Annotated in this window: 103 protein-coding genes, 8 tRNA genes and 2 pseudogenes (2 of these 113 cut by a window edge); 45 read left to right on the top strand and 68 right to left on the bottom strand. The window is 42.6% G+C overall.

What is annotated here, in order from left to right; all coding sequences use genetic code 11:
- The 3 genes from carA to greA all read left to right on the top strand — a co-directional run.
- Positions 1 to 116: the final stretch of a glutamine-hydrolyzing carbamoyl-phosphate synthase small subunit gene (gene carA, locus BLP85_RS03335; RefSeq protein ID WP_092818711.1), read on the top strand. The gene continues 1,024 nt to the left of window position 1, outside the view; only the last 116 of its 1,140 coding nucleotides appear in the window; the start codon falls outside the window, past its left edge; its stop codon occupies positions 114 to 116.
- A 13-nt stretch (positions 117 to 129) separates the two neighbouring features.
- Positions 130 to 3,360 carry a carbamoyl-phosphate synthase large subunit gene (gene carB, locus BLP85_RS03340; protein ID WP_092818712.1) on the top strand — a complete coding sequence of 1,077 codons (3,231 nt, stop codon included), beginning with the start codon at positions 130 to 132 and terminating at the stop codon, positions 3,358 to 3,360.
- 95 nt (positions 3,361 to 3,455) lie between these two features.
- Positions 3,456 to 3,932, top strand: a complete 477-nt coding sequence (gene greA, locus BLP85_RS03345) for a transcription elongation factor GreA (protein WP_086196278.1) — start codon at positions 3,456 to 3,458, stop codon at positions 3,930 to 3,932.
- An 87-nt stretch (positions 3,933 to 4,019) separates the two neighbouring features.
- On the opposite strand, the gene BLP85_RS03350 is transcribed toward greA, so the two are convergent.
- A complete protein-coding gene (locus BLP85_RS03350) occupies positions 4,020 to 4,607 on the bottom strand; it encodes a TetR/AcrR family transcriptional regulator (RefSeq protein ID WP_092818713.1) in 588 nt (195 codons plus the stop codon).
- 139 nt (positions 4,608 to 4,746) lie between these two features.
- Here BLP85_RS03350 and BLP85_RS03355 point away from each other — a divergent pair, with 139 nt between their 5' ends.
- Together BLP85_RS03355 and BLP85_RS03360 are read left to right on the top strand one after the other, a co-directional pair.
- Positions 4,747 to 5,157, top strand: a complete 411-nt coding sequence (locus tag BLP85_RS03355) for a RidA family protein (RefSeq protein ID WP_092818714.1) — start codon at positions 4,747 to 4,749, stop codon at positions 5,155 to 5,157.
- 84 nt (positions 5,158 to 5,241) lie between these two features.
- Positions 5,242 to 5,880: a CatB-related O-acetyltransferase gene (locus BLP85_RS03360; RefSeq protein WP_092818715.1), complete on the top strand. Its 639-nt coding sequence runs from the start codon at positions 5,242 to 5,244 to the stop codon at positions 5,878 to 5,880.
- Here BLP85_RS03360 and BLP85_RS03365 read toward each other — a convergent pair.
- Positions 5,859 to 7,277 carry a KAP family P-loop NTPase fold protein gene (locus tag BLP85_RS03365; RefSeq protein WP_092818716.1) on the bottom strand — a complete coding sequence of 473 codons (1,419 nt, stop codon included), beginning with the start codon at positions 7,275 to 7,277 and terminating at the stop codon, positions 5,859 to 5,861. The two genes, BLP85_RS03360 and BLP85_RS03365, sit on opposite strands and share 22 nt — an antisense overlap.
- A 323-nt stretch (positions 7,278 to 7,600) precedes the next feature.
- Between BLP85_RS03365 and BLP85_RS03370 the strand changes: the two genes are divergently transcribed.
- Entirely contained in the window at positions 7,601 to 8,041 is a 441-nt protein-coding gene (locus BLP85_RS03370) for a universal stress protein (RefSeq protein WP_092818717.1), read from the top strand.
- Positions 8,042 to 8,114: 73 nt separating this feature from the next.
- On the opposite strand, the gene BLP85_RS03375 is transcribed toward BLP85_RS03370, so the two are convergent.
- Positions 8,115 to 8,450 (bottom strand): MGMT family protein, encoded by a 336-nt coding sequence (locus BLP85_RS03375; RefSeq protein WP_092818718.1) that lies wholly within the window; start codon positions 8,448 to 8,450, stop codon positions 8,115 to 8,117.
- 81 nt (positions 8,451 to 8,531) lie between these two features.
- The gene (locus tag BLP85_RS03380; protein WP_092818719.1) at positions 8,532 to 10,031 is read right to left on the bottom strand and encodes a cation:proton antiporter; all 1,500 of its coding nucleotides are present in this window, start codon (positions 10,029 to 10,031) and stop codon (positions 8,532 to 8,534) included.
- Between the two features lie 236 nt (positions 10,032 to 10,267).
- Between BLP85_RS03380 and BLP85_RS03385 the strand changes: the two genes are divergently transcribed.
- Positions 10,268 to 10,825, top strand: a complete 558-nt coding sequence (locus BLP85_RS03385) for a hypothetical protein (RefSeq protein WP_092818720.1) — start codon at positions 10,268 to 10,270, stop codon at positions 10,823 to 10,825.
- A 47-nt stretch (positions 10,826 to 10,872) separates the two neighbouring features.
- Here the strand turns inward: BLP85_RS03385 and ypfJ are convergent, their stop codons facing one another.
- Both ypfJ and BLP85_RS03395 read right to left on the bottom strand, forming a co-directional pair.
- Complete coding sequence (ypfJ, locus tag BLP85_RS03390) at positions 10,873 to 11,778, bottom strand: KPN_02809 family neutral zinc metallopeptidase (protein ID WP_092818721.1); 906 nt, start codon at positions 11,776 to 11,778, stop codon at positions 10,873 to 10,875.
- 49 nt (positions 11,779 to 11,827) lie between these two features.
- Positions 11,828 to 12,754, bottom strand: a complete 927-nt coding sequence (locus tag BLP85_RS03395; RefSeq protein WP_092818722.1) for a DUF808 domain-containing protein — start codon at positions 12,752 to 12,754, stop codon at positions 11,828 to 11,830.
- Between the two features lie 198 nt (positions 12,755 to 12,952).
- Between BLP85_RS03395 and trpS the strand changes: the two genes are divergently transcribed.
- Positions 12,953 to 13,966, top strand: a complete 1,014-nt coding sequence (trpS, locus tag BLP85_RS03400; RefSeq protein ID WP_092818723.1) for a tryptophan--tRNA ligase — start codon at positions 12,953 to 12,955, stop codon at positions 13,964 to 13,966.
- 331 nt (positions 13,967 to 14,297) lie between these two features.
- Here trpS and lysS read toward each other — a convergent pair whose 3' ends face one another.
- Both lysS and BLP85_RS03410 read right to left on the bottom strand, forming a co-directional pair.
- Positions 14,298 to 15,827 (bottom strand): lysine--tRNA ligase, encoded by a 1,530-nt coding sequence (gene lysS / locus BLP85_RS03405; RefSeq protein ID WP_092818724.1) that lies wholly within the window; start codon positions 15,825 to 15,827, stop codon positions 14,298 to 14,300.
- A 124-nt stretch (positions 15,828 to 15,951) separates the two neighbouring features.
- A complete protein-coding gene (locus BLP85_RS03410) occupies positions 15,952 to 16,389 on the bottom strand; it encodes an SRPBCC family protein (protein ID WP_092818725.1) in 438 nt (145 codons plus the stop codon).
- A 295-nt stretch (positions 16,390 to 16,684) separates the two neighbouring features.
- On the opposite strand from BLP85_RS03410, the gene BLP85_RS03415 reads away from it, so the two are divergent.
- Entirely contained in the window at positions 16,685 to 17,191 is a 507-nt protein-coding gene (locus tag BLP85_RS03415) for a YqiA/YcfP family alpha/beta fold hydrolase (protein WP_092818726.1), read from the top strand.
- Between the two features lie 43 nt (positions 17,192 to 17,234).
- Here BLP85_RS03415 and BLP85_RS03420 read toward each other — a convergent pair whose 3' ends face one another.
- Positions 17,235 to 17,777 carry an adenine phosphoribosyltransferase gene (locus tag BLP85_RS03420; RefSeq protein WP_092818727.1) on the bottom strand — a complete coding sequence of 181 codons (543 nt, stop codon included), beginning with the start codon at positions 17,775 to 17,777 and terminating at the stop codon, positions 17,235 to 17,237.
- Positions 17,778 to 18,296: 519 nt separating this feature from the next.
- Here BLP85_RS03420 and rubA point away from each other — a divergent pair.
- From rubA to BLP85_RS03445, 5 genes are all read left to right on the top strand, one after another.
- Positions 18,297 to 18,461: a rubredoxin RubA gene (gene rubA, locus BLP85_RS03425; RefSeq protein ID WP_086195931.1), complete on the top strand. Its 165-nt coding sequence runs from the start codon at positions 18,297 to 18,299 to the stop codon at positions 18,459 to 18,461.
- A 69-nt stretch (positions 18,462 to 18,530) separates the two neighbouring features.
- Positions 18,531 to 19,709 carry an NAD(P)/FAD-dependent oxidoreductase gene (locus tag BLP85_RS03430; RefSeq protein ID WP_092818728.1) on the top strand — a complete coding sequence of 393 codons (1,179 nt, stop codon included), beginning with the start codon at positions 18,531 to 18,533 and terminating at the stop codon, positions 19,707 to 19,709.
- Positions 19,710 to 19,765: 56 nt separating this feature from the next.
- On the top strand, positions 19,766 to 20,710 hold the full coding sequence (gene estB / locus BLP85_RS03435) for an esterase EstB (RefSeq protein ID WP_092818729.1): 945 nt from the start codon (positions 19,766 to 19,768) through the stop codon (positions 20,708 to 20,710).
- Between the two features lie 6 nt (positions 20,711 to 20,716).
- Positions 20,717 to 21,622 carry a LysR family transcriptional regulator OxyR gene (oxyR, locus tag BLP85_RS03440; RefSeq protein WP_092818730.1) on the top strand — a complete coding sequence of 302 codons (906 nt, stop codon included), beginning with the start codon at positions 20,717 to 20,719 and terminating at the stop codon, positions 21,620 to 21,622.
- 695 nt (positions 21,623 to 22,317) lie between these two features.
- Positions 22,318 to 22,947 (top strand): response regulator, encoded by a 630-nt coding sequence (locus BLP85_RS03445; RefSeq protein ID WP_143002178.1) that lies wholly within the window; start codon positions 22,318 to 22,320, stop codon positions 22,945 to 22,947.
- A gap of 103 nt (positions 22,948 to 23,050) precedes the next feature.
- Here BLP85_RS03445 and ppk1 read toward each other — a convergent pair whose 3' ends face one another.
- The gene (gene ppk1 / locus BLP85_RS03450; protein WP_092818732.1) at positions 23,051 to 25,132 is read right to left on the bottom strand and encodes a polyphosphate kinase 1; all 2,082 of its coding nucleotides are present in this window, start codon (positions 25,130 to 25,132) and stop codon (positions 23,051 to 23,053) included.
- Between the two features lie 115 nt (positions 25,133 to 25,247).
- Positions 25,248 to 25,922, bottom strand: a complete 675-nt coding sequence (gene mtgA / locus BLP85_RS03455) for a monofunctional biosynthetic peptidoglycan transglycosylase (protein WP_092818733.1) — start codon at positions 25,920 to 25,922, stop codon at positions 25,248 to 25,250.
- Positions 25,923 to 26,001: 79 nt separating this feature from the next.
- Here mtgA and BLP85_RS03460 point away from each other — a divergent pair, with 79 nt between their 5' ends.
- The gene (locus tag BLP85_RS03460) at positions 26,002 to 26,814 is read left to right on the top strand and encodes a rhomboid family intramembrane serine protease (RefSeq protein ID WP_092818734.1); all 813 of its coding nucleotides are present in this window, start codon (positions 26,002 to 26,004) and stop codon (positions 26,812 to 26,814) included.
- A gap of 22 nt (positions 26,815 to 26,836) precedes the next feature.
- On the opposite strand, the gene BLP85_RS03465 is transcribed toward BLP85_RS03460, so the two are convergent.
- Together BLP85_RS03465 and BLP85_RS03470 are read right to left on the bottom strand one after the other, a co-directional pair.
- The gene (locus BLP85_RS03465) at positions 26,837 to 29,317 is read right to left on the bottom strand and encodes an ABC transporter permease (RefSeq protein WP_092818735.1); all 2,481 of its coding nucleotides are present in this window, start codon (positions 29,315 to 29,317) and stop codon (positions 26,837 to 26,839) included.
- Between the two features lies 1 nt (position 29,318).
- The gene (locus tag BLP85_RS03470) at positions 29,319 to 30,047 is read right to left on the bottom strand and encodes an ABC transporter ATP-binding protein (RefSeq protein WP_092818736.1); all 729 of its coding nucleotides are present in this window, start codon (positions 30,045 to 30,047) and stop codon (positions 29,319 to 29,321) included.
- A 56-nt stretch (positions 30,048 to 30,103) separates the two neighbouring features.
- Between BLP85_RS03470 and BLP85_RS03475 the strand changes: the two genes are divergently transcribed.
- A complete protein-coding gene (locus BLP85_RS03475; RefSeq protein ID WP_409449176.1) occupies positions 30,104 to 30,688 on the top strand; it encodes an arylesterase in 585 nt (194 codons plus the stop codon).
- Between the two features lie 36 nt (positions 30,689 to 30,724).
- On the opposite strand, the gene BLP85_RS03480 is transcribed toward BLP85_RS03475, so the two are convergent.
- On the bottom strand, positions 30,725 to 31,339 hold the full coding sequence (locus BLP85_RS03480; protein WP_092818738.1) for a carbonic anhydrase: 615 nt from the start codon (positions 31,337 to 31,339) through the stop codon (positions 30,725 to 30,727).
- Positions 31,340 to 31,722: 383 nt separating this feature from the next.
- Here BLP85_RS03480 and BLP85_RS03490 point away from each other — a divergent pair, with 383 nt between their 5' ends.
- Positions 31,723 to 32,676: an alpha/beta fold hydrolase gene (locus tag BLP85_RS03490; RefSeq protein WP_228143240.1), complete on the top strand. Its 954-nt coding sequence runs from the start codon at positions 31,723 to 31,725 to the stop codon at positions 32,674 to 32,676.
- A gap of 17 nt (positions 32,677 to 32,693) precedes the next feature.
- Positions 32,694 to 33,704, top strand: a complete 1,011-nt coding sequence (locus BLP85_RS03495) for a hypothetical protein (RefSeq protein ID WP_092818741.1) — start codon at positions 32,694 to 32,696, stop codon at positions 33,702 to 33,704.
- Positions 33,705 to 33,794: 90 nt separating this feature from the next.
- On the opposite strand, the gene nfuA is transcribed toward BLP85_RS03495, so the two are convergent.
- On the bottom strand, positions 33,795 to 34,433 hold the full coding sequence (gene nfuA / locus BLP85_RS03500) for a Fe-S biogenesis protein NfuA (protein WP_092818742.1): 639 nt from the start codon (positions 34,431 to 34,433) through the stop codon (positions 33,795 to 33,797).
- 158 nt (positions 34,434 to 34,591) lie between these two features.
- On the opposite strand from nfuA, the gene BLP85_RS03505 reads away from it, so the two are divergent.
- Both BLP85_RS03505 and BLP85_RS03510 read left to right on the top strand, forming a co-directional pair.
- Positions 34,592 to 35,209: a rhomboid family intramembrane serine protease gene (locus BLP85_RS03505; protein WP_092818743.1), complete on the top strand. Its 618-nt coding sequence runs from the start codon at positions 34,592 to 34,594 to the stop codon at positions 35,207 to 35,209.
- A gap of 236 nt (positions 35,210 to 35,445) precedes the next feature.
- Positions 35,446 to 36,996, top strand: coding sequence for a hypothetical protein (locus BLP85_RS03510; RefSeq protein ID WP_092818744.1), 1,551 nt, complete (start codon positions 35,446 to 35,448; stop codon positions 36,994 to 36,996).
- A gap of 180 nt (positions 36,997 to 37,176) precedes the next feature.
- Here BLP85_RS03510 and BLP85_RS03515 read toward each other — a convergent pair whose 3' ends face one another.
- Positions 37,177 to 38,796, bottom strand: coding sequence for an inorganic phosphate transporter (locus BLP85_RS03515; RefSeq protein WP_092818745.1), 1,620 nt, complete (start codon positions 38,794 to 38,796; stop codon positions 37,177 to 37,179).
- A gap of 227 nt (positions 38,797 to 39,023) precedes the next feature.
- Between BLP85_RS03515 and BLP85_RS14905 the strand changes: the two genes are divergently transcribed.
- The 3 genes from BLP85_RS14905 to BLP85_RS03525 all read left to right on the top strand — a co-directional run bounded on the left by BLP85_RS14905 (position 39,024) and on the right by BLP85_RS03525 (position 44,005).
- The gene (locus tag BLP85_RS14905) at positions 39,024 to 39,179 is read left to right on the top strand and encodes a hypothetical protein (protein WP_171259624.1); all 156 of its coding nucleotides are present in this window, start codon (positions 39,024 to 39,026) and stop codon (positions 39,177 to 39,179) included.
- Positions 39,180 to 39,263: 84 nt separating this feature from the next.
- Positions 39,264 to 42,953: a methionine synthase gene (metH, locus tag BLP85_RS03520; protein ID WP_092818746.1), complete on the top strand. Its 3,690-nt coding sequence runs from the start codon at positions 39,264 to 39,266 to the stop codon at positions 42,951 to 42,953.
- A 221-nt stretch (positions 42,954 to 43,174) separates the two neighbouring features.
- Positions 43,175 to 44,005, top strand: coding sequence for a TIGR02391 family protein (locus tag BLP85_RS03525; RefSeq protein WP_092818747.1), 831 nt, complete (start codon positions 43,175 to 43,177; stop codon positions 44,003 to 44,005).
- Between the two features lie 95 nt (positions 44,006 to 44,100).
- Here BLP85_RS03525 and BLP85_RS03530 read toward each other — a convergent pair whose 3' ends face one another.
- The 3 genes from BLP85_RS03530 to def form a co-directional block, all read right to left on the bottom strand.
- Positions 44,101 to 44,475, bottom strand: a complete 375-nt coding sequence (locus tag BLP85_RS03530; RefSeq protein ID WP_092818748.1) for an endonuclease domain-containing protein — start codon at positions 44,473 to 44,475, stop codon at positions 44,101 to 44,103.
- 312 nt (positions 44,476 to 44,787) lie between these two features.
- Complete coding sequence (locus BLP85_RS03535; RefSeq protein WP_171259625.1) at positions 44,788 to 45,825, bottom strand: GGDEF domain-containing protein; 1,038 nt, start codon at positions 45,823 to 45,825, stop codon at positions 44,788 to 44,790.
- A 256-nt stretch (positions 45,826 to 46,081) separates the two neighbouring features.
- Complete coding sequence (gene def, locus BLP85_RS03540) at positions 46,082 to 46,561, bottom strand: peptide deformylase (RefSeq protein ID WP_092818750.1); 480 nt, start codon at positions 46,559 to 46,561, stop codon at positions 46,082 to 46,084.
- A gap of 218 nt (positions 46,562 to 46,779) precedes the next feature.
- Between def and BLP85_RS03545 the strand changes: the two genes are divergently transcribed.
- Positions 46,780 to 46,983 carry an amino acid transport protein gene (locus BLP85_RS03545; RefSeq protein ID WP_092818751.1) on the top strand — a complete coding sequence of 68 codons (204 nt, stop codon included), beginning with the start codon at positions 46,780 to 46,782 and terminating at the stop codon, positions 46,981 to 46,983.
- 221 nt (positions 46,984 to 47,204) lie between these two features.
- Here the strand turns inward: BLP85_RS03545 and BLP85_RS03550 are convergent, their stop codons facing one another.
- From BLP85_RS03550 to pnuC, 3 genes are all read right to left on the bottom strand, one after another.
- Positions 47,205 to 47,702, bottom strand: a complete 498-nt coding sequence (locus tag BLP85_RS03550) for a DUF2505 family protein (RefSeq protein WP_092818752.1) — start codon at positions 47,700 to 47,702, stop codon at positions 47,205 to 47,207.
- Positions 47,703 to 47,839: 137 nt separating this feature from the next.
- Entirely contained in the window at positions 47,840 to 48,115 is a 276-nt protein-coding gene (locus BLP85_RS03555; protein ID WP_092818753.1) for a hypothetical protein, read from the bottom strand.
- A gap of 17 nt (positions 48,116 to 48,132) precedes the next feature.
- Complete coding sequence (gene pnuC / locus BLP85_RS03560; RefSeq protein WP_092818965.1) at positions 48,133 to 48,717, bottom strand: nicotinamide riboside transporter PnuC; 585 nt, start codon at positions 48,715 to 48,717, stop codon at positions 48,133 to 48,135.
- A 220-nt stretch (positions 48,718 to 48,937) separates the two neighbouring features.
- Here pnuC and BLP85_RS03565 point away from each other — a divergent pair, with 220 nt between their 5' ends.
- Positions 48,938 to 49,723, top strand: coding sequence for a crotonase/enoyl-CoA hydratase family protein (locus BLP85_RS03565; protein ID WP_092818754.1), 786 nt, complete (start codon positions 48,938 to 48,940; stop codon positions 49,721 to 49,723).
- A 217-nt stretch (positions 49,724 to 49,940) separates the two neighbouring features.
- Here the strand turns inward: BLP85_RS03565 and BLP85_RS03570 are convergent, their stop codons facing one another.
- Positions 49,941 to 50,423 (bottom strand): hypothetical protein, encoded by a 483-nt coding sequence (locus BLP85_RS03570; RefSeq protein ID WP_092818755.1) that lies wholly within the window; start codon positions 50,421 to 50,423, stop codon positions 49,941 to 49,943.
- Between the two features lie 117 nt (positions 50,424 to 50,540).
- Here BLP85_RS03570 and BLP85_RS14910 point away from each other — a divergent pair, with 117 nt between their 5' ends.
- Together BLP85_RS14910 and BLP85_RS03575 are read left to right on the top strand one after the other, a co-directional pair.
- Positions 50,541 to 50,681 carry a hypothetical protein gene (locus BLP85_RS14910; RefSeq protein ID WP_171259626.1) on the top strand — a complete coding sequence of 47 codons (141 nt, stop codon included), beginning with the start codon at positions 50,541 to 50,543 and terminating at the stop codon, positions 50,679 to 50,681.
- Between the two features lie 75 nt (positions 50,682 to 50,756).
- Positions 50,757 to 51,707, top strand: coding sequence for a DMT family transporter (locus BLP85_RS03575; protein WP_092818756.1), 951 nt, complete (start codon positions 50,757 to 50,759; stop codon positions 51,705 to 51,707).
- Between the two features lie 81 nt (positions 51,708 to 51,788).
- Here BLP85_RS03575 and pgaD read toward each other — a convergent pair whose 3' ends face one another.
- From pgaD to BLP85_RS03615, 8 genes and pseudogenes are all read right to left on the bottom strand, one after another.
- The gene (gene pgaD / locus BLP85_RS03580; RefSeq protein WP_092818757.1) at positions 51,789 to 52,202 is read right to left on the bottom strand and encodes a poly-beta-1,6-N-acetyl-D-glucosamine biosynthesis protein PgaD; all 414 of its coding nucleotides are present in this window, start codon (positions 52,200 to 52,202) and stop codon (positions 51,789 to 51,791) included.
- Complete coding sequence (pgaC, locus tag BLP85_RS03585; protein ID WP_092818758.1) at positions 52,192 to 53,484, bottom strand: poly-beta-1,6-N-acetyl-D-glucosamine synthase; 1,293 nt, start codon at positions 53,482 to 53,484, stop codon at positions 52,192 to 52,194. The genes pgaD and pgaC overlap by 11 nt, the downstream gene beginning before the upstream one ends.
- A gap of 11 nt (positions 53,485 to 53,495) precedes the next feature.
- Positions 53,496 to 55,430: a poly-beta-1,6-N-acetyl-D-glucosamine N-deacetylase PgaB gene (gene pgaB / locus BLP85_RS03590; protein WP_409449177.1), complete on the bottom strand. Its 1,935-nt coding sequence runs from the start codon at positions 55,428 to 55,430 to the stop codon at positions 53,496 to 53,498.
- A 334-nt stretch (positions 55,431 to 55,764) separates the two neighbouring features.
- Positions 55,765 to 57,639 carry a sensor domain-containing diguanylate cyclase gene (locus BLP85_RS03595; RefSeq protein ID WP_092818760.1) on the bottom strand — a complete coding sequence of 625 codons (1,875 nt, stop codon included), beginning with the start codon at positions 57,637 to 57,639 and terminating at the stop codon, positions 55,765 to 55,767.
- Between the two features lie 127 nt (positions 57,640 to 57,766).
- The gene (locus BLP85_RS03600) at positions 57,767 to 58,105 is read right to left on the bottom strand and encodes an FKBP-type peptidyl-prolyl cis-trans isomerase (RefSeq protein ID WP_092818761.1); all 339 of its coding nucleotides are present in this window, start codon (positions 58,103 to 58,105) and stop codon (positions 57,767 to 57,769) included.
- A 98-nt stretch (positions 58,106 to 58,203) separates the two neighbouring features.
- Positions 58,204 to 58,826: pseudogene (locus BLP85_RS03605) on the bottom strand (MgtC/SapB family protein).
- A gap of 89 nt (positions 58,827 to 58,915) precedes the next feature.
- Positions 58,916 to 59,446: a YaeQ family protein gene (locus BLP85_RS03610; RefSeq protein ID WP_092818966.1), complete on the bottom strand. Its 531-nt coding sequence runs from the start codon at positions 59,444 to 59,446 to the stop codon at positions 58,916 to 58,918.
- A gap of 62 nt (positions 59,447 to 59,508) precedes the next feature.
- The gene (locus BLP85_RS03615; protein WP_092818762.1) at positions 59,509 to 60,519 is read right to left on the bottom strand and encodes a CobW family GTP-binding protein; all 1,011 of its coding nucleotides are present in this window, start codon (positions 60,517 to 60,519) and stop codon (positions 59,509 to 59,511) included.
- A gap of 466 nt (positions 60,520 to 60,985) precedes the next feature.
- Here BLP85_RS03615 and BLP85_RS03620 point away from each other — a divergent pair, with 466 nt between their 5' ends.
- From BLP85_RS03620 to BLP85_RS14915, 3 genes are all read left to right on the top strand, one after another.
- A complete protein-coding gene (locus tag BLP85_RS03620) occupies positions 60,986 to 62,593 on the top strand; it encodes a bifunctional 3-(3-hydroxy-phenyl)propionate/3-hydroxycinnamic acid hydroxylase (protein WP_092818763.1) in 1,608 nt (535 codons plus the stop codon).
- Between the two features lie 115 nt (positions 62,594 to 62,708).
- Positions 62,709 to 63,188, top strand: a complete 480-nt coding sequence (locus BLP85_RS03625; RefSeq protein WP_092818764.1) for a DUF1643 domain-containing protein — start codon at positions 62,709 to 62,711, stop codon at positions 63,186 to 63,188.
- A 112-nt stretch (positions 63,189 to 63,300) separates the two neighbouring features.
- The gene (locus BLP85_RS14915) at positions 63,301 to 63,447 is read left to right on the top strand and encodes a hypothetical protein (protein ID WP_171259627.1); all 147 of its coding nucleotides are present in this window, start codon (positions 63,301 to 63,303) and stop codon (positions 63,445 to 63,447) included.
- 117 nt (positions 63,448 to 63,564) lie between these two features.
- Here BLP85_RS14915 and BLP85_RS03630 read toward each other — a convergent pair whose 3' ends face one another.
- From BLP85_RS03630 to BLP85_RS03670, 9 genes are all read right to left on the bottom strand, one after another.
- Positions 63,565 to 64,512, bottom strand: a complete 948-nt coding sequence (locus BLP85_RS03630) for an IS30 family transposase (protein ID WP_092818765.1) — start codon at positions 64,510 to 64,512, stop codon at positions 63,565 to 63,567.
- Positions 64,513 to 64,677: 165 nt separating this feature from the next.
- Positions 64,678 to 65,292 carry a glutathione S-transferase family protein gene (locus BLP85_RS03635; RefSeq protein WP_092818967.1) on the bottom strand — a complete coding sequence of 205 codons (615 nt, stop codon included), beginning with the start codon at positions 65,290 to 65,292 and terminating at the stop codon, positions 64,678 to 64,680.
- Positions 65,293 to 65,437: 145 nt separating this feature from the next.
- Positions 65,438 to 66,331: a LysR substrate-binding domain-containing protein gene (locus tag BLP85_RS03640; RefSeq protein ID WP_092818766.1), complete on the bottom strand. Its 894-nt coding sequence runs from the start codon at positions 66,329 to 66,331 to the stop codon at positions 65,438 to 65,440.
- Between the two features lie 13 nt (positions 66,332 to 66,344).
- Entirely contained in the window at positions 66,345 to 67,538 is a 1,194-nt protein-coding gene (locus BLP85_RS03645) for an MFS transporter (RefSeq protein ID WP_092818767.1), read from the bottom strand.
- 27 nt (positions 67,539 to 67,565) lie between these two features.
- On the bottom strand, positions 67,566 to 68,129 hold the full coding sequence (locus tag BLP85_RS03650) for a TetR/AcrR family transcriptional regulator (RefSeq protein ID WP_092818768.1): 564 nt from the start codon (positions 68,127 to 68,129) through the stop codon (positions 67,566 to 67,568).
- A 129-nt stretch (positions 68,130 to 68,258) separates the two neighbouring features.
- Positions 68,259 to 68,780, bottom strand: coding sequence for an acyl-CoA thioesterase (locus BLP85_RS03655; protein WP_092818769.1), 522 nt, complete (start codon positions 68,778 to 68,780; stop codon positions 68,259 to 68,261).
- Between the two features lie 367 nt (positions 68,781 to 69,147).
- Positions 69,148 to 69,345, bottom strand: a complete 198-nt coding sequence (locus BLP85_RS03660; protein WP_092818770.1) for a hypothetical protein — start codon at positions 69,343 to 69,345, stop codon at positions 69,148 to 69,150.
- Between the two features lie 318 nt (positions 69,346 to 69,663).
- Positions 69,664 to 70,656: a patatin-like phospholipase family protein gene (locus tag BLP85_RS03665; protein WP_092818771.1), complete on the bottom strand. Its 993-nt coding sequence runs from the start codon at positions 70,654 to 70,656 to the stop codon at positions 69,664 to 69,666.
- A 319-nt stretch (positions 70,657 to 70,975) separates the two neighbouring features.
- Complete coding sequence (locus tag BLP85_RS03670; protein WP_092818772.1) at positions 70,976 to 72,256, bottom strand: DcaP family trimeric outer membrane transporter; 1,281 nt, start codon at positions 72,254 to 72,256, stop codon at positions 70,976 to 70,978.
- Positions 72,257 to 72,651: 395 nt separating this feature from the next.
- Between BLP85_RS03670 and BLP85_RS03675 the strand changes: the two are divergent.
- Positions 72,652 to 72,786 (top strand): annotated as a pseudogene (locus BLP85_RS03675) (nitroreductase); the annotation flags it as partial.
- A 123-nt stretch (positions 72,787 to 72,909) separates the two neighbouring features.
- Here BLP85_RS03675 and BLP85_RS03680 read toward each other — a convergent pair.
- Complete coding sequence (locus tag BLP85_RS03680) at positions 72,910 to 74,127, bottom strand: multidrug effflux MFS transporter (protein ID WP_092818773.1); 1,218 nt, start codon at positions 74,125 to 74,127, stop codon at positions 72,910 to 72,912.
- Between the two features lie 135 nt (positions 74,128 to 74,262).
- Between BLP85_RS03680 and yccS the strand changes: the two genes are divergently transcribed.
- From yccS to BLP85_RS03700, 4 genes are all read left to right on the top strand, one after another.
- Positions 74,263 to 76,437, top strand: a complete 2,175-nt coding sequence (gene yccS, locus BLP85_RS03685) for a YccS family putative transporter (protein ID WP_092818774.1) — start codon at positions 74,263 to 74,265, stop codon at positions 76,435 to 76,437.
- An 85-nt stretch (positions 76,438 to 76,522) separates the two neighbouring features.
- The gene (locus tag BLP85_RS03690) at positions 76,523 to 77,083 is read left to right on the top strand and encodes a YcxB family protein (RefSeq protein WP_092818775.1); all 561 of its coding nucleotides are present in this window, start codon (positions 76,523 to 76,525) and stop codon (positions 77,081 to 77,083) included.
- 169 nt (positions 77,084 to 77,252) lie between these two features.
- Entirely contained in the window at positions 77,253 to 79,889 is a 2,637-nt protein-coding gene (locus BLP85_RS03695; RefSeq protein ID WP_092818776.1) for a PepSY domain-containing protein, read from the top strand.
- Positions 79,890 to 80,009: 120 nt separating this feature from the next.
- Complete coding sequence (locus tag BLP85_RS03700; RefSeq protein WP_092818777.1) at positions 80,010 to 80,792, top strand: YdcF family protein; 783 nt, start codon at positions 80,010 to 80,012, stop codon at positions 80,790 to 80,792.
- 2 nt (positions 80,793 to 80,794) lie between these two features.
- Here BLP85_RS03700 and BLP85_RS03705 read toward each other — a convergent pair whose 3' ends face one another.
- The 11 genes from BLP85_RS03705 to BLP85_RS03755 form a co-directional block, all read right to left on the bottom strand.
- Positions 80,795 to 81,256: a DUF2750 domain-containing protein gene (locus BLP85_RS03705; protein WP_092818778.1), complete on the bottom strand. Its 462-nt coding sequence runs from the start codon at positions 81,254 to 81,256 to the stop codon at positions 80,795 to 80,797.
- Between the two features lie 74 nt (positions 81,257 to 81,330).
- Positions 81,331 to 81,406 (bottom strand) — tRNA-Val (locus BLP85_RS03710).
- 87 nt (positions 81,407 to 81,493) lie between these two features.
- Positions 81,494 to 81,570 (bottom strand) — tRNA-Asp (locus BLP85_RS03715).
- 58 nt (positions 81,571 to 81,628) lie between these two features.
- A tRNA-Val gene (locus BLP85_RS03720) sits at positions 81,629 to 81,704 on the bottom strand.
- 31 nt (positions 81,705 to 81,735) lie between these two features.
- Positions 81,736 to 81,812, bottom strand: a tRNA-Asp gene (locus BLP85_RS03725).
- A 13-nt stretch (positions 81,813 to 81,825) separates the two neighbouring features.
- A tRNA-Val gene (locus BLP85_RS03730) sits at positions 81,826 to 81,901 on the bottom strand.
- 21 nt (positions 81,902 to 81,922) lie between these two features.
- Positions 81,923 to 81,999 (bottom strand) — tRNA-Asp (locus BLP85_RS03735).
- A gap of 47 nt (positions 82,000 to 82,046) precedes the next feature.
- Positions 82,047 to 82,123 (bottom strand) — tRNA-Asp (locus BLP85_RS03740).
- A gap of 28 nt (positions 82,124 to 82,151) precedes the next feature.
- Positions 82,152 to 82,227 (bottom strand) — tRNA-Val (locus tag BLP85_RS03745).
- Between the two features lie 306 nt (positions 82,228 to 82,533).
- Positions 82,534 to 83,064, bottom strand: coding sequence for a cell wall-recycling L,D-carboxypeptidase ElsL (elsL, locus tag BLP85_RS03750; RefSeq protein ID WP_092818779.1), 531 nt, complete (start codon positions 83,062 to 83,064; stop codon positions 82,534 to 82,536).
- A gap of 7 nt (positions 83,065 to 83,071) precedes the next feature.
- Positions 83,072 to 83,455 carry a YbaN family protein gene (locus tag BLP85_RS03755; RefSeq protein WP_092818780.1) on the bottom strand — a complete coding sequence of 128 codons (384 nt, stop codon included), beginning with the start codon at positions 83,453 to 83,455 and terminating at the stop codon, positions 83,072 to 83,074.
- A 96-nt stretch (positions 83,456 to 83,551) separates the two neighbouring features.
- On the opposite strand from BLP85_RS03755, the gene BLP85_RS03760 reads away from it, so the two are divergent.
- The 3 genes from BLP85_RS03760 to dapE all read left to right on the top strand — a co-directional run bounded on the left by BLP85_RS03760 (position 83,552) and on the right by dapE (position 85,967).
- Positions 83,552 to 84,448, top strand: coding sequence for a DUF1853 family protein (locus BLP85_RS03760; RefSeq protein ID WP_092818781.1), 897 nt, complete (start codon positions 83,552 to 83,554; stop codon positions 84,446 to 84,448).
- A gap of 99 nt (positions 84,449 to 84,547) precedes the next feature.
- Positions 84,548 to 84,697 carry an entericidin A/B family lipoprotein gene (locus BLP85_RS03765; protein WP_092818782.1) on the top strand — a complete coding sequence of 50 codons (150 nt, stop codon included), beginning with the start codon at positions 84,548 to 84,550 and terminating at the stop codon, positions 84,695 to 84,697.
- Positions 84,698 to 84,830: 133 nt separating this feature from the next.
- Positions 84,831 to 85,967: a succinyl-diaminopimelate desuccinylase gene (gene dapE, locus BLP85_RS03770; RefSeq protein WP_092818783.1), complete on the top strand. Its 1,137-nt coding sequence runs from the start codon at positions 84,831 to 84,833 to the stop codon at positions 85,965 to 85,967.
- A 75-nt stretch (positions 85,968 to 86,042) separates the two neighbouring features.
- Here dapE and BLP85_RS03775 read toward each other — a convergent pair whose 3' ends face one another.
- The 6 genes from BLP85_RS03775 to pilG all read right to left on the bottom strand — a co-directional run bounded on the left by BLP85_RS03775 (position 86,043) and on the right by pilG (position 94,614).
- Complete coding sequence (locus BLP85_RS03775; protein WP_092818784.1) at positions 86,043 to 86,501, bottom strand: hypothetical protein; 459 nt, start codon at positions 86,499 to 86,501, stop codon at positions 86,043 to 86,045.
- A gap of 4 nt (positions 86,502 to 86,505) precedes the next feature.
- The gene (locus tag BLP85_RS03780) at positions 86,506 to 91,005 is read right to left on the bottom strand and encodes a hybrid sensor histidine kinase/response regulator (protein WP_092818785.1); all 4,500 of its coding nucleotides are present in this window, start codon (positions 91,003 to 91,005) and stop codon (positions 86,506 to 86,508) included.
- A 173-nt stretch (positions 91,006 to 91,178) separates the two neighbouring features.
- Positions 91,179 to 93,251, bottom strand: coding sequence for a methyl-accepting chemotaxis protein (locus BLP85_RS03785; RefSeq protein ID WP_092818786.1), 2,073 nt, complete (start codon positions 93,249 to 93,251; stop codon positions 91,179 to 91,181).
- Between the two features lie 45 nt (positions 93,252 to 93,296).
- The gene (locus BLP85_RS03790) at positions 93,297 to 93,833 is read right to left on the bottom strand and encodes a chemotaxis protein CheW (protein ID WP_092818787.1); all 537 of its coding nucleotides are present in this window, start codon (positions 93,831 to 93,833) and stop codon (positions 93,297 to 93,299) included.
- Positions 93,834 to 93,838: 5 nt separating this feature from the next.
- Entirely contained in the window at positions 93,839 to 94,207 is a 369-nt protein-coding gene (locus tag BLP85_RS03795) for a response regulator (protein WP_092818788.1), read from the bottom strand.
- Between the two features lie 23 nt (positions 94,208 to 94,230).
- Entirely contained in the window at positions 94,231 to 94,614 is a 384-nt protein-coding gene (gene pilG, locus BLP85_RS03800) for a twitching motility response regulator PilG (RefSeq protein ID WP_086195987.1), read from the bottom strand.
- A 280-nt stretch (positions 94,615 to 94,894) separates the two neighbouring features.
- Between pilG and BLP85_RS03805 the strand changes: the two genes are divergently transcribed.
- From BLP85_RS03805 to BLP85_RS03820, 4 genes are all read left to right on the top strand, one after another.
- Positions 94,895 to 95,539 carry a hypothetical protein gene (locus tag BLP85_RS03805; RefSeq protein WP_092818789.1) on the top strand — a complete coding sequence of 215 codons (645 nt, stop codon included), beginning with the start codon at positions 94,895 to 94,897 and terminating at the stop codon, positions 95,537 to 95,539.
- Between the two features lie 62 nt (positions 95,540 to 95,601).
- Positions 95,602 to 96,726, top strand: a complete 1,125-nt coding sequence (locus tag BLP85_RS03810; protein ID WP_092818790.1) for an efflux RND transporter periplasmic adaptor subunit — start codon at positions 95,602 to 95,604, stop codon at positions 96,724 to 96,726.
- 27 nt (positions 96,727 to 96,753) lie between these two features.
- The gene (locus tag BLP85_RS03815) at positions 96,754 to 99,858 is read left to right on the top strand and encodes an efflux RND transporter permease subunit (protein ID WP_092818791.1); all 3,105 of its coding nucleotides are present in this window, start codon (positions 96,754 to 96,756) and stop codon (positions 99,856 to 99,858) included.
- Between the two features lie 96 nt (positions 99,859 to 99,954).
- Positions 99,955 to 101,673, top strand: a complete 1,719-nt coding sequence (locus BLP85_RS03820) for a proline--tRNA ligase (RefSeq protein ID WP_092818792.1) — start codon at positions 99,955 to 99,957, stop codon at positions 101,671 to 101,673.
- A gap of 54 nt (positions 101,674 to 101,727) precedes the next feature.
- Here BLP85_RS03820 and BLP85_RS03825 read toward each other — a convergent pair whose 3' ends face one another.
- The 6 genes from BLP85_RS03825 to BLP85_RS03850 all read right to left on the bottom strand — a co-directional run bounded on the left by BLP85_RS03825 (position 101,728) and on the right by BLP85_RS03850 (position 109,818).
- On the bottom strand, positions 101,728 to 103,020 hold the full coding sequence (locus tag BLP85_RS03825) for a hypothetical protein (protein WP_092818793.1): 1,293 nt from the start codon (positions 103,018 to 103,020) through the stop codon (positions 101,728 to 101,730).
- A gap of 39 nt (positions 103,021 to 103,059) precedes the next feature.
- Complete coding sequence (locus tag BLP85_RS03830; RefSeq protein ID WP_092818794.1) at positions 103,060 to 105,384, bottom strand: DUF6160 family protein; 2,325 nt, start codon at positions 105,382 to 105,384, stop codon at positions 103,060 to 103,062.
- Positions 105,385 to 105,412: 28 nt separating this feature from the next.
- The gene (locus BLP85_RS03835; RefSeq protein WP_228143241.1) at positions 105,413 to 106,132 is read right to left on the bottom strand and encodes a hypothetical protein; all 720 of its coding nucleotides are present in this window, start codon (positions 106,130 to 106,132) and stop codon (positions 105,413 to 105,415) included.
- An 11-nt stretch (positions 106,133 to 106,143) separates the two neighbouring features.
- Positions 106,144 to 108,252, bottom strand: coding sequence for a hypothetical protein (locus BLP85_RS03840; RefSeq protein WP_092818795.1), 2,109 nt, complete (start codon positions 108,250 to 108,252; stop codon positions 106,144 to 106,146).
- Positions 108,253 to 108,497: 245 nt separating this feature from the next.
- On the bottom strand, positions 108,498 to 109,067 hold the full coding sequence (dcd, locus tag BLP85_RS03845; protein WP_092818796.1) for a dCTP deaminase: 570 nt from the start codon (positions 109,065 to 109,067) through the stop codon (positions 108,498 to 108,500).
- 157 nt (positions 109,068 to 109,224) lie between these two features.
- The gene (locus tag BLP85_RS03850) at positions 109,225 to 109,818 is read right to left on the bottom strand and encodes a LysE family translocator (RefSeq protein ID WP_092818797.1); all 594 of its coding nucleotides are present in this window, start codon (positions 109,816 to 109,818) and stop codon (positions 109,225 to 109,227) included.
- Positions 109,819 to 110,094: 276 nt separating this feature from the next.
- Here BLP85_RS03850 and BLP85_RS03855 point away from each other — a divergent pair, with 276 nt between their 5' ends.
- Complete coding sequence (locus BLP85_RS03855; protein ID WP_092818798.1) at positions 110,095 to 110,637, top strand: DUF2062 domain-containing protein; 543 nt, start codon at positions 110,095 to 110,097, stop codon at positions 110,635 to 110,637.
- A gap of 172 nt (positions 110,638 to 110,809) precedes the next feature.
- Here BLP85_RS03855 and apbC read toward each other — a convergent pair whose 3' ends face one another.
- A complete protein-coding gene (gene apbC, locus BLP85_RS03860; RefSeq protein ID WP_092818799.1) occupies positions 110,810 to 112,087 on the bottom strand; it encodes an iron-sulfur cluster carrier protein ApbC in 1,278 nt (425 codons plus the stop codon).
- 371 nt (positions 112,088 to 112,458) lie between these two features.
- On the opposite strand from apbC, the gene BLP85_RS03865 reads away from it, so the two are divergent.
- Complete coding sequence (locus BLP85_RS03865) at positions 112,459 to 112,746, top strand: hypothetical protein (RefSeq protein ID WP_092818800.1); 288 nt, start codon at positions 112,459 to 112,461, stop codon at positions 112,744 to 112,746.
- A gap of 254 nt (positions 112,747 to 113,000) precedes the next feature.
- Here BLP85_RS03865 and BLP85_RS03870 read toward each other — a convergent pair whose 3' ends face one another.
- The 3 genes from BLP85_RS03870 to BLP85_RS03880 form a co-directional block, all read right to left on the bottom strand.
- A complete protein-coding gene (locus tag BLP85_RS03870) occupies positions 113,001 to 113,306 on the bottom strand; it encodes a hypothetical protein (RefSeq protein WP_171259608.1) in 306 nt (101 codons plus the stop codon).
- A gap of 28 nt (positions 113,307 to 113,334) precedes the next feature.
- The gene (locus tag BLP85_RS03875) at positions 113,335 to 113,679 is read right to left on the bottom strand and encodes an FAD-dependent monooxygenase (protein ID WP_228143242.1); all 345 of its coding nucleotides are present in this window, start codon (positions 113,677 to 113,679) and stop codon (positions 113,335 to 113,337) included.
- A 168-nt stretch (positions 113,680 to 113,847) separates the two neighbouring features.
- Complete coding sequence (locus tag BLP85_RS03880; RefSeq protein ID WP_092818801.1) at positions 113,848 to 114,633, bottom strand: IclR family transcriptional regulator; 786 nt, start codon at positions 114,631 to 114,633, stop codon at positions 113,848 to 113,850.
- 346 nt (positions 114,634 to 114,979) lie between these two features.
- Here BLP85_RS03880 and fahA point away from each other — a divergent pair, with 346 nt between their 5' ends.
- Positions 114,980 to 115,343, top strand: partial view of a fumarylacetoacetase gene (gene fahA, locus BLP85_RS03885; protein WP_092818802.1) — the beginning only. The gene runs 917 nt beyond the window's last position; 364 of the gene's 1,281 nt are visible here — the first part of the coding sequence; it begins with the start codon at positions 114,980 to 114,982; the stop codon falls past the right edge of the window.

The raw sequence follows: 115,343 nt of genomic DNA on the forward strand, positions 1-115,343 counted from the left end.
GCACAGACAAACCTGCGTTCAGCTTCCAGGGTCATCCTGAAGCAAGCCCTGGTCCACATGACTGCGCACCATTGTTCGATCATTTCATCGAACTTATCGAAGCATCTAAGAAGTAATTAAGGAAGCATCATGGCTAAACGTACAGACATTAAAAGCATCTTAATTATTGGTGCTGGCCCGATTGTCATCGGTCAGGCATGTGAGTTTGACTACTCAGGTGCTCAAGCATGTAAAGCCCTTCGTGAAGAAGGCTACCGTGTTATTCTGGTGAACTCTAACCCAGCGACCATTATGACTGACCCTGCGATGGCAGACGCAACTTACATCGAGCCAATCACCTGGCAAACTGTTGCAGCGATCATTGAAAAAGAACGCCCAGATGCTGTTCTTCCTACAATGGGCGGTCAAACAGCATTGAACTGTGCCCTTGCTCTTGATGAGCATGGAATTTTAGAAAAATTCAATGTTGAATTGATCGGTGCGACCAAAGAAGCCATCGAAAAAGCCGAAGACCGTAAACTGTTTGACCAAGCAATGCGTAAAATTGGTCTGGAATGTCCAAAAGCTGACGTTGCTGAGTCAATGGAACACGCGCTTGAAATTCAAGCCCGCTTTGGCTTCCCGGTCATTATCCGTCCGTCATTCACTATGGGTGGTTCAGGCGGCGGTATCGCGTACAACCGCGAGGAATTCATTGAAATCTGTGAACGCGGTTTCGACCTTTCTCCAACCAAACAATTATTGATCGATGAATCTTTAATTGGCTGGAAAGAATACGAAATGGAAGTTGTTCGTGACAAAAACGACAACTGTATCATTGTATGTACCATTGAAAACTTTGACCCAATGGGCGTGCATACAGGTGACTCCATCACTGTTGCTCCTGCGCAAACATTGACGGATAAAGAATTCCAGTTACTTCGTAACGCTTCTTTAGCTGTTTTACGTGAAATTGGTGTAGAAACTGGCGGTTCAAACGTTCAGTTCGGTATTAACCCGAAAGACGGCCGCATGGTTGTGATCGAGATGAACCCGCGTGTATCACGTTCATCTGCATTGGCATCAAAAGCAACTGGTTTCCCGATTGCGAAAATCGCTGCGAAACTGGCTGTGGGTTATACCCTTGATGAGTTGAAAAACGACATCACTGGCGGTACAACTCCAGCATCATTCGAACCTGCAATTGACTACGTTGTAACGAAGATTCCTCGTTTTAACTTTGAGAAGTTCCCTCAAGCTGACGCTACACTTACAACTCAGATGAAATCTGTAGGTGAAGTAATGGCGATTGGCCGTAACTTCCAGGAGTCTGTATCTAAAGCACTTCGTGGTCTTGAAGTGGGTGCAACTGGCTTTGATGAAAAAATCGAAGTCGGCACTGAAGGCGCGCGTGAGAAGATTCTTCAAGAACTTCGCGTTCCAGGTCCAGAGCGTATCTGGTATGTGGCTGACGCATTCCGTCACGGTTTCTCTTTAGAAGATGTATTCCAGGCGACCAAAATCGACCGTTGGTTCTTGATTCAAATCGAAGACATCATCAAAACTGAAAACCAAATCAAAACTTTAGGTTTTGGTGACTTGAATGCGGACAATATCCGTTCATTCAAACGCAAAGGTTTATCTGACCTTCGCATTGCGAACCTGATGGGCATTTCGCAAAAGCAATTCCGTAAACACCGTTGGAACCTGGGCGTAACCCCAGTGTACAAACGTGTAGATACATGCGCTGCAGAATTCGAATCTGATACAGCTTACATGTATTCAACTTACGATGAAGAGTGTGAAGCGAATCCGTCTACTAAAGACAAGATTATGGTGATCGGTGGCGGTCCTAACCGTATTGGTCAAGGTATCGAATTCGATTACTGCTGTGTACACGCGGCCCTTGCAATGCGTGAAGACGGTTACGAAACCATCATGGTGAACTGTAACCCTGAAACTGTTTCGACGGATTATGACACTTCAGATCGTTTGTACTTCGAACCGATTACGCTTGAAGATGTACTTGAAATCGTACGTATCGAGAAGCCTAAAGGCATTATCGTTCAGTACGGTGGTCAAACTCCGCTGAAACTGGCTCGTGCTTTAGAAGAAGCGGGTGCGCCAATTATCGGTACATCGCCTGACGCAATTGACCGTGCAGAAGACCGTGAACGTTTCCAACAAATGATTCAACGTCTGCAACTTCGTCAACCAAACAACAGCATCGTAAAATCTGCTGAAGAAGGTATGGCTGAAGCAGCGAAAGTTGGCTACCCGCTTGTGGTACGTCCTTCTTACGTTCTTGGCGGTCGTGCGATGGAAATCGTATACAACGACGAAGAATTGAAACGCTACTTACGTGATGCGGTTCAGGCATCGAACGAAGCGCCTGTACTTCTTGACCGCTTCCTGGATGATGCAATCGAAGTTGACGTAGACTGCGTATCTGACGGTAAAGACGTTGTGATTGGCGGTATCATGCAGCACATTGAACAAGCCGGCATTCACTCTGGTGACTCAGCATGTTCGATTCCTCCGTATTCGTTATCTGATGAAATTCAAGATGAAATGCGTCGTCAAACCATCGCAATGGCAAAAGAACTTGGCGTTGTAGGTTTAATGAACGTACAGTTTGCGGTTAAAGGTACAGACGTTTACATCCTGGAAGTGAACCCGCGTGCATCACGTACAGTTCCATTCGTTTCCAAGTGTATCGGTGAATCTTTAGCGAAAGTTGCTGCACGTTGTATGGCAGGCCAATCTCTAGAATCGCAAGGTTTCACTTCAGAGATTATTCCTGAACACTTCTCCGTAAAAGAAGCAGTGTTCCCATTCAACAAATTCCCTGGTGTTGATCCAATCCTTGGGCCTGAGATGAAATCTACAGGTGAAGTGATGGGTGTTGGTAAAACATTCGGTGAAGCATTCTACAAAGCTGTACTTGGCGCGAATGAACGCTTACCTGGCCTTCCAACCGAAGGTGAAGTGAAGCATGCATTCATCTCTGTTCGTGACTCTGACAAGCCTCGCGCTGCAGGTATTGCGAAGCAGTTAGCTGGTTTCGGCTTCAAGATTCTTGCAACTGGCGGCACGTATGACGTGATTAAAGCAGCAGGTATTGAATGTGAACGTGTGAATAAAGTAACTGAAGGCCGTCCAAATATTGTTGACCGCTTGAAAAATGGCGAGATTCACCTCATTATCAATACAACTGAAGGCAAACAAGCTCAGCAGGATTCATTCTCGATCCGCCGCTCTGCGCTTCAAGGTAAGGTGTATCACACAACAACTTTGAATGGTGCAGATGCTGTATGCCAAGCTTTAGCAATTAAATTGCCGATGGATGTTTACCGCTTGCAAGACCTTACCAAAGGTTAATTAAGTTACCGAGAAGTCCCGTCACCTCTCGGTGGCGGGCTTTTTTTATTTATAAACCACCTGTATTTTTTTTAATTTAACTTAGAGGGACAACAATGCAACGTTATCCTATGACTCCTGAAGGCAAGATTGCCTTGGAGAAAGAATTACATCAACTAAAAAGTATTGACCGTCCGCGTATTACTGCCGCAATTGCGGAAGCACGCGAACATGGGGACTTGAAAGAAAATGCAGAGTACCACGCAGCGCGTGAACAGCAAGGTTTTTGTGAAGGCCGTATTCAGGACATTGAAGGTAAACTCGGTGCTTGCCAGGTAATTGATGTAAAAACACTTGAGCAAAACGGTCGTGTGGTTTTTGGGGTAACCGTAACGATTGAAAATATCGACACTGAAGAACAAAAGACTTATAAAATTGTTGGCGATGATGAAGCCGACTTTAAGATCAACAAGATTTCAGTGAACTCTCCGATCGCACGTGGCCTGTTGGGTAAAAACGAAGGCGACGAAGTGAAAATCGTAACACCGCAAGGCGAAGTTGAATACGAAATTGTGAAAGTTGAATACATCTAATAAGTTTTAAATAGATATTTCAGGCTTTAAGACCCCTCGATTGAGGGGTTTTTTATACCCAGACAATTGATTATCAACACCCCTGCTCTATCCTTCTTTTAAGAATCCGGATGCAAAGAGTTGGAAGGCATGTAATGCTTCTGGCAATACCTGCTCAGGATGCTCGCTAGAAGCCACCCAAAGTGCTGCATTCATGGCTGCCCCATTTAAAAATACGGCTGCCGCTTCAGAATCCACTGCTTTAATTCGGTCTGCTGCCAATAACTGTTCTACGCATTCACGGGTAGACTGCAAGCATTTGTTTTGACTTGGCCAATGTGCAGGATCACCCAGTACTGCAGGCCCGTCGCGTAATACAATCCGCTGAAACTCAGGATTCAAGGCATTTTCAATATAGGTTTGCCCTTCAAGCATCAACCCTTCCCAAAGATCTTCAGGTTGCTCCAAATGCTGCTGGGCAGATGAAGCCATTTCTGAATCAATTTGATCGACCACAGCAGCAAACAAGCCGCGTTTATCTCCAAAATGATGGTACAGCGCACCACGGGTCAGCCCTGCTTCTGCCGTGAGTTTATCCATTGAGGTGTCTGCATAGCCATATTCAGCAAAGGCACGGCGCGCGACTTCTATGAGTTTTTTGCGGGTTTCCGCCATTTTTTGTTCACGAACAGACATTGTTTTGATTACCTCATCATCACAAAAATTTTAATTGACATACGGACCGTATGTCAATTATGTTTACATACGAGGCGTATGTGAAAAGCAAAGCTGCTTTTAACTCTACTTTTAAACCAGATATTGAATGAGAATAAACATGACTAGAACTGCAATATTTCCCCAAGACCGCCATGCCCTGTATGAACAGCATGGCTACTCTGCAGCCATTAAATCGGAAAATTTACTCTTTGTATCAGGTCAGGTTGGTAGCCGTGAGGATGGCAGTCCTGAACCTGACTTTGAGAAACAGGTGAAATTGGCATTTCAGAATCTTAACCATACACTCGCTGCGGCTGGTTGTACTTTCGATGATATTGTCGATGTCACCACCTTTCATACCAACCCTGAACAGCAATTTGAAGTCATCATGAAAGTTAAAAATCAGGTGTTTACGCAAAAGCCTTATCCAAACTGGACAGCAATTGGTGTAAATTGGCTTGCAGGTTTTGATTTTGAAATTAAAGTCATTGCACGTATTCCAGGCCTTCCTGCAAACACTTCAGCCTAGCGATTTATTTTTTGATAGGGATGAAGGACGCACGACATCAACTCAATTGGTTATAATGCCTTATTCCTTTAAGTTGTACTTTTTATGTCTGAAAAGTTAATTAATTCCCCTGTGAATCACTGGTGTGAATTCGAATTCATCTCGAAAACGGTGAAGAATCCAAACATTCATATCAAGGGCAATTACAGCTATTACTCAGCTTATTGGGATCAGGGTTTTGAACGTTGTGTGGTGCGTTACCTGCATGACAAGCCTGCCACGCCAGACAAGCCAATTGATCAGCTTTATATCGGCAACTTTGTCTGTTTTGGCGCTGAATGCGTAATTATGATGGGTGGCAACCAATTACACCGTACCGACTGGATTTCAGCGTTTCCGTTCGATACCCGTAGTTTTGTGCCTGCCGGCGATACCATTATTGGCGATGGCTGCTGGATTGGCTCACGTGCCATGATTATGCAAGGCGTTAAGCTGGGTGAAGGTTCAGTTGTGGCAACAGGTGCAGTGGTCACAAAAGACGTGCCGCCTTATGCAGTAGTTGGTGGCGTACCTGCGAAAATTATTAAATACCGCTTTCCACAGGAAGATATCGAAAAACTGCTTTCACTTAAACTCTATGATTTAGATGAAAAGCAGTTTTTAAAGATGCGTGAGCAGTTGCAGACTGAGGATATTGACTTATTAAGAGCATTTTTGAAAAATCAAATTCCTCCGAATATATAGTTCTTCCAACCACTATGAAAATCTTTATTATCAGTTGGTCTAAGGTTTCGGACTGATACAACGCTAAACCTTTTCTGTGAGTTAACCAACTGCTCATAATATTCAACTAATTGAATAAAAATTAAGATTCCAAGTTCGTCTTGAAAGAAATTTGCTTTTCTCATTAATACTGTAAGAGGACTATCAGCTCTATAATTTTCTCCATGGTATTTTTCAAAATCACCTTTGTGCAATTCAACATAATTATTCATTTGCTCTAATAAAATTTTAAGTAACTCCAAAGAAGTATTACTTTTTAAGAGAAATGCAGGATTTAATAAAAACATTATTAATAGCTGATTTTTATTACTATCAAAACTAGTCGAATAGAGTAATGCAAACTGACTTGCTAACTTCAAAATTGCTCTCTTTGATAATTTTTTTTCTTTCACATAGAAGTCTATAAGTTCTATGCAACCATTAAGATCTTGATCGTTTAAATCTATTCCTAAATTTTTAAATGTACTATGTATATTTATTTTAAAATGATCCATTAAGCCAGGAGCTAATGAATTTAATCCCACTGTAAAATCAATAAACTTATCTAAATACTCTTCACCAATCTTTTCATCATACCCATAGTTATGACATACGACTTTTGAAAATTGAGCCTTATCCATAACTAAAACAAATACAATCTTAGGAATATCAAAGAAATGTTTAATTCTTTCAATTAAACGAATCGCAAAGTCAGGACGACAACGGTCAAGTTCATCGATTATAAAAACTAAAGGTTTTTCTAATTGAGCAGCAAGTTCGGCTAGTTCTTTTTTAAAATCTTGAATTGTTTGCTTTTCTATATGATGATTTTCAATTTTCTTTTCTATTTGTTCTTTTACTTTAACTGATATTTCATCACTGACTGTATCGAAAACTTCTTTCCCCTCTTTATATACTTCTTGCCAAGCTTCTCCTACCCCACCAAGCCCGATCCAATGCAGTCCCGCTTTGGCAGCTATCACTGGCAGAATTGCAGCTAATGAAATTAAAACTGAGGCAGTCTTTGAATTAAAGTCATTAACCTCTTCAATACCAATTTCATCAGAATTCTTAAAAGCTTGGCTAATCTCTGCTGCAATTGTTAAAAAAGGATCATCCAAAAAATCATTCGCAAAAGCATCCAAATAAATCACATTATGATTTGTATCATCTAAATGTTTAGCCCAATGCCGAACAAACCACGTTTTCCCTTCACCCCACCGTGCATCTAAAGCCAATACAGCTCCGCATTGCAACCGATCTACATAGTTTGTGAGTTGAATACCAAGACGTTTTCTATCCCAAAGATCACCTTCCCAAGCTTCAAAGTCGTTTTCAAAATTATCACGTTGCCAATTTAACTGATCTGTTTCATTCATTTTTTAATTCATTATTAATAAGTTACTACACTTATAATAGGACAATTTTAAAGAACTGTTCATATCTATTTTTACATATAGTTGCAAATAAAAAATATGCTTACAATTTCCTCAGACTTTAGTTTTAAGCCCGCTAGTTTTCAAACAAAATCATGATAGATTAAATTATAAAATTGTTTTTGGGATTAAATTATCCCTATGAAATTACTAGGTTTTATTTTAATAGAAATACAGCTAGTATCAAATTTCAAACGCTTTTATTGAACAAAAAATCATAGTCTTGATGTGATACGTTTTAGTAAGGATTATAAGGAGAAATACACATGTCTTATCAAAATATTTTAGTACCAGTTGACGGTTCAGAAACAGCTTATGCTGCAGTAGCTAAAGCAGCTGAATTTGCAAAAGCATTTGGCAGCAAAATCACCGTAGTTCAAGTTTTGGCACTTGACCCCTACATTGCAGCAGAATACATTTCTGCCAATCAAACCAACGACTTGATTGAACGTGCACGTAATGCAGTTGTTGAGTCTCTTGCTGCAACAAAGGCAAAATTCAACGAACAAGGTCTTGAAGTGGAAACTAAACTTCTTGAAGGACAAGTCATTCATCGTGAAATTGTGAGAGCTGCTGAAGACAGCCATGCCGATTTAATCATTATTGGTTCACATGGCCGTACAGGTCTGAAAAAACTGTTCCTGGGTAGCGTGGCTCAGAGTGTACTCGGAGAATCACATATTCCTGTACTGATTGTCCGCGAATAATATCCCCTTATATTTCCCATCTTTATCTAAACTAAAGGTGGGAAAATTTGATTCCCATAATGCCCATCTTTTATCAACTGTTGTTCCACTGATATTGTTTTAGATTAATTTTATCTCCAATCACCATTACCCCCTCTGCCAGTAATTTTACGCGCTGGATATTTTCACCCTGATCATCCAGTTTGCCTAGACTAATTTTTCCTTGAGAATTGATGACTCTATGCCAGGGAATTTCCGCCTTTGCATCCAGATGCTTTAGTACATAACCCACTAAACGTGCATGTTTGGGCAAGCCCGCCAGCTTGGCAATTTGCCCGTATGAAGCCACTTTTCCATATGGAATTAAGGCAACCACTTGCAGAATTTGGCGCGCTAACTCATCCGTAGAACGACTTGAATATTCTGGCATATCAGGTCCTTAAATCATCTCATTGAAACTTTCGAGCCATAAAAAAGCCCGTTATGAGCTTCTTTTATCCGTGTTTTAGGCTTAGAAATTATCCGGACTTTCCAAACGCTTCACGACCTGTACTTTCTCTGGATTATGCATGACTGCAACACCATCTTCGGCTTTTTCATCAATTAAGGCATCCGGGTTATATACGGTAATGGTTTCATTGCCGTTGGCATCTTCACCGACAATATACTGGAAACCTTTACGGTTCATTTTATGGCACATGCGTTGATACCACCCTTTAAACCCTGCGGTTTCTTCATTCGGGTTGTAGTAAAAGGCATTCATGACCGCAGGTAAACCCAGTCCGCAAACTACGCCGGAAAGTAAAACGGCAATAAAGGTATAGCCTACCAGGATACTGCTGTACTCACTGAGTTCAGGAATATTTGCGACTGCCAGAATCAAGGCAAGCGAGATTCCGCCACGTACCCCGCCCCAAGATAAAATGGCCAGACTTCCGTTATAGCTTTTGTTTCGAAAACTAGGGAAAAAGGCAAATGACAGATAATTTGCGGCAAAACGTGAAGCATGCAGAATAAAGAACGCCACAATACCGCCCAGAATCAGGCTGATGCTTAAATCCAGAATAAACAGTTCCAGGCCAATCAAGGTAAACAAGAAGGAATTGATAATTCCTTCAACGGTATGCCAGAAATGGTTGACCTCACGAATTTCACGTTCCTGTAAAATTTCCTTCCACTTGTTCCCCACCACCAATCCGCCAATCACACAGGCAATGGGTGCAGAGGCATGGGCAAATAAAGCCACCAAATATGAACCACAGGCCAGCAATGCCGTGGTTAAAATCAAAGATTCCATTTCGTGTTTGCCACGAAGCAATCTTAAAATGCCCAGACCAAAGCCCCAGCCAATAATCACGGCAACCACAATCTCGTAAAGCAAGGTTTGCAAAGTACCTATAATGGTAAAATGTTCACCCTGCAATACATACAACAATGTCATGAATAAGGCGATACACATGGCATCATTAAACAGCGACTCACCTTCCAGCTTGACCATCAGGTGATGCGGCGCACGTACTGAACTGAGAACGCCTTTAATCCCGATTGGGTCCGTTGCCCCCAAGGCAGCGCCTAACAGTAAAAGTACCAGTAAATCGACATGCTTACCGGTCAGGAATTGATAGCCATATAAAGTGACACCAAAAAAGACCGCACAAAGCACCAGTGCAATACTGGCCAAGATACTGATCGGCTTCCAGTGGCTTTTTAAATCGGACACTTTAAATTTCAAAGCGGAAGATGTCAGAATAAAACAGATCACGCCATTAATTAAAAAGTCATAGAAATCAATATGACGGACCGCTTCTTCAATATTATGAATATTAATGGTAATAAACTGGTTACCATTGAGCAGGCTGGCTCCCCACTGCAAAATAAAAACGAAAATTGCCGAAACAATCGGTACACCTATCGCCTGCGGGAAACCTAAAATACGCTTATTAAAAATAGTCGTTGCAATTGAAAGCGCAAAAATAACTGTAAAGACTTGAAGAAAAAAGAAATTTCCCATTAAAGTTCCAATTTGAGCTATTCATTGGAATAAAGCGAATGCGTCCGACCATTTCCAAGTAAATATTTAATTCAATAACATTTATTCACCGAATGAGTTTAACCATTTTTTCAGCGCTCTACAAAATAGTTAAGTTTTTTTACATATTTTTAGCAATGATTTAACATAGTCCAAGATCGGTCTATTTCGCATCCCCCGTTTCTTTTATTTTTCTCCCTATTCAGTTGAATTCAAGCATGCATCAAACAGTTAAAACCATATTTCGGCTTTTTTTTGCAGGGATCATTTTTCTGATTACCGTGGCTTTATTTTTAAGTGTTTTTTCAAAAAGCCAGGAAATTCTGCAAGCCGATCAAGCTTTTCAGCAAGCAAAACAGATTTCACTCACCTCCACACCTGACAAACAACTGGTTCTGGTTTCCAATAACCAACGCCCGGATCAGGCTATTTATATTGTGATTGCCCAGAATGGTTATATTGCCAAGTTAAACTGCCAGCATTATCTGCAAGATATTTGTACCGATGCATATAACCAGTCCCATACCCGACAAATCCGGCAATTAGACCTATTAAAAATTGGTCAACAACATTATATCCAGCAAGTCAGTTATCAAGATAGCCTGACCCGGAAGCAGCAGCAGTGGTCTTATTCCAAACCGCAAATTCAGCAATTTTATCAGGCTGACATTTCAGATTTAAAATACCACCTGTTTAGCATGACCCTGTTTGCATTGGCAGCCCTGTATGTATCGATTCGAATTATCCGAAACTTTAAAAAATTTATGCATGGTTAACAAAAAAAGAGGATTTAATATCCTCTTTTTTAATACTTCATTTCCATTTAAATGGCTTGATTGAAAGTATCACAATCGTTGATATTCCCTGATTTCAAACCGGTTTCAAACCATTTCATGCGCTGCTGGCTGCTGCCATGGGTAAAGCTATCGGGTACTACCTGTCCGGTCGCACGTTTCTGTAAATAGTCATCACCAATTTTATGCGCTGCATCCATGGCTTCTTCAATATCGCCCTGCTCCAGGAACTGGGTTCGTTGCTGGTTGTGATGCGCCCAAATCCCGGCAAAACAGTCTGCCTGTAATTCCTGACGCACGGAAAGCTGATTGCCTTGCACTTCGCTCGACTGGACACGGGCTTTTTGCACTTGGGCTGAAATACCCAGTAGCGTCTGTAAATGATGGCCTACTTCATGTGCCACCACATAGGCCTGGGCAAAATCACCTGCCTGATCCTGGCGGGACAATTCTGTGCTGTTTTGCTCACCGGATATGCCCATCTGCTGACGCATATCCTTAAAGAAAGCTGTATCGATATACACTTTCTGGTCTGAAGGGCAATAGAAAGGTCCCATGGCAGATTGTGCGGTACCGCAGCCCGAATCCACGATGCCATTAAACATCACCAGTTTGGGTGCGACATACTGCGCATTAAGCTGCTGCTGAAACACTTGCGACCAGGTATCTTCGGTATCCGCCAATACGGTACCGACAAAATCCATGGCTTCCTGCTGTTCCGGGGTTGGATTCTCCAGACCTCTGGTTTCAGCCGGCTGTGACTGTGATGTCACCTGCTTAGTGGCCTGATAAGCCTGTTGAGGATCGACTCCAAAAAACTTCCAGGCCACAAAAGCCACCACTAGGCCTAAAATACTGATGCCACCTGCTTTAGCTCCGGCTCCACCACGACGGTCTTCCACATTGGTACTGATACGACGTCCTTTCCAGCGCATAGTGAGATTCCTTATAGTTTGCTTTCAGCTTATCTAGCCAGCCTTGGGATTATGCCTGCTTTGATTTCGGCCTCATCTTTTGAATGATTGCAATCACAATGAACACCAATAAGCCGGCGACAAAACCAATCGCCAGATTAATTAAAGTCGGAGTCACTGCACCAATAATATTGCCCATTGCAGGAAGGTGTTGTACATAATCGACAGAATCTTCGGTGAAATGATGAAACCATGGAATGGTATGGGCAATAATCCCGCCACCCACCAGGAACATGGCAATGGTTCCGACAATGGTCAAAGTTTTCATTAGTTTAGGAGCAAAAGCCAGCAAACCGCGTCCGACACTTTGCTTGAAACTCGATGCCTGGTCGGTGAGGTACAATCCCAGATCATCAATTTTGACAATCATGGCAACAAAGCCATACACCCCAACCGTCATGAAAATTGCAATCGCGGAAAGCACCATGACTTTGGTACCGAAAGCAGCCGTCGCAACTGTGCCCAGTGAAATGACCACAATTTCAGCAGACAAAATAAAATCGGTACGGATCGCACCTTTGATTTTTTCTTTCTCAAACTTAGCCAAATCGCTTTCAATGGCATTGAATTCAGCTTCAGCCGCTTCCTGAGTCGTGGCTTTTTTATGCTGCAAACTGTGCAGTACTTTTTCTACCCCTTCATAACATAGAAACAGACCGCCAATCATTAATAAGGGATTGATCAGCCACGGCGCGACCACACTAATCAGCAAGGCCAGAGGCACGAGAATCAGTTTATTCACAAAAGAACCTTTGGCCACGCCCCACACCACAGGCAGTTCCCGTTCCGCACGTACGCCACTCACCTGTTGGGCATTGAGTGCCAGATCATCACCCAACACCCCTGCGGTTTTTTTTGCCGCCATTTTGCTCATGACCGCAACGTCGTCTAAAACAGTCGCAATATCATCTAATAATATTAATAAGCTGCTCGCCATTCTTGTTATCCCTAAAGTCTCTATCTTGCATTTTAAAGATAAATATTTAAAAAAACTGTATCAACATCATTAAATTGTTCTTATTTTTTCAATGATCTGTTTTTATAGTGCCTGACATTCAAAAACATTATGCCGTACAATAGCGCAATACATCAGCATATAAGTATGTAGTGTTCACTACTTTGGAATAGAGAGATAATGAGTAATCAAGACAATCGTCCTGTTATTTTGACTGGCGACCGCCCAACCGGACAACTTCATTTAGGTCATTTTGTGGGTTCTTTACGTTCACGCGTAGGTTTACAGGATTCTCACCATCAACATCTCCTTCTTGCTGATGCTCAAGCGTTAACCGACAATGCCGATAACTTTGAAAAAGTACGTCGCAACATTATTGAAGTGGCAACCGATTACCTGGCGGTGGGCATTGACCCAACCAAAACGACGATTTGTGTTCAGTCTTGCTTGCCGGCATTGAATGAACTGACCATGCTGTATCTCAACTTTGTCACTGTGTCCCGTCTGGAACGCAACCCGACCATTAAGTCTGAAATTCAGATGCGTGGCTTCGAGCGTGATATTCCGGCAGGTTTCCTGTGCTATCCGGTTGCACAAGCCGCTGACATTACCGCGTTCAAAGCAACAGTCGTTCCGGTAGGTGAAGACCAGATTCCAATGATCGAACAGACCAACGAAGTCGTGCGCCGTTTAAACCGCCAGATCGGTCACGAGATTTTACCTGAATGCAAGGCCCTGCTTTCAAATGTCGGTCGTTTACCTGGCTTTGATGGTAAAGCTAAAATGTCGAAGTCTTTAGGCAATACCATTGTGCTGGATGCTTCTGACAAGGACATCAAAAAAGCCGTGAATGCCATGTATACCGACCCAAATCACTTGCGTATTGAAGATCCGGGCCAGGTGGAAGGCAACGTGGTATTTACCTATTTAGATGCTTTCGATACCAATAAAGAAGAACTGGAAGAGTTAAAAGCACATTATCGTCGTGGCGGTTTAGGCGATGGCACCGTGAAAAAACGCCTGGAAAGCATTTTAAAAGAGCTGATCGGCCCTATTCGTGAACGTCGTATGGAATTACAGAAAGACCCAGACTACATCATGGATATCTTGAAAACGGGTACGGATAAGTGCCGTGACATTACCCAGCAAACCCTGGACGAAATCAAATCAGGTTTGGGTATGTTCCATTTCTAAAGCCTGATTCATGAAAAGCCTTTCGTTGTTGAAGGGCTTTTTTATAGATGATAAATGTGCAACATGTCACACTTACTCATGGTTATTAACCTGAATTAACACAACTTTACTCAAAACATCATGAAATGACTCTGCGTTCATTTTATTATGATTCCAATGCTTAGAGCTGTCATAGTTCTAACATTCTCCTTAACCGAACTGTGCAAACAGATTCGTTGTTCTACGCAATGATCACCCCAATCATTGCGTATTTTTTTGCCTGATTTCAGGTAAGCATGAGTTTCTATCCATAAAAAAACCCGCATGAAGCGGGTTTTTTCACATTCACAACTTATGCATGTTTATGACGCATATGCGGGAACAAAATCACGTCACGGATACTTGGTGCATTGGCAAAGATCATGACTAAACGGTCAATACCAATCCCCTCACCTGCTGTAGGAGGAAGCCCGTATTCAAGCGCTTCAATAAAGTCTGCATCATAGTGCATGGCTTCATCATCACCGGCATCTTTTTCAGCCACCTGCGCCTGGAAACGCTCTGCCTGGTCAATCGGGTCATTCAATTCCGAGAAACCATTGGCCAGCTCACGGCCACCAATGAAGAATTCAAAACGGTCCGTAATATGCGGATTTTCATCATTACGACGCGCCAATGGAGAAGTTTCCGCTGGATATTCGGTAATGAATGTCGGTTGACGCAGTTTGGTTTCAACGGTTTCTTCAAAGACGATGGTTTGAAGTTTACCCAGGCCAAAACCAGGTTTCACCTGTTCTTTCAGTTCTTCCTGAATAAATTTAGCCAGGAATTCACGGTCAGAGACATTTTCAGGCGTGAATTGCGGGTTATGCTCAAGAATGGCATCGAACATGGAAATTTTCTTGAATGGACCTTTGAAGCTATACACTTCATCACCATAAGGAACGTCAGTTGTACCCAGGATGTCTAGCGCCAGTTTCTCAAGCATATTTTCAGTTAAAGCCATCAAGTCTTTATAGTCTGCATACGCCTGATAGAATTCGATCATGGTGAATTCCGGGTTATGGCGGGTCGAAACCCCTTCGTTACGGAAGTTACGGTTAATCTCGAATACACGCTCAAAACCGCCAACCACCAAACGTTTCAGGTATAGTTCAGGTGCAATACGCAAGAACAATGGCATGTCCAATGCATTATGATGGGTTTCAAATGGACGCGCAGACGCACCGCCTGGAATTACATGCATCATTGGCGTTTCCACTTCCATGAAACGCTCATTGCTTAAATAGGCACGAATTCCTGAAACCACTTTGGCACGAATTTCAAACGTTTTACGGGTTTCTTCGTTAACGATCAGGTCAAGATAACGTTTACGGTACTTCACTTCAGTATCGGTCAAGCCATGGAACTTGTCTGGAAGCGGGCGCAGTGACTTAGTTAAAAGTTCAAATTTTTCAATATGGACATACAAATCACCTTTACCGGAACGGCCGATGTAGCCTTCAACGGCAATGATGTCACCCAGGTCTAAGCTCTTGATAGTTTCCAGTACTTCAGGTGCCAGTTCTTTACGTGCAACATACAGCTGGATACGGCCAGTCATGTCCTGAATCACGATGAATGAACCGCGGTTCAACATTACGCGGCCTGCAACTTTTACATAAACCTTTTCGCCAGCTTCAATTTCTTCTTTAGATTTTTCAGCGAATTGCAATTGTAAATCTTGTGCATAGTGCTCACGCTTAAACGCGTTTGGCCATGGGCTAATACCAGTTTCTTTTGCTTGGTCTTGAATCTGCTTTAACTTGGCATGACGCTGTGCAATTAAATCGTTTTCGGAAATGTGTTGTTCAGAAGTCGATTGAGCGTTATGTTGCGTCATCTCTGCCTCAAATATGTGTAAAAACGGAAGTTGCATAGCATAGCAGATTTAGTACAAATTTCGAATGACTTATTACCCTACAAATGCACGGATTTGCTAAAACAGCTTGCTTTATTTTATCTGGCTAAGCTTCGGCAAGCTGTTTGACAATCTCAAAGCCTTTTTTAAACCCGTTTTCCATCATTTCCCGATATTCCTGAGAAGTATCCACTTCCACGCTGAGTCTGGTTTTTCCATCTACCTGCTCCAGAACATATTTCTCTAAAGCACCCTTCCATTTTTTAACTTCTTCACTATGCAAATCTTCAACACCCTTACGAAGCATACCTAAATGTTTAAAGATCACCACTTTCAACTCTTCCAGCTGCTCAATGGTAGCGACCATGCCATTATTGTCAGCATCCAGGAACAAGGTTTTACCGTTGACTTTCCAATCCGAACGAATGATGGAACCGGGAGAAAAATAATACGTCCATTGACTATAACTCTCCGGCTCCCATAACACCTGCCATACTTTTTGGGGTGTGGCTGCAATTAAAATTTCATAGCTTAATTTTTCCATAGCGTCGTCAACTCAGAAATATGCTCTCCACAAAAGTAGCGAAACTATTTTTTACATCCTAGCCAGATTTTGTTATTGAATACCGATTTGAACAATTAATAACACCAAGTATTTGTTTTTAATTAACAATTTATTTTGTAATTGAGTTTATTTGATTGATCTGAAATACATCTTAGACCAAAAGCTAACTTCTTTATACAGCCAACTGACTTACAATGAACACAAGAAAATAGTTGAAAAGTAATCTATTTAACTGTTTCTATCTTTGTGAATAAAGAAAGTATGAACTAAAAAAATGACGACATGCCCTTTAAAAATCCTGTTTTTACATGGACTCGATTCTTCGCGTGAATCGACCAGATTCCATGCGATTGACGCCGATCATAAATATTGTATCGATGTAGATTATCGCAACCTGAATTTCCAAACCGTTGCTAATTTTTACCGGGAAACTATTGCCAAAATTCAACCGGAAATCCTGATTGGCCATAGCTTGGGTGCCTATTGGGCCCTGAAAATGTCAGCGCTCTGTAAAATTCCGGCGATTATTGCCAATCCCAGCCTGAGTCCAGACTTTCGTACAGATTATCCGCCTATTAGTGAAGATGATCTGGAACATGATATTGCACAAATTGCCTATCTGGAATTAGGCGATGAAGAACTGGATATGTATGCGGTTCAACAGCAACTTGAACCCTATATGCAGGTTCAGACCGTCGAAGGTGGGCATCATCGTTTAGCCAGTCCGGAAAATATCAATGGCCTGCTCCAGCATATGCAGACACATTTTTTGAAAAAATAAAAAAGCCTTGGAATAACCAAGGCTTTTTTTTCAAAGGGCTTAATCAAGCAACAGCTTGTTCCGGCTGTGATTTGTTATCTAGCACAGACCAAATGTCCAAGCCCAGGTCATTATGCAAATCTGGCAAGTCCAGAAAAACACTTACCCCTAAAACCTCATGCTTGCATTTATTCACCAACTGTTTGACTGCTTTTAGCGTACCGCCAGTGGCTAGCACATCATCCACAATAATGATTTTTTGCGGTTGAACGTCAGCTGACATTTCCAGACGGTCCATACCGTATTCCAGGCTATAACCGACGCCAACAACCGGCGGCGGTAATTTTCCTGCTTTACGAACCAGCAATAAACCTTTACCCAAACGTTGTGCCAACAGGCTTGCCAACACAAAACCGCGTGCTTCAACTGCAACAAAACTGTCGACTTCTGCCAATTTTTCAGCAGGAATACTGGCAATTAAAGCTTCAGTTAATAACTCAATATTTCCCATAAATAATGGAGTCAGGTCAAAAAAGCAGATACCTGGTTTTGGGAAATCCTGGACAGTACGAATGTTAGACCACAAAGTTGTAGACAGATTGCTCATGGGAGAAAAGTATTTAAAAAAGAATGAGTGAATTTTAACGCTTTATTAGGCCCATGACCAGTAATCGCTTACTTTTAAGGCACAATAAAAATAGTCACAAAATTATAACTTACTGATTTATTGGGTTAATTTTTTAAATAAATAATAGGTATAGATTTATCTAATCTTAGAATAACAAACACAGTCATTTTTTTCTGCACGACCTTAGTCTAAAGAGGAATGACCTGCTTTCAAAAGGCGATAGCCAAAACCTTGTTTTTAGCAAAATTTTAAACTTCATGATGAACTTATATGGATTAACTTCTGCCTCTTTCCCTGTTTTAAAGACAAGTTTTGTCCTCATAAGCAATTCTGGTTTCAATTTCTGCCTTTAAACTCCGATATTCGCTTTACATTGACGATAGAACTGCGTAAAAATTTGCTTGAATATGTACATCGAAAATCATATCGATAAAGTCACACGGTATATGGAATTTTACTGATCGCACATTTTTGAAAGTCAGTATTTTGGAGAGTCAAATGAAGAAGTATCAATGCATCGTTTGTGGATGGATTTATGACGAAGCTGAAGGTTGGCCACAAGATGGTATTGTCGCGGGTACCAAATGGGAAGATATCCCGGATGACTGGACCTGCCCGGACTGTGGTGTATCAAAAGTTGATTTTGAAATGGTAGAAGTCTGATTATTGATAGCAAAGACCATAGTGAATGGTCTTTTTTTACGTCTTATAGAAACCCGTCTGGAGAATAATATGCATCCTATCGTCATCATTGGTTCTGGTATGGCCGGCTATACCGCAGCACGTGAATTTCGCAAGCTTAATCCCGAACATGAGCTGGTCATGATCTGTGCAGATGATGCGGTAAACTATGCCAAACCGACGCTTTCCAATGCTTTAGCTGGAAAAAAGGCACCTGAACAAATTGCCTTGGGTGATGCAGCTAAAATGGCAACCCAACTGAATATGCGTATTGAAGCACATACCTGGGTAAAAGAAATTCAAGCGGCCCAGCATCAGCTTGTTTTAGAAAAAAACGGACAACAAACAATTCAGCCTTATGCCAAGTTGGTGCTTGCGGTGGGTGCTCATCCTGTTCGCGTAGCCATTGCAGGCGATGGCAGTGATGATATTCATGTCGTCAATAATTTAGAAGACTACAAGGCATTCCGTAAGAACCTGGATCAGCATCACGATAAACGTGTGGTGATTTTAGGTGCCGGTCTGATTGGCTGTGAATTTGCCAATGATTTGCAAAACACAGACCATCAAGTGACTGTGATTGATTTGGCTCCTCAACCTTTGGGACGCTTGTTACCTACCCATGTTGCAACGTCTTTCCAGGAAAAACTTGAAGATACCGGCATTCACTTCGTTTTGGGTACTACGGTTGAAAAAGTCATCAAAGTGGAAAAAGGTGATTATCTAATCACGTTAGCCAATGGCCAGTCTGTGGTTGCCGACGTTGTGCTTTCTGCGATTGGTTTACACCCAAATCTGGAGTTGGCCAAAACCGCTGACATTCATTGTAGTCGCGGTATTTTGACCAATAGTCATCTGGAAACCAACCAGGCAGATATTTATGCCATTGGAGACTGTGCCGAGGTTAATGGTTTATTGTTGCCTTATGTCATGCCAATCATGCAACAGGCACGCGCGTTAGCGAAAACCCTGAACGGTGAAAAAACCCATGTGCATTACCCGGCAATGCCAGTTGCAGTCAAAACCCCTGCTGCACCGCTGACAGTACTTCCAGCACCTGTGGATGTTGATGTAAACTGGGAGACAGAAGAACTTGAAGATGGCATGATTGCCAAAGCTTTGGATAGCGAAAATACATTACGTGGTTTTGTCTTGTTGGGACCAAGTGCTGCCAAACAGCGTTTGAGCCTTACTAAACTGGTACCAGACTTGCTTCCTGCTGCGGTTTAAGGTTTTAACACCTAGGACATTTTTTCAGCAAAATGTCCTTTTTTAGGAAAACAATAATGAATAGCGCACTTAATTTTACGGGTTCTCCCTATACATCTTTTATGCATGAAACCAAAGTCAATTTAGGCAATGGCGTTGAACTTCATGTGGAAATGGGGGGAGATCCTGAACATCCAGCCATCATGCTGATTATGGGTTTAGGTGCGCAAATGTTGTTTTGGCCTGATTTTTTCTGCAAGTCGCTGATTGACCAAGGTTATCGCGTGATTCGTTTTGACAACCGCGATATTGGTCTGTCTTCCAAAATCCGTCACTCGGGTCCCCGTCTCAACACCCTGAAATTGATGGGACGTTTTGCCTTGGGCTTACAAAATCAAGGTGCGCCATATGACTTATATGATATGGCAGAAGATGCGGCACTACTGATTGAGCGTTTGGGACTGGAAAAAGTCTCGGTGATTGGTGCTTCCATGGGGGGCATGATTGCGCAGATTCTGGCAGCCAAGCATCCACAAAAAGTCAGTAATTTAGGTCTGATGTTTACCAGTAACAATCAGCCGCTGTTACCGCCGCCTTTTCCTAAACAGCTGCTTAGCCTGATTGGCAGACCGGAATCAACGGATGAAGAAGGCATTGTCAACCATAGCGTAAAGGTGTTTAACATTATTGGTTCTCCAGGATATATCAATCAACTGGAAATTATTCAGACTGCACGCAAATTATATCAACGAAGTTATTACCCAGCGGGTGTACTTCAACAGTTTTTAGCAATATTATGTACAGGTTCTTTGCTACAATTGGGTAAGCAAATTCAGCAACCTACCCTTGTGGTACATGGCTCTCGTGATCGTTTATTGCCACCGAGTCATGGCAAAGCAGTTGCAAAGGCAATTACTGATGCGAAGTTTGAATTAATTGATGGAATGGGGCATGATATCCCACCGCATTTTATTCCATATCTAAGCGGATTATTTGCTGATCACTTTAAATCAAAACATTAGGACACTATGGCTGCATTACCCTCTTTAAGACAGCTGTCATACCTCGTTACACTGTCTGAAACGCTGCATTTTACTGAAGCTGCGCGCCGTTCATTTGTGACCCAGTCAACTTTGTCAGGCGGGATCATGGAGTTAGAGCGCTTGCTAGGTGGAGTACTTGTTGAACGCGATCGCCAAAATGTGCGTTTAACTCCGCTTGGCGAACAGGTTGTTGCCCGAGCCCGTGTTCTATTGGCAGATGCACAAGACTTGATGCGTTTAAGTCGTGAAATGAGCGAACCCTTAACAGGTGATTTACATTTAGGGATTATTCCTACAATTGCGCCTTTTATTTTGTCTCAGCTTCTGGATGAAGTGCATAAGCAGCTTCCTAAAATTCAGCTGCACTTGCACGAAGCGCAAAGTGAAAAGATTGTCGAAAAACTCGAACACGGCAATCTGGACATGATCGTGTTGGCCTTACCATTTGACACGCGTGGCTTAAAAGTTGCCGAAATTGCAAAAGAAAACCTGTATCTGGTTTACCATAAAGCGGATCAGAATGCCCAGAATGCCCGCAGTTTGGATGATCTGGATTTATCTCGCTTAGTGTTACTTGAAGAAGGTCATTGCTTACGCAACCATGTATTAAGTGCCTGCCCAATTGGTGAACGTAAAAATGATCATCGCTTAAAAGCAAGTTCATTGCCGACACTGGTCGAAATGGTTTCTTCAGACTTGGGCTTTACCCTGCTTCCTGAGATTGCCATTCATACTCATATGATTAAAGCCAATTCCGATTTAGTGGTTAAATCTATCGAGGAAGCGCCAAGTCGTACGCTTGCCTTGTTGACCCGTAAAAGCACACCATTGCAAAGCGAGTTTGATGTACTGCTGCAAATTTTGCAAAAGATCACCCAGGATCTTCATTAAAAGATTCAACTTATTAAAAGGAGCAGCTGCTCCTTTTTTTATGCTTAATGGAACTATTCAGGCTCATTTTTCTAATGAAATGCCTGATTTTTTCATAAAAAAAGGTTTACCACCCGGATAAACCTTGTTTGAAGCAAATGGAAAAACTCTCATATGTGGATGAACGAAAAACCCTTCTTCAAAAATTGCTCACTTCTGAATTGCAAAACCACTCGAAGCAAGCTTATTTTATTCAACTATTCCAGTACTTTATATCCCTGATAATAGGTATTTTTTGTTTCATTCTAAAAATAAAGGTAAAAAAATAGCTTATCCACCCAGATAAGCCATGTAAGGTAAAATATTTCTATTACTATGATTGTAATAAAAATATTGTAGCCCTTGGAGTTGAAATAGTCTTGCCGGATCACCCAAACAAAAAGTGTTATTATGCTATAGCGTTAAAATCGGTTTTTATATCCCTATAATTAGGTATTTTTCATTATTTATAAGCATGAATAAGCTTTAAATAAAAGCAAAGAAAATAAACTACAAGAAAAATCATAATAAAATAATTTTTGTTTAAATATGCTTTATTGTACAGATACTTAAATTTACTATAATTTTATAAATTCACTAGTTTCAGGGATAGCAGTTTCCTCGTTTTTATCACAAAGTAACAAGATAAAATATAAAACCAATGTGAGTACCACCTTGTGGGTGAACTAATATTACCTGTTCCTATCATGATGATAGAGGATCAACCTCTTTGTAATCAGCCATTAGAAATGATTCTCATGAGATTGGGTTATCCGAAAGAATTAATGATGAGCACCCAAAATCTAGCCGAAGCTGAAACGTGGTTGCAGCAGCATTTGCCCAACCTGATTTTTATTGATGTGGCAGTGCACACTACAGCAAAGCTTGGATTTATAAAAAATTTAAAACACATCCATCCCGATAGCTATGTGATTGCAATCTTAGCCCAACAGCAGACCACATTACTCTTCAATGCCATTCAGTCTGGTGCACAAGGATATGTTTTTCATCATCATACGGAAGCAGAAATGCTCAATCATATTAAAAGTACCCTACGTGGAGGAGCTCCCATCCATCACGATTTAGCCCAATATATTTTGTCTCATCCAACTAAAGGTATTGAAAATAAATCCGGGCTCGAAGAAAACCCTACGCTCAGCCTAACAGCGATTGAATCTGAAATTTTAAATCTGGTCGCAGCCGGTTTAAATTCACAGCAAGTGGCAGATCAAACCCATATTCCACTGTATAAAATTGAAGGCAATATTAAAAATATCTACAGAAAAATTGCCAGTTTAGACTCTTAACTTTTCAATTTAGGATGATTGATCCGGAATAATTGATGAGTAAATCAATCACCTCAAGGAGTCCGAGGACTTATTGAGGTGATATGAAGGACACTGTTCCGGATTATTTGATCAGCTCTAATAATATCCGCTGTGCATTATGTGCTTCTTGCCCTTCAGCAACCTGTGCACGTAACCAGGTACCATCACTTTGCAGTAACCACGCTTGCTGGTTATCCTTTAAATAATTCAGCAAACCTTGCTGGTAAATGCGTTTTTTCAATGCCGCATCTTCAATCGGGAAGCAGGCTTCGACACGATTGAACAGGTTTCGGTCCATCCAGTCTGCACTTGAACAGTAAATCCGGCTCTCTCCTCCGTTCAAGAAGTAATAGACACGGGTATGCTCTAGGAAACGTCCTACAATGGAACGGACCCGAATATTTTCAGATAGGCCCGGCAAACCGGGACGCAGGCAGCAGATCGAGCGGATAATCAGATCAATTTGTACGCCGGCTTGAGAGGCTTCATATAATTTATTGATCAGTTGCATTTCCGTTAAGGCATTCACCTTGACAATAATTTGCGCAGGTTTACCGGCTTTGGCATTGGCAATTTCATCATCAATGAAATTAATCAGCTGGGCATGCAGGGTGAAAGGTGCATGCAATAACTTTTTCAGTTTTGCCATTTTCCCCATACCGGTTAATTCCTGGAAAATGCGGTGCACATCTTCACAAAGCTCTTTGTCCGTGGTCAGCAAACCATAGTCGGTATAAATACGAGCATTGCCGGCATGGTAGTTGCCGGTACCCAAATGTACATAACGCACCAGCTTGTTGTTTTCACGGCGTACCACCAGAATCATTTTGGCATGCGTCTTATAACCGACAATGCCATACACCACCACTGCTCCGGCTTCTTGCAGCACATTCGCGACAGCAATGTTGGATTCTTCATCAAAACGGGCACGCAGTTCAATTACCGCCGTCACTTCCTTGCCGTTGCGCGCCGCTTCAGCCAAGACCTGAACAATTTCAGAGTCCGGACCACTTCGGTATAACGTTTGCTTGATGGCTAAAACTTGCGGATCACGTGCAGCTTCACGCAGTAAATTAATGACCGGGGCAAAAGACTCAAACGGATGATGGAGTAAAATATCCTGCTTCTGCATGGCAGAAAAAATATTTTCAGATTTTTTCAGCACTTTCGGAATCACCGGCGTATGCGAATCATAACGTAAATGCGGGCGCTTAAAATTGGACAACAATCGCGCCAAGTTAACCGGGCCATCGACCTTGTACAGTTGCTCTTCTTCCAGATCGAACTCATCCAGCAAATAGTCATAGATATGTTTCGGGCAATTATGGGTCACTTCCAGACGTACCGCACGACCAAAACGACGCGAATTCAGTTCCCCTTTCAGGGCTTTGGCCAAGTCTTCCACATCTTCGTTTAAGGCCAGATCGGCATTTCGGGTCACGCGGAACTGGTAACAGCCGGTTGCCGTCATGCCCGGGAACAGGTCTGAAACATGTTCATGAATAATGGCAGACAACATCACATGATGCTCTTTCCCCCCGGTGAGTTCATCCGGCAAACGCACGACACGGGGCAATGAACGCGGTGCAGGCACTACAGCCAGATCAATCTGACGGCCAAAAGCATCTTTACCTTCCAGGGTCACAATAAAGTTGAGGCTTTTGTTGACCAGACGCGGGAACGGATGTGCCGGATCAAGGCTGATCGGTGTCAGTACCGGCGCCACCTGCTCCTGAAAATACTTTTTCACCCAGGCTGACTGTGCAGGTGTCAGTTCGCCACGGCGCAAGAAACAGATATCTTCTTCACGCAATTTAGGCAAAATTTGTTCATTTAAAATGCGGTACTGACGCTCAATTGCCTCATGCGTGGTTTTGGAAATGATCTCCAGCACCTGTTTAGGGGTTAAACCGTCCGGGCTATGGCTTTCATTGCCTAAATCCAGTTGCTCCATCATCCCCGCAACACGAATTTCAAAAAATTCATCCAGATTACGGGAAAAAATAAGCAGAAAATTCATTCGCTCAAGCAAAGGATGCAAAGGATCGACCGCTTGCTCCAACACGCGCAAATGGAAGTCGAGAATAGAAAGCTCACGATTAATGTAGCGATCATTATATGCGTATTCTATTTGCGTCGGAGTCGTATTAGCAGCCGTATTCATACCTAACCTGTAATTGTTCGAAAGTAGCCTGTATCTTCACAAGTATGCTTCAAATTTATGACAATTTCATAAAAAAAAGCCCAAATCACTGGGCTTTTTGAAAATAAATCTTAAATTAGGGAATATGGCTATAACGCATATATTTTTGAATCATCCGCTTGCGATATTGCAGCTTTCTATCTTGTTGATGATCTTGATAATATTTAGGGTTGGGCAAAATGGCTGCTAGAAATGCGGCCTGTTCACGACTCAGGCTTCGCGCACTTTTACCAAAGTAATGCTGGGTGGCTGCTTCTATGCCATAAATATTGTCGCCAAATTCTACCGAGTTGAGATAGACTTCCAGAATGCGCTGTTTTGACCACATCCGTTCCATCATCCAGGTGGCAACCGCTTCCTGCCCTTTACGCAGGAAAGAGCGTTTATTGTATAAAAACAGGTTCTTGGCCAGTTGCTGGGAAATGGTAGAACCGCCGGCTACCACCTTACCCTTGTCTTTGTTGCGTTCCAGGGCGAATTGCATGCCCTCCCAGTCAAAACCTTTATGCTGCAAAAACTTTCCGTCTTCCGCGGCAACCACGGCATGTTTCATATAATTGCTGATCCGATCATAATCACGCCAATCATGTTTAATCGGTTTCGAAGGTTCAGACCAGTAATCCAGACGCATCATCATGGTGGTGTCCACCGGATGGGTGCGCCACCATAGCAAACTTGAAAAAATCCACAGTTGAACCAGAAGCACCAGACTGACAAGTATTAACAAACTACGAACAATAAAAGCTTTCATGTCAGTGAGTTACTCCAAAAATCTGTTTTTTTCGTGCTAAGCTGGATGCTGAATATAGCAAAGATTATAAAAGAATAGCATGGCCGAACTTTCTCCCCCTTCCATTCAAAGCAAACCTGAAGTTCATCTGTGGTGGCTGACGGCAGTTTTTATTGCCATCAATGTCGGTTTATTTCTCTGGCAAGTCCTGAGCGGAGTCAATATTACGGCTCCCAGTCTGGTCGATGCGATTCATTGGGGTGCTGATTATGCACCTTTAACCTTTTTAGAGGAACCCACTCGCCTGTTTACCAGCATGTTTTTTCATTTTGGCCTGATTCATTTAATGCTGAACATGTGGGCGCTGTATATTTTTGGCAGTGTGGCCGAACAGCTTTTAGGCCGGTTTTATTATCTGGGACTTTATATTCTTGCCGGTCTGATGGGCAGTTTACTGAGCGGTTTCCTCGATATTCAGAATAGCTTTGAACTCTTGCAAAGCAATGACCCGACACTTCTTCCTACCGTCAGTGCCGGTGCATCCGGTGCCGTGATGGGTATAGGCAGTGCATTGACGGTTTTAGCGCTACTCCCCTCATTACCGAAACAGCGCTTTATTCTAGATAAAAAAAGCCTACTGATGATTATGGGGATTAACCTGCTGATTGGCTTTACCATTGCCGGAATTAACAATGCCGCACATATTGGCGGCATGTTGATGGGTGCGGTGCTAACAATAATCTGGTATGCGGGACAACGAATACATAAACCCAGGTTGGCTTTTGTTGCAGGCATGACGGTAGGCATCATCAGCTGTTATCTGTTGTATGCCTACTGCATGCAACAAGTGCAGATTCTGGAACCGGTCTGGCGGCAAATATTGGCCGCCATGCGGGCACAACTGCATTTTTAGATTTTCCAGTTTAGAGAGCAATCTATTGATTCATCTCTCGCAAACTTTGCAGTGGCGGAATATCACAGAGATAACTTAAACGATAACGACCAATCAGCGCACACAGTAGCGTCATGAGTATGGGTAAAATCATCCAGATTTGCCAGTGGGCCTGAATCAGCAGATTCATTTTATAACTGGCAATGGCACTGATCACTTCGGCAAACAGGCAAGATACAATTCCTGCCATGAATCCCATAAAGCCAATTTCCAGGGTCATCATCTGCTTGAGCTTTTGCTTGGAACTGCCGAATGAACGCAGCAAAGCCACTTCACGTTTGCGTTCATCCATCAACAGGTTTAAACAGGCAATTAACACCAGAACCCCCGAAACACTGACCAACAGCGCCAGAATGGTGATAATTTGCACCAGCACCTTCACCAGGCGTTTGACCTCATCCAGAATCAGGCTGACATCAATAAAAACGGTGTTGGAAAATTGCTGAATTACCGACACCATCTGGTTTTTATCCTGTTCCGGCACGTAAAAACTGCCTAAATAGCTGCCGGCATTTTCATCCATGGTGTTGGGCGCAAAAATAAAGAAAAAATTCGGACTGAAACTTTCCCATTCCACACTGCGCAAGTTCACCACCTTGGCCTGAATCTGGCCTTCAGGCAGGCTAAAGGTGAGCCGATCGCCGATTTTAATGCCCAGTTCTGCTGCGGTTTTGGCTTCAACCGACACCTCACCGGGATGTTTCAAGGCGGCCGTGCCCTGCAGGATAATATTGTCCACCGGATATTCTGTGGTCTGGGTTAAATTCAGTTCACGGCGTAAAGAATTGTTGCTTTTGACCAGATCTGCCGCAAAAGGCTGATCGTTCTTTGCGACTAGGCGACCACGAATATTGGGATATAAGGGCGTACTTGGCCAGCCGTGTTGTTTCATCTGAGCTTTGAAAGCAGGCATATCAAACGGCGGCAGACCATACACAAACTGGTTGGGAGTGCCTTCCGGCAATTGCTGTTGCCAACGCTCCAGCAAATCGGTCCGCAACACGGTCAACACCGTCATCAGACTCAGGCCCAGTGCCAGAGCGGTAATTTGAAAAGCGGTTTGATACGGCACCCGCACATAGGCTGAAATTGCCCCTTTCAGGTTTTTGATGAACTTTAAACAGCCCCAGATCATTAAATAGAGGATGGTACACAGCAGTACAATCGCCCCCATCACCCAGGCAGTCAGCACAAGATTTTCAGTCAGCACAATACTGAACAGTGCCAAGCTGGCTGTGCCCATCACCAACATCCAGAGCATTGACTGTACCGATTTTTCCTGTTGGCGAATGACCCGAATCGGCGGAGTATTGAGTAATTGCCACAGACTGGGAACAATGAATCCCAATAGCACCACAGCACTGGTCAGCATGGCAACCGGTAATGGACCCAGCAGCATTTCCCCGGCAGAAAACTCCATCTGCAAATTTGGAATCAGTTGCAGCATCAGTTGCAGCAAACCATAGCCCAGTGCGATTCCAGCCAGACTGCCAATCGCTATAGCAATCATTAAGACCACAGCCAGCAAACTGAGATAGGCATTGAGAATCTGCCCTCGTGTCGCACCAATGCAACGCATCAATGCAATATTGTCCTGATTTTGTTGTACATAACGCTGGCTGGTCAGGGCAATTGCAATCCCGCACAGCAAAATGGTCAAGATATTGCTCAGTTGCAGGAAAGTATCCAGATTGGCAATCGGCTTCATTAAACGGGTATTGCCTTCGCTGGCATTTCTTAACCTGAGGCTATTTTGATCATCAGCAGTTTGTACCTCATCGGCTGTTTTAGATGAATTACCTTGCTGAGACTTCTTGAAATTTTGCTCAAACTGCCTGGTCTGCTGAGGGTCTCCTGCCATCAACAACCGGTACTCGGCACGGCTGCCCACCTGAATGGCATTGGTTTTGGCTACGTCGCTGCGGGAAATCATCACCGTTGGCGAAAAGCCGGAAAAGCCCAGTTCCTGATTGGAATCATGCTCAATTTTTGCCGTAATCTTAAACTGCGCATCGGCAATATTGACTGTATCTCCCACTTTAACCTGCAATAAATCCATGGCACGTGGACTCATCCAGACCTCGCCAGGCTGGATGGTTTGTGCCTGTGGCAGGACCCGCAGCTCCCCGCGCAAGGGAAATGCCTGATCGATGGCTTTCACATTCACCATGACAAACTGATCCCGGGTATGAGCCATTGAACTGAATGCAGTGACTTGGGATTGTTGCAGTTTTAATTGTCTGGCCTGATTCTGCCACTTTTGTTCCAGCGGCTGATTGTCGGTCAGCACCAGGTCTGCTGCCAGCATTTCTGCGGCCTGGAGCGCCACAGCATTTTGAATCTGTTCATTGCTAAATTTCAGCGCAGTGGTGGCACTAATCGCCAGGGTCAAGGCAATGATCAGCAGATAAACACCGCTGCTTTTAAAGCTTTGCGTCAGCAGTGGCCGAAATAATCGATTCATTTCAGTCCTCTCCCAAGCCATGTTCGATCAAATGGCCATCGCGCAACTCAAAATGCCGCTGGCATTGCTGGGCCAATGTTGAATCATGGGTCACCAGCACCAGCGTGGTGCCAAATTCACGATTCAGCTGAAACAGCAGCTGTTCAATTTCCTTGGCGGTTTGTGCATCCAGATTACCGGTCGGTTCATCGGCAAAAATAATTTGCGGGTCGCTAATTAAGGCACGGGCAATCGCCACCCGTTGCTGCTCCCCCCCCGACAAGACTTTGGGTGTCTGCTGGGCCTGACGTTCCAGACCGACTTTCTTCAGCAAAGCCAAAGCCTTTTTTTCAGCTGCAGCAAAGTTAAAATTCTGCTTTAAGCGTAGCGGCAACATCACATTTTCCACCGCCGTTAAGTGCGGTAACAGCTGAAAGGACTGAAATACAAAACCAATATTTTTTAAGCGCACCAGCGCTCGCTGTTCTTCATTCAATTCGGTAATCGATTGCCCACAGACCTGCAATTTTCCTGAACTGGCCTGATCCAGCGTCGCCAGAATACCCAGCAGGGTCGATTTACCTGAACCGGATCGTCCGGTAATTGCTACCTGTTCACCACGGTGAATATCAAAGCTGAGATTTTCAAAAATGCTGAGTTCTTTTTGGGCAAATTTGATCTTTTGGCTAAGCTGCTGTGCAGAGATAATCACTTGTGGCATGATGGAATGGTCGCTATTAACGTGGGTCATAAAATCCCTATATGCAAAATCGCAATCTGAAAACTCTTGTATTGCCTTGCTTGGCCATGCTCAGTCTGGGTCTTACTCCAGTCATGGCATCTGCTAAAACCATTATGATTGTGGGTGACAGTATTAGTGCGGGTTATGGCATACAGGCACAGCAAGGCTGGGTAGCGTTATTACAGAAACGTCTAGACCAACAGTATCCGAAACAGCATAAAGTGGTCAATGCCAGTGTCAGTGGTGAAACCACCAGTGGCGCCGTGGCACGCCTACCCAAATTGCTGCAAACCTATAAGCCGCATATTGTGGTGATTGAACTGGGCGGGAATGATGGTTTACGCGGTCAGCCACCGCTCTTGATTCAAAAAAACCTGGCGACTTTAGTGCAGCATAGTCAAAAAGCGAAAGCCAAAGTCATTATATTTGGAATGAAAATTCCGCCCAATTACGGCACTGCTTATAGCAAAGCTTTTGAAAAGAATTACAAGATTGTCAGTCAGCAGCATAATGTGAAATTGCTGCCATTTTTTTTAGAAGGTGTGGCTGGCAAGAAAAGCCTGATGCAAGCCGATCTGGTTCATCCCAATGCCTCTGCTCAAAGCATCTTGCTGAACAATGCTTATCCCTATATAAAAGGCGCTTTATAAAGCGCCTTTTATAAATCCTGACTTTTGACTTTTAACTTAAAAATCAAAGAAAGTGACTTCACCCGTTTCAAGCGAGTACTCTGCGCCCACTACTTTTAACTTGCCTTGGGCAATCAAATTTTCCAATACCGCAGAACCGTGACGCAACTGGTTTACGGATGCAAAAACGTTGGAACGTACGGCATGTTTGGACAGTTTATCCAAGTCATCTTTGAGTTCGGTTTGCATTAAAATTTCAACTGAAGGACGTACCCGGTTAACAATCGACATCAAGTTGGCTGATGGCGGAGCTGCTGGATTGGTCAATGCCTCAATGGTGGAATGAATGGCGCCACAATGGGTATGCCCCAAAACAATCACTACAGGACAGCCAAAACTGTCCGCCGCAAATTCAACACTACCGACTTGTGATGGCGCAACAATATTGCCGGCTACACGAATCACAAATAAGTCACCTAGCCCCTGGTCAAAAACCATTTCAGCCGGTACACGTGAGTCTGAACAGCCTAATACAATTGCAAACGGTTCCTGGCTTTCTGCCATTTCTGCACGTTGCTGGTGAGACAAAAGTTTAGAATGCGTCGTTTCACCATTTACAAAACGCTGGTTCCCTTTTTTTAAACGATCTAAAGCTTCTTCTGCTGTTAGCATGCTGGTCTTCCAATGTTTTAAGTTGGAACATTTTAATGCCATGAAAACCGAAAGTCACTTGCAAAAAATCATAGCTGTGCAGTTTCTGACTGCGTTACAAAATATTTTTATTGGGTCCAAAAAAAGACACAGTTCACATTTTAAATCTTTCCAGTTACCGGGTTCAAAAAACAATTCAGTGACATTTCTTTAATAATATTTACAATAAACTACAGACATTTAAAAAAATTAGATGCTGTCTGAAATTAGATAATTTTTATTCTTGACCTATAAATATTATCGGCATGAGTCTTCAAGGATGATCATCAATGACACAGCCTGGTTCAAATTTTTCTCGATTTGTACGCAACCTCTGTCTTGTTACAGCCTGCTGTTTTACAGGCATGGCTGTGGCTCAAAGCACCAAACCGAATACAGAAAAAATAAATTTGCAAAACTATCTGGTTCAGGAACGCAATGAAGCCGGGTTGAAAGCCAGAACCATTCAAGTCGGTGAGATTAGCTGGGCTTACAATGAAGGAGGATCACGGCAAAAACCGACCATTCTGCTGATTCATGGTTTAGCCGGGAATCGGGACAACTGGAACCGGGTGGCCCATTTTTTAACGCCTTACTATCATGTCATCATTCCCGACTTGCCCAATAATGGTGAAACCAGAACACCTGAAAACTTTGATGCTTCCGTACCCAATGTGACAGAAAGCCTGCGCCGTTTTGTTGAAGCCATTGATGTAGAAGACAAACTGAATGTGGCCGGCCATTCCCTGGGCGGATCGATTGCCACTGTCTATGCATCGCAATATCCGTTTGATACGCAAAGCCTGTTTCTGCTCAATAGCGCAGGTATTTATACCCAGGCCAAGACCCGCTATTCCAAAGATCCGGTGACCCTGAAACAGCTGATCGTGTCTAAACCTGGCGATCTGGAACAGGTGATGCATCGGGTCATGCAAAATCCACCCAGCTTACCCAACGCCGTGAAATCTGCCCAGGAAAACTACCTGATTACCCAAGCAGCAAAAAATGGCAAGCTGATCGATCAGCTGGTGGCACTGAACCGTATTTATACGCCAGAATCCTTTGCCCGTCTTACCCGAACGGTAGAAGCCCCTACCCTGATTCTTTGGGGCAAACAGGACAAAATTATTAATGTTGAAGTGGCAAATGAGTTAAAATCTTTATTGAAACGCGCTGAGGCTCCTGTCATTCTTAATAATGTAGGACACATGCCCATTTTGGAAGCAGAGCAGGAAGTGGCGGCATATTATTTACCCTTTCTTGCCAAGACCCAAAAAATGAAAAACCCGCTGGCAGATAAGCTTATTCCACTCAATTAATTTTTCCCCGAGACAGTATGCAAAAACATCCGATGATTGAGCAGTTAATTGAAGCTCATCTTGACTTTTTAGACCAAGAGTTTTCACATACTGCAACGATTCAAACTGAATTCCTGAATTTTTATCAGTGGTTTAGAAAACAGCCGCTGCAACAGATCTGGTCCTTTGAGCAAATCAATGCACTGTTGCAAAAGCAGGTTTTAGCCACCCCCGCGAGCAGCTTTTTAATTGAGCAGATTACGGAGCATCTGCGTTTTGCCCTGGTTCATCCGCTCAACGAGAGCACTAAAATAGCCGATGTCATTCCAGTTTTAACCATCGACAAAATTGCCCAATATGTCGCGAGCAAAAGTGCTCACCGCCAGCGCTTGATTAAAACGGTGGTCAATAATCCTGCCTTTTCCGCCATGATTAGCCAGCTCATTCAGCACTCCATTCAGGACTATGTGGATAATTCGGTCATGGCCAAACGGGTTCCTGGCGTGTCCCGTTTTATGAAAATGGGCAAATCGGTGTTGGAAACCGTGACCGATTCAAATCTGGATGAAACCGTTGCACATTATTTGCAGAAGAATATTTTAAAACTGAGCCAAATGAGTGAGCATGTTTTAAATCAGCATTTTGATGACGAAAAGCTCTATCATTTTCAGGCCAACCTCTGGCATAAAATCAAGGATATGCCTTTAACGGTACTGAAAAATTATATTGAAGTTCAGGATCTCGGTAACACGGTGAATTTAGGCCATGAAATCTGGGATCACATCCGCCAAACAGATTACCTGAAACAGCAGGTTCATGATGGGGTCTATGCCTGGTACATTCGCAACCAGGAACGCCCATTTGACTTATTGTTACGTGACCTGAATATTGATGAAGCCTTGATCCAACACGAATTGCAGCAGTTGCTGGCGCCTGTCGTGCAAAAACTGGTTTCATCTGCATATTTACGTGAACGTGCCAGAGCCTATTTAGAGAAATTCTATTATGCTGAAACGGCACAGAAAATTTTAAACCTTGAGGCCTCATAAGACCGATATATAAAAAGCCACATCATGCGGCTTTCTTGCTTCTTATAAAAAAACCTCCGTAATGGAGGTTTTTTCTTAAATCATTTGCGCTTATTTAAAATAAGCACCTTCGGTGTTGCTATGATCCGTTTGGTCAACTACACGCATCAATTCAGGAACATGCTGTTTCAAGGTAGTTTCTACACCCTGCTTCAAGGTCAGGTCGATAGACGAACAGCCTTGGCAACCGCCACCAAATTTCAGTACCGCAGTTAAACCGTGTTCTTCATCTTCCACCACTTCAACCAGTGCACAGTTACCACCATGGCCTGCAAGTCCCGGGTTAATTTCAGACTGAAGTACATAGGTAATGCGCTCTTCTACCGAGGCATCCGGACCTACACGCGGCACTTTAGAATTTGGCGCACGGAATGTCAGCTGACCACCAAAACGGTCTTTATTGTAGTCAATCACGGCATCCAGCAAATACGGAATGGATGGAGTATCAATAAATGCCGGAAAATCCGGGTAATCCTGTTTATAGTCAGTTGGAACAACTTCGTCAGGTGCACTATATGCCATACAACATTCAGCACGTGGCGTACCAGGATTTTCCACAAAAACACGCACCCCAATACCTGGCGTATTTTGCTTTTCTAACAAATCCTTTAAATACTCTTGAGCAGTCGGAGTAATCAATAAGTTTGGAATCTCTTCTGCAACTGCAGTGCTGGTGTTCTCAGTCGACATAACAATTTTTCCTCAAGCTGAAGTGTCCATTTTAACTGAAGATGTGGGGTAATTTCATAAATTCAACTAAAATTGTCGGATTTATTGTGAAAGTTCCACTTAAGCTGCCATTTAATGGCATTATGAACAATAGATTTTGAAATGTAGAACTTGCTTTTATGTTGGATTTACCTTTTAACCATACTGTTACCCTGATTCTTATTACCGTTATTATCTCGCTGGTTGCCTTTTCCAACCAGAAAGTCATGAGCCGACTCATTTTCTGGCCGCCGGCAATGCAGCGTGGACAATATGATCGCTTTATTACCCATGGTTTTGTGCATGCAGACGGGACTCATCTGCTGTTCAACATGATTACCCTGTTCTTTTTTGGCAGCGTGATTGAAAGTTTTTATCGGCAATATATGTACGATTTGGGCTTTGTGCTGTTTTATCTGGGTGGCCTGATTTTTGCCATTTTACCAAGCTATCTAAAGCATCGTAATGATCATCGCTGGGCCAGTTTAGGGGCTTCTGGTGCAGTGTCTGCCGTGCTGTTTGCCTATATTCTGTTTGAACCGTGGAAATTGATCTTTGTGTTCTTTATTCCTGTGCCTGCGATTATTTTTGCCGTGCTGTATGTGGCTTATAGCGTCTGGTCAGGCAAACGCGGCAATTCCAACATCAACCATAGTGCGCATTTATGGGGAGCGGCGTATGGGGTAATAATGACGATTATTATTGAACCCCGCCTTATTGGCCACTTTTTGAATAAACTGATGCAAGTGCCTTTTTAAGGTATTTTTCAGAATAGGAACACCCAGTATTTAGGCTTTAAAAACACTTCACTGGGTTTTTTCAATAAAGAACATTCGAATATTTAAAAAATTAAGGAGCTTAATGCTCCTTTTTTGCTGCGTATATTCAATAAAGATTTACATAATTTTGTCATTAAATGCTACCCCACAAATCATTTTGGCATAGATAATGTAGACATCTGTATATAAATGCGCAAAAAAAAGAGATCTTTTGCATGTCCACTTCATTAAATGGTCTTCAATTCCCTATCAATCCCCACAGCAAAAAAGCCAGTACCACCCAAACAGGCAAAGAAATTATTGCTGAAGCCCTGTCTATAGTCGACAATAAGTCATCCATGGATGCACTTGCCGAAAAAAATTGGCGCAAGCACTATCCGATCTATTTCAAGGCCTTGGTAGAACACGGTATTCGCACCATCAACAATTCCATTACCATTGCCAAACAAGGCTTGCATAAAGCCCATCATAGCTTTGATTTTTATCGAGATGGTCAACGCTATTTATTGAAAGACATCATGAAAGATGTCGATACCGCCACCTTGTATACCATTCAGCTCAAAGGCGAAAGTGATATTGCACCAGAATGGTATGTTCCCTATAAAGGACAAAAGCTAAAAGGTCAGGCTTTACTGGATCAAATCCAGATCTGGCAAGATGCAGGCATTATCGAATGCAGCCATGCGGATGCCTTGCGTAGCGCACAGGCCCATCCGGAATGGTTTGATCTTTCAGACCGTACCATGGTGCTATTTGGTGCAGGGTCTGAAGCCGGTCCGCTCACCTGGCTGGCACGCTGGAAAGCCAATATTATTGCCGTAGACTTACCCAATACCCGGGTGTGGGACAGAATCCTCAACACCATTCAGCAAGGCAACGCCACCCTGTATGCCCCTTGCACGGAAAAACTGGCAGAAGATACCTCAAGCACGGTACTGAAAGAAAAATTAGGCGCCGATTTACTCACCCAAACACCTGAAATTGCCCACTGGTTAAGCCAAAGTGAACATCAGCTTGATTTGGCGGCTATTGCCTATCTCGATGGTGAAAAACATGTTCGTGTTGCCATGGCCATGGATAGCATCATGGAATATGTCAGTGAGCAAAAATCGGACACCAGTTTAATGTTCATGTGCACGCCAACCGATGTCTATGCCATTCCGAAGGAAGTGGTCGAAGCGTCTTATGACAAGTTCCAGTGCCGTTCCAAAGTCCGTCAGCTTCTGAGTAAAGGCATTTCAACCGTTACCGCCCAGCGTTTTTTCCAGCAGAATCTACACACGCTCATTTCTTCCGACAATGGTCAGGAATATGGCATTGCGGACTGTCTGGTGGTCGAGCAAGGTCCAAACTATGCTTTGGCCAAACGGATCCAGCAGTGGCGTGCCACACTGGCGCGACATTATGGACAACGGGTCAGCATTAATATTGCGCCGTCTACCACAACCCATTCAGTGACCAAAAATCCGTTATTAAAAGCCGCCTTCAGTGGTGCCAGCCTGTTCGACGTGGAATCGTTTAGTCCAGAAACCACCAATGCCTTAATGGCTGCGTTATGGATTTATGACCTGCGTCATCCTGAATCGGTTGCAAACCCGGAAACCCATCTGGATCATCCGCTAGAACTGATGATGAAAGGTGCCAACCATGGCGGATTGTGGCGTGTGCCTTATTTGGCCCGCACCGCTTTGCCTTTTGCCGCACTGTATGGCTTTGCCAACCAAAAATTGCCGATTAAGAAGGTGCTACGCAAGATAAAGAAATAATCACAAGGCTTCCCCCTCTTCTTTAGGAAGATGAGAAATATAGCTTTAAACCAAAGTGCAAGTGAAGGTCAAACAAAGACAAATGAAGGATATATGCAGTTTGATTTTCTTTTCATAACAAAGCACTGAAAGACATAAAAAAACGCTGCGAAAGCAGCGTTTTTTGTTTCTAACAGACGTCTAAACGAACTGTAAGAATAGCCAGTACAAACCACCAGATAAACAGATGGTCGCTGGTAAAGTGAAGATCCATGCCGATAAAATGGTACGCACCATTTGCAAATTCAAGCCTGACTTATTGGCTACCATGGTACCTGCAACGGCACTGTTCAAAACGTGTGTTGTCGATACAGGCATACCCAAACCATCTGCTGCAGCAATCGTTGTCATTGCAACAAGTTCGGCTGACATGCCCTGACCATAAGTCATATGGTTTTTACCAATACGCTCACCTACAGTCACCACAATACGCTTCCAGCCCACCATCGTACCCAGACCTAATGCCAGGGCAACAGCCACTTTTACCCAGGTAGGAATATACTGAAGGAATGAATCCAGGTTTTTACGATATTCTTTAACCAACTTGCTTTGATCTTTTGACATCTCAGGAAGCTGCTCAGCTTTATCTAAACGCTTAAACGCAGTCGTGCTGAGATACATATCATTGCGGATCGCAGAAACTTCAGCCTCTGGAATATTGTGAATATCACCATATTTGGCAACACGGTCACCCAGATGATCGGTCAGGCTCGCTAAAGCTGGAACCACTTCAGGGGTCACTTCTTTAGTTTGAATATACTTGGTAATCACAGCACGTGCCTGAGCATCCGCAATATTTTCATGCTGCGGATAAATAGCAGTAGCGGTTTGCTGAGACAATTGCTCAAAAGACTGAATATGTGCATTGTCTAAATTCTTGTTTAAAGAATAAGCCAATGGTACACAACCAATCAAAATCAGCATAATCAAGCCCATGCCCTTTTGACCGTCATTTGAACCATGCGCGAAACTCACACCGGTACACGTGAAAATCAAAATCGCACGAATTAAAGGTGGCGGCGGCTTATTCCCTTCAGGCGGATGAAAGAGCTCCAACTGTTTACGAAAGATCTTTTTCACCAGTAAAAACAGGACAGCAGCAAAAGCAAAACCGATCAGTGGAGAAAATAGCAGTGCCTTACCCACTTTCATCACCTGCTCCATATCTACGCCGCTTGCGCCAGCGCCTGAGTGCAGGATGTAGTTCATAATACCCACACCTAAAATCGAACCGATTAAGGTATGTGAGCTTGATGCCGGAATACCCAAAAACCAGGTACCCAAATTCCAGAGAATCGCAGCGATCAGCATGGCAAAAACCATGGCAAAGCCTGCGCCTGAACCGACATTCATAATCAGTTCTACAGGTAATAAAGCAATAATGCCGTAAGCAACAGCACCACTTGCCACCATCACCCCAAGGAAATTACAGAAACCTGCCCACATTACGGCAACAGGGGCAGATAAGGCATTGGTATAAATAACAGTTGCGACTGCATTGGCCGTGTCATGAAAACCATTAACAAATTCAAAGCCTAAAGCAATTAATAAAGCAGTCGCTAAAAGAATAACGGAATATAAACTTAATGCTGGCACATGCGCCAAATCGGTTGAAAGCTGAAAACCGATATACACCAAAGTTGAAATAATAACCGTGAGAAACACCGGCATAAAAAATTTCGGTGTAGCAACATGCACATTCGTCGATTTCGCTGGTGCTGATGGCACCTGATCTTGGACGGGAGGAATACTAGAATTCATGCAGACGGTTCAAAGGGATAATAAAATCCCCTTATTGTTCAATTTAATTGTGACAATTATATGACAAAGAGCTGTCATATAAAGCAGTTTTTCATACTTTATTTGGCACCTTCCTCGCTAAAAACCCGAGAATAGCAGTCAACTTAAACAATTAAAATCATATACTTATAATAAAACCTCAGTCATTTCCCAGGCTACTTTAGCCATTTCCCATAATGTTACAAAGCATGAAATATAAGACCGCCGGACATGCGAATACGGCAAGCTCAGTCAGCTTGAAGCATATTCATTACAACTTGATGAAGGATTTATTACAGAACAATCAACAGGCTAGTTTAAATTTAACTCGACTATTTATTCGGCAAGCCCATCATGGCGCTTAGTAAATAAACTGAATATCAGAAAAAATGAACTGATTTCTGCTAACATATATGCCGATTTTATATTCCATCGGATTGGGGTTATTTATGTCCACGCTTGCCACCCTAAAAGAGCTGCTCGCTCAACGGATTCTGATTATCGACGGTGCGATGGGCACCATGATTCAGCGTCACAAACTCGAAGAAGCTGACTACCGTGGTGAGCGTTTTGCTGACTGGGCATCTGACCTGAAAGGCAATAACGATCTGTTGGTACTGACACAGCCGCACATTATTCAGGGTATTCACGAAGCCTATCTGGATGCGGGTGCGGACATTATTGAAACCAACAGTTTCAACGGCACCCGTGTTTCCATGTCGGACTACCATATGGAAGATCTGGTTCCCGAGATTAACCGTGAAGCGGCACGGATTGCCAAAGAAGCCTGCCAAAAATATTCAACTCCAGACAAGCCACGTTTTGTAGCCGGTGTACTTGGCCCGACTTCACGTACCTGCTCAATCTCGCCGAACGTCAATGACCCGGCTTTCCGTAACATCACCTTTGATGAACTCAAAGAAAACTATATTGAAGCTGCGCATGCGCTGATTGAAGGCGGTGCAGACATTCTGCTGATTGAAACCGTATTTGATACCTTAAACTGTAAAGCGGCTATTTTTGCCGTAAAAGAAGTGTTCAACCAGATTGGTTATGAATTGCCATTGATGATTTCAGGGACCATTACCGATGCTTCAGGCCGTACTTTGACCGGCCAAACCGCAGAAGCGTTCTGGAACTCGGTGCGTCACGGTGATTTGTTATCAATTGGCTTTAACTGTGCCTTGGGTGCAGATGCCATGCGTCCACACGTAAAAACCGTGTCTGACGTTGCTGATGTATTCGTGTCTGCCCATCCTAACGCCGGCTTGCCAAATGCCTTCGGTGGTTATGATGAGACTCCGGAAGAAACGGCTGCCTTCCTGAAAGAATTTGCAGAAAGCGGTTTAATCAACATTACTGGCGGTTGCTGTGGTACCACACCGGATCATATCCGTGCCATTTACAATGCCGTTAAAGACATCAAACCGCGTCAATTGCCTGAAACCAAACCGGCATGCCGCTTAAGCGGTTTAGAACCATTTAATATTACAGCCGATTCGCTGTTCGTGAACGTGGGTGAACGGACCAACGTCACCGGTTCTAAAAAATTCCTGCGTTTGATTCGTGAAGAAAACTTTGCCGAAGCACTAGAAGTCGCACAGCAACAGGTTGAAGCCGGTGCGCAAATCATCGACATCAACATGGATGAAGGCATGCTCGATTCAGAAGGCGCAATGGTGCACTTCCTGAATCTGGTCGCCTCTGAACCGGAAATTTCACGTGTGCCGATCATGATTGACTCATCTAAATGGGAAATCATTGAAGCGGGTTTGAAATGCGTACAAGGCAAACCGGTTGTCAACTCGATTTCCCTGAAAGAAGGCTATGACGAGTTCGTCCATAAAGCACGTCTATGCCGTCAGTATGGCGCTGCCGTGATTGTGATGGCCTTTGACGAAAATGGTCAGGCAGATACCGCTGAGCGTAAGAAAGAAATCTGTAAGCGTTCATACGATGTTTTGGTGAATGAAGTCGGCTTCCCGGCTGAAGATATTATTTTTGACCCGAACGTGTTCGCGGTAGCCACCGGTATTGAAGAACACAACAACTATGCGGTGGATTTCATTGAAGCGACCGGCTGGATCAAGCAGAACCTGCCGCATGCCATGATTTCCGGCGGTGTGTCTAACGTATCGTTCTCATTCCGCGGCAACGAACCTGTACGTGAAGCCATTCACTCGGTATTCCTTTACCATGCCATCAAGCAAGGCATGACCATGGGTATTGTGAATGCTGGCCAAATGGCGATTTATGATGACATCCCAGCAGAACTGAAAGCTGCGGTTGAAGATGTGATCCTGAACCAGAACCAGGGTGAAAGCGGTCAGGAAGCGACTGAAAAGCTGCTTGAAGTGGCTGAACAATATCGCGGTCAGGCAGGCGCTCAAAAAGCCGTTGAAAACCTTGAATGGCGTAACGAGTCAGTTGAAAAACGCCTTGAATATGCATTAGTGAAAGGCATCACCACATATATTGATGAAGATACTGAAGAAGCACGCTTAAAAGCCAAACGTCCGCTGGACGTGATTGAAGGTCCTTTAATGGACGGCATGAACGTGGTCGGTGACCTGTTCGGTTCAGGCAAAATGTTCCTGCCGCAAGTGGTGAAATCTGCACGTGTGATGAAACAGGCCGTGGCCTGGCTGAACCCGTATATCGAAGCAGAAAAATCGGGCGGTGAGTCTAAAGGTAAAGTGTTGATGGCGACCGTAAAAGGCGACGTACACGATATCGGCAAGAACATTGTTGGCGTGGTATTGGGCTGTAACGGCTATGACATTATCGACCTGGGTGTGATGGTGCCTGCGGAAAAAATTCTACAAACGGCAATTGACGAGAAAGTTGATATCATCGGTTTGTCAGGTCTGATTACCCCATCTTTGGATGAAATGGTATTTGTTGCCAAGGAAATGCAGCGTAAAGGCTTTAAGGTGCCGCTGATGATTGGCGGTGCAACCACGTCTAAAGCGCATACTGCGGTAAAAATTGATCCGCAATATTCAAATGATGCTGTCATCTACGTGGCCGATGCATCTCGTGCGGTCGGTGTAGCAACCACCCTGCTGTCTAAAGAGATGAAACCTGCCTTTGTGGCAGAAACCCGTGCTGAATATGAAAAAGTGCGTGAACGTATTGCCAACAAACAGCCGAAAGCTGCCAAACTGTCTTATGCAGAATCGGTTGAAAATGGCTTGAAAATTGACTTTGCAGCCAACAAGCCTGTGAAGCCAAACTTCATTGGTACGCAAACGCTGACCAATTATCCCTTGGAAACTTTGGTTGAGTATTTTGACTGGACACCATTCTTTATTTCATGGAGTCTGGCAGGCAAATTCCCAGCCATTCTGAAAGATGAAATCGTGGGTGAAGCAGCGACTGATTTGTATAACCAGGCGCAGGCAATGCTGAAAGACATCATCGAAAATAAACGTTTCGATGCACGCGCGGTATTTGGCATTTACCCTGCCAACCGTTCAGGTGCCGATACAGTTCAAGTATTTGATGAAACTGGCACGACAGTTACGCATACTTTTGAGCATATCCGTCAGCAGTCGGATAAAGTAACAGGCAAGCCAAACTTGTCATTGGCTGATTTTGTAGCCCCTAAAGGCGTGACTGAAGATTACTTAGGCGGTTTCACCGTTTCGATCTTTGGTGCAGAAGAACTGGCAAATGAGTACAAAGCCAAAGGTGATGACTACTCAGCAATTCTGGTTCAGTCGTTGGGTGACCGTTTTGCCGAAGCTTTTGCAGAGCACTTGCATGAACGTATCCGTAAAGAGTTCTGGGGCAACCAGGCATCTGAACAGTTGTCGAATGAAGAGTTGATTAAAGAGAAATATGTCGGTATCCGTCCTGCGCCAGGCTACCCGGCATGTCCTGAGCACTCTGAAAAAGCGCCATTGTTTGACTGGTTAGGTTCGACTGACAAGATTGGTACGCAATTGACTTCTAGTTTTGCAATGTGGCCACCTTCATCGGTCAGCGGTTTCTACTATGCCAACCCTGAGTCGCAGTATTTTAACGTGGGTAAAATCGCAGGCGACCAGCTTGAGGATTATGCGAAACGTAAAGGCTGGACACTGGATGAAGCGAAACGCTGGTTAGCGCCTAATCTGGATGATTCAGTTCAGTAATTAGTTTGAAGTCAATAAAAATCCCCTCTAGTGAGGGGATTTTTTTGTTTTAGTATTTTGGAATCCCCCTAAATCCCCCTTTGCAAAGGGGGACTTTCGCGTATCAATTGAATTACGTGACAGCTCCTCCCTTTTTTAAAGGGAGGTTGGGAGGGATTAAATTGCTATAAATAAAGTAAATATTTAAAATACTTAAACCCATGAAAATTTAAGATTGAGCAATGGCAATAATAAAAAATTTTGATCTAGCAAGCCTGGAAACTATATGCAAAATCTTAGGCGAAACTAACATAGGGCTTTCAGGTACTGAAATAACTAAATATTTATCTGAATGTGGGATTACTGATCCTCAAATAAATTCTACGAAGTGGAAACGGCTATATGACGCTTTGAGCTTTAAACAGAATGAGGACCGTTGTGCTAATAATGTTTGTGCTTTCATTCTGCATGTTATGCGCCCTTCTAGACACGTTCAAAAACAAGAATGGTTTGAAAATATAAGATCTCAGCTAAATTATGTGTTGTCATTTGAAGGATTAGAAATAACGGAAAGCGGCGAACTCAAACCAGCTAATAAAGTAAAAAATTTTTCTGAAGCTGAAGAACGTGCACAAAACTTAAGAAGATCTTTACTAGATCGAAAAATTCACCCAGATGTCTTATTCTTTTGTAAGGCTGAATTATTAGTAGATAATTACTTTCATACTGTTTTTGAAGCAACAAAGAGTATTGCAGAAAAAATTAGAATTAAAACTAATTTAACAACAGATGGTGCTGAATTAGTTGATCAAGCTTTTTCTTATAAAGATAAGATTCCTTACTTAGCCTTAAGTAGTTTGAGTACAGAAAGTCAAAGAAGCGAACAGAAAGGATTTATGAACTTACTAAAAGGTGTATTTGGAACTTTCAGGAACACTACCGCTCATGCACCCAAAATTACATGGAATATTGAAGAACAAGATGCTTTAGATATTTTATCAACAGTATCTTTAATTCATCGAAAACTAGATAAAGCTGTTGAAGCAAGAAAAATATATGAAGGAAGTTTTTAATCCCACCTAACCTCCCTTTAAAAAAGGGAGGAACAACATTAATCCAAATCCATCATAAGATTCACGGCAAGTCCCCCTTTCTAAAAGGTGAGAAACTACGTTTCGCAAGAGGGGGATTTGTTCTGAATAACTTGAAAAATTTGCTCAACCACAACATCAAACTGCCCCATTACCTGCCCATTATCAAACCTCAGCACTCTTAATTCTAGCTGAGCCAAAGCTTCATCTCGAACTTGATCTGCTTCTAATCCTTCTTCTGTATAGTGCTGACTGCCATCACACTCAATCACTAAATTGGCTGCTGGGCAGTAAAAATCTACGATGTAATTTAAGATTGGTTTCTGCCTATAAAACTGCAAACCTAAAATTTGTTTGTCACGCAGTTTTGACCAAAGTAATTTCTCAGCTTCGGTCATATTGTTGCGTAAGTCACGCGAGGCTTGTTTTAAGTTCTTATTGTAGGCTTTCATTTTTATTCTCTCTTTATAATCCCCCTAAATCCCCCTTTTTCAAAGGGGGACTTTCGGCTATCAATTGGATTACGTGACAACTCCTCCCTGAACAAGTTTTAAAGCACTGCTTTAAAACGAAGTGTAAGAAAGGGAGGTCGGGCGGGATTTAATCTAGTAAAATTGTTCCCAATAATCGCCCTTTTCTACCCCATCAATCCCAAATCAATAACTATAGGTGTTCCAATGAAGAAACCCATGAACGGTGCGGAAAACATCGTGATTGAAATGTGCATCAGACTATTATCCAGACACCATTAAAGAATAAAAACCTTAAACAGCGGGCTTTAAGTTGAGCTCCAGATAATGCCGTACCTGATTGCGTCCCTGCTGTTTGGCCAAATACAAAGCCCGGTCTGCCATACGAATGGTCTGTTCTTTTTTGGTATTTACTTCAGAAAGAGCGACCCCAAAACTTGCACTGGTTTTTAGAATTTCCCCGGTTTCCAGTTCGAATTCTTCCTGTTCAATAATTTTTCGGCAGCGTTCTGCAATCTCGATGGCTTGCTGCAAGTTTTGATCCTTTAAAATCAAGATAAACTCTTCACCACCAAAACGCCCCACCACATCCTGTATTCTTGTTGTGGTACATAATATTGTCGCCACACGCTGCAAAACCGCATCTCCGGTTTCATGACCATAATCATCATTAATTTTTTTAAAATAGTCCAAATCCAGCAACACCACGGCATAAGTCACTTTTTTCTTATTTTCCAAAGTACTCAGCTGTTCACCAATATAACGACGATTAAAGACATTGGTCAGCGCATCGGTCTGGCTCATTTTTTTAATTTTCATTTCACGCCGGCGCCACTGCGACAGCAAAATTTCAAAAAACAAAATCGAAGTGAGCAAGATAGGAAGATAGACCTCAGCCATACTTTTGATCCAGAACGGATTAAGGTAAAACTCGCTATGCGTCAGGTTATCACTGAACACAGGCGCATAACGGATAAATCCATTAAAAGTTAAATAGCTGATAATCACGGTAAAAATAGAAGCAAACATGGCAATGCCATAGATTATTTTACGTGAATAAAATACCAGGCCAATCAGCACAATATTGACGAAACCGGCAATGGTTGCAGGGCTATACATTCCCACGGTATAGCCTGCATAAATCATCACCGTCCCAAAAAAAATCGGTGAAAAATAAGCAATAAATTGACGGAATTTTGCATTGTGTTTATATCTGTGGCTGAGCACAATCATGCCGATAAAAATGATTAAGGTGACAACGACCGTAGTAAATCGGACGAAAAAAAAGTCGTGATTAATCCAGACCCGATTGTCTTCTGAATAGTAACTCAACAGATACCATTTAATCGCGCTGACCTGGCAAAATGCTCCAAAAAAGCAGAGCAATATGCCCTTGTCAAAATTGGACCAGTTAATAATTAAATTATCGGATTCAAATAGATGAAATTTGAATCTGCCCCAATAATGAAAAATCAGCCTGGATATTTTTCTAAAAAATTTCATGTTTTTTATGAATATCTTTATAATTTATAAGTTTTTTTATTACTTTAATATTATATCCATAGTATAAAAATTAAACAATGCGTTCTTATATCCTCTCGACAAACAGTATCCCATCAAGGTGGTCCACTTCATGCTGTACAATTCGGGCAGGAAAACCGCTCAAGCTCATTTCTACCGCTACACCCTCCAAAGTAAAATAACGCAGCTGAATGGTTTGGGCGCGAGCGATTTGTCCCCGTTCATCCGGCACACTTAAACAGCCCTCTTCCCCCAAAACCGTCAGTTCAGATTTTTCTAGAATTTCAGGATTGACCATCACCAGTGCATCCATTTCAGGTGCATCGGGATAACGCGGGTTTGGACAGGAGGCCACGATAATCACCCGCTTTGACACATAAACCTGAGGTGCCGCAATTCCCACCCCGTTACGTTCCAGCATGGTGGCATGCATGGCGGCTGCTAGTTCCTTTAACCATGGGCTATTCAGCTCAGCTTGTGCAACTTCTGACGCTGTTACGGTCAAAATGCGTTCACCACGCTGTGCTACAGGTAAAATGCTGCTCATCTATTCATTCCTCACTGGGCAATCACACTCAGCTTAATTTTTTTTATTAAACCATGTGTATAAATTTTAACGCTAAGCAAGCATACTCTATATTTAGTTTTTAAGACTTGCATTGCACATTTTAGAATATGCTGCATGAGGCTTGTTCACTATATCTTTTAAGACCATTTTAATTTGACTTGCATATCATTCACTAAATTTCTTGACCAATAAAAAATATGACAACTGCCCAACTTCTGCTCGGTGTGCTTTTTAGTTCTATAGGCTTAGGCTATTTTTTATATGGAAAAAAGCAAAAAGCCCTTGTGCCTTGGATTTGTGGCTTGGTTCTGATGATTTTCCCTTATTTTATAGAAAGTACCGGCCTATTGACCACTATCGGTATCTTGCTCTCTATTGCACCTTACTTTATCCGGCTTTAATTGAGGGACAGATCAGGTTTATGTATAAAATGAAAATGCCTTGGGTTTTGAACGTCCCGATGCGTTTAATCAATAAAGCCAGCTATTCTCATGCAAAGGCTTGATTCATATGATTACAAGTTGACTGGCAGACTGTATGAGAACAGGCAATATAATTTTATAGCGTTATTTGGCTATAGATGAGTACAAAAAAGCCCTTCGTTTGAAGGGCTTTTTATGGATTAAGCTGCTAAATTTTTCTTTAATTCATCTTCAACAATCTGGATTTCCAGCTGACTGAATTTACGAATTTCAGTTTCAGCATGTTTTTCCAGCATACCTGAAATTAAAGGAATTTTTATCTTGACCTGCCAATTCAGACTGATGTGAATTTGCTGTTCATCCCCCGTGACCAAACGTTCACAGTTTGCTTCTAAAGGCACATTTGCCCCTAATTTTATGCTTGAAGTTAAAGCGGCCAAATCTGTGATATCGGTACGCTTGACTCGAAATGCATCTTTAAAGAATTTTTTTGCTATATCCGGAATATTGATATCCAGATTATAAGCACGGCGTAAAGTGTAAATATCTCCACTCATTTTAGATTCAATAATTTCCAGTTTTTCACCCGGTATACGTCTGCATACTGCCTCATGCAAGGCCGTATTTGCTACAAGTCGCTTGAACTGATCAAGTGAAACACCCTGAATTGTAGAATTCACAGTAAAATGATGTGCCATCTTTTATAATCCCTTATTTTTCTAGTGGTTATTTTGAATAATTTTAAACCATTCAATCATCACTGATCTAGCCTATTTTGTATAGCTGTTTATTTAATTTAATTTTTAATAGGCTGTCATTGACCATCTATACCACACTATTCCGCATAGATGCCAGAGTGAACCGTCGTTTTCTCGCCACAGGAAATACGGAGAAAATGCCTCCGATATTCAATGATGACATCAAACTGTTCGGCCCCATCATCCAGCCCTGTCGCGGTCCAGCTCGTGCCTTGCGGAAAATCCTGCAACCAGTCCGCCTTATAAAAGTCAGAAACAGAATCAAAATTGATATATTTTTCCGGTTCGGCTTGAATTCGGCCCGCCAGTTCATCAAACCTGTGCAGCTGGTATTCAGCAAAGTCGATCAGCATCCCTCTCTCCTTGGTGCTTAAACCCCTTTAAACTGAGTCAAGACCTGTTTCTTTTTCACCTGTTCCCACTGCCACCAGCCAAACGCAGCGAGTCCCACAAAAGCGGCATACAAACCGGCAGTTAAGAACAGGTCTTTATAAATGAACATGCCGACATAAACAATATCGACAAAAATCCACAGCACCCAGGTCGCAATATGTTTACGACTGGTCCAATAGGTGGCCAACAGACTGAATGCAGCCAATTGTGAATCCAGCATGGGCACAGCAGCATCGGTAAAATGCTTCAGCGTTAAACCGAAAATTAAACCGCCAGTTGCGGCCAGCAGCATCTGGAAGATCACTGTTTTTGTGGCGATCGGCTCAATCCGAATTTCATGATCTTGCTGCTTGCCTTGCAGCCAGTGATAGAAACCGTAAAAGTTCACCACGATGAAAAAGAACTGCAATACGGTTTCGCCATAAAGCTTAAATTTATAAAAAAGATAGGCATACAAGACAAAAGCAACAAAGTTAAACCACCAGCACCACATATTGCGTTTAATGGTGAGTGTCACCCCAATCAGGCTAATAATAACTGCAATAATTTCTAAAGGTGACATGGCAATCATCAACCAGCTAAAAGGTGTTGCTATTATGAAAAAAATGGCCTTGAACGCAAGATAAATTATCCCTATTTTTCTAAAGGCTTGCCCATCCCCACGGTACTTTTAGCTTCGCATTGTGCAATTGCAACAGAATTTAAAAATTAGGCTGCACAGGTTTGACTGTTGTCTCACAAACACTTAAAACTTAGAAAACAGTCTATCTGGAAAAATAAGCATGTCACAACAACAAGGAAAAGTCAGCCGGGAAATCCGCGGGTCTCTGTTCCTGGTTGGCCTAGACCGGGCTGCCAAAAGAAATGCCTTTGATAGCCATATGATTCATGAGCTGTCACTGGCCTTGACTGAATATGAAGATAACCCGGAGTTACGTTGTGCGGTCATTTTTGCCCACGGTGACCATTTTACTGCCGGGCTGGATTTGGTTGAATTACAACCCAAACTGCAAACAGGCATATTTGATTTTGATCATGCGCAAATTAACCCCTGGGGCACCAGTTCAAGAGCACGAAAAAAACCGGTGATTGTTGCCGTACAAGGGATTTGTTATACCGCAGGCATAGAGCTGATGCTGAATGCCGATATGACTATTGCGCAGGACAATTGCCAGTTCGCGCAAATGGAAGTGCAGCGTGGCATTTTACCCTTTGGCGGTGCAACTGTTCGTTTTATACAGGCCGCAGGCTGGTCCAAAGCCATGCGCTATTTACTGACCGGCGATAGTTTTGATGCAGCAACAGCACTGGATTTAAACCTGATTACTGAAATTACCCCTGAACCGCCACTGCAACGTGCGATTGAACTGGCGGAACATATTGCCCGGGCTGCTCCGCTGGCAGTTCAGGCAACCCTGGCTTCTGCCAAAGAAGCTGCTGAACAGGGAGCAGAAAATGCGTTTGCCCATTTACCTCAGCATCTGGCTGCATTGCTTAAAACCCAGGATGTACAAGAAGGTGTCATGGCGATGCTGCAACGTCGCGCGCCTGAATTTAAAGGTCGATAATTCAAGTCGATAATTCAACCGCCAACAGTCTAAATGCAATAACAACACGAGTTTGCCATGCTACTGCTACACCACAAGCAGAAGTTATGAAGTTATAAAGCAGCGATTTTAGTCTCAGTTCAGCTGCCTTTTCAGCGATATCAGCAGCAGTATAAAAAGCATATAACGTACTTGAGTTTTCACTCGGGCATACTCAATTCAAGGACAGCCGCTTCAATCAGGCACGACTATGCTGTTCCTTGAATTCACATTTATGCTCACAACCGAAACGGTCAATATGGGTATAAAACACCCCATAACGTCCAACATAATATTCTAAGGACTGGTCATAAAAGGTCCAGTAAATCGACCATTCACCCAAGTCCAGCTTATGAATCCGGGTTTGGGCTTTGGCAGGCAATTTTCTTAAGATACCTTCTTGCAGCACAATGGCCTGACTTAAATTACGTTCGGTCAGATGACGTTCAAAAAACATCTGGCAGACATCATCAAACAGCTGTTGTTCATATTCTTCTACTTCATCGACCCTGGCTTCGGTTTTGGACAGGGGCTGTGCGGAGGTCGCTTCAAATTTGATTAAATCGGCGAGTTGCTTAATTCTGAATTGCTGAGCTTGTTGATTAATCTGAATTTTAAAAAATATTTTCCAAAGGACAATCAGTCCAATGAAAAGACATAACCCCAAGAGTATTTTCAGCATAGCGTCACTCTCATGAATAAATAATTATTATTTTTATATTATATAAACAATTTGAATAAAAATTATACGATTTTTAAAATTTTATGGTATAAAAAAGAATGCCAAGGAATTTTGCTCATGTTCCCTCTCTCATCTGCTCCACATACGCTTGTCACTTGCCTCGCTTTGGACCTTCAGGTCAACAAGGCCAGTTCACGACGTGCAGTATTTTTACATGAGGTGCCTTGGAATCTGTACCCTGATGATGATTTAGAATAAATCACTAATCCCCAAATACCCCAAGGTCGCCTCAACAGCGGCCTTTTTTATTGCCTAAAAACAAGGAAAAAGCCAATGAATCATCCGATCAATAAAAATGGATTCCCCTCGCCACTGTCCGAACCGGTTGTAGCCCCTTTTAGCCGAACCTCACGCTTCGCTACAGCCGGTCAATTTGCTACTGTTGTGCTGATCTGGTCACTGACACCGCTTGCAGCCGTCTGGACAGTACATGAAATTCATTGGGCGTGGGGTTTATTTATCCGGTTTAGTCTGGCCATTCCTATTGCCCTGGCCTGTCAGGCCTACTTCAAGGTCAAAGTCCCCTTGCACCCGCAAGCCTTGCTAAGTTATGCCGCGGGTGCACTCGGCCTGTTTGCCTCCATGGCCTTCTGCTATATGGGCGCGTCCAGGGTGCCTTCCACGGTAATTTCAATCATCTATGGCAGCGCTCCCTTCGTTTCTGGTTTAGTGGCGATTTATATTTTTCGCAGTGAAAAGTTGAGTGCCTATCAATGGCTGGGCTTGCTATTCGGCATGCTGGGCCTATATTTCGCACTGGGCTTAAACGCGCCAAACCTGTTATTGGATAGATTTGGCATAGGTTTGGAAATTGTAGCCATGCTTTTGTATGTACTTTCTGCATTTGCTGTGCGCGCGGTTGCTGCACCTATTCATCCGATCAGTCAGATGACTGGTGCCACCATCATGTCATGGCTGGGTTATTGTAGCTTGCTGCCCTTTTTCTGGTCAGAAATGCCTGACCAGCTGCCTTCATTACAAGCCCATATAGCCCTGATTTATAGTGCGGTTTTTTCATCTGTGCTGGCGATGGTTTTTTATTATCAGCTGCTGAATAAGGTCAATCCCACTACCCTGATGCTGATTACCATCATGACTCCAGTATTGGCCTCGCTGTGGGGCACATGGCTCAATAACGAAATGCTCAGTTCGCATTTTATCTGGGGGCTGCTGTTACTGTGTACGGGTTTAGCCTGCTATGCTTTGCGCGTACCGGACAAATAGCCGATAAAAATAAAAACAGAAAATCCCGGGCCAGATGCCGACCCGGGATTTGCTTGATTCTGGATACAGATAAAAAATCTTTTATTCGATATGAATGATTTTGCCGTGCTCGTCATGATGCACCACACTGACCTTTTGCTGACGCCCCTGTTCAATTACTTCAACAGCCAAACCAAAATGCTGTCCATAATCGGAAATGTTTTTGGCAGAACTTGTCTGCACTGTTTTTGAAGGTACAAAATTCGACCATAACCACAAGGCCACAGCACAGGCCAATAACGCACTCACCCCATGTTCAATACCCAAGCCAAAAGCCGAAAAAAGCTGATGAAACAGGTGTTGCTTTTGCAGGCTGACAATTCCCAGCACAATCAATAACGGTCGCCATAGCAACAGCCACACCGCCCACATCATGGCGGTAGAGGTATGCGATGCATAACGCTTATGCCACGGCAAGCAATGACGTAAATCAATAATTAAAGGATTATTTTTCATGGATCACTTGCTCATTATTGGAGGTTGAATGACGCATACCCCGGTCTGGGCTGATCCAGCGTGCGCGCTGGCCGTTGCCGCGCAACAAAACTTTAGGGAAGGCCACAATACTGGCCGTCAGGGTGATCAGCCAGAACACAAAGGGATACCAGATCATCCAGAAGTAATTTTTGCCCAGCGAGGGTTCATAACGGCTGTCCATCCATTTGCTGATTGCAAACTGCAGCAGGCAGGTCACACCCAACAGCATGCCGGTGCCATAAGGTAAAAATGGTGAACTGATACCCGATATGCCCAGTGGAACCACAAAATGGATTAACCAGAGCATGGCCATAAACAGCATCAAATAAGACCACACCAAGGTCAGAACCAGTTCACACAGCAGCGGCCATAAAAAATTCAGTTTCGGTTGAAACAGCACATCTATATTTTTAAGCAGCACCTGTGCCCCGCCCATGGCCCAGCGCAAGCGCTGTTTCCACAGGCCCTTAAAGGTTTCCGGCATTAAAATCCAGACCAGGGCATTCGGTTCAAAGTGAATATTCCAGCCCGCACGTTGCAGCTTCCAGGTAATGTCGATATCTTCAGTCAGCATGTCAGGTGACCAGTAGCCGACTTCATGCACGGCACTTTTACGAAAGGCAGTAATCACGCCAGAAACGGTAAACAGCCGACCAAAGCTGCGTTGTGCCCGTTTAATCATGCCGACAATGGAAGAAAATTCTCCCACCTGAATACGTCCAATCAACGTCGAACGGGTACGAATCCGTGGATTACCGGTGACCGCGGCTACGGTCTTATCTTGCAGAAAATGCCGTAGCATCCAGGTGGCGGCGTGCCGATCAAGCAAGGCATCACCATCAATGCCGAGCAAATATTCTGCATCGGTGAGCAGGCTTCCCGCCTGTAGTGCCATGGCCTTGCCCTGATTATGCGCCAGATGCACCACACGCAATTTTTCGTGCTGATCTGCCAGACGGTTTAACACGGCCGCGGTGTTATCGGAACTGCCATCATTGATTGCAATCACTTCAAAGTTTGGATAATCCAGTGCCAGCGCATGACTGAGTGTTTCTTCCGCATTATCCCCTTCGTTAAAACAAGGCACCAGCACTGCCACCTTGGGATATTCAGGTAAAGCTTCAGGCTGTTGATACGGCGGATCCTGTCGCTCTTTCCAATAGAAAATCAGTGCACCGATCATCCATAAATACGACATGAATAATGGATAATAAAAAACAAAGTGCAATGCAGAATGCCAAAAATGCTGCAGCGTTGACATATGGAATTCCTTTAAGGAATAAGTTTGCTGGATTTCATTTCAAAGGCTTTGCGTAACACGCCTGTATCTGGATAGTCCTGAATCGGATCATCTGGATAATACGCTTCATGCATCACCCCCTGGGTATATAAAGACTCAATGGTTCTGGCCATTTCATCGGAAGGGACGCGTTGATTGGTTCGCCAGTTCACCGACTGCAATTCAAACACGGTTTTCTTCATGCCATTCGGATATTGCTTCACGCGATTGACAATGTCCCGGTAAAAAGCATCCTGATCTGTGGCTTGCTCCATATACGGCATCGCCATGATCGCAGTGAAGTCATAACGGTTAATCGACTGTTCCAGGGACTGTGAATACCAGTTTTCTGCATAGGGTTTCAGGGCAACCTGTGCATACAAGTTGCGTGCAGTCAGCAAGAAGGGATGATACTGACGGACTTCCTGTGCCAGTTGCATGGCAAAGTCATCGATGTATCTGGTTTTAAAAGCCGTCCACTTTTCCAGGTCGGCATCATTATTGCGAATTTTCGCCAGATCTGTAGGCAGACCGATAGAAGCATAAGCTTTTAAAGCCTCAGGGCTGGCATCTTCATAGTCAGACAAGGTGGTGTCGTCATGGAATAAAATGCCGTTAAATGGCACTGACTTAGCCAGGTCCTGATAAATACCGGCAATGGTTTTACGCGCATCGGCAGAAAAAGGACTGAGACGGTGATAGCCCATATTCAGATGTTCTGAATCATTGGCTTGCTGGGTCAGCACCACATCTTTGGATACTGGATTATTTTTAGGGAGTTCCCAGGCCAGTAACGGCATCCAGGCATACACCCGCCCCACTTGAGTCCGGGTTTGAATTTGCCAGGCAGCACGGTTAAACAGGTCGGCACGCATCGGCAAATAACGGTTCGGGAAATACACCATATCTGCCGAACCATTGGCATCCGGGTCGGAAAAGGCCTGTAAATACACGGTATTGACTTTCATCGCCACAATCCGGTCAAGCAAGTGATCCAGATTGCGTTCCTGCTGAATCGGATCCTTGTCGTATATATAATCCAGATCGATATGCATGATTTTTTGCGGACGGTTATTGTCGCCTAAATGTTGCTGGCGATTTTGAATTTCCTGAGCCAAATCTGCCGTGGTCATATTGCCTTCAATCAGAATACGGTTAAGCTGCCCCAATGAATCTTTAGCCGAATCTGCACCATCGTCCAGACTAATGGCTACCGGCATGCCTAACTGTTTGGCAATGTTCACAGTTTGCATGCTGTAATGACCATAAGGCCACACCATCACGCGTGGTGCTTTTAAGCCATGTGCGCTCAATAACTGGTTATTCTGCTTTAAATCATCCCTGATCCGTTGCTGATAATGACGATCCGTTTCATAGCTTGCAGTTTTTGGATCATACAGGCGGGTGACTGCCGCCGGTTCCATATTGCCCTGCGGATTGCCCAAGATGCCGCGATGCAGGTTATAGCTATGACTGGCAATTTCGACCAGACCGCTGTCCTGCATTTCTTTCAGCTCGGCCCAGGACAACATTTGACTGCGCTGAATTTTCTCGCCTGAAAAGTCAACGCTTTGCCCTGCTTTAGGCTCTAGCCATGAACCCACGACCGCCAGCACCACTGGAATTTTATTGGCCTTGGTCACCGGATAGGCATTTTTATAAAACGACGCATAACCATCATCCACGGTTAATAAAACCGGTTTGCTCGGCAAGCGGTATTTGCCTTCGTGCGCTTTAATCAGCTGATCGACATTAATAAAATGAAAGCCATTATTTTTAAGCCAGCTGATATGTTGCTGAAACTGCTGGGTCGTTACCGAATAGTCAGGAATCAGTGCCGATTGTCTATCGGTAATTTCATGGTAGCCAATCACCGTGAGGGTGGGATTGTTCGCAGGCAGTGTTTTACTCCAGGCTAAATGAGGCATCTGACATAAAACGGCGGAAAGAGAAGCAGAAAGCAAGGTGGACAGCAAGCGAGTCTTCATTGAATGGTGCTCAAAAAACATTTTATGCTCTGAACACGTCGCATCATTGATCAATAGAAAACGACCCTTTTCATGATTTACGACATTCAGAACTCTGAATCTGTCTTTTTATCCAATCAAGCTGAAATGAAGCTTAAAAAATATTAGTTTTTTGAAAATTAAGCATTTAAAAATATAAAATCGGGCAACAAGATAGTCATGCTTTAAGTGACATGCCTGCTTTCTATGTTGTTCAAAAGAGCTAAAAAAAGGCTAAATATCCACAAAAATTAAGTTAAGTCGTAGAGGGCTGACATTGATCGCGTCCGGCACCCTTGGCCGCATAAAGCTGGACATCGGCAGCTTTCATCAGTTCATGAATGTCGGCATAGGGATGATTTCGATCCATCCAGGCAACCCCCATACTTAAAGTCACATACTGCTTCTGATCCGGCCGGTTCAAATGTTCAAACCGACATTGTCTAACGGCATTCAAAACCTGCTGCAACACGTTTAAAACCACTTCACTTGGCACATTATGCAGTACAATGGCAAACTCTTCCCCACCATAACGAGCCACATAAGCGGAAGGTGGCAAGGCATGCTGAATGACTTTGACCAAATTCTGCAAAATAACGTCACCCTTCAAGTGTCCATAGTAATCATTATAATTTTTAAAATAATCCACATCTAACATGGCAAATGCCAAGCTGGCATTGGCTTGATTCTTGGTCAGGCTAAATAAACGCTGTATCTCGGCATTTAAAGCACGGCGGTTAAATGCGCCGGTTAATGCATCAATTTGAATTTGCCGCTCTAACTGTTTATTTAACTCATGCAATTGCAATGTCCGTTCTTGTACTTTCTCATCGAGAGAATTATTCAGTTCAATTAAATTATTATTCAGTTGCTCGATATAATGATTATGCCTCGCATAATTTTTTGCCTGCTGGAACATAATCAGCAAGGCGTAAAAACTGGTTGAAATAAAGGACAGGTTAAATGAATCAATTAAATTGAGACTCAGCAAAAAGTCATGTAAGAAAGTTGTACATAATAAAATGATGGCCCAGACATTGATGCGGGAATAGGGCTTTTTAAATTTCAGGGTTAAATAAAAACCATAGATAAAATTTAAGATCACCACCGGGCTAAACAGAAAACTATAAAATCCTAAACGCTCAAAGACTTCAGGTTGAGTAAATACGGTAACCACAGTATTTACTATAAATATCAACATCGAAATATAATAAACTACCGGGTGTAAATAACGCCGATTCAGCAAATACATATAAGTTAGAAAAAATGCAATTGCAGAATAGGTAAACAGATATTCTAGACGTGTCCCCCATATCCAGCTCAGATCTGTAAATACGGTATAGGCATAAGGCGCGGAAAATAAATTATGCAGAGCCAAAAACAGGATAAAAATACCAAATATAAATACACGGATACTGCTACGCCCGATTTTTTCTTGAAAAATTGAAAACATTAAGGTGAATATGCCTAAGCCCAATACTGCACCACAGATCAGGCTGATACTCATCATGAGTTGCTGGAACTGGCGGCTCACTGTTTTTGCAACACCAATTCGCATTGGATTTTCCAGGCCGCCATGCACATGATCAAAATTTGAGGCCTGAATGGTGAGCGCGAAATATTCTTTTTTCGCGACAAAGAAGGCAATTCGGGGGACTTTTTCAGTTCGATGGCTTTGTTTATTTTTTCCCACCTCTCCCATACGCAGCATGAAGTCGCCATCCAGATACATGGCATAAGCACCATATTGATTAGGAATAAAAATGGCGATCCTGCGTCCAATATATTGCTTCGGAATTTTAAAATAACCAATGAATGTGCCGTAAGTCTGATTGCTTCCCGTGAGTTCTTTAAAAGAAATAGGCAAAGTTGCAATGTCAGATTTTAAAACTGCACTGGGTTTAACGATAAGCTGCTCAGGATAATACTGCCATGACCCTTTTAAGGGGATGGTACTGGTTTCAGTAAACTGAACTTCATTAATTAATTTTTGTTGTAAATCATTATGTTCAAAGGCAGCAGTAGAGTGTGCCCATGCAGGTTTTTGCCATGCGAGTACGCATAAGCATGTTAAAAGCAAAAATTTAAAAAAATATATAAAATTATGGCTCTTATCCAAAAAGCGAATCATCCTTAAATACGCTTGGCTATTTATTAATGTAGCGATAAAAAAATAAAACTCAAACTATTTTTCATCTATCTGCAAGATTCATCCTTGTCTCTTGCAGAATATTTTTTAACCGACAATCAAGGCGCACTTAGTCACGTGTTTTTACGTCAAATAGCTCAATTTCAAAAATAAGGTTTGAGTTGGCCGGAATGATCTTGCCCATTTTGCGTTCACCATACGCCAGATGTGCAGGCACCAGTAATTTACGTTTACCGCCGACTTTCATGCCCATGATGCCCTGATCCCAGCCTTTAATCACGCGACCAGTACCAATCACGGTTTCAAAGTAGTTGCCACGGTCAATCGAAGAATCAAACTTGGTGCCATCTTCAAGCCAACCTGTGTAATGGGTGGTAATCAGCGCACCTTTCACCGCCTCTTTTCCTTCGCCTACTTTTAAATCAATAATTTCCAATTCATTTATCATGATCATCTACCTAAACTGAACAGCAATTTTTCAATGCCTAGTATAACCGGATTTAGCTGCATGCTTTAGAATTTAAGGGTCTCTGTCTTGATCTGTATTTAAAAGCTGAGCTCCTGGATATTTGAATCATTCAGTAAATAAGCAGTCAATTTTTTATGATTTTCAGCCGAGCCAATTAAAATCCAGCGTCCACTCATACGGTGTTCGGTTTTATGTTGCACACTACGTACCACCTTCATGTTATAGGTCTTAAATAGTGCTTCATATTGATCTAAATCTTGAGCTGGTAAGGACATATAATCCGGTAGGTGCGAGCCTGGCTCAGGGCTTCTATCTTCTCCTGGACATAGATCAAAAAAATCAGCACGATTAAAACAATGAAAGTCGCAAACAGGCTTAACATCTCATAGCCTGCGCCTGCTGCCATGCCCAAGGCAGCCGTCATCCAGATGGTCGTTGCGGTGGTGATTCCGGAAATACGGTTTTCATCTTTAAAAATCACTCCCGCCCCGACAAAGCCCAGCCCGGTCAGAATATTGGCTGCAATCCGGTCATGGCTATCCACCCCAATCTTTAAAGACATAATGGTAAACAGGCAGGAACTCAGACTGACCATAATCATGGTTCGAAGGCCGGCCGATTTGCTGCGATACTCTCGCTCTGCGCCAATAATTGCTCCAATGCCCAGGGCAATCAGCAAACGATACAGATCCGGATGCATATATTTTCCCTTTATTCATTTTTATTGTTTTCAGGTATACGCAATTTTTTAGTGAGGATACAAGCCTAGACTTGCATCCTTAGTTTTCCTTATTGTAACTGTTCCCATTCCACGACAACCTGGGCATGATCGCCAATCAAGGTCCATTCGCCATCCATGACATTTAACTGTAACTGCATGGTGCGCTCGCATAATTGTGGCAATGCCTCTGTGGTTGCGGTAGAAAGTTTCCACACTTCTACATTGCTTAAGGTTTTTAATTTGCTGTTGCGCTTGTACCATTCATCCACAGCTGAACCATAACTGACCACCGCCACCTGCTTGCAACGCGCACTGGCCTTTTTCACCTTGTCTTCATCCGGACTGCCCACTTCAATCCACTTGATTAGCTGACCGGTCAGGTCTTTTTGCCACAATGCCGGTTCATCGGTTTCAAACAGATCTTTGGTAAATTCCAGGCTTTCGTCGGCAAAACGGGCATAAGCCAAAATACGTACCATCAAACGTTCAATGGTTTCAGATGGATGTAAAGCCATGGTGAGCTGGTAATCACCGTATTGATGATCATCCATATTGGCAATATTCAAATCTGCCTTATAAATTGTTGCTTTCAGCGCCATAAAAGAGTCCTCAAATTTGGCGCTTAGCATATAAGATTTGCAGGTATTTTGCTGAAATGTTTTTAATCCTGATCCGGATTGATCTGGCACTGGAAGAGTTGCTGTTCAAATACCTGCCAGTCACGCGGCTGCTGCACAATAATTTCAATACGGTTATCAATGCTTTCTTCGACAGACTGATAGTTAAACTGCTCGGGATTAAAATTGAAGGTTTTCCAACCCTGGTTGGTATTGAAAATTCCTTTAATCCGCAGCCACCCTTGCTGTTCACAGAGCAGATCCAGCAAGGCATAAAAATCGAATTGCCAGCGCTTGGGCAATTTCCATCCCGCGACACTATAGCCTTGTGCCGTTTCAACATAGTGATAAGGCAACTGTTTAATTTCTGGTAGAGACTGTCCAGCTGAAAATGTTTTTTGGATTTTCAGTAAAGGCTGAATTTTACGTTGAGTTCCCACATAAGGCAGGTCAATTTGCTGGAGTGAAATGTGTTCCTGCCCGCTCATCAGCCAGGTTTGCTGATAGGCCTGATATTCACTTTGGAGTGCCTCCAAAGCCTGCTCATCGGCAAAATCCATAGTATCCGCATGGGACACCACAATGATTTGTGCGGCTTTTAACTGGTCGGCATATAAATTCTGCTTGGTCCAGCCTCCATCATGCAAGCGCGAACCATCCACCACGGTCACCAGCGCCCGCATGGCAATACTGGGCTGCCAGTGCGGTTCGGTCAGCTGTTCCAGCAATTGCGCAGGATGTCCCAGCCCGGTAGGTTCAATAAATAACCGGTCCGGTTTGCTTTCTGACAATAAACGCGACAAGGCAATCTGCATCGGCAACTGGCTGCTACAGCACAGACACCCACCCAACAGCTCTTTCACTTCATAACCTTGGGTTTGCGGCAACATCTGCTGATCGACCCCAATTTGCCCAAACTCGTTCATCAACACCGCCCAGACCTCATTTTCCGGCTTCTGGCTGAGCAAATGTTGAAGCAAAGTGGTTTTTCCTGCTCCTAAAAAACCGGAAATAATATGCGTAGGTACCGCTTGAGTAGGAGAAATCAGTTTCAAAATTAACTCGCTTTCAGATAGATATCATCAGTTCATCAGTGAGCACAACTCACCCATCATGATCATGCTCACTTTCGTTTTTCCGTATTGCATAGTAAAGCATCCTGTTTATTTTGAATCCCTCATCATTCAATTTTTATTTTTTTACGTTTTTGAAAATGCACTGTAAATCATTCACTTCATGCTGTTGCATGCAAAGCAGGATGAAGTCAAAAAGCGGAATGATGCTAATAATTCAGCTTTTATATTTTTTAGCCAACATCTATCAATGATAGAAAAAAATGATCATTAACCGCTAAAAACATATAGTAAATAATACATACAATCATTTATTTTCAATAATTTAAACAATGAATATATTTTCTGTTGTTTTGTTATCATTCAATATATCTACTATGGCATAGCTTGTTTGACAGCTCGACTTCACCGTTAATAGTGCCATATGCGAAGTATTGGATGTTTGCACATGAGCGATAAATTAAATTATTCGACCGAAGTGGCGATTTTAGGTGCCGGCCCTGTAGGCTTAACAATTGCTAACTATTTAAGCAAACAAGGCGTAAAAGTCACTGTCATCGAGCAACTGGACAGCTTGATCGATTACCCGCGTGCGATTGGTATTGATGATGAAGCATTACGTACTATTCAGTCACTTGGCCTAGTGAATCAGGTATTACCTCATACTACACCTAATCATGCCATGCGTTTCTTGACGCCTAAAGGTCGCTGCTTTGCAGACATTCAACCGCTGACCCGCGAATTTGGTTTCTCACGCCGTAATGCGTTTATTCAGCCGCAAGTCGACAATGTTTTACTGCAAGGCTTAAGCCAGTACGATAAGACCCAGGTACTGTTCTCTCGTCACCTGGTGGAGTTCAAGCAGGATGCCAAAGGTGTTACCCTGAACATCCAGAACAAAGCCGGTGAACAGGAAACTGTTCAGGCACAGTATTTAATTGCCTGTGATGGTGGTAACTCGATTGTCCGCCGTACATTGAATATTGGCTTTGACGGTAAAACCGCACCGAATCAATGGATTGTGATTGATATTGAAAATGATCCGTTAGCAACCCCACATATTTACCTGTGCTGTGACCCGGTTCGTCCGTACGTTTCGGCTGCCCTGCCTCACGGTATCCGTCGTTTCGAATTTATGGTGATGCCGGGTGAAACTCAGGAAGAACTGAGCAAACCGGAAAACATTGCCAAATTGCTGTCTAAAGTATTGCCGAATGCCGAAAATATCGAAGTAATCCGCCAGCGTGTCTATACACACAATGCGCGTATTGCCGATAAGTTCCGTGTTGACCGCATTTTGCTTGCCGGTGATGCTGCGCACATTATGCCGGTATGGCAAGGTCAGGGTTATAACAGCGGTATGCGTGATGCCTTTAACCTGGCCTGGAAAATGGCATTGGTGATTCAGGGCAAAGCGACTCCAGACCTGCTGGATTCTTACCAGATTGAACGTAAAGACCATGCCAAAGCCATGATTGACCTTTCTGTGATGGCAGGTCACGTGCTTGCGCCACCGAAAAAATGGCAAGGTTTCGTGCGTGACGGTATTGCCTACGCATTGAATTACATCAAGCCGATTAAACAGTATTTGCTTGAAATGCGTTTTAAACCAATGCCGAAATATCATGATGGTGCATTGCTTGCAGACGGCAAAAAGGAATCTCCGGTCGGCAAGATGTTTATTCAGCCGCATGTAAAACTTGAGTCGGGTGAAACAGTTTTACTGGATGATGTGATTGGCAACGATTTCGCCATTATTGCCTGGGGCGTTGACCCTCAATGGGGGATCTCGGATGCCACCATGCAAGTCTGGAAGAAATTAGGCGTCAAATTTATTCAGGTGATTCCTGAAGTTCAGTTTGGCAATGAAAAGCGCAAGCAGTTTGACGGCGTGATTACCATTGGCGATATCGGAACCGATATTCGCAGCTGGTTTGGCAAAACCTCGGAATCGGTGGTGATTCTACGCCCTGACCGTTTTGTGGCAGCGCTTGCGATTCCACAAACTTTGGATCACGTAAGCCAGCAGTTGTTCAAAAAGCTGCATGTAAAATAATGCCGATATAACAATACATTCACTGAATCATATTCAGAGGTCTGACCACGCGAAAGCGTGGTCTTTTTTTATAAATAAGGCTAAAATAAATATAAAACAATAGGATATAAAATTAATGTCAGCAATATTTAGTGAGTGTGGAGAACATCGATTCCGCTTAGAACGTGAAATCCAAGAAAAAGGAAAAGTTTTTGCATATTTTGGGATTAACCCTTCACTGGCTACATCAGATTTTGATGACCAAACAGTGAAAAAATGGAAAGGGTTTTCCCTACGAAATGAGGGCAGCAAATTTATCGTTGGTAATGTTTTTAGCTATATCACACCAAATGTATTTGAATTAGCTCAAATTCAAAACCCTGTCACTTCTTTAAATGAACAACATATCGAACAAATAATTAAGGAAGCTGATATTTTAATACCTTGCTGGGGAAGTAGAGATAAGATTCCGTCCTCTTTACATTTTTATTTAGATCAATTGCTTTTAAAGCTAAAACAATCGAACAAACCGGTTCTGTGTTTTGGTTTAACTGCATCTGGTGATCCTAAACATGTCCTTACATTATCTTATAAAACGCCTCTAGTACCGATTTAATCAAACGAAGTTATTAAACTTCTTTCATAAATCATTTTAGAAACTAAAACTTGCTCGTAAAGCTGAAATTGAAAATAGATTTTTTGGTCGATATTAGATTTATGAGTGTGGCATGGATGCCACACGTTTCCCATCCCTTGCGCTGCATTTTAAAGCAGTGCTTAAAACTGGCTCAGGATGTTGTGTATGGGAAACAAAAGGTTTTTCTTGCGGACTCAAAATATATTTTGAGATCCTCATTTTGACCTTTCAAAAGTAGAGGGAGTGCCTACGAGAAGGTACAAAAAATTAAATCAATCAAATGAGGCCGTGCTGATTTAAATTATCTAATATTGAACATTTTTTTACTTATGAAAGAGATCTATTATTTAATAACTTAGATTAGCATTTGAAGTGCAACACCATGTTGTTGCCATAATACCTGACTCGGACTTTTAAAGCCGAGTCTTTTTCTTGGGCGATGATTCAAACGTTGAGTGATTTCTGCAATATATTCATCCGTATAGGCATTTAAATTACTGCCTTTTTTAATATATTGCCTGATTAAGCCATTGGTATTTTCATTCGTGCCTCGTTGCCAAGCGCTATAAGGATCAGCGAAATACCAGTCTATTTCTAATTCTTGAGCAGTATACTCATGCAGGCTGAACTCCTTACCATTATCTGCAGTAATCGTCTTTAGCTGATCTTTGATCGGCTCAAGAAGGCTGATGGTTGTTTGGCAAATTTCCTCTGCCTTGCGTGAGCTACACTTTTTCAGCCATAAATAACCTGTCTTCCTATCTACAATAGAGACCAATGATTGCTGATGCTTCTTACCAACAATCGTATCTATTTCCAAATCACCAAAGCGAGTCCGCTGCTCAATCTCAATAGGTCTGTCATGAATGCTTTTACGATTACTCAGCTGACCACGGGTTTCAGGAGAGCCGTATTTCCTCTTTCTTTGATTTCTGAAACGTAGGTTATGAAAGAGTGTACCGCCCTTATTTTTATCCTGCCGTATAAAGCGATAAATTGAATGCAAACTGACTGGAACACGAGAAGCAATCTGTTCAGGACTCCATTGAAGATCAAGATAAGAGATGACATGTGCCCATATTTCACAAGGGATTCTTTTAGGATTTGGACAATGCCGTCTTCGAGCTACTTTATTGGCATGTTTAGCAAAATAGCCATTTCTCGCTCGATTACGTTTGATTTCTCTAGAAATGGTTGAAGGTGAGCGATTCAGTCTCCAAGCGATATAACGTTTAGAAAAACCTTCACGTAACAAGGTATAAATCTGATATCTTTCTTCTTGGGTAAGATGAGTGTAGTTCATGATGCAACTTTGACTTTGGTCGGTCGGAAGCAAAATGCTAGCTCATCTTGCTTCCTTCCAATAATTTAATCTCTGTTGCACTTCATTTGAGAATCTAAGTAATCAAAACATAATAAGATTTATGCTTTGATTATTTTTTAAATATTTTGAAATCTGGTCAATTATTTAAGCATTTATTTTCTGAAACCACGGCACATCTTGCATGGAATCACGTTGGGCCAGAAGCTGAATAAAGGGTTTAAACTCATCCAGATAGGGCAATATTTTGAATGAGATGGCAAAGACCATCCAGTAACCCAGAAATAAGTCCGCTGCTGAAATTTTCTCGCCAAGCAAATATGGATTTGCTTCTTGCATACCCTTTTTTAGAAATGCAAATACGCTCTCTTCATGACCAAAAGTCAGGCTCCGTTTTCTTTGCTCAATTTGCTCATCGGGCACATTAAGCCCTTTTAAATCCATATATTCAGTCAAAGGTCCATGAGCAAAGAACATCCATTTTAGATAGGCACCACGCTTGGGATCATCCAGTGCCGGAGCCAATCCCTTTTCCATATATTTGTCCGCCAGATAAGTAAATATAGCCGCGACTTCAGAAATCACCACGCCCTGATCGACCAGACAGGGTACTTTCCCCATGGGGTTAATACTCGTATATTCAGCCTGATGCATGTTTTCATAGGGCACCTCGATCTGTTCAATCTGGTCTTCTATGCCCAGCTCTTTCAATAAAGGTAGCAGCGTCATGCCACGCGACTGGGCATTGTTATACAGCTTCATCATTTTAATTCGTTCCCTATTGTTATTTTAGTTTTTGAGTATAAAACGGTTTCATCACCTCGTGATGATGATTATGTGACACATTCATCCGGTAACGATGCTTTTCATCGCTTTAAAAGCACCGTGTGACATCAAACATTTATTTTTAAAAGAAACCCATATAAAACTGCTCTTTCAAGATTTTTAAAATCAGTTCAATCAGCTCATTTTTTTGTCCTTTAGGATAACTGGCATACAGGTCAATCATCGGTAAAGGTTCAATGGTATTTTTGACAATAATTTTATCACCCAAGAGCGGGATCACATAAGCCGGTACCAGACTCCAGCCCACGCCCATGCCGACCAGATTGACATTTAACAGAATGTTGGTCGAATGCTGGACGACGTTAACATCCAGTTTAGATTGTTTAAAGAAATCGGTAATAATTTTATACAACTGGGGTGAGGCACCTTCATCGCTAATCACAAAATCCTGATGATTAAAACTCTTGATACTAACATGACGCTGCTCGGCAATCGGTGAATCCTTCGGCACGATTAAAGCCAGCGGTTCACTAAAAATCTGTACGTGCTCCAGTTCATCCGATGCATCGATATAACGGGTAAAGGCAATATCAATGTCGCCTTTTTTTAAGGCTTTAAACTGATCGGCATCGGTCAGGCTATGAAAGTTGATTTTAATGTCGGGGAAATGTGCCCGGATGTTCGGCATGATGTAGGGAAAAATTTTCATTTCCGCTACCGGCACAAAGCCAATATTCAGCTGATCTTTGCTCAGGTTGGCAATTTTCCGCGCATCCTGAATCGCTTTTTCAGCATGTTCCAGGCTTAATACGGCCTCTTTTAAAAATGCTTTGCCTTCTTCTGTCAGTTCAACTTTACGGTTCGATCGAACCAGCAATTGCACCCCGACTTCTTGTTCCAGGTCTTTAATTTGCTGGCTTAAAGAAGGCTGCACCGTACACATGCGCTGTGCGGCCTTGGTAAAATTCAGTTCTTGTGCAACTGCAACAAAATAACGTAAATGACGTAATTCCACGTGCCGGACCTCTTTATTTAGGTTGCTTCAGTGATGCCGAAACTGTGTATTTATAAACAAATAAAGTCAGCACAGTAATTACAGCACAAAATAAATAACTCAGTTGATAACCATAATAGGCAATCATCAATCCTAAAATGACTGAACCGATGGCCATGCCGAAATCAAACAGGGTGAAGAAAGTGGAAATGGCATGCCCCATACGCTGTTTGGCGACAGACTGGATGGCAATGGTTTGAAAACATGGAAAGAGTGAGCCATAACCAATGCCAATAAATATAGCAGATAACCAGAGCAGCCATTGATTGGAGATAAAACTGACCACGACCAGACCGATGGCAAAGAAAATAAATGAAGGATAAATGACAGCACTGGCACCTTTACGGTCATAAATTTTGCCCACCCACGGCCGCACCACAATCATGGAAATGGCAAAGACAATAAAAAACAGGCTGGTATATGCCAGCAGATCTTTAGATTCACTATATGCGGTAATGAAACTCATAATGCTGGAATAAGCAAATGCGGTCAGCAAGGCAACAAAGCCAATGGGTATGGCACGTGTTTCAATAATGTCATGCCAGCCCAGACGCGTTTTTTCTTTAGTCTCAGCCGTGAAAGCAACCTTGTCTTGCTGTTGTACCGGAATCATTAAACAAAAGATAAAACCCAAACCGATCACCGCAGTTAACAGCAAAAATAGCATTTTAAAATCAGTAAATTGCAGTACAGTTAACGCAATTAAAGGCCCAAATACCACAGCAAGATTGGTCGACATGACGAAATACCCCATGCCCTCACCCTTACGGTGATCTGGAATAAAATCATTCGCTATGGGCACGGTTACCGTGGTCAATACACTAAACCAGATGCCGTGAATAAAACGAATCAGCAATAAGGCCCACATGCTGTCGGCAAACAGATAACTCAAGGCAAAAACAACAAACAGCAATTCTGAACCGCGAAAGGCGATTTTTTTACCTAATTTTTCCACAATCAGTCCGGAAAATGGCCGAACTGCAATCGAAGATACCAGAAACAAGGTCAGTGCCAAGCCTGCTTCCTTCACCGTCCCGCCTAAATCCTTCATGATGTAAATTGGCAGAATGGTCAATAAGGCATAATAATAGGTAAATAAAAACAGGTTATTGCATAGACACAGGATAAACGAGCGATTCCATAAACGCCCAGGGTTTGTCGCAGACATAATGACCAACTTAGCGGTAGCTTATTGCTACTTTCGAACCAGAACAGGCTGCATCACCAGACTTACAAGATTGTGTATGTAAGTTTCATCTGGCATGCAATTAAAGAAAATAATCTGATAATGAATCGGCCCATACAGCGTATCCAGCATCAGTTCAAACGGGTAATTAGCAATAATTTCATTACGCTCTATGGCGAGTTGAATCAGCTTGCGTGTCTGCTCACGACGCGGTAATAAATACTGTCTAAAGAATTCACCGGCTGCTTCACGATGCTCGGCCATGACCACAAGTAAGGCCCGTCCCAGAGGATGATTTAGCGCGAGGGACAATTTTAAAAGCTGCTGGTTCAGATTGAATTCCAGACTCTGCTCGAAGTCCAGATCAAACACCGAAGCGGTATGCTCCTTAAAGGCATCAAAGACCAGATCAGATTTATGCTTCCACCAGCGATAAATGGTCGACTTGCCTACCCCTGCACGTGCGGCAATGTCTTCTACCGTTAAACGGCTGTAATCATCTTGTTGCAATGCAGCAGTCACCGCATTCAAAATACATTGCTTACGACGCGAAGTTTTTTCTAGCTCAGTCATTCGCCACCAAAACAAAACGATACGTATCGTTTTATATTAGGCTAATTTTTGCTTCCTGTATAGGGCTAATCTTTTCTTTAAAATTAAAAAAAGGACCGCTTCAAAGCGGCCCTTTTCATTCAATACCTATTAGCATTGCGAGGTTTTTTTATAAATACTGCATGAAGGATGATGGCTTTCTTGCAAGCGCGCCACTTTACGATGTTCAGCCGCCTCAAAACGGCAACGTTTCCAGTCATTGTCCAGATTTAATGGCGGAATCTGTTTCGGTTTACCATTTTCATCCACGGCGACCATGGTGAAATAACAACTATTGGTATGACGTACGGTACGTTTTTGAATATTCTGCGCTTCAACACGAATCCCGATTTCCATTGAAGTACGACCGACATGGTTGACACTAGCAAGGAAAGTCACGAGTTCACCAACATGAATCGGTTCTTTAAAATTTACTTTATCCACCGATAAAGTCACCACATAACTGCCTGAATAACGGCTAGCACATGCGTATGCAACCTGATCCAGTAATTTTAAAATTGTTCCACCATGTACATTTCCTGAAAAATTTGCCATATCAGGAGTCATTAAAACTGTCATGGTTAGTTCAGACTGATCATCTAATGCTGGAGCAATTTGATCTAATGGGGACATCGCGTTCTCTAGATTCTTTTACAGACAATAGTATAAGAAAAGATTATATCGTTTTTCTGGGCAATAAAATGTCGAAATTGCCAATAAACCCATCATTATTATTTATAGTAATTTTGCCATCATTCAAAAAAATATATATCAAAATGATCAACTCACTGACATATAAGCATTTTTCTTATAGACTGATTTTAATAGAATATTTGTTCTAAAAATTAGATTACAAAAATATGGCCAGGTATTTTAAATACATATATTGTGGTCATGGTCTGAATAGGCAAGGATAAAACAAAAGTTTAATCCATTTGAGCATAGCTGCCATTGTTAACCTGTCATCTCAGACAGATTCAATAAATGCATTCAGATAAGATCAGGCTGTGACATCACGCAGCATTTCTTTAGAGATATTGCCGTAGCTCAACACATTTTGCTGGTCGATTTGAGTCTCAATACAATAGGTACCATCGGTGTTTTCTGCAATGACGGTAAATACCAGATTTCCCATACTTGCCATTTTGACTTTTTGGCCTAGGGTAAACTTTTCTATTTTCATACTGTTGCTCTGCATTTAATCATCCTTACAAAAATATGTTTTTATGACTATTTCGACAACATCCAGTGTAGAGCGTTTTTATTTACCGGTAAACTTAAATCATTGAACAAAAAACATTAATATAAAACTCATATCGTATGAAAGCTTTAGTCACTTAGTTTATTTTATTGAATAATTTCAATTAATTAGTTTGTCTTTATAATAGAATTTCATGAGTTTTAAGGAAGAATTCATCAAAACCCATGTGAAAACAGACTAAAACATTACAGCAGTGCAATGATGAATCTGAGCCCTTTAGAAATTCAATTTCATCATTGCCATTGATTGAAGTGCCTAATCCTGTGCACTTAATTGTTGAATGCTATGGCCGAATGGATAATGCTTCTGTTTCAACAAGGTGGTAATGGTATTTAATTGATTCTGTGCTGCATCCACACCGGCTTGCATGGTCATTGCTCGGCCTTTCACATCAAATATATGCCCTTTTTCCCTTAAATCCGGCTGAATCACAATATCTGCATGCTTTAACTCTTCTTCAGCTAAACGGCTCTGCATGATATTGATATTCTGATTGAACATTCCCCACACATTCGTGGTTTCGGTATGCATGGGTTGTGCAAGAATATCCACGGCAATAATAATATCCGCACCCAAATCACGTGCCACGCCTACAGGCACCGGACTCACCAGACCGCCATCCACATATTCATCCGTCCCAATCCGGGTGGGAATAAACATGCTTGGAATAGACACGGAAGCACGTACCGCCTGCCCGGTATTGCCATAGTTAAAGACGACTTTTTTGCCTTCTTTCAATTCCGTTGCGACCACGTACATCGGGATTCTTAGCGACTCCAGAGGCGTATTGTTGACTTGCTGATTGACGTAATTTTCAACCTTCTGACCGTCAAAAAAGCCTTTCATATCCAGCTTGATATCACGCACATCGTTGGCTTTCATGCTTAAAGCAATATCACGCAGTTCTTCTGCCGTTTTGCCACTGGCATAAATGGAACCCACTATACTGCCCGCACTGGTGCCTACAATCAGATCGGGGTGTATACCCTGCTTTTCCAGGACCTGAATGACCCCGATATGAGCATAGCCACGGGCACCACCACTGCCCAGTACCAAAGCAACAATAGGACGGTTTTCCTGCTGTTTGAGTTTTTTAAAATTAATACGCTCTGTCCGGACTTGAGCATCTGCAGCAGGTGGCTCAGATAGTCCTGTCGAACCAACAGTAAGCTTAGGTTGGGCAACCGTTTGACATCCGCCCAATCCCACTACTGCCAAAACAATAAAACTAAATTTGATATTGCTCATGAACCACCTAAAGATAAATAAAGCTGTTCGCAAAAAGCAGATAGTTTAAGAACTGGATCTTTGAAAAACTGTAGTAATTCGTAATGTGATGATCACGCTATTTCAGCTTTTTAAAAACCTTATTCATACATTTGCCATCTCATCTTTATATTATCTCACCTTTTGAGCTTTTTTTTCATAGCCAGATTTTACCTGTAGGGTCAGGACGGACGACGATCATATAAATTAGATTACCTGAATATAAACTGGAGATTAAAAATAATTTTTCAAATAAAAAAGAGGCGAACCAGTCGCCTCTTTTTCTATGCTAAGTTTTGAATTAGAAATTATATCTAGCCATCAAACCGACACGGTTATCTTTATATGACTCGCCAGCAAAAGTTTCACGCTTACCATTGATATATTCCACACCTAAATCAATTGGAGCTGCTGGAGAATAGATAAAGTTAATCCACGCTTGTTGTACTTTTTCATTCGCTGTCGTATTGAGTCGTGCATAATCACTACCGTCATCAGCAAACAATGCGCCATAGGCCAAAGTTGAACGCAAGTTAGGTAAAATCTTATAGGTTGCACCGACTTGAACCGCATTAAACTCATTCTGCTCAATACTGTTATTTGCCGCATCTACAACATAAGCTGAATTGCTGCCATATAAATAGTTGCTATTACCCACCACATGCGAAACATCGGCAGACACTTTTAATGGAGTGGCAACTTGATAGTTAACCCCTGCAGCGATACCCCAACCAGTTTCGTCATCATCAGCTGCAGTTGATTTATAATTTTCAACCAAAGCACGTGCAGATACTGAACCTTTACCATCTGCGAAACCTTGAGTTAACTTAGCAGTTAAATTCGGTAAGCGATATTTGATGTCTGCCGTTGGACCTGCGCTGTCCCCTTCTTCAGCAGAAACCAGCAACTGAGTTTGTGGTGCAAGTTTAAGACCATAACGTACTTGTGGAACACGCGCTGTACCACCACCAATATTTGTATTAAAGTCAATCATTTCTGGCGCATGACTTGACAGGAAGTTCGAAGTCGTTTGACCGAATAACCAGTCATTATAGGTTAAATAAGCATGACGGATACGCAAATTTTCAGTTGCACTGGCAAAGTCAACTTCTACCTTACCGCCGACTTTTGCATCACCCACAGGTGTATTAAAATCCAAGCCTAAACGAGTCGTTTTTGCTGTCGCACGTAATTTGTCTTGTGCTTCACCCTTACTAGTATGCGTATTATTGAAGTCATTATCTGCACCTTCAATAATATAGTTGGCATCACCACGGACAAAACCGTAAAGGTTTACACTGGCACCGGCTTTGGATTTAAAGCCTGTGATTGATTCAGGTTTTGCTGCAGGTGCAGCAGCAAGTTGTACAGGCTGGGCTTTTACCTGCTCAATTTGGGTTTGTTGCTGTTGTTGTACTTGCTGTTGTTGTTGAATTAAAGATTTTAATGCTTCTACTTCTTTACGTAAGTCCTGAATCTGTTTCTGTTCAGCTGTGCCTGCATAGGTAGTGCTTGCCATTACCGCTGTAACTGCCAATGCCAAACCTTTAGCCATAAATTTACCGTTACGTAATTGACTCATTCTTAAAATCTCCGATTTGTTAAATATTCGCATCCATGCATTTTGTGATTTTTAAAAACCCAATAAATCTATGAAAAATTTTCCTTCAAAAAATTAAAAAGCTTAAAAAACCATCGCATTTTCAGCTTATGAGTACAGTAAAAAAACTTAAAAATATTATAAAATTGCAACATGTAAAAACTTACCTGTCATGGCAAATCTAGCAATTTTCAGCTTTTATTAAAATCAGTTTTCCCGAACATTGACTGAAAAATAATCTTTTTTTTAGATGTAATAAAAAAATAATGTGAATATTCTTAGACTTAGAAAAATTCCACCTCAAGCTGAACAAGCAGACATTCGACTAATGTATAAACTAAAACCGCACTAAAAAACTCATTTCAAAAGAATTTTTTATGAATTTGCAACTTGCTCAGCATGTGAATGATGCCATTACTTCTCGCCATTCAGTACGGGCTTTTTTGAGCCGGACGGTTGATCCGCAAATCATTAAAGATATTTTAACCGTAGCAAGCCGGGCATCTTCAGGAAAACCTTTTCCTGAAGATGCCCAGAAAAATGGATATCGCCGCGTTTATGGACAAATAAACAGTTTTAATTCAAACAGACCTTTAGCACGAATAAGCTTAAAGGTCTCTTTTTATATATTGGTTTTAGGTATTTAAACTTCTATTCTGCAATTGTCTGCTGAGTTGCAGAATACAAAGCAAAGTAACGCCCACGAAGATCAGCATCAGCACTCCCATATTGAGCAGAGAATTCCAAACCAGGAAATTCAAAATCACGCCGCCGAGCAAACCACAGGCAAACTGCATACTCCCCATAATGGCACTGGCTGTTCCCGCTTGCGCACCCTGTTCCGCCATGGCTAAAGCCATCGCATTCGGTCCGGTAAAACCAATTCCTGCCACTGCCCAGAACATGCCAATCAATACCACCCATAATGGGCTATGCCCAATTAAGCCTGCGCTGAATAAAATCGAGGCTCCAAGCAACTGAATGACGCTCCCTATTTTCAGTCGGTTCAGAACTGAAAATTGATGGCCAAGCTTTTTATTTAGGGTGGATAGCAACATGATACCAAAAGCATTCAGGCCAAAGGCATAAGCAAATTGCTGTTGCGTTAATCCATAATCATCCATCAATACAGCAGCAGATGAACTGATATAACAGAATAAAATGCCGCCAGAAAAACAGCCGGCCAGCATTGGCCATTTAAAACTCGGGTCTCTAAAAATACTGCCGTACAGCTGGATAATCTGGGCGACGTTCAGCTTTAAACGGCGTTCAGCCGGCAGACTTTCTTTAAAGAAAAAGTGTACACAGACTAAACAGATCAACCCGATCAGCATCAGAAACCCAAAAACTGCCTGCCAGGCAAAGAACTTCAATACCACTGCCCCTAAACTGGGTGCGATAACCGGCGCGATCCCCATCACAATCATCATGCTGGCAAAGGCCTGTGCAGATGCCTGCATATCCAGACGGTCACGAATGGCAGCCCGGGCAATGACGACTCCTACACAGCCCCCGACCGCCTGTAAAATCCGTGCAGCAATTAAGCTCCATTCGTTGACCGCAAAAATACACAGCAGGCTTGCAACCACATACAGGGTTAAACCAAAATATAGTGGCGTTTTGCGCCCAATCCGGTCGCTTAAAGGACCATAGATCAGCTGTCCTAAAGCCAGTCCCAAAAAATAAGCTGGTAAAGTATTGGCCACCATTTGCGTACTGACGCCAAAATCCTGTGCCATTTGCGGCAAGGCTGGCAAGTACATATCAATAGAAAGTGGACCTAGTGAGGTCAATAATGCCAGCAGCATAATCCATGTTGTGGAATACTGCCGTGTAGATTGCTGTACAGACATATCTATATTCAATTTTTAAATGGGCGCTTTAAAGACAAGCTTACACTGTACATAGTATTATTTTAAGGATTGAGAGTGAAATTTCACATAATTTCACTTCCTGAGGCATACCTCCTTTAGTGATTAGGACATAACTTGAAATCTTGGCTTACGCGTCTTAAACAAGCGACTTACAACACGACATTTATGTATAACCTGCGCATGATTATTGCATTTGCAGGTACCGCCTTTGTGCCTTATGTTATGGGACAGCAGTTAGCCACCATTCCGCTGACCTTAGGCGTGGTTGCTGCCGGTTTAAGCGATATTGATGACCGCTTTTCAGTGCGGATCATGAACCTGATTTATACTTACATCGGCTTCTTTATTACTGCCGCCTCGATTTATTTTTTATTTCCTTATCCGGTTTTGTTTGCCATAGGGCTGATTGTGTCCTGCATTGGCTGGATTCTGCTCGGCTCATTAGGACGTCGTTATGCGACCATTTCCTATGGCTGTCTGGTCATTTCGGTCTATTCAATGCTGGGGGTTGGGCTGTTTGATCAATGGTATATGCAGGCTGGACTGCTGGTTGCCGGTGCGATGTGGTATGGCCTGCTTTCCACCATCAGTTTTCTGTTATTTCCGGTTCGCCAGGTTCAGGACAAACTGTCCCAATGCTATTCATCACTGGGTGACTTCCTGTTTGCCAAATCGAACCTGTTTGATGTCGACATGACGCCAGACAGTTATCAGCAAAGCATGATTGAGCTGTCTTTGGAAAATGGCAAGCTGGTCGGTATTTTCAACGAGATGAAAACGGCCCTGTTAACCCGTTTAAAAGGCGACCGTGGACAGAAAGATACCCGTCGCAGCCTGCAATACTATTTTGTGGCTCAGGATATTCATGAACGTGCAGATTCAGCGCATATTGATTATCAAAAACTGGTCAAGATTTTTGAACATAGTGACATTTTATTTCGCTTTCAACGCATTCTCTCGATTCAGGGCAAAGCCTGTAAAGACTTGAGTTCCAGTATTTTAAATCGTGAAACCTATCAGCATAACAAACGCTTTAAACATGCCTTTGCCAATTTAAAGCTGTCTCTAGAGAAATTGCGCGCCGAACAGCAATACGATCAGGTGTGGGTCAATGCCTTATTTTCCCTGTATCAAAACTTAAAGTCGATTGATGCGCAACTTCGCAACGTAGAAACAGAACGGCATATCAAGTTCGATAAAAGCAAGCATATTGAAAACCAGCTGAAAGATGATGACTTAAAAGGCTGGGATGATATTGTGATTCGGATCAAGCAGCATTTAACCCCAGAGTCGGTGCTGTTTAGACATGCAATTCGTGTGTCCATCGTCTTGCTTATTGGCTATATTTTTGTTCAAGTGACCAATATTGAATATGGCTACTGGATTTTACTGACCGCTCTTTTTGTCAGCCAGCCCAACTTTAACGCCACCAAACGCCGCCTACGCCTACGGATTGTCGGAACCTTGGTCGGCATTATTCTCGGTTATGCCATTCTGTATTTTATCCCTTCGATCGAAGGTCAATTATTGCTACTGATTTTAAGCGGGGTACTGTTCTTTGAATTACGCAGTAAGCAATATGCCCAGGCCACCGCTTTTATCACCATTTTGGCGTTAATCAATTTTAACCTCGATGGAATGGGTTTTGCCGCAGCCCTTCCGCGCATGATTGATACCTTGATTGGCTGTGCCTTGGCCTGGTTTGGGGTGAGTTTTATCTTTCCGGACTGGAAATTCCGTCGTTTACCCCGCACAATCCGACGCTCACTCACCGCTCAATGTGAATATTTGGCCGAAGTCATTGAACAGTACAAAAATGGGCGTAATAACGGTTTGAAATATCGTGTGGTGCGTCGTGCTGCACATAATAACGATGCAGATGTGGCCTCACTGATTTCCACCCTGGCCACAGAACCTGATTTTGATCCGACGCAAAAAAGCCAGGCCTTTGAATTCTTGTGCTTGAATCACACCCTGCTCAGCTATATTGCTGCACTGGGCGCACATCGTGAAAAAATTGCAGATCAGGAAGTTCTACAGTTATTGAACAAGGCTTTAGAGGATATTCGTGGGGCACTGTTAAATGATGAAGTACCTGACCTGACGGCACAGAATATGCTGAATACCATACGCCAACGCTTAAGCCAAAATAATGAAGATGATCAAAAATCGCTGATTGTTTTGCAGCAATTATCGTTGATGCTCAGTATTCTGAATCAACTCAGTCGTTTAAAGCAAAGCTTGAGCCATGACCGTGATGAAAAAGCCACCGAACTCGCCTCATTATAAATAGGATGATTTTGGAACAATATACTCACTGAATTGGTATAAATAATGCTAAACTTTTTACAGTTCTAAATTTGTTATTTTTATTATGACCGCGAAAAATTTATACGCTTATACCCTGCAGCCTGTGAACTATGAAATTTCCGAGGCTGAACAACGTCAAGCTCAACTTGCCATCTGGCGTAGCACCAATAAAATCGGCACCAAAGCCTGGATCATCATGGCAGCTGTGACCCTACTTTCCATTGTCGGGATCATCTTGCTGAAAAACTATTCCACTATTTTCTGCTGGGTGGCTTTGGTCTGTGTGCTTGCATATTTCCTCATCCGTAAATTCGGTCTGGAATGGTATGTAAAACGCAAGATGAATGAATTTCCGGTGCAGGAAATTAAAGGCATCCGTTTGGGCGTACAGCCTCACGGTATCGTGATGCGCCAGCAAATGGGTGCACAGGAAGGTGTCGGTGCAATTGGCTGGAAAGATATTTATGAGTGGTACAATACCCCTGACTTCATGTTGATTAACTTCAAGGTCAAAGGTCAGCAAGGTGCCTATATCTTGCCAAAGCGTATGGATTCCAAGAATTTTTCTTTCAATACCATTCGCAAGCACTTGACTGAAACTGTGGGCGAAGCAAAACAGATTTAACGCGAACTCTAGCTAGACCCTTAAATAAAAACCTCCAGACTGGGGGTTTTTTAATTCCGACAAAATTAAATGATAATGAGAATAAATATTACCTACAAAATCGATATCATTTTGGCAAAGTTCAGTTATAATTCAGTTTAATTCTGTTTCTCACCCTCTTTTTTCGGCTATGTTAAAAAAAATCTTTTTCCAGATTCACTGGTTTCTTGGTATTACTGCCGGGTTAATCCTCTCTCTTATGGGGGTGACCGGTGCCATTTATTCATATGAACAGCCCATCCAGAAATGGCTCAATCCGGCTAGCTATAGCGTCCAGGTTGAAAAGCAAGATAAATTAACCCCTGCCGAACTGTATCAGCATTTTCAAAAAACTGATCCAGAAATGAAAATTAACAGCATCACCGTGGCCAAAGACCCGACCGCATCTTCAAGCATTAATATTGTCAAGGAAGGTGCACGCAAGGGCTATACCATGATGATTAATCCTTATACAGCCGAAGTGTTACCGGAGATTAAAGGTCGAGAATTTTTCAAGTTTATCGAGCAGTTGCATCGCAATTTAACCATCGGGCCGGTCGGCAAGCAGATCACCGGGGCCTGTACCCTCATGCTGATCTTTTTTGTACTCAGTGGTTTATATCTACGCTGGCCGAAAAAGCATTCTTTTAAACAGTGGTTCATGCTCAAGCCACAACTGAAAGGTCGTAATTTCCTTTGGGACTTACATGCTGTAGTGGGTACCTGGGTGGTGATTTTCTTCCTGATTATCGCATGTACCGGCCTAACCTGGTCTTATGGCTGGTGGCGTAGCGGCTTGTATACCGTGATGGGTGTTGAACAGCCGCAAGCCAAGGGTGAAGCTGAAGCGCCAAAAGGTGGTGAAGCACGCGGCAACCGTGAGGGTCCAAATGAAGCAATGCGTAATGCAGCTACAGGCAACCCTGAAAAAGCCGGTGAACCTCAGCGCGGTGAAAACCGCGAGAAAAAAGGCTTAAGCCTGGAGCAGATCAATCTGGCTCTGAGTCAAAGCTGGAACGGCTTTAATGCTCAAGTAGGCCGTGAGTATTCAAGCATTACCCTGAATATCCCGAAAAAAGCCAATGGTGAACTTGAAATTAGCTTTGTCGATGCCATTCCCCAGCATGAACGTGCACGCAACAAAGCCACATTTGACTATCAAGCATCCACCATCAAAGAAATGGAACTTTACGAAGATAAAAAACTCAACGAAAAAATCATGAGCAGCATGCTGCCGGTGCACCGGGGTAGCTTCTTTGGTCCGGTTTACCAGTTTCTGGCCATGCTGGCTGCTCTTAGCATGCCATTGTTCTTTGTCACTGGCTGGATGCTTTATCTGAAACGTCGCAAACAAAAGAAACAGACTCAAGCTGCACGTCAGGGCTTAACTGCAGTTAATATTGATGCCAATGCAAAACCTTGGCTGATTGTCTATGCCTCACAAACCGGCATGGCAGAACAGCTGGCATGGCGTACAGCCACCAGCCTGCAACAGGCGCATCAGCCTGCCAGCGTGAAATCTGTACAACATTTAAGTCTGGATGATTTAAAAAATACCGCACAGGTTTTATTTGTAGCCAGTACTTACGGTACCGGTGAAGCACCTGACTTAGCCTCGGGCTTTGTCAAAAAAATACTGAGCAAGCAAACGGATTTAAGCCATCTGCACTATGCAGTATTGGCCTTGGGTTCCCGTGAATATGCCGACACTTTCTGTCATTTCGGTCATGCAATTGATGACTGGTTAAAACAGAATGGTGCCCAGCAGCTGTTTAATATCATTGAAGTGGATAATGCCAATCAAGAGCAGATTCAGGCATGGAATAGCGCTTTAGCCAATGTGACTCAACTTGAGTTACAAGCCATGAATATCGAAAAAACCTTTGATCGCTGGACCTTAACCCAACGTGATCTGCTCAACCCGAACAGCCTCGGTGCACCGGCCTTTAATATCGAGTTAAAACCGGATCATGAAGTAAGCTGGCAAGCCGGTGATATCGCCGAGATTCAACCCGGTAACAGTGCTGAACGTATTGCCCTGTTTATGCAGCAGCATCAAATTCAGCCGAATACCCGTGTAGATTCGTTAAAGATCAATATTGAACAGGCCTTATGGAATAAAGATTTAAGCGTTGAAGTTGAACCTTTTGCCAATTTGGATCATTTACTGCAGCAACTTCCAACGCTGCCTTCACGCGAATATTCCATTGCCAGCATTCCTTCACAGCAAGTTTTACGTTTAGTGGTGCGCCAACAGTCCAATGCTCAGGGTCAATTGGGTCTGGGTTCAGGCTGGCTGACTCTGCATGCCCCATTAAATAGCGAGATTGCGCTGCGTATCCGTAACAATGAAGCTTTCCACCTGATTGATGACAACCGCCCTATCATTTGTATTGGTAACGGTACCGGTCTTGCCGGATTGATGAGTCTGCTACATGCACGTACCCGTCAGGACTATACGCAAAACTGGCTGATCTTTGGTGAACGCCAGCGTGAACATGACTTCTTCTATCAAAGCACAATTGAAGCCTGGCAAACGACTGGCATGCTGCAACGCCTGGATTTGGCCTTCTCGCGTGATCAGGCTGAAAAAGTCTATGTGCATCATAAATTGCGTGAACAGGCACAAGAGCTAAAAGCATGGCTTGACAAGGGTGCAGTGATTTACGTTTGCGGTAGCATCAACGGTATGGCCAGCGATGTCGATCAGGCCTTAACCGACATTCTGGGTGAAGCTGTAATTGATCAGCTACGTCAGGATGGACGTTATCGCCGTGATGTTTATTGATTTATCATTCAATATCATGACTTAAATCAAGTAAAAAACCGAGCTTTCAAGCTCGGTTTTTTATTTTTAAAGCCTATAATCCGTTTAAACTAAGCCCAATCTTTCATCCCGAGTTATCCTATGTCCAGCAGTGCTAAACGCAGTCTCAGCTTCATCATCGGCAGCTTACTGGTACTGGACAGTTTATGGTTACTCGCTTTGGATAAAATTCATTTAGGTATTATTTTTCCATTGATCATCGGTATAGGACTGATGCTCTATGCCCTGTTTTTTAACCGGATCCAAAACTTTATTCAGCTCACCTCGTTAAGACAGACCTTATGGCGCTACGCATGCGCGGGATTTTTTCTCTGGATCAGCACATTAGTGATATTTTTCATTTATCTGCAATATAGCATTCAGCAGTCCAATACTGTTCAGCCCGCTTCTGCCGTGATTGTACTGGGCAGCGGCATTGAAAATGGCCGACCCTCTCCCACCTTAAAACAGCGTTTAGATGTTGGGGCTGCTTATGCCAAACGTTACCCGGAAGCCCTGCTGGTCGTGACCGGAGGTCTGGGATTTAAAGAACAGATTTCTGAAGCAGCAGTGATGTCTGAATATCTGCAACAACAGCATCATATTGACCCATCACGTATTTTATTAGAAGTTAAAAGTACCAGTACTGCAGAAAATCTGCGTAATGTGCAGCCTTTGCTGGCACAGCAACATATTTCCCTAAAGCAGCCTGTTGTCATTGTCACCAGTGACTTTCATATTTTACGTGCCAAAGCCATTGCAAAACATCAAGGTTACCAACAAATCATTACCCTCAGTGCCCCAACACCGCTCTATATTCGCTATAACTCCTGGTTACGCGAATATTTTGCCTTTATCAGTGGCTGGTTATTACGTGAATACTAAAATCAGTTCAAACGAATGCTACGGGGTAAAGGCAGTTTTTCATCTTTAAACAATTCAGGTTTTTGCAGGTAAATCTGATACAAATAATTTTTAATATCCAATAATAATTTTTCTGGCGCCACCAGCACATTTTGCCCTTCTGGCGTTAAATCCATCGATACACAGGTACTTTCCTGGCGTAAAAAAGGAATGACTTTTTCAACAAAATCTTTAAGTGAAATATCTTCAACGTGATAATTTGCCCAATTGTCTTTCACCAGCAATTTTGCCAAGCCTTTGCTTTGCCAGATGGCAAATGCACGCTGACCGGTAGGCGTTGCACATAATGCCCAGCCATCTTCATACAGGGCATGAACATAACCTTGGCCTACAATCGTTTCAACAAATTGTTTGTAAATCTCTTGCGCGTTATAGCTATTATTTTGGTTTTTGGACGCAGCCTTGCGTTGATATGGATTTCTCATGATTTTTCAATAGTTAAAATTATTATTAACTAAAGATTTTAGGAGAAAAATAGAATTTGATCAAGGAGAATATATGGTGGGCGCTGACGGGATCGAACCGCCGACATTCTGCTTGTAAGGCAGACGCTCTACCAACTGAGCTAAGCGCCCTTGAGGAATAAAAATAGCACTGCTATTTTTATGACGCAAGAAGAAATCTTGCTTGAATAACATTTCCTAGTCAAGGAATCTAGAAAATGGCGCAGCGGACGGGACTCGAACCCGCGACCCCCGGCGTGACAGGCCGGTATTCTAACCAACTGAACTACCGCTGCATCACGATACTTATTTCTAAGTAGCTATATCTGAAAAAGAAAAAATCTTTAAAAGATATGGTGGGCGCTGACGGGATCGAACCGCCGACATTCTGCTTGTAAGGCAGACGCTCTACCAACTGAGCTAAGCGCCCTTAAAGGGTCTTGCAATTTTGATTCTAAGGATGGCGCAGCGGACGGGACTCGAACCCGCGACCCCCGGCGTGACAGGCCGGTATTCTAACCAACTGAACTACCGCTGCATCGCAAAAAATCTGGTGGGCGCTGACGGGATCGAACCGCCGACATTCTGCTTGTAAGGCAGACGCTCTACCAACTGAGCTAAGCGCCCTCAAAAGGTCTATCATGTAAATGGCGCAGCGGACGGGACTCGAACCCGCGACCCCCGGCGTGACAGGCCGGTATTCTAACCAACTGAACTACCGCTGCACTTACACAATGTCGCTATTGTGGCAAACGAATATTAAGAACTTAAGTGGCGCAGCGGACGGGGCTCGAACCCGCGACCCCCGGCGTGACAGGCCGGTATTCTAACCAACTGAACTACCGCTGCACGAAAGTGTCTTAACGTTAAAAGAGCTTGGTGGGCGCTGACGGGATCGAACCGCCGACATTCTGCTTGTAAGGCAGACGCTCTACCAACTGAGCTAAGCGCCCTTTAAACGTCTTCATCGTTTGATGAGGTGCATTATAGAGAATCCTGACGGACTGTCAAACGCTTTTCTGACTGTTTTTGGTTTTTTACGTTTGAGTGATTAAAAAATAGGTTATTCGCTATAAAAACAAACAATTTCGACAACTTATTTACTATTTTTTGTAGAAACCTGAAAAATCACAGCATCATTTTTAGACAAGATTTTCCATAGTTTTGGAACTGATGGCGAATTCTCTTCTTTTTTAAAACCTTCAATACATCCGGATTTTAAGCTTTGCACTGCTTTGTCATTTTATTGATAAACGTATTTACAAGCGAATGCCTCTTTTACACTCTCTCAAATTCAAACGCTGTTCTGAAATAAAGACTAACGCATCTTCGGCGACCAGTTCGAATAATTCAACCACATCTTCATTACGCATCCGGATGCAGCCATGTGACATCGGAATGCCCATAGGTTCTGTATCGGGTGTGCCATGAATATAGATATAACGCTGAAAGGTGTCACAGCCCTCACCCTGATTAAAATTTTCTTCCAGGCCGCTTAACCAGAGAATACGCGATAAAATCCAGTCGCGTTCAGGATATTGTGCAGCCAATGCAGCATCGTAGACCTCACCGGTTTGCTGTCGTGCTTTAAACACTGCATTTAGGGGAGCAGCATGTCCGAATTTGAGTGCTACTTTATGCCAGCCCCGAGGCGTCTTGCCGGAATTTTCCTGCTCACCGATCCCGTTTTTTCCTGTAGAGATGACATAAGTCTTGTCATGTTTCGGCAAGATCAAGCTTTGTTCGGCCAAATCAATCCAGACATCTGCCTGTTCTAAAGAATATGTCATAAGAAAATTACTCGATGTCTTTAATCGGTTCAGCTGCGGGTTCAGGGCGTAGCCATAGCCAGATGGCAACGCTGAGCATGGTCAGGTCAGTGAAGATTTTCACCAATAGCGGCGCATTGGTAAATAACATGATCATTCCACTGATCAGCATCATGATACTGGCGAACCATTTTGCCTTGCGTGGTACAGTGCCATTCTCACGCCAGGCCCTTAAAGTCGCCCCATATTTAGGATGATTCAGCAACCAGGCATCCACTTGCGGCCAGCCTTTAGAGGCTGCCCAGGCAGCTAAAATCAGAAATACTGTTGTTGGCATACCCGGTAAAAGTGCCCCGATAAAGCCCAGGATGACAAAAATCATCACCAAACTTCGCCAAAACAACATTTTCATAGCACTGCCCTATACAACTAATTGCGGTAGTATAAAGTGTTTTTGCATATTATCCGTTGTCATTCTGCACTTTTTAATTTAACGCCCGGGGTTGCTATGTTTGCTTTAAATCAGGTCTCTCATCTTGATGAACCCTGGCTGCAATTTAAAAATCTACTGGTTCGGCAATTGGCCTTTTGCGTATGCAGTCCAAATATTTTATCGGACACTCCAGCCGAACTGGTGTTAAAACATGCTTTTCAGTTTCATCCTGATGCCTTATGGTATGGCCATTTTCACAATTACTATTCCAGACTGCTTTATTTAGATCAGCATCCGCAGGAATTAGAAAGCTTTTTACACCAGCTTAAAAGCACGCGCCTGGGTCTACGTTTTGAAATGTTTATTTGGTTTTGGTTGCTGGACCAGGATTATCATCCCTATCAATTGCTCGGGCACAGTATTCAAAAAATAGCGGGACCCCGAACCCTGGGTGAACTGGATTTTCTGTTATTGAATACCGAAACCAGAGCTATTGAACACTGGGAAGTGGCTTTAAAATACTATCTGGCAGAACGGGATTGTTCTTTGCCCTTCTGGTACGGCTTGAACCGCAGTGATACTTTATTACGCAAATTGAATCACTTTAGCCAAAAGCAATTTCAGTTTGAGGATGCCCTGGAACACAAAATTGAACAGCGTTTTGCAGTACTTAAAGGACAACTCTATCTCCCTGTTGAAAGCACATTCAGCGCCCTTCCCCATTGGGTCAATCGACAACGTCGTTTAGGCTATTGGGGAAGTCATATTCCTCCACAAAATGCTCACTTTTACCGTTTAGAGCGACTGGAATGGATTTGTCCGAAGCAGCATGTCAGTAGCGATACGGCACAGTGGTGGAGTAATGGTTTATATCGACAAAAAGATCAAAACAATTTCTATATGTACCGAAATGCCCCCTTACTTTCTCAGGGAATACACCGCCAATTTTATGAGAATTGTCTATTTTTATAACAAATGCTTACTTTTCTACCATCAAAAAACCCTATTGTTTACGCCGGGCATTAATTAACCTGAATTCACATCAAAATAATGAATGACTTGGAGATGATGATGAAAAAAATTCTTGCAGCTTCCCTCATTATTGCTTTTGCTTTAACTGGCTGTAATACGTTTAAAGGTGTGGGTAAAGATGTATCTAAAGCTGGAGAGGCCGTAACCGATACAGCAGAAAAAACGTCTGAGGAAATCCGCAAAAACTAGTTTATCTTCAGTTCACACAGAACCCTATCCAGGATAGGGTTTTTTTATGCCAATTTTATGGCAAACATTCACATTCAAGGGCATATTCGCCTATTATAGGGCGGACAAATTTATCGACTGATGAAAAAATCGCATGACATCTTCCGCTACCCTTGATTTAAGCCTGCAACTGTTACGTCAGCCTTCCGTGACCCCAATCGATCATAGCTGCCAAAATATCATGGCGGAACGCCTGGAAAAAATTGGCTTCACTATTGAACCGATGCGTTTTGAAGATGTGGATAATTTGTGGGCTCGTAAAGGGACTGAAGAACCTGTACTTTGTTTTGCAGGTCATACCGATGTGGTCCCTACGGGTAATTTAGACGCCTGGAACTCGAATCCTTTCGTACCGGAAATTCGTGATGGCAAACTGTATGGCCGTGGCAGTGCCGACATGAAAACAGCACTGGCAGCCATGGTGGTGGCTTCTGAGCGTTTCGTGGCAAAACATCCAGACCATAAAGGTTCTATTGCATTTCTCATTACTTCCGATGAAGAAGGTCCATCCATTAACGGCACCGTGAAAGTTGTTGAAGCTTTAGAAGCACGCAATGAAAAAATGACCTGGTGTCTGGTCGGTGAGCCATCCAGTACCAATCAGTTAGGTGATGTAGTTAAAAATGGTCGTCGTGGTTCATTGAATGCCAAATTGACCGTAAAAGGCAAACAGGGACATGTGGCTTATCCTCACCTTGCCATCAACCCGATTCATACTGCGTCTAAAGCCCTGGCTGAACTGTGTGACACGGTGTGGGACAATGGCAATGAATATTTCCCGGCAACGTCTTTCCAAATTTCCAATATCAATGCCGGTACCGGTGCAACCAACGTGGTTCCGGGCAGCATGAATCTTTTATTTAACTTCCGCTATTCAACTGAAGTTACTGCTGAACAGTTAAAAGCACGTACTTTAGAGATCCTTGACCGTCATCATGTGGATTACGATATTGAATGGACATTGTCTGGTCTGCCATTCCTGACTCCAGTCGGTGAACTGGTCAATGCGGCTAAAAATGCCATTCGTAATGTCACCGGTATTGAAACTGAACTTTCTACCAGTGGCGGTACATCAGATGGCCGTTTCATTGCGCCTACAGGTGCACAGGTACTGGAACTCGGTGTATTGAATGCCAGCATTCACCAAATTAACGAACATGTAAATGTTGCCGATCTGGAACCCCTTGCTGAAATTTATGAACAAATTCTGGAAGGCTTATTGGCTCGCTAAAACAGTAACCCCATAAAATAAAAAAGGAACTTAACAGTTCCTTTTTTATTACCCGGCTTTATACACGCGACAACATTACAATCCTAAAGAAGACTGAATCTGTTCAAGATTAGGCACATAAAACACCTGATCTCCCATGCGTACATACTGGAATACGTCAGGATCTGTTGCCGTGCGCTCTTCATCTACCACTTCGGAAATACGCAGACGAATCGTTTTTGGCATCTCATTACACATCAGGGCAAAACGCTGACTGACATCATCGCCTTCAATGACCAATGCTACACCCATTTTACGTTCCGGATCATTCACCGCATACACCGGCAATTTCAACTCATGCCATTCCACAAAAGGCACCTGTGTAGCGCTATCCAGTGCAGACAGGACAATATTTTGCGGAAGAATCATCGCTTCCTTACCATGGCAATCGATAATATAGGTATCGATAAATCCGGTAGATACCGTAATAAGGTGGTGTAACTCTTGTTGTGAAATTCGATCAACAGCAGAGTTTGAAACACTATTTTGGCTCATTGAATTATCCCTGACTGATTTCTAACAAACTTTCCACATTTTCCAGCAGTTCCGCTTCCTGGAACGGTTTGCCCATATAGTGCGTTACGCCCAGGCTGAATGCACGTTCACGGTGCTTCTCGCCTGTTCTCGACGTAATCATGATAATAGGCAAGTTTTGATGCACATCATGGTGACGAACCAGGTTGGTAACTTCAAAACCGTCCATACGCGGCATTTCAATATCCAGCAACATCAAGTCCGGTTTGACATTTTCCAGCTGCTCCATGGCATCAATACCATCTTTGGCCGTCACCACATCAAAGCCTTGACGCTCAAGTAAACGTGAAGTCACCTTACGTACAGTTACCGAGTCATCCACAATCATGATCAGGCGGCGTGCATTGCTGTAACGGGAATGCTCACGCTGATCAGACACATGTTTAAGACGCTGGGTGTTCTGAATTTGTCGGGCAATATTCTGACCATCCAAAATCAGACAGACTTGACCATCACCTAAAATGGTTGCTCCGGCAATGACACCGACACTTGAGAATTGCTGACCAATCGGTTTTACCACAATTTGTGCACGCGAACCAATCAACTGATCGACAAGCAATGCAATGGTTTGCCCATTATTGCCCTTAATGAGCAGCACAGGCAAAGAATGCGCCACATTACTTAAGCGAGGTAAAGGCTGATTGGAAACGAATTCTGATAAATAACGCAGTTTGTAACTGGTGTTATCAATTTTAAAGAAGTCTTCTTTACTGTTGAAATATTGCTCCAGCGCAGATGGTGCAATTCGTACAATACGGTCAATTTGTGCCAAGGAAATCGCAAACTGCTGATCACCTGATTTCACCATCAGGGCATCGCTCACCGCTACTGTGGTCGGTACCCGGATAGTAAAGGTTGTGCCTTTACCCAGTTCAGACTCGATGGAAATATGACCGCCCAGTGCCTTAATTTCGCTCTGCACCACGTCCAGACCTACACCACGCCCGGAAATTTGGGTCACTTCTTTGGCGGTACTAAATCCAGGATGGAAAATTAATTGCAGGATTTCCTGCTTGTCAATGGATTGATCGGCTTTAATTAAACCCAGGCTGAGCGCTTTTTCTTTAATTTTTGCTTCATCAATCCCTTTACCATCATCACTGAACGACACCAGAACGTCGGTACCTTGACGGCTGATATTGAGGACAATTTTTCCGACTTCAGGCTTCTGAAGTTCATGACGTACGTGAGTGTCTTCCAGACCGTGGTCAATCGCATTACGCAGCATGTGCTCAAAAGGCGTGACCAGACGCTCTAGAATGTTACGGTCCAATTCACCTTCGGTGTTTTGCACCACCAGTTCTGCCGGACGGTTCAAGGTTGATGATGTCTGACGCACAATCCGCTGTAAACGTGGCAATAGTCGGTCAAACGGTACCAGACGGGTACGCATCAGGCTTTCCTGAATCTCGGCTTGAATGCGTGATTGTTGTAACAGTAAGCCTTCCGTATCACGAATCTTTTCAGACAAAGTGGTTTTGAAGTCGACCAAGTCGGATGCAGATTCCGCCAGTGATTTTGACAACTGGTTCAATGATGAATATTGGTCCATTTCCAGCGGGTCAAAATCGGCATAACGTGAGTTATCACCATGTTTGGCAATAATTTGCGACTCTAGCTCGCCTTCCATTCGACGTAACTGGTCCGCCAGACGCTTGATCGCCAATTCCATCTCGTTGAGGGTATTACCAAACTGCCCCAAGTCCATTTCAATACGCGAACGGTTAATCGCATTTTCACCAGACAAATCGATCATTTTTTCCACCAGATCGGCAGAAATACGGATCATTTCATTGCTGTTGTCCTGTTGATTGCTTGTATCCCACTCACCCATCATCGCTGGAGGTTCGGTACCATCGCCCTGAACAAATTCAAAGACTTTAGCTGTAGACAGCATATCGGACTGAGTCACGCGATTAGGCAACTGCGCAATGACATCAACAAATTCAATTGACTCTAAACTTAATTTAACGCTATCAAAATTACTGTAATCATGCTCAAAAATGGCCTGCTTTAACCATGCCAAAGTGGTTTGCAATAACAGGTCATAAACATTGGAATTGAACTGATGCACAGCGAAGCGTTCGAAGGTAGTTTCCAGCTGGTAAGCAATCGCCCCTACCGGTTCATTTTCCACCATGCGCGCACCACCTTTCAAACTGTGGGCTGCACGTTGTAATTGAAGCAGCAAACTACGGTCACTGCGCTGCTCAAACCATTGTTGCAGCAGGCTATCTGTAGACTCCAGAATTTCTTCTGCTTCTTCCAGGAAGGTTTCTTCTGCAATTAAACGGATACTGTCGTCTGGTTCTTCAACATAGGCTGGACTTGCCAAAGCAATGTCAGTAGCTATATCAACTTCTGCTGCTGAAATTGCAACAGGTTCCGCTGATTCCTCAGCAGCTATGTCAGCTTCAATTTGAATTTCTACTTCAGCGCCAGCTTCCGTTTCGACTGGAGTTTCCAGTTCCTCAATTTCAGTTGCAGCTTCAATTTGAACTTCAGGCGCTGCTTCTGCAACGGCAATGCCGACAACCACACCACCTTGAGCTATCGCTTGAATATTACGTAAAATTTCAATTGATTCAGCAGCAGCGTAGTCAATCTGATCGTCACGGATGATTTGAATGCGGTCAGAAACGTCATCTTGTACTAGACGAATAATGCTGATGAGCTGTGGATTGACTTCAATTTGCTGACGGATCACGCGTTCATACATGCTTTCCAATTCATGCGAAATCAAACCAATATGCGTCGCCTGAATCATATTTGCTCCCCCTTTGAGGGTATGCAAATAACGCATTAAATTATTCAGTGCTGCTGTATCGGATGGATCTTTCGACCAGGTGTTCAAATCCTGATCTATCCCGCCCAACAATTCTTCCGCTTCTTCCAGGAAGATACCCAACAAATCTTCATCAAAATCACGATTTGCATCAGCAGCATGCATTTGTGCACGGTCTGAACGAATTTTTTGTGAAATCTGGGCCAGATCTAGACTGCCTGAAGCAGGCGTTGCCAAAACTTCTGCTTGCATTGCAACACTCGGTTCATGCGCTGCAAACTGTTCAAGATCTTGCTGAACAAAGGCGGTAAGATCATTCAAAACTTTCTGGACATCAGCGGTTAAAATAACGCGCTGACCTGCTGCCAAGGTATCGAACAGATGAATGAATTCTTGATGTGCCTGTCCAAACAGATCATAGGCATAATCGATATTGAGCAATTCCGGTTTTAATATCAGGGCTTCATAGCCAGACTTCAATTCATTGGTAAATTGATGAATGCCCATCGCAGCACGATTATCGGTATGGTCCAATAATTGCTGTGCCTGCTGGCTTAAAGTCTGAATGTATTCGGGATATTCTACTTTGGCACGTTTTTCAAATTCAAATTCCGCATCCAGAAGCAAATCAATATTTAATTCGACCAGCTTGGACACCAGACCTTGCGGATTGACATCCTCATCGACTTCTACCGAATTGAAACCATAATCGTCCCATGCTGCATTGAAAGTGGCATAGATTGCATCTAGTTTCTGAGTTTGACCCTGTCTTAAGATATGCAAATAATCACGGACAAACTCAGCATACTGAATCAGCAAGGCAGTCTGACTGGAAGTAGAAACGATTTCTTCTTGTAAAAGTGTTTTAAATAAGTTTTCAACCTTGGTACTGGCTGCAAAAATCTGCTCAATATGTGCCATGGAAGAGCTGCCACGCAAGGTATGCAAGGCACGGATCAGGCCATTATAATCCTGATGTTGTTCCTGTTCAGTTTTCAGGAACTGGTCAATCGTGAGCAGATGTTCTTCCGCTTCTTCAATAAAGATCGCGACCGTTTCTTCAATATCATTGTTGTCGTCTGATGCAACTGGCGCTGCTGTAGCAGTTGTTTCGATTGCCGTTTCAGGTTCTGCTTCACTAGATGCTTGATCCTGCAATTCCAGGCCAGTGAGACTGTCGACACTGGTCAGTGTGCTAGACAGTTCAAGCAATTCTTCCAGTGCAGGTTCCAAACTGACCTGCTGCTGTATTTGCTGCCCCAATAGGACTAAAGGTCTTAAGTCGATATCAGCATTTTGTACCGTTTTAAAAATTGGGTATAACTTATATTGATAAATATTAAACACAGACTGAGCAAAGCGTTGAACTGTGCTGTCTAAAGGTACTGTACCGGAAATAACACGATTTAAAGTATCTTCCACTGACCAGGCCAGCTCGCCCGCAGATTTTGCCCCAACCATACGACCCGATCCTTTGAGCGTATGGAAATGACGGCGAATGGTCGTTAAAGTTTCTTGGTCATGAGGATTTTCCAACCAAGCTGGAAATAAATTACCCAATTCAACGAAGATTTCTTCTATTTCTTCAACAAAAATTTCTAAAATTTCTGCATCTTGATCAAGATAACTATCTTCAGGAAGCGTAGTCGTTTCAACTAAATTTTTTAATATTTCTTTCATAGCTTAGGCTTCTTACGTTTATCTGCCACCAAGAAGGTTGCTCAAACTTAATTGTCACCATCACGCGAGACCTAACTTTGAAGTTAAGTTCATCTTGTCGATGCTTTATCTGTATCTTGTGGATACCCCCTGCCCGAAAGCAGGGTATATCACTGCAACGCTGTTGAATTAACTTAGTCAGGTAATTTAAAGTCAGTTACAGATTCACGTAATGATTCGGCCATATTTGCCAATTCCGATACCGAACGTGCTGTATCGAAAGTTGCAGTTGTTGTTTGCGAAGTAATTTCTTGTACAACATTCATCGTTGTCGCAATGTGACCAGCTGAAGCGGACTGAAGTTTTGCAGCGTCCGAAATGCTGGCAATCAATTTCGCCAGGTTGCTGGATACCGTTTGAATTTCATCCAGTGCCACGCCGGCATCTTTGGTCAAGCTTGCACCACGAACAACCTCTGATGTGGTTTGTTCCATCGAAATTACGGCTTCGTTGGTATCTGTCTGAATGGTTTTTACCAGACCTTCAATCTGTTTGGTTGCAGAAGCTGAACGTTCCGCAAGACGCTGTACCTCATCGGCTACCACGGCGAAACCACGACCAGCTTCCCCTGCCATCGACGCCTGAATTGCAGCGTTCAAGGCCAGGATGTTGGTCTGGTCGGCAATATCGTTAATCAAGGCAACGATGTTACCAATTTCCTGAGAAGATTCACCCAGACGTTTAATACGTTTAGACGTTTCCTGGATCTGCTCACGAATGGTGTCCATACCTTCAATCGAACGGTTTACAACCTCTGCACCATTGGCAGCAATTTGTACCGAACGCTCCGCAACCACTGCAGATTCTTCCGCGTTTGCCGATACCTGGTCAATAGACATCGCCATTTCGTTAATCGCGGCAGATGCACCGGCAATCTCTTGTGCCTGGTGTTCAGATGCTTCAGCAAGCTGGTGGGTAATGCCCTGGGTATTCGCCGTATACTGCGCAACCTCTTGAGACGTTTCAGTAATACGCGATACCAGGTCACGTAACTGGTCAATCGCGAAGTTAATGGAGTCGGCAATTGCACCGGTAAAATCTTCCGATACCGTTGCGTATGAACGCAAGTCACCATCCGCCAAGTCGGCAATTTCATCCAGTAAACGTAAAATCGCGTTCTGGTTACGGTCATATTCTTCTTGCAGGCTTGCCACACGCTGTTTATCTGACTGGCCACGTAATGCAAGTAATTTGAATACTGCAAACAGGAAAGCGACCAAACACAAGATTAAAAGCAAGGCAGGAAGCGCAATAGCCAGGCTTGAACCACTAGATAGTTTATTCAGGTTAGTTAACAATTCATCTGACTGGGCAAAAATTGAAGCAGAAGCTTGACGTACTTTTACAATTTGAGCCGAGTTTGAAAGAATCGTTGCAGAAGCTGATTTTAGTACATCATCATATTCGCTTTTAATCCCTTCCAGTGATTCACGCAATGCCGGATCGGTAATACGTTCTACACCCAGTTCTGTACTACCATTGAGCTGTGCATTCAGGTAAGAACCGAAGGTTTCAGTGTCAGCACTGAAGTCATCCGCAGATTCACGCGAGTTATCATTACCCGTAAGCACCGAACTGATCGAACGTAAAATACGTTCTGCAATGAATACCTGGTTTTTCGCAATAACAACCTGGTTAGACGGCATGTTTTGACGTGCCATCTGGTCGACCATCAGGTTATATTCTGCCTGAATTCCTGGAATTGATTCGCCAATTGCAATGTTGGTATCGTACAGCTTGTTAATCATTTTTTGTTGAGACGAAATTAAATCAATCCCTTCAGATAATGATTTCCACTGCTTTTCCACGTCCACCAATGCACCCGTATGTGGATGAATGTCTTTAACCGTTTCCAGATTTTCAGCAAATTCTTTTTGCGATTGAATTAATTTATCAATCGACTCTTTGGTTCCCGAAGCCGTTGCATCAGTCGCCTGACGTGAAATGGTTTGTGACAATAGACGCAAATCACCCACACTACGTGTCAATTCGTTATTACGTGGCACACTATAGAATAGGTATAATAATAAGAATAGTGCTACGGTCAGAGAAAATGCTGCGCCCAAAATCAATGGTTTGGACTTTTCACTGTCACCAAATACACGTGATAATTGCTCTGTTTGTGATTGAATCTTTGCTAATAAAGCATTCCCGTCCTTACGGCCGGTGCCTTCACCTGTATTCTTCTTTTTAAGTTTAAAGCCCATCCAGCTTCTCCCCGAGTTGCGCTATCATTCTTTAGCTTGCGACTATTAATTTATAAATTTTACAGAGGCATTCATGTATTTTGGGTTTTGCAATAAACGACTAAATAAGAAAACATGCCAGTGCTGATTATGTTGATAAAAATATCCCTGACAATATTCTTGTAAATTGCTATCTAATTCACTGTTTTTAGAAAAGAAGCTTTTCTTATTAAAGTGTTGAATCCCCAAAACCTGATCTACCACCAAACCGACATAATGGTCATTATGACTAATACACAATACTTTTTGAGTCGGTGAAAACTGACTTCGATGTCCGGAAATATAATGCGCCAAATCAGCGACTGAAAGTAAACGTCCCCGAATATTGGCCAGCCCCATCACCCATGATTGGGTATTGGGAACTGGTGTATATTTTGGTGGATAGATCACTTCAGATACTTCACCCAAAGGGGCAACAAAATATTGTCCCATCATCTCAAAAGCAATGCCTGACCATCGGTTTACTTCATTTTCAGTGGTAACGTAGTTTTTATTGCCACGTTTAGCCAGCCGAAGTAATTCGATAAATCCATTTGCTGCCATAGAGCTTATCCTGCATTGAGGTGGTGTTTAATCACATCAATTAATTGGTTTTCGTCTACAGGCTTGGTTAAATAATCACTTGCCCCCTGACGTTTTCCCCAAACGCGGTCAGTTGCCTGATCCTTAGTACTGACAATCACAATCGGAATGTGTTTGGTCGTAGCACCACGGGCAATCTGACGTGTCGCCTGAAAGCCGTTTACTCCAGGCATGACCACATCCATAAGCACCAGATCTGGCAATTCTGCTTGTGCCATTGTGACACCATCCGCCCCATTTGCCGCTTCAATCACCTCAAAGCCATGCTTGGTTAAAATCTCTCTAAAACGAAATGTTTCTGTAGGTGAATCATCAACGATAAGAATACGTGACATGCTTTTCCCCAATAAAAATAAACTTATGCTGTTACGTGATTACGGATTGCGTTTAACAATTCATCTTTACTAAAAGGTTTAGTTAAATACTCATCCGAACCTACAACACGACCTTTTGCCTGGTCAAATAAACCATCTTTACTTGACAGCATAATGACTGGAATATTCTGATAATTCTGCGAATTTTTAATCAATGCACAAGTTTGATAACCGTCTAAACGTGGCATCATGATATCTACAAAAACGATATCCGGATTTGCTTCAGCAATTTTTGCCAAAGCCTCAAAACCATCTACTGCGGTCACAACTTCACAACCTTCACGTTGTAATAATGTTTCTGCTGTACGACGAATGGTTTTTGAATCATCAATCACCATCACTTTTAGATTTTGGAATTTTTCGTCCATTTAATGATCCTTCCCATTTTTAGAATGTACAAACAATTTTAGTCAAAAATTTTATTACAAGTTACGAACATTTTTAACATATCTTTACTTGCCTTTTCAATGAACATTTTCCGCAGAAAGACTCACTTTTTTTTATTTTCAATAACAGCTTCACACTTTCTATCGACCAATGATTTTTTTTTGACAGACAGAGGTTTTTTATTGCTTATTTTAAGTCTAATATAGCCTATTTATTGCTTTTAAAATAAGTAATTTAGTCAACTTTTATTCGGGGGTAACAATGCAAAGTCAGTTTAAATACAAACTTGCTTTCATTGCACAAAAAAAAATGAACTTTAGATTCATTTTTCTTTCTTTTCTCGTTTTGCAGGCAGCAGTGGCATATGCTGAAAATCCACTACCCAAAGCCACCTGGTATCGCTACTACGACAGTAAAGGGGTAGCCAATATTAGTACCAATGTCACCCCCAACCATATTCGCCATGGCTACGAAGCCCTAGATCAGAATATGCAGGTCATCCGGCGTAATCGTGCCTATAATACTGAAGCCGACATCAAACAGGCCCCCCAGCGTGCAGCCCACGCCAAGCAGCAGGCAACTGACTTAAAACTAAAAAAAGCTTATGGTAATAGCCAGGTTGCACTGGCAAAACGTAATGACGCATTGGGCAACATTAAAAAGCAGATTGCCTTCCAGCAAGACCAGTTAAAACAATTACAGACTGACCGTATCTACTTTAAGCGTCAGCAGATTGAACATTTACGTAAGGCTGAAAACATTCCTGTCAGCTTGAAAACTACCATCGAGAATAATCAAAAGAATATTGAAGCAAAAAGAACAATGATTCAATCATTACAAATAAACTATCGAAAAACACAAGCAGAATACGACAATATTATCGCTCGCTTAAAAGCGCTGGAATAATTGCATTTATTATGTGAAGTGCTTAATTTAAGCCACAATAAATAAAAAAAGGATGAACCTACATGCTACCTGGACAGCATACAAATAAATCTAAATTAAGGGACCATACGCAATATTTAAGTACCAGTTTCCTCTGTTTGAGTCTACTTCTGACCGCTTGCCAAAAAAATGAAATAGAAAAACCTGTAGAAACCACAAAAAAAATCGAGTTAATTGAAAAAGATTTAGTTTCTGTGAAGAATGGCACTTCTATCGCTAAAAGTGCTTTTACCGGTACACTTCGTGCAGTTAATCAAAGCAGCATACAGGCTCAGGTCACTGCTACCGTAACCCAAGTCTATGTACAGGTCGGACAGTCGGTTTCTAAAGGTCAAGTACTGGTTCGCCTGAATAATCAGGACAATGCGGCACGCTTAGCGCAAGCTCAGGCCAATTTGGCAGCGACACAAGCTCAGGCCAGTCTGGCTAAAAATATGATGCAGCGCAAAAAGCGCTTATTGGATCAAGGCTTCATCTCCAAAGTTGAATATGAACAGGCTCATGTTGACTATCAGGCGCAACTGGAAAATGTGCACGCACAGCAGGCAAATGTGAATATTGCCCAGAAGGCCGAGCGTGAAGGCACCATTTATAGCCCTATTTCCGGAGTGATTACACAGCGCCAGGTCGATGCAGGCCAAACGGTTGCTGCCGGTCAGACCCTGTTTGAAATCGTGGATCCAAGTCAACTGGAAATTCAGGCCAAATTACCAAGTGACATGCAGTCCGCATTAAAAGTTGGACAACGTATTGAATACACCATTCAAGGTAATCCAGCTCAACTAACGGCGATTTTATCTCGAGTCTCTCCTATTGCTGATCCTGTCAGCCGCCAGATTGAATTTTTTGCCAGACCGAATGAAACCATTAACTCACTCAGTATCGGTGCATTTGTGGAAGGCAACATTCTGGCTTCGACGCAGGTTTCAGGTCAGCTTATTCCGCTCGATGTGATCCAGAATATCAAAGATAAGCCTTATGTATGGGTGATCCGCCAGAACAAAATTGAAAAAGTTCCTCTGGTGATCTTGGAACAGCGCTATCGGGACAATTTGGCTGTCGTGCAAGGACTGCAAGACGCTGACCAGATTAGCCGTATCAAATTTAATGACCTGGACATTCATCAAGCGGTCATCATCAATAAATAATAAAAAAATAAGTACAGGATTGTTCTTATGTGGTTTACCCGAATTAGTGTTAAATATCCTGTTTTCACCATCATGATGATGTTGTGTTTACTGGTACTGGGGCTGGCATCTTGGCAACGGATGGGCGTAGAAGAATTTCCCGATGTCGATTTCCCTTTTGTTGTGGTCTATACCTCCTATCCGGGTGCCTCCCCTGAAACCATTGAATCTGAAATTACCAAAAAAATGGAAGACCAGATTAATACCATTTCGGGTTTAAAACAGATTATTTCCCAGTCCAGTGAAGGGCTGTCGACCATTATTGTCGAATTCAATCTGGACGTGTCTTCTGCGGTAGCCGCACAGGATATTCGCGATAAGATTTCTCCTGTAACGGCCCAGTTCCGTGATGAAATTCAAGACCCTATCGTTGAGCGTTATGACCCATCCGCCAATGCGGTGATGTCGATCGTGTTTGAATCGGAGACCATGCCGTTACGAGACTTAAGTTCCTATTTAAGTCAGCAGATTGTCCCGCAACTTCGAACCGTGCCGGGCGTGGGTACAGTGAACTTGCTGGGAGATGCTCAACGCCAGATTCGTATTGAGGTCGATCCGCAAAAACTGCAAAGCTTTGGCATTGGTGTAGATAAAGTCATCAATACCTTGAAAGGTGAAAATATTGAAGTTCCGGGAGGCACCTTAAAACAGCCGACGTCTGAACTGGTGGTGGAAATCAAATCCAAAGTGATTCACCCGCAATCATTTGGTGACCTGATTATTGCCAATAAAAATGGTGCTCCTATTTTTCTAAAACAGGTGGCAAGTATTGAAGATGGTCAAGCCGATCTGGAATCCAGTGCTTATTTAAATGGTAAAGCTGCGGTCGCGATTGATATTCTGCGTAATTCGGATTCCAATGTGATTGATGTGGTCAATGCCACCTATAAAGCCATGACGAAAATCGAGAAACAGCTACCCGAGGGTACTGTGGCGAAAGTTGCCGTCGATAGCTCCCGGGGTATTCGTGGCAGTATTCAGGATGTGGCACGCACCATTATTGAAGGTGCAGTGCTTGCTGTTCTGATCGTTTTGCTGTTCCTGGGTTCTTTTCGTTCCACAGCCATTACCGGACTGACCTTACCGATTTCCCTGCTCGGTACCTTGACCTTTATTTGGGCTTTTGGCTTCACCATCAACATGATGACCTTGCTGGCCTTATCCCTCAGTATTGGCCTGCTGATTGATGATGCGATTGTGGTGCGGGAAAATATTGTCCGTCATGCCGATATGGGCAAAGATGCGGTTACAGCAGCACTAGATGGCACCAAAGAAATCGGGCTGGCGGTTTTAGCTACTACCCTGACCATTGTCGCGGTATTTTTACCGGTTGCATTTATGGGCGGGATTATCGGTAAATTCTTCTATCAGTTTGGGGTTACGGTCAGCGCTGCCGTGCTGATTTCGATGTTTGTCAGTTTTACACTCGATCCTATGCTTTCTGCGCACTGGGCTGAAAAACATGATCCCAATAAACGACCCGGCAGAATCAAGCGCTTCTTCAACTGGATCTCCAACAAGCTTGATCATTTAAGCCATTATTATGAAAAGCTGTTAAAGCTGGCACTCCGCTTCCGTATTTTAACCTTGATGGTTGCGGTCGCTTCACTTTTTGGTGCATTGGGTTTATCCAAATTGATTGGCACGGAATTTGTTCCTGTTCCAGATAAAAATGAAATTCGAATTAAATTTGAAACGCCTGTAGATGCCTCACTCGAATATTCACAAGCCAAGTTGTTGCAAGTGGAAAATATTCTTCGCCAGCATCCAGATGTACGTAATACTTATAGCATTATCAACGGGGTAACAGATCGAGGTAAAAACCATGTCAGTATACGGATCAAGGTCACCCCTCGCCTGGAACGTGAGAAAACCCTGACTCAACTGAATAACGAGTTTCGCCAGCGCTTGCAAAGCGTAGCGGGCATTACCATTACCTCGGTGGCTTCGGCAGATGAAACTGTTTCTGGCGGTCAAAAGCCGATCCTGATTTCCATTAAAGGCACCGACCTGAACGAACTGCAAAAAATCTCCGATCGCTTTCTGGCAGAAATTTCCAAAATTGAAGGGATCGTCGATCTTGAAAGCTCGCTTAAAGAACCTAAACCCACCTTGGCGGTTCATATCAATCGTGTCCTGGCGAGTGATTTGGGTCTTTCTGTCAATCAGATTGCCAATGTTATCCGTCCTTTAATTGCAGGTGATGATGTCACCACCTGGCAAGATGAAAAAGGCGAAATCTATGATGTTAATCTTCGCCTGACTGAAAACAGACGTACCTTGCCGAGCGATATACAAAATCTTTATCTGAACTCACAAAAAACCGATGCCTCTGGTCAGCCGATATTAATACCGCTGGCAAGTGTGGCTTCGTTTAACGAAACCTTGGGCGCTTCGCAGATTACCCGGCGTGACTTGGCCCGTGAAGTACTGGTAGAAGCCAATACCGCCGGCCGACCGGCAGGCGATATCGGTGCGGATATCAAAAAAATTCAAGATAATTTTGATTTACCACCCGGCTATAGCTTTGCCACCCAAGGTGCGAATAAAGACATGGCAGAATCGGCAGGCTATGCCTTAACCGCCATTACCCTTTCCATTGTGTTTATCTATATTGTATTGGGTTCACAATTTAACAGCTTCATTCACCCTGCTGCGATTATGGCTTCCCTTCCCCTCTCGCTGATTGGGGTATTCCTGGCTTTATTCCTGTTTAATTCCACCATGAACCTGTTTTCCATTATTGGCATTATCATGCTGATGGGACTGGTGACCAAGAATGCCATCCTGCTGATTGACTTCATTAAAAAAGCCATGGATCGTGGGGTTGATCGTTATGAGGCGATTATTGAAGCGGGTAAAACCCGTCTACGCCCTATTTTAATGACCACCAGCGCCATGGTGATGGGGATGATTCCCCTGGCACTGGGTCTGGGTGAAGGGGGCGAACAAAGTGCCCCTATGGCGCATGCCGTGATTGGCGGCGTCATTACCTCCACATTGTTAACGCTGGTGGTTGTACCCGTTATCTTTACCTATCTGGATGACTTGAAGAATTTTATGACGCGCCAAATCCGAAAAATCATGGCATAATAAAAGCCATAACTTTGAGGTGACATTCTGAAATGTTCACCTCATTTTTTATCATATAATCTTATGCTTTAATGCTTAATTATCAGGACAGTTTCCATGCGCGCGAGTCGCTTTTTATTTGCTACGTTAAGAGAAACCCCAAATGATGCTGAAGTGATTTCACATCAGCTCATGTTACGTGCGGGGATGATTCGTAAATTGGCTTCGGGTTTATACACTTGGTTGCCGATGGGCGTACGTGTGCTAAATAAAGTTGAAGCGATTGTACGTGAAGAAATGAACCGTGCCGGATCGCTTGAAGTCTTCATGCCAGTAACCCAGCCTTCGAGCCTTTGGGAAGAATCAGGCCGCTTTGTGCAATATGGTCCAGAGCTTTTACGTTTTAAAGACCGTCATAACAATGATTTTGTACTTGGCCCAACCCATGAAGAAGTCATCACTGATCTTGCGCGCAACGAACTGAAAAGTTACAAGCAGCTTCCAATCAATTTCTACCAGATTCAAACCAAATTCCGTGATGAAGTACGTCCACGTTTTGGCGTAATGCGTTCACGTGAATTCATCATGAAAGATGCTTACTCTTTCCATATCGATCAAGCCTCACTGCAAGAAACTTATGACGTGATGTATGACACGTACTGCCGTATCTTTAGCCGTTTGGGCTTAGACTTCCGTCCAGTACAGGCAGACACTGGCTCAATTGGCGGTTCAGGTTCGCATGAATTCCACGTTCTGGCATCAAGTGGTGAAGATGATATCGCCTTCTCTACAGAATCTGATTATGCTGCCAATGTAGAAATGGCAGAAGCTGTACTGGTGGGTGAACGCGCAGCTGCAACTCAAGAATTAAAACTGGTGGATACACCAGCTCAAAAAACCATTGCGGATGTATCAAACTTCCTGGGTACTGATGCTGCACAATCTGTAAAAGCACTATTGGTGCAAGGTGTGGCAACTGAAGAAGGCAAAGAAGCCCCAGTTGTTGCTTTATTCCTTCGTGGCGATCATGAACTGAATGAAATTAAAGCTGAAAAGCATCCATTAATCGCGGCACCTTTAACATTTGCATCTGAAGCTCAAATTCAAGCACTTGGTTTAATCACTGGCTTCATTGGTCCGCAGGGTCTGGTTGAAAAAGGTATTACCGTGATTGTAGACCGTGCAGCATCTGTGCTTTCTGATTTTGTTGCCGGTGCCAATGAAGCCGGCAAACATGCAACAGGTGTGAACTGGGAACGTGATGCAACCTTTACGGAAGTTTATGACTTGCGTAATGTAGTTGAAGGTGATCCATCTCCAGATGGTAAAGGTACGCTGCAAATCAAGCGTGGTATTGAAGTCGGTCACATCTTCCAGCTGGGTAAAAAATACTCTGAAGCTTTAGGCTGCAAAGTTCTGGGTAAAGACGGTAAACCGATGATCGTAACCATGGGTTGCTATGGTATTGGAGTAACGCGTGTGGTGGCTTCTGCCATTGAACAAAATTTTGATGACAAAGGGATTATCTGGCCTTCTGCAATTGCACCGTTTGAAGTGGCAATTGTGCCTATGAATGCCCATAAATCACCACGTACTCTGGAAGCCGCAGAAACACTGTACGCAGAACTGCAAGCTGCGGGTTATGACGTAATTTTGGATGACCGTGACGAGCGTCCAGGAGTGAAATTCTCTGACCTTGAAATTACGGGTATTCCACACCGTATTGTAATTGGTGAAAAAGGTCTGGATGCTGGTACCTTTGAATATAAAGGCCGTACCGATGCTGAATCTGTAAATATCTCTAAAGAAGAATTACTGGCTAAAATTGCAAAGTAATTGCTCCTTAAAATAAAAAATCCCGCCATTTAGCGGGATTTTTTTGTTTTAGGATTAACAGAATTTCAGACCACCGAAACAGTTTGACTTAAAGTTCTGCCCTTGCAAGGTTAAGTTTTGTAATGGAAAATTAATCACTGCAGGGTTCTTAATTTCACCCACATCAAGCGCTGCAGTGGCAACACATCCGATAAGCAAATCCCCACAGGGACGTGGCTTAGAGGTTAAATCATGATTAATCCCTGCAATTGTTTGTTTAAGCACTTCGTCGGTGATTTTTACATTGGTTGTTGGACTGATACTCCCTAAATCCACTTCATCTTCAATTGCTAACCACCATCCTCGATTTGCAGCAACCGATGCACCTGGCCATAATATTTGCTGTGTCTGTAGCGATAATGAACTTGCGTTATTTAGATACAAAGAATGGATCAAACCTAAATTCTGGTTCACTGTAATATCAGTCTGCAAGCCGGTTAAAGAGCCGGTAATGTCTTTATCAAGTGTTAAATTTAAACCCAATGCTGAAATCTGTGCAGCTAAAGGTCCAGCAAAATCGATTTTATTTACCGTTCCCGTTCCTTTTAGGACTGCCTCAGTCAGACGTGTTCCAGATACAATTGTAGATGGAATGGTAAAAGGTGCTGTTGTTGAAGTTAAGTTAAATGAATAATCATTTGACTTATAATGTAATTCTAAAGGGATACCAATCAATGTTCCTATTACAGCACCTTCAATATACTGACCCGTTGCAGCATAATTCATCACCCTTGGATCTGTGGTTGCTACTCCAGAAGAGGCTTTGGTTTTCATATAACCACTAAAGGAGTTAATCCCATTCGGCGTACTGCTATTTTCTGTTCCTATTGTCATTAAGCCAGCAATTTTTTCAGCACTTAAACGAAAGCCCAATACCTCACGAGTAGAAGCAGATTTTGGATTTTTAATAGCAAACTCAACAAATGGATTAGTAATAAGGGCTGAGCTTGCTGCACGATCATCAGAAGTATAATTTGCGCCTTGCAAACCACTTAAAGAAATATTATCAATATCAATATCACATTTGCCAATACCATTTACCCCACCACAACCTAATTGCAGCTTTTTAATATTGGCGTTGATTTCCATTTCAGCTTCCAGACCCAATTTATAAAACCCTAGATTCGTCTGGTCTACATTTTGTCCTTTAGCATCAATAACGTTATAACCTGCATTATATTCCATAGACAATAATGCCTGACCACTTACACCAGATAATGAATCATCATCCATAGCCACCATTGCATGACCTAAACCTGGTATTGCAATAGATGAAACAATCAAACTTGCCAATAATATTTTTTTCATAAGATTCTATCCCTATTCTTTTATTTATTCTCAAGCAGATTAACGTGGAGTAATCCCTAAATTACTTCTTATACTTCCACCTGTAATTGCAATATCTGCCATCTTTTGCATTTGATTCGGCGTGGTTGACATTGATAATTCAGTCCTGAAGACCTGATTCAAAGATTTAGCTGGATTAATATCCACTTTATTATCAAATATGACGGTATCTTTTTGCATCTTGACTCGTGATTCAAGTGCTAGAGCACCTTGCAATTTATTAAAATTAATACTTGAAGTTTTGATAACTGTATTATTCGCATCGACATCTTCGTTAATCAAACTAAAGTAGCTCCCCAAAATATTTGGGTTCAATTTATCTGTGTCTGATAAAGCATTAAATTCAAAATTGGCACGGAAAGATAAGAAATTATTTTCTGCATTATCATTCATACCGGGAATGATGAACAAATCCCCTTTACCATCGAGTTTAAAGGCGATGGAGGTCAGCACATCATCTTTACGGGCGAAATTATCAACAGGCACGACACTGCCACATTTAGCAGAGCCAGTGGTACAGTTATAGAGTGAACCAGGTAATTGACCAATCGCAATTTCTGCGCTGGCAGCAACCAGTAAATCATCGGCACTAATATAGATTCCTTGCTCTTCATAACCAATCACGCCTTTGGCTTTGACAAATGCATCAATATTACGTAAACCAGCATAGTAATTTACTTCTTCATTGAGCAGTCCTTTCTTTCCATCGATTAAAATTAACGATGTTGTACTCGCTGCACCTGTTTTTTTGTCAATTCCATACCCATCGGTACTTGCCATCACATTGTAGGCTATTCCTTTTTTGGTCCCAGCATCCACTTTCGATGTATATTCTGTGCCTGCAAGTGCGACATTGGCATTCAAATTATAAATAGGGATACCAATTCCCCAGCTACTGGTATCATTGGTAATTTCAGCCAAAGAGTTATCTGCAATAAACCGTGCTTTACGTGCAATCGATTGAAAATCCATACCGCGTATAGCAATCAGTGCAAAGTCATTCCCTTTTTCAAGAGAAGATAATTGCTGTGTCTGAACTAAACCACTCACCCCTAAAGTTTTTTTAATTTTATCGTTAATTAAAAAATCTAAACTTTTTGCCTGTATCGCATTAATATAAATGTCACCAAAATCAATATAGGCATTTTTGGTATTTACATCTGTTTTAGTACTCGAATTACGAACAGTTAAAGGTGATAAATTGGAAAACTCAATCGCATAACTTCCATTACCTGTATGCCCAATTTCAAGGGTTGTTGGGGTCTGATTAGTACCTAAAATCGTATTCCCTTCACGGGTGAAATCGGCAGAAACACCAAAATGCAGTCCACCCAACCCTACCGCATCATAACCTGTTAATGTCGCTGTTGAGGTACGGCCAAAATCGGTGATCCCACTTTGATTGGCATTTAAGAAAATTGTGGCATTGGTGACTGCACCCGAGGCTCCCATACGAATTAAATTTCGCTGCTGAGTCGGATCACTGCCATAACGCAGGTCAATATTTATCCCTGGATTGGTTGCCGTGGTTCTTGATGAGTGTACGGTATCACGACCAGGCTGTGGATTTGCACTGGCAACTGGATCACTGTCATCCACTCTTCCCAACATCACAACATGATCCGTGGCACCATCACGACTCTTCGTGGTCAGGACAATCCCTTCATCCATGTAGCTGTTTGATGTTCTTTCTTGATAAGAACTCAGATACATATAGCCATCACCAGAAAAATTGAAGTTAAAGTCTTTCAAAGTGAGCTTTTGCCCGTTTAGCCCATGACTGATACTGGCATTTTGTAATTGAAAATTAAGGTGTGCCGTTTCATCTCGATTGAATAATCCTGCTTGCGTTTGAAGAAGTACGCGAAGCGGTGAACTGGTTTTGATATCAAGAGAACCTAAACTTTGTTGAGGAGTCTGACATTTAGTTGCATCAGTGCACAGTAACATGACATCCTTAACAGCTAATTCAAATGGAGAAATGTTCGCTTCTATACGAATTCCCGCCCCTCGAGCTGTTGTACCGACATCAAAGTCAAGTTTAGAAACAATCGATTGATTATTGACACCTAACAGGGTTACATCTTTCAGACCAAGCTTCATGGTATCAGGGCGTTGCAATGAATCGCCAGGATTGCTTTTTGAAGAAGAATCCACCCAGTTGACAGCATTAATGGTTGCCTTGGAGATCTCATGCGTAATAGTGATACCATCTTGCCCTGTTACCGAACCAAGAGAGTCATCAGAAAGTTGCTCAAATGCATAACTTTGCTGTGCAATCAAAATACTCGCCGTAAGCATTTTTAACTTTGTTATTTTTTTCATTCTTATATCCCTATTTGGCTTTATTCAATTAACAGCGCGCAGTTCCAGCACCTGTACAGTTAAAACTGAATATTTTTAAATTGCCCGACATGTGCAAATTGCCATGCATATTTAAGCCCATAAAGCCTTTTTCTGTATTTTTATCAAACATGGGGACATCTAAGCCAGGAACTGTAGTTCCATCAGACTTTTTTTCTGTATAGGTAGTATAAATCATATTATTGGCATAACCCTCAGCACTTGAAGTGCCTGTTTCGACCGCCAAAGTATTAAAACCTAAATTTCGAATTTTAAGGGGCTTATCATCAAAAAAAGAAATTTGTAATGCAGTTTGAGGATTACCGTCACGGTTTATAATGGTCGAACCATCTAATGAAAACTTATCAATTTGTAAAGTGCCTTGAATGCCTTTAAAAACCAACCATTTTTTATTACCCATAGCATCTTTATGATTATTCGGTGCAATCGCTAAACGACAAAATACATTGTCCGTACAACTATAAGAATAAAATGCCTCTGTGGCCTTACCTGTTGCATCAAAAACTGAAATATTTTTTAGAGATAAATCTTTAGCATAACGGTGATTTAACGATAGAGTCCAACTTAAATCTGCACCGCCTTGTCCTGATACATCAGTCATCTCATGATTGTCCATACCCACTAACTGTGCATTGGTAATAGGGATAAACGCCAGTATAGAAATTGAACAAACCAGGTTCAGGATAGAAGTCTTAACACGTGGATACATAGCCTATTCTCCTATAAACCTGTTGTTTTTATTTTTAGGTGCTGAATGAGCACACCATCAATTGCAACCGAGCCTAAATTTGTCGCCTGGCCATTAATATTTTTAAAGACCACCCCGGTTGCATCGGCAGTTTTGTTTGCATTTAACAAATTGCCTGTAGCTGACCGTTCTACCGTACCAATCGTAATACTATTATGGGTTGCATTTCGACCTTGATAAGTCGTAGTAATATTATTTGCAGTCGTGGCAATTTCAGTACCGCAACTATAAACATTACAGGTTGAACCTTTTAAATAACTAGAAAGTGTCGTGTAGGTCACTCCATCTTTATCGACCATCGCAATATTCTGATTATTTTTATCTTTCAACACAGTGGTTGAGTCTGTGTCACTATAATAAGTATAAATTTGTGAATATATTTCTGGCACATTTGGAATACGGGTAATTTCTAAAATAATATTATTGCCTTCAGACCCTAAAATAAAAGGCTGATACATATTTCCTAATACCAAGTTGATATTGGGACTATATAAATACATTCCTTCCACATCATTAAATATTGGAGCTAATGAGCGGTCAATAGCTGGAGTGACTGCTGTGCCATCATATAAATCAGGATTACTGTCCGGACCTTTTTTGGCAGCAGTACTGAGTCTAATTCCACGAGCATCCAAATTAGAATCCGTTGCTTTTAGCGTGGATGGATCATCATTAGTATTTAGACGTAAAATTGCAGCCATGCCTAAAGTTTGATTGTAATTGGCATTGCTCGTCGCTGGTAATGTTTGGAATAACCGAACTTGTGACCCATTTAAATTCAAGCCATTGGCAATAAACTGGGTTCTCAAACGATAATCTTTATCCAGACCAGAAGTAGGTGCTCCAGTTAAGGGATCTACAGTATTACTTGAATTTAATTGACGTGAAAAAATATCGCTCCAGAAGCCCAATTTAAAAGTATCACTGGTATCTGTACCTTTTAACTTTAAAGGTGCCTCCAATGCAATATAACCCACATTGGCCTTATTGCCTTTTGCAAACTGAATCGTATCCACATTACCTGCACGAATCAGCCATGGATTTGCTGCAGTTCCCCAATTAAAACCTTGATTACTGTATCGGGTGCTCAAGGACCCGTCACTTTTAGACAGGGCCAGGCCATAAATAAATACGTCTGCTTTGGTTCTTAAACTTCCCACTGTAGCTTGAGCTGCTGCCAATTTTGCCAATCGAATGGCTTCAGCTTCAACCGCAGCAAGTGCAGTATTACTTGCTGTAGTAGCTTGGTTCTTCGCATATTCAGCGGCTTGTTGATTGAGCACTTCTTGTGTTTTAGCATCCAATAGATTCTTAACAAGAACGTTATCAATTACATTTTGCCTGGTTACACTTTGTGAATAGGTGGTTGACGGTATGCTTTCAGTTGAACGATTACCATAAAGCAATTCGATCATCTCTAATGTATTTTTTGTAGCATATTCTTGAGATTTACTCTTTATCCCTAATGTCGAGTCCAAAGCACCCGGTTCAGTTGTACCATCATCTGTTACACTTAATGGCCACACATTCCCATTATAATAATCATCATAACGTTGTTGATAATATTGCTTCATTAAAGGAGAATCGATATAACTCTGTACCACGTTACCCCGATATTCAGCAGTATAATCGTTCTTTACAGTTGTGTTAACGGCAGTATAATTATTTGTTCTATAAGTATTATAAGCAGATTGATAAGTAGTTTCGTAAACACCATTATAATTCGCAGCCTTCCCGCTTAAGTAAGCATCGGTATAGGTTTGATTATAGATTTTTGTGTAAGCACGCTGACCCAGCAGTTCATAATTTTCACCGGTCGGAATAATGCGGATAAAGCCCGTATCATACTGTCCTGGATCGGTAATTCCTTTGCCATAACTTGAAGCTTGTGAAATTTCGTTTGGGCCCTGAAAGACCATCTTGAAATTTTCAAGAGCCAGTGCAACCCCTTCACCTGTGGTTTCAGAAAGATGATCATCTGACAAAGATTCAAGTGCATAAACTGATGGGCTAAGTAAAGCTGCGAGCATACTCGCCAAACAAGATTTTTTAAATCTTGCATTATTCCAACTTTGAGTCATCACGACCTTCCTTTTTATCAGATGCTCCGCATCATTATTTTTAATTCATCCTATGCTTGGTATGCCTAATTTTTACTTATTTGTCATGACGACAATGTTATTACCAAGTCTGTACAACTTTTTATTATGCTGAATATTATTGCAATTGCAAAAAAAACTGGTCGAATGAACCCAGTTTCCGATGAATGAATCGCATAAAAAATAAACGGACCCAAATGGTCCGTTTATTCAATTGATTATAATCTTTATGCTTTCGGCAACGTTACACCGGTTTGTCCCTGATATTTACCGCCACGGTCTTTATAGGAGGTTTCACATACTTCATCCGATTCAAAGAACAACATTTGCGCTACACCCTCACCTGCATAAATACGTGCCGGCAAGTTGGTGGTGTTAGAGAACTCCAGTGTCACATGACCTTCCCATTCCGGTTCAAGCGGCGTGACGTTTACAATAATACCGCAGCGTGCGTAAGTCGATTTACCAAGACATACTGTCAAAACATTACGCGGAATACGGAAATATTCGACGGTACGGGCCAAGGCAAATGAATTGGGCGGAATAATGCAGACGTCTGATTCAATATCGATAAAGCTTTTTTCATCAAAGTTTTTTGGATCGACAATTGCTGAATGTACATTGGTAAATACTTTAAATTCACGTGCACAACGAACATCATAACCATAGCTTGAAACACCGTAAGAGATGAGTTTTTCACCCGCTTCATCATAACGTACCTGGTTTTCTGCATACGGTTCAATCATGCCGTGTTTTTCGCTCATTTCGCGAATCCAACGATCAGACTTAATTGCCATTATTTCAATCCAAAAATAGTTAATTCGATTATTGCGCTGTACTTTAACTGAAATTGGCTACAATGAAAATAATGATCGGGCGATGATGTCATTTTTTACAAAATGAACATTTTCATCAGCATAATTTCAAGACTTAAAAGTTTAAAGATTCAAAAATTTAAAGACTTAAAAGAGCTGAATAACTGAGTGGAATGGAAAAGCTTAATAAAACCAATGAAGCTGTTTTTTGTAAATTGGACTGATTGAGCCAGCGTACTTTATTGGAAGCAAGGATGGAACCGATAAAAATCCAGAACAAGGCAATCGGGACAATTAAAAGCAGGAACATCACAATATGCGCAATATAATGATTTATGCTGAGCCATGCTGTACCTGGAAAAACAGCGGAAGCAAAGAGCAAGGCTTTAGGGTTCAGTAAAGTTGCACAGAACAATTCACGAGGACGAATCGTCGGCAGATTAAAACTTGCTTCAATATCTGCGGTTTTCCAGAGTTTAATTGCCAGAAAAACAATATAGCCGGCACTCACAAGTTTTAGGAAGATAGGTAATACTGGAAATTTTGCAGAAACGGTACCAATGATTAAGCCCCAAACAGTAATTGCAATTAAGTAGCCACATGACTCCGCAGGAATTAATCGCAATGATTTATGTACACCGACCTGAATGCCAGAAGAGGCTAGCAAGGTATTTGTTGGGCCAGGCGTCAATAGAATGGTAATGACTAAACCAATGAATAACCATGAAATCATATGCGATCTCTCTATAGAGTGCGCGAAGAGTAAATCACTTTATTGTACTTAGCAAATCAGAAATTTTACATCTTTTAAAAACTTAAAATCTGTTTTCAAAATCATTTAAAATTCAATAAATTAAAATCATTAATATCATTTAACTCTTGAGTCATTTGTTAAAAAAAATTTCAATAAATCTTTTTTTAAGGTTAATCATTTACATTTACCCAGCTTGATCTGTCCCTCAGGGATCGATTCAGGCACAATACCTCATCACTTAAGCGGCCTCTTTCTATGGCAAAACAGTTCTTTCAGTCATGGCTTCCCTCTCCGCAAAAAGTTGCAGGGATGAAAGTAATGAAGATTTTTGGTGAACGCACCTTAAATCCTTTACTTTGGTATGTGAACAGAAAGTCCATTTCAAAAGCCGTTTTTATTGGCACGTTTTGGGGCATGATGCCCTTACCTTTTCACAGTATTTTGATTGTATTGACCGTATTGCTATTTGAAGTCAATTTGCCTGTGAGCTTATGTCTTGCCTGGCTGACCAATCCTTTTACCTTGGTTCCGATCCTGTATTTGGGGTTCTGGTTAGGCAGCAAAATTTTCCAGGTCAATATGATTGATCAGGATATGATGCTGGGTGTGTTGCATCAAATCAGCCATGCTATCACTCACTTTGGGCATGGACACATCGACTTGAGCCTGGCGAAAATTTTATTATCCGGCTTGATACTAGAGGCTTTCATCTTTGCAATTGTATTCTTCGTAATTACGCGATTATTGTGGCGATGGAATATTATTCAGCACCATAAACGGCGCCGAAATTTTCAATAATCATTGTATCTTTAACCCTATTTAGCTTATTCACATGCTCTTTAACGACTAAAATGAAACCAGACTGATTTATGGAATTTTCTCTATTAAAAACAAGAGCTAAATCCAGAATATAAAAAGCCCAAACAACCTTGGGCTTTTCAAAGACATTGGCTGGATTAAACAAGGAAAATTAGAAAATCCGGTTTTGTGGCTTTTCTGCCTTTGGCAATTGATCGGCAATTTTCTGGGCAATCGCCATATAACTTTCCGCAGCATCATCTCCGACCAGCACAGAAGGTTTACCGGCATCGGCATTTTCGCGAATTTGCACATTTAACGGTAAACGCCCGAGTAAAGGAATATGGTATTGTTCAGCCAGTTTGTCACCGCCCCCTGTACCAAAAATCTGTTCCTCATACCCACAATTAGAACAGATATGCGTCGACATGTTTTCGACTACGCCAATTACAGGAATCTGAACTTTATTAAACAGTTCAATGCCTTTGGTGGCATCCAGCAAGGCAACATTTTGTGGTGTGGTAACAATGACCGCGCCTGTCACCGGAATGCGCTGCGCCAGGGTTAATTGAATATCGCCTGTTCCTGGTGGCATATCAATCATCAATACATCCAGGTCTGGCCATAAAGTCTGGTTAAAGAGCTGCATTAAAGCACCGGTGGCTTTGGGACCGCGCCAGGCAACCGGCGTGTTGTGGTCTCCGGTTAAATGGCCAATGGAAAGCACGGCCATGCCATATGCATCTAGCGGAACAAAATTCTCTGCTTCAATCATGGGGGTACGTCCGGCATTGCCCAGCATGGTCGGAATACTTGGCCCGTAGATATCTGCATCCAGAACACCGACTTTTAAGCCCAGTTTTTGTAAAGCCAATGCAAGATTGACGGTGGTGGTCGATTTACCCACACCACCTTTGCCCGATGAAACCAAGATCACATTTTGAATACGCGGATGCTTGGGCACATCTCTTTGCTGCGGTGCGGGTTTCTGGATCGGTGGATTATTCGGATCTTCCGCAGCTTTGCTTTCAGCTGGAGCCGTTTGTCCAGCAGCATCTACCACAGGGGGAAGTTTTTGCGCTGAAGCTGCCGTTGAAGCCTGTGCATTACTTGCACAGCTATGCCCCTGTTTGCCATGATCAGGGTTAGAACAGCTTTCACCGTGTTTATGCTTTTGCTGAATAACATGCATATTCAGTTCCCGGATGCCGCATTTTTCCAGTGCATCGGCCAAATCATCATGAATTTTTTGCAGATGATCAGCTTCTTCGGGATAAGTATGCAGAGTGAGTTGTAATACCTGACCTTCTACATTGACCTGAGTAATCCGGTCTTTCAGGGCATGCTTGGAATTGGGCAAGATATAGCCCTGTAGCACATTCTGGATTTCTTCCTCCTTCACCTCTTGCGCGGGTGAAAACACAGATTTAAGCGAAGAAAGCCACGACATAAGTTTACTCCAAGTATGGGCATACAGCATAGTTTAGCTTTAAATGCGGCGAAGGTTAAGCATAGTTCTATATCGCTGGAAGTATGGGAAGATAAATTCAAATGAATCTCCTGCTTGGACGATTCAATATTGTTTTTATCTAGCTCTATAAGACATCTTGTCTGCATACATAAAGAACATACGATATAGATATGATAAAACAGTCTTAAGTCCGATTGATTTGTCTGCCAGTCTGTTTATTTCTGTTAATAATTCTGCTACAGACATGCTGCTATTTTGTTCTTTATATTGTTAAATTATTATAATTTTAATTTTATTTTGGGGATAACATGTTATTTAAGTACCTAATTCCATTTATGTTTTTGTCAATAATGACATTTGGTCATGCAGCTGAAACAGCTTCAATACGCACGCCTGAAGGTCAAACTCTCAGCTTGGGCGATTCTTTTACTGACATGCAAACTCGTCTGCATTTATCTCCAAGCTCTATGGTTAGCCGCGAGTTCAAAGAAAATAAAAAAGATTATCTGGCTATGGACTATACCTATGAAGTTGAAAATATGCTTTATACCATTACCATTGTGAACGATCAGGTGAAAAAAATTGAATGGTTGAATACTGATCAGGACATTAAAAAAGATCAAATGACCAAAGAATGATTCAAAAGCATACATAAAAAAGATAGCTAAAGTGGATAATGCTTAGTGCCAAACTCCCTTTAAAACAGAGCAGGTCTAAGCTGATTATTTTTTAATTTACACAAGGTGTGGATGGCTGTTTTTTTTAGCTATTCAAATTGCAGCGGCATGTACAGCAAACCGCTGCAATACAGGATGAATTGTTTATCTCCAGCAATGTACTTGCGTTGAAAAAACCATGACTGCGACGAGGCACTCTGACCCTGATCTACCCTTTATTTAATCGGGATCATCAAGTGCTGGTAAGGTGTTCCTGGCCACATGACATAAGGTACAGCAGTATCCGGCTGGGCATTTTTGGGATACATGTCATAAAAACCGGGTTCGGCACCCACAATCATGACGTGAGGACCCGTCTTGATCCAGTGGTTACCTTTGGTGGTTTTTTGGGCATACGGATCGGTATTACTGGCATCGGTTCCTCCCTCTAACATGTACATAAAGCCGATTTTACCTACATTTGGCGGTTTGTGTCCCATCCAGGCTTCTGCCCATTCCAGCGCAGCCTTGTCCATGCACATCGGGTCTGGACCGGGGGTCGTCGGATTATCAGGCGAATGCCACCTGCCCCTTATAAATGGAATTGCCATGGGTCCACGGCAAGGCTTTCGACATGATTTTTTCAGCAGCACCCGCAGCATGCAAAATTTCCATCGATCGTTTGGTATAGACCAGGGCACGGCTACCTTCAGACAGTTGCAATTCTGACGATAACAAAATGACTTTCACACCCTGTTTCACCAAAAGCAGTGCCGTGGTCATGCCAATGGGACCGGCACCGACAATCGTGACCGTGTCTGCATCGGTGACCACAGCTTCTTGACTGTGAAAATGCGGAAATACCTGATATTGGTAATAAAGAGATTTTCGTGGCTGCGTTGCTGGAAAATGCATTTCGAACTCCTTGTCCTGATTATGCTAAAACGATATCAATCGTTTAATTAAACCCCTGCACATGCAATTCAGTTACACACTGAGATTGAATGTCTTCTTATCATCTTTTCATTTTGTTAATGATGCTGGCAGATCCTTTGCAGCCCGATGAATCCTCATAGTCCTTTGCTATGCTTGTCCTTTGGTCACAAAATCTGTAAGTGCCTGAGCGGTGGCTTTTAAAATACGGACTTTTTCATGTTCAAAGTCCATCGGTAAATATGCCTCATTGCCTAGTGCTGCAATACAGAACTCAATGTCACCGTGAATATTAAAAACCGGGACACAAAACGAGTTCACCCCTACCAACATATCGCCTGAAACAGTCGCTGCGCCCTGTGACACAATGTCCTGTTTCATATTTAAAAATTCGTTCCAGTTTGCCGGATAAACCTGCACACCCTGTTTTTGTTTGTCCTGCCATTCACGTTCAAGTAAAGGCCGAACCACATTTTCTGGCATAAAACTCGCAAATGCGCGACCCGTTGCCGAATTGAGTAATGGCATGATTGAACCGACCCGCGTGATGACCGATACCGGCTGATCAGGTTCAATAAACTGCACAATCAATGGTCCTTGCGAAGTCCAGCGACTGATTTGCAAACCACAGTGAATTTCACGATGCAAAGCCTGAATATAAGGCTGTGCTGCCTGAATCACATCGGTACGCTGAATGCATTGCAAGCCCAGCCGCCATGCCTGGTCACCCAATGCATAACGTCCATCTTCAAGCTGCTTGGCATAATTCATCCGCACCAAACTCACCACATAGCGGTGCACTTTTGCCGGATGCATCGCCAATGCTTCAGCCAGTTCCTTCAGCATCATGGGATTGCGATGTGCAATTAAGGCATCCAGCACACCCAGGCCCACTTCCAAGGATTGCACACCGCCTTGTGTTTTTTCTTCAGACATTAGTCGACAACTCTCATTTTGAATGGCGCCTATTCTACTCGAAGCCATCTGATTACCAAAAATCAAACCGCAGGAGAGCATCGAGAAATCTCAATTCAATTTATTAAATTTACGTAATACGTAATTAATTTATGTATTGCGTAATTTATGAAAATCAGTATGATGAGATTAATCCCAAAAATCAATAGGTCTTGGACATCAGATTCATGATTTTTTATAAAAATATTTAACTTATTGTTTTTAATATTTTTATATTTAATTTACGGACTGGTTTCAAGCCAATTTGAAACAAAAATTGATATCAGGGTTGCATTGACCCCGGTGGTTTTACATAAGGAACATGGACATGACTCGCCAATTAAAATCGTTTATTGAGGTTGCTCAAGATTCAGATTTCCCTATCCAGAACTTACCTTACGGCGTATTTAGCGAGACAGCTGAAGGCACACGTCGTATTGGCGTAGCCTTGGGTGAATGGGTGGTAGATCTTGCAGCATTGGAGGCGCACGGCTATTTAGCCCTTCAGTCGGGTGAACAGTATTTCAATCAGCCCACCCTGAACAAATTTATTGATTCAGGAAAATCCAGCTGGTCTAAAGTACGCGCAGAATTACAAAAGCTATTGTCTGCAGACAATGCTGAATTACGTGACAACAGCGCACTTCGTGAACAGGTGTTCTTTAAGCAGGCCAATGTGACCTTGCATTTAC

The sequence above is a fragment of the Acinetobacter kookii genome, assembly GCF_900096895.1.
In the GTDB taxonomy this organism is placed as follows: Bacteria; Pseudomonadota; Gammaproteobacteria; order Pseudomonadales; family Moraxellaceae; genus Acinetobacter; species Acinetobacter kookii.

What these genes read in the sequence shown, in the direction of transcription:
- BLP85_RS03765 (WP_092818782.1), top strand. Translation starts at nt 84,548, where the DNA reads ATGAAAAAAATTCTTGCAGCTTCCCTCATTATTGCTTTTGCTTTAACT.
- BLP85_RS03805 (WP_092818789.1), top strand. Translation starts at nt 94,895, where the DNA reads ATGCAAAGTCAGTTTAAATACAAACTTGCTTTCATTGCACAAAAAAAA.
- nfuA (WP_092818742.1), bottom strand. Translation starts at nt 34,433, where the DNA reads ATGTCGACTGAGAACACCAGCACTGCAGTTGCAGAAGAGATTCCAAAC.
- BLP85_RS03565 (WP_092818754.1), top strand. Translation starts at nt 48,938, where the DNA reads ATGTCACAACAACAAGGAAAAGTCAGCCGGGAAATCCGCGGGTCTCTG.
- BLP85_RS03625 (WP_092818764.1), top strand. Translation starts at nt 62,709, where the DNA reads ATGTCAGCAATATTTAGTGAGTGTGGAGAACATCGATTCCGCTTAGAA.
- BLP85_RS03545 (WP_092818751.1), top strand. Translation starts at nt 46,780, where the DNA reads ATGACAACTGCCCAACTTCTGCTCGGTGTGCTTTTTAGTTCTATAGGC.
- BLP85_RS03690 (WP_092818775.1), top strand. Translation starts at nt 76,523, where the DNA reads ATGACCGCGAAAAATTTATACGCTTATACCCTGCAGCCTGTGAACTAT.
- BLP85_RS03525 (WP_092818747.1), top strand. Translation starts at nt 43,175, where the DNA reads ATGGCAATAATAAAAAATTTTGATCTAGCAAGCCTGGAAACTATATGC.
- BLP85_RS03665 (WP_092818771.1), bottom strand. Translation starts at nt 70,656, where the DNA reads ATGAGCAATATCAAATTTAGTTTTATTGTTTTGGCAGTAGTGGGATTG.
- BLP85_RS03595 (WP_092818760.1), bottom strand. Translation starts at nt 57,639, where the DNA reads ATGATTCGCTTTTTGGATAAGAGCCATAATTTTATATATTTTTTTAAA.
- BLP85_RS03465 (WP_092818735.1), bottom strand. Translation starts at nt 29,317, where the DNA reads ATGAATCGATTATTTCGGCCACTGCTGACGCAAAGCTTTAAAAGCAGC.
- BLP85_RS03370 (WP_092818717.1), top strand. Translation starts at nt 7,601, where the DNA reads ATGTCTTATCAAAATATTTTAGTACCAGTTGACGGTTCAGAAACAGCT.
- BLP85_RS03650 (WP_092818768.1), bottom strand. Translation starts at nt 68,129, where the DNA reads ATGACTGAGCTAGAAAAAACTTCGCGTCGTAAGCAATGTATTTTGAAT.
- BLP85_RS03550 (WP_092818752.1), bottom strand. Translation starts at nt 47,702, where the DNA reads ATGGCACATCATTTTACTGTGAATTCTACAATTCAGGGTGTTTCACTT.
- BLP85_RS03775 (WP_092818784.1), bottom strand. Translation starts at nt 86,501, where the DNA reads ATGAGCCAAAATAGTGTTTCAAACTCTGCTGTTGATCGAATTTCACAA.
- apbC (WP_092818799.1), bottom strand. Translation starts at nt 112,087, where the DNA reads ATGTCGTGGCTTTCTTCGCTTAAATCTGTGTTTTCACCCGCGCAAGAG.
- BLP85_RS03850 (WP_092818797.1), bottom strand. Translation starts at nt 109,818, where the DNA reads ATGATTTCATGGTTATTCATTGGTTTAGTCATTACCATTCTATTGACG.
- BLP85_RS03570 (WP_092818755.1), bottom strand. Translation starts at nt 50,423, where the DNA reads ATGCTGAAAATACTCTTGGGGTTATGTCTTTTCATTGGACTGATTGTC.
- BLP85_RS03475 (WP_409449176.1), top strand. Translation starts at nt 30,104, where the DNA reads ATGCTCAGTCTGGGTCTTACTCCAGTCATGGCATCTGCTAAAACCATT.
- BLP85_RS03780 (WP_092818785.1), bottom strand. Translation starts at nt 91,005, where the DNA reads ATGAAAGAAATATTAAAAAATTTAGTTGAAACGACTACGCTTCCTGAA.
- metH (WP_092818746.1), top strand. Translation starts at nt 39,264, where the DNA reads ATGTCCACGCTTGCCACCCTAAAAGAGCTGCTCGCTCAACGGATTCTG.
- BLP85_RS03365 (WP_092818716.1), bottom strand. Translation starts at nt 7,277, where the DNA reads ATGAATGAAACAGATCAGTTAAATTGGCAACGTGATAATTTTGAAAAC.
- BLP85_RS03460 (WP_092818734.1), top strand. Translation starts at nt 26,002, where the DNA reads ATGGCCGAACTTTCTCCCCCTTCCATTCAAAGCAAACCTGAAGTTCAT.
- ppk1 (WP_092818732.1), bottom strand. Translation starts at nt 25,132, where the DNA reads ATGAATACGGCTGCTAATACGACTCCGACGCAAATAGAATACGCATAT.
- pgaB (WP_409449177.1), bottom strand. Translation starts at nt 55,430, where the DNA reads ATGCCTCATTTAGCCTGGAGTAAAACACTGCCTGCGAACAATCCCACC.
- BLP85_RS03430 (WP_092818728.1), top strand. Translation starts at nt 18,531, where the DNA reads ATGCATCCTATCGTCATCATTGGTTCTGGTATGGCCGGCTATACCGCA.
- BLP85_RS03795 (WP_092818788.1), bottom strand. Translation starts at nt 94,207, where the DNA reads ATGTCACGTATTCTTATCGTTGATGATTCACCTACAGAAACATTTCGT.
- elsL (WP_092818779.1), bottom strand. Translation starts at nt 83,064, where the DNA reads ATGACATATTCTTTAGAACAGGCAGATGTCTGGATTGATTTGGCCGAA.
- BLP85_RS03410 (WP_092818725.1), bottom strand. Translation starts at nt 16,389, where the DNA reads ATGGAAAAATTAAGCTATGAAATTTTAATTGCAGCCACACCCCAAAAA.
- BLP85_RS03415 (WP_092818726.1), top strand. Translation starts at nt 16,685, where the DNA reads ATGACGACATGCCCTTTAAAAATCCTGTTTTTACATGGACTCGATTCT.
- BLP85_RS03510 (WP_092818744.1), top strand. Translation starts at nt 35,446, where the DNA reads ATGTCCACTTCATTAAATGGTCTTCAATTCCCTATCAATCCCCACAGC.
- BLP85_RS03575 (WP_092818756.1), top strand. Translation starts at nt 50,757, where the DNA reads ATGAATCATCCGATCAATAAAAATGGATTCCCCTCGCCACTGTCCGAA.
- pgaD (WP_092818757.1), bottom strand. Translation starts at nt 52,202, where the DNA reads ATGAAAAATAATCCTTTAATTATTGATTTACGTCATTGCTTGCCGTGG.
- trpS (WP_092818723.1), top strand. Translation starts at nt 12,953, where the DNA reads ATGAGTAATCAAGACAATCGTCCTGTTATTTTGACTGGCGACCGCCCA.
- BLP85_RS03420 (WP_092818727.1), bottom strand. Translation starts at nt 17,777, where the DNA reads ATGAGCAATCTGTCTACAACTTTGTGGTCTAACATTCGTACTGTCCAG.
- BLP85_RS03480 (WP_092818738.1), bottom strand. Translation starts at nt 31,339, where the DNA reads ATGCTAACAGCAGAAGAAGCTTTAGATCGTTTAAAAAAAGGGAACCAG.
- BLP85_RS03660 (WP_092818770.1), bottom strand. Translation starts at nt 69,345, where the DNA reads ATGCAGAGCAACAGTATGAAAATAGAAAAGTTTACCCTAGGCCAAAAA.
- BLP85_RS03825 (WP_092818793.1), bottom strand. Translation starts at nt 103,020, where the DNA reads ATGAAAAAAATATTATTGGCAAGTTTGATTGTTTCATCTATTGCAATA.
- oxyR (WP_092818730.1), top strand. Translation starts at nt 20,717, where the DNA reads ATGGCTGCATTACCCTCTTTAAGACAGCTGTCATACCTCGTTACACTG.
- BLP85_RS03630 (WP_092818765.1), bottom strand. Translation starts at nt 64,512, where the DNA reads ATGAACTACACTCATCTTACCCAAGAAGAAAGATATCAGATTTATACC.
- BLP85_RS03470 (WP_092818736.1), bottom strand. Translation starts at nt 30,047, where the DNA reads ATGACCCACGTTAATAGCGACCATTCCATCATGCCACAAGTGATTATC.
- BLP85_RS14915 (WP_171259627.1), top strand. Translation starts at nt 63,301, where the DNA reads ATGGATGCCACACGTTTCCCATCCCTTGCGCTGCATTTTAAAGCAGTG.
- BLP85_RS03830 (WP_092818794.1), bottom strand. Translation starts at nt 105,384, where the DNA reads ATGAAAAAAATAACAAAGTTAAAAATGCTTACGGCGAGTATTTTGATT.
- BLP85_RS03815 (WP_092818791.1), top strand. Translation starts at nt 96,754, where the DNA reads ATGTGGTTTACCCGAATTAGTGTTAAATATCCTGTTTTCACCATCATG.
- BLP85_RS14905 (WP_171259624.1), top strand. Translation starts at nt 39,024, where the DNA reads ATGAAATATAAGACCGCCGGACATGCGAATACGGCAAGCTCAGTCAGC.
- pilG (WP_086195987.1), bottom strand. Translation starts at nt 94,614, where the DNA reads ATGGACGAAAAATTCCAAAATCTAAAAGTGATGGTGATTGATGATTCA.
- dapE (WP_092818783.1), top strand. Translation starts at nt 84,831, where the DNA reads ATGACATCTTCCGCTACCCTTGATTTAAGCCTGCAACTGTTACGTCAG.
- BLP85_RS03360 (WP_092818715.1), top strand. Translation starts at nt 5,242, where the DNA reads ATGTCTGAAAAGTTAATTAATTCCCCTGTGAATCACTGGTGTGAATTC.
- BLP85_RS03610 (WP_092818966.1), bottom strand. Translation starts at nt 59,446, where the DNA reads ATGGCGCTGAAAGCAACAATTTATAAGGCAGATTTGAATATTGCCAAT.
- BLP85_RS03670 (WP_092818772.1), bottom strand. Translation starts at nt 72,256, where the DNA reads ATGAGTCAATTACGTAACGGTAAATTTATGGCTAAAGGTTTGGCATTG.
- BLP85_RS03760 (WP_092818781.1), top strand. Translation starts at nt 83,552, where the DNA reads ATGTTTGCTTTAAATCAGGTCTCTCATCTTGATGAACCCTGGCTGCAA.
- BLP85_RS03385 (WP_092818720.1), top strand. Translation starts at nt 10,268, where the DNA reads ATGCATCAAACAGTTAAAACCATATTTCGGCTTTTTTTTGCAGGGATC.
- pgaC (WP_092818758.1), bottom strand. Translation starts at nt 53,484, where the DNA reads ATGTCAACGCTGCAGCATTTTTGGCATTCTGCATTGCACTTTGTTTTT.
- carB (WP_092818712.1), top strand. Translation starts at nt 130, where the DNA reads ATGGCTAAACGTACAGACATTAAAAGCATCTTAATTATTGGTGCTGGC.
- dcd (WP_092818796.1), bottom strand. Translation starts at nt 109,067, where the DNA reads ATGGCAATTAAGTCTGATCGTTGGATTCGCGAAATGAGCGAAAAACAC.
- BLP85_RS03600 (WP_092818761.1), bottom strand. Translation starts at nt 58,105, where the DNA reads ATGATAAATGAATTGGAAATTATTGATTTAAAAGTAGGCGAAGGAAAA.
- BLP85_RS03375 (WP_092818718.1), bottom strand. Translation starts at nt 8,450, where the DNA reads ATGCCAGAATATTCAAGTCGTTCTACGGATGAGTTAGCGCGCCAAATT.
- BLP85_RS03700 (WP_092818777.1), top strand. Translation starts at nt 80,010, where the DNA reads ATGTCCAGCAGTGCTAAACGCAGTCTCAGCTTCATCATCGGCAGCTTA.
- BLP85_RS03880 (WP_092818801.1), bottom strand. Translation starts at nt 114,633, where the DNA reads ATGTCTGAAGAAAAAACACAAGGCGGTGTGCAATCCTTGGAAGTGGGC.
- BLP85_RS03810 (WP_092818790.1), top strand. Translation starts at nt 95,602, where the DNA reads ATGCTACCTGGACAGCATACAAATAAATCTAAATTAAGGGACCATACG.
- BLP85_RS03705 (WP_092818778.1), bottom strand. Translation starts at nt 81,256, where the DNA reads ATGAGAAATCCATATCAACGCAAGGCTGCGTCCAAAAACCAAAATAAT.
- BLP85_RS03695 (WP_092818776.1), top strand. Translation starts at nt 77,253, where the DNA reads ATGTTAAAAAAAATCTTTTTCCAGATTCACTGGTTTCTTGGTATTACT.
- BLP85_RS03505 (WP_092818743.1), top strand. Translation starts at nt 34,592, where the DNA reads ATGTTGGATTTACCTTTTAACCATACTGTTACCCTGATTCTTATTACC.
- BLP85_RS03820 (WP_092818792.1), top strand. Translation starts at nt 99,955, where the DNA reads ATGCGCGCGAGTCGCTTTTTATTTGCTACGTTAAGAGAAACCCCAAAT.
- BLP85_RS03870 (WP_171259608.1), bottom strand. Translation starts at nt 113,306, where the DNA reads ATGTGCATGGACAAGGCTGCGCTGGAATGGGCAGAAGCCTGGATGGGA.
- BLP85_RS03495 (WP_092818741.1), top strand. Translation starts at nt 32,694, where the DNA reads ATGCAAAAACATCCGATGATTGAGCAGTTAATTGAAGCTCATCTTGAC.
- BLP85_RS03755 (WP_092818780.1), bottom strand. Translation starts at nt 83,455, where the DNA reads ATGAAAATGTTGTTTTGGCGAAGTTTGGTGATGATTTTTGTCATCCTG.
- BLP85_RS03865 (WP_092818800.1), top strand. Translation starts at nt 112,459, where the DNA reads ATGACATTTGGTCATGCAGCTGAAACAGCTTCAATACGCACGCCTGAA.
- BLP85_RS03680 (WP_092818773.1), bottom strand. Translation starts at nt 74,127, where the DNA reads ATGTCTGTACAGCAATCTACACGGCAGTATTCCACAACATGGATTATG.
- BLP85_RS03395 (WP_092818722.1), bottom strand. Translation starts at nt 12,754, where the DNA reads ATGGCGAGCAGCTTATTAATATTATTAGATGATATTGCGACTGTTTTA.
- BLP85_RS03350 (WP_092818713.1), bottom strand. Translation starts at nt 4,607, where the DNA reads ATGTCTGTTCGTGAACAAAAAATGGCGGAAACCCGCAAAAAACTCATA.
- greA (WP_086196278.1), top strand. Translation starts at nt 3,456, where the DNA reads ATGCAACGTTATCCTATGACTCCTGAAGGCAAGATTGCCTTGGAGAAA.
- BLP85_RS03515 (WP_092818745.1), bottom strand. Translation starts at nt 38,796, where the DNA reads ATGAATTCTAGTATTCCTCCCGTCCAAGATCAGGTGCCATCAGCACCA.
- BLP85_RS03635 (WP_092818967.1), bottom strand. Translation starts at nt 65,292, where the DNA reads ATGAAGCTGTATAACAATGCCCAGTCGCGTGGCATGACGCTGCTACCT.
- BLP85_RS03380 (WP_092818719.1), bottom strand. Translation starts at nt 10,031, where the DNA reads ATGGGAAATTTCTTTTTTCTTCAAGTCTTTACAGTTATTTTTGCGCTT.
- BLP85_RS03840 (WP_092818795.1), bottom strand. Translation starts at nt 108,252, where the DNA reads ATGACTCAAAGTTGGAATAATGCAAGATTTAAAAAATCTTGTTTGGCG.
- BLP85_RS03855 (WP_092818798.1), top strand. Translation starts at nt 110,095, where the DNA reads ATGGCAAAACAGTTCTTTCAGTCATGGCTTCCCTCTCCGCAAAAAGTT.
- def (WP_092818750.1), bottom strand. Translation starts at nt 46,561, where the DNA reads ATGAGCAGCATTTTACCTGTAGCACAGCGTGGTGAACGCATTTTGACC.
- estB (WP_092818729.1), top strand. Translation starts at nt 19,766, where the DNA reads ATGAATAGCGCACTTAATTTTACGGGTTCTCCCTATACATCTTTTATG.
- mtgA (WP_092818733.1), bottom strand. Translation starts at nt 25,922, where the DNA reads ATGAAAGCTTTTATTGTTCGTAGTTTGTTAATACTTGTCAGTCTGGTG.
- BLP85_RS03555 (WP_092818753.1), bottom strand. Translation starts at nt 48,115, where the DNA reads ATGCTGATCGACTTTGCTGAATACCAGCTGCACAGGTTTGATGAACTG.
- BLP85_RS03875 (WP_228143242.1), bottom strand. Translation starts at nt 113,679, where the DNA reads ATGCATTTTCCAGCAACGCAGCCACGAAAATCTCTTTATTACCAATAT.
- BLP85_RS03620 (WP_092818763.1), top strand. Translation starts at nt 60,986, where the DNA reads ATGAGCGATAAATTAAATTATTCGACCGAAGTGGCGATTTTAGGTGCC.
- BLP85_RS03530 (WP_092818748.1), bottom strand. Translation starts at nt 44,475, where the DNA reads ATGAAAGCCTACAATAAGAACTTAAAACAAGCCTCGCGTGACTTACGC.
- BLP85_RS03490 (WP_228143240.1), top strand. Translation starts at nt 31,723, where the DNA reads ATGGCTGTGGCTCAAAGCACCAAACCGAATACAGAAAAAATAAATTTG.
- BLP85_RS14910 (WP_171259626.1), top strand. Translation starts at nt 50,541, where the DNA reads ATGTTCCCTCTCTCATCTGCTCCACATACGCTTGTCACTTGCCTCGCT.
- BLP85_RS03655 (WP_092818769.1), bottom strand. Translation starts at nt 68,780, where the DNA reads ATGTCCCCATTAGATCAAATTGCTCCAGCATTAGATGATCAGTCTGAA.
- BLP85_RS03785 (WP_092818786.1), bottom strand. Translation starts at nt 93,251, where the DNA reads ATGGGCTTTAAACTTAAAAAGAAGAATACAGGTGAAGGCACCGGCCGT.
- BLP85_RS03835 (WP_228143241.1), bottom strand. Translation starts at nt 106,132, where the DNA reads ATGTATCCACGTGTTAAGACTTCTATCCTGAACCTGGTTTGTTCAATT.
- BLP85_RS03790 (WP_092818787.1), bottom strand. Translation starts at nt 93,833, where the DNA reads ATGGCAGCAAATGGATTTATCGAATTACTTCGGCTGGCTAAACGTGGC.
- ypfJ (WP_092818721.1), bottom strand. Translation starts at nt 11,778, where the DNA reads ATGCGCTGGAAAGGACGTCGTATCAGTACCAATGTGGAAGACCGTCGT.
- BLP85_RS03355 (WP_092818714.1), top strand. Translation starts at nt 4,747, where the DNA reads ATGACTAGAACTGCAATATTTCCCCAAGACCGCCATGCCCTGTATGAA.
- lysS (WP_092818724.1), bottom strand. Translation starts at nt 15,827, where the DNA reads ATGACGCAACATAACGCTCAATCGACTTCTGAACAACACATTTCCGAA.
- BLP85_RS03645 (WP_092818767.1), bottom strand. Translation starts at nt 67,538, where the DNA reads ATGTCTGCGACAAACCCTGGGCGTTTATGGAATCGCTCGTTTATCCTG.
- pnuC (WP_092818965.1), bottom strand. Translation starts at nt 48,717, where the DNA reads ATGTCACCTTTAGAAATTATTGCAGTTATTATTAGCCTGATTGGGGTG.
- rubA (WP_086195931.1), top strand. Translation starts at nt 18,297, where the DNA reads ATGAAGAAGTATCAATGCATCGTTTGTGGATGGATTTATGACGAAGCT.